92 protein-coding genes and 1 tRNA gene (1 of these 93 running past the window's edge) are annotated in these 115,343 nt (G+C 43.1%); 34 read left to right on the plus strand and 59 right to left on the minus strand.

The genetic code is table 11. From position 1 onward, the window contains the following. Positions 1 to 137: 137 nt before the first annotated feature. The 3 genes from ACTD55_RS05070 to ACTD55_RS05080 form a co-directional block, all read right to left on the minus strand. Entirely contained in the window at positions 138 to 692 is a 555-nt protein-coding gene (locus ACTD55_RS05070; RefSeq protein ID WP_438863229.1) for a hypothetical protein, read from the minus strand. Further along, positions 676 to 1,119 (minus strand): hypothetical protein, encoded by a 444-nt coding sequence (locus ACTD55_RS05075; protein WP_438863230.1) that lies wholly within the window; start codon positions 1,117 to 1,119, stop codon positions 676 to 678. The genes ACTD55_RS05070 and ACTD55_RS05075 overlap by 17 nt, the downstream gene beginning before the upstream one ends. 95 nt (positions 1,120 to 1,214) lie before the next feature. Next, the gene (locus ACTD55_RS05080; protein WP_438863231.1) at positions 1,215 to 1,661 is read right to left on the minus strand and encodes a hypothetical protein; all 447 of its coding nucleotides are present in this window, start codon (positions 1,659 to 1,661) and stop codon (positions 1,215 to 1,217) included. Between the two features lie 238 nt (positions 1,662 to 1,899). On the opposite strand from ACTD55_RS05080, the gene ACTD55_RS05085 reads away from it, so the two are divergent. Continuing rightward, a complete protein-coding gene (locus ACTD55_RS05085) occupies positions 1,900 to 2,865 on the plus strand; it encodes an integron integrase (protein ID WP_438863232.1) in 966 nt (321 codons plus the stop codon). A 180-nt stretch (positions 2,866 to 3,045) separates the two neighbouring features. Here ACTD55_RS05085 and groL read toward each other — a convergent pair whose 3' ends face one another. The 8 genes from groL to ACTD55_RS05125 form a co-directional block, all read right to left on the minus strand. Beyond that, positions 3,046 to 4,692: a chaperonin GroEL gene (gene groL, locus ACTD55_RS05090; protein WP_438863233.1), complete on the minus strand. Its 1,647-nt coding sequence runs from the start codon at positions 4,690 to 4,692 to the stop codon at positions 3,046 to 3,048. Between the two features lie 49 nt (positions 4,693 to 4,741). Next, a complete protein-coding gene (locus ACTD55_RS05095) occupies positions 4,742 to 5,032 on the minus strand; it encodes a co-chaperone GroES (RefSeq protein WP_438863234.1) in 291 nt (96 codons plus the stop codon). Positions 5,033 to 5,220: 188 nt separating this feature from the next. Then, positions 5,221 to 5,796 (minus strand): DUF502 domain-containing protein, encoded by a 576-nt coding sequence (locus ACTD55_RS05100; RefSeq protein ID WP_438863235.1) that lies wholly within the window; start codon positions 5,794 to 5,796, stop codon positions 5,221 to 5,223. A gap of 110 nt (positions 5,797 to 5,906) precedes the next feature. Beyond that, a complete protein-coding gene (locus ACTD55_RS05105; protein WP_438863236.1) occupies positions 5,907 to 6,863 on the minus strand; it encodes a DUF4862 family protein in 957 nt (318 codons plus the stop codon). A gap of 71 nt (positions 6,864 to 6,934) precedes the next feature. Continuing rightward, a complete protein-coding gene (locus ACTD55_RS05110; protein ID WP_438863237.1) occupies positions 6,935 to 7,558 on the minus strand; it encodes a YigZ family protein in 624 nt (207 codons plus the stop codon). A gap of 46 nt (positions 7,559 to 7,604) precedes the next feature. Next, positions 7,605 to 8,735: an RNA polymerase sigma factor gene (locus ACTD55_RS05115; protein ID WP_438863238.1), complete on the minus strand. Its 1,131-nt coding sequence runs from the start codon at positions 8,733 to 8,735 to the stop codon at positions 7,605 to 7,607. Next, complete coding sequence (locus tag ACTD55_RS05120) at positions 8,732 to 9,682, minus strand: alpha/beta fold hydrolase (RefSeq protein ID WP_438863239.1); 951 nt, start codon at positions 9,680 to 9,682, stop codon at positions 8,732 to 8,734. Before ACTD55_RS05120 ends, ACTD55_RS05115 begins: the two co-directional genes overlap by 4 nt. 108 nt (positions 9,683 to 9,790) lie before the next feature. Beyond that, entirely contained in the window at positions 9,791 to 10,972 is a 1,182-nt protein-coding gene (locus ACTD55_RS05125) for an NAD(P)/FAD-dependent oxidoreductase (protein ID WP_438863240.1), read from the minus strand. 248 nt (positions 10,973 to 11,220) lie between these two features. Here ACTD55_RS05125 and ACTD55_RS05130 point away from each other — a divergent pair, with 248 nt between their 5' ends. After that, the gene (locus tag ACTD55_RS05130) at positions 11,221 to 11,610 is read left to right on the plus strand and encodes a DUF3718 domain-containing protein (protein ID WP_438863241.1); all 390 of its coding nucleotides are present in this window, start codon (positions 11,221 to 11,223) and stop codon (positions 11,608 to 11,610) included. A gap of 289 nt (positions 11,611 to 11,899) precedes the next feature. Then, positions 11,900 to 12,289 (plus strand): DUF3718 domain-containing protein, encoded by a 390-nt coding sequence (locus tag ACTD55_RS05135; RefSeq protein ID WP_438863242.1) that lies wholly within the window; start codon positions 11,900 to 11,902, stop codon positions 12,287 to 12,289. A 117-nt stretch (positions 12,290 to 12,406) separates the two neighbouring features. Here ACTD55_RS05135 and ACTD55_RS05140 read toward each other — a convergent pair whose 3' ends face one another. The 8 genes from ACTD55_RS05140 to gmk all read right to left on the minus strand — a co-directional run bounded on the left by ACTD55_RS05140 (position 12,407) and on the right by gmk (position 20,881). Beyond that, the gene (locus ACTD55_RS05140) at positions 12,407 to 13,276 is read right to left on the minus strand and encodes a hypothetical protein (RefSeq protein ID WP_438863243.1); all 870 of its coding nucleotides are present in this window, start codon (positions 13,274 to 13,276) and stop codon (positions 12,407 to 12,409) included. Positions 13,277 to 13,366: 90 nt separating this feature from the next. Beyond that, positions 13,367 to 13,840: a peroxiredoxin gene (locus ACTD55_RS05145; protein ID WP_438863244.1), complete on the minus strand. Its 474-nt coding sequence runs from the start codon at positions 13,838 to 13,840 to the stop codon at positions 13,367 to 13,369. A 236-nt stretch (positions 13,841 to 14,076) separates the two neighbouring features. Continuing rightward, positions 14,077 to 14,838: a class I SAM-dependent methyltransferase gene (locus tag ACTD55_RS05150; protein ID WP_438863245.1), complete on the minus strand. Its 762-nt coding sequence runs from the start codon at positions 14,836 to 14,838 to the stop codon at positions 14,077 to 14,079. Next, positions 14,831 to 16,906, minus strand: coding sequence for an ATP-dependent DNA helicase RecG (gene recG, locus ACTD55_RS05155; RefSeq protein WP_438863246.1), 2,076 nt, complete (start codon positions 16,904 to 16,906; stop codon positions 14,831 to 14,833). Before recG ends, ACTD55_RS05150 begins: the two co-directional genes overlap by 8 nt. Before the next feature lie 225 nt (positions 16,907 to 17,131). Next, a complete protein-coding gene (locus ACTD55_RS05160; protein ID WP_438863247.1) occupies positions 17,132 to 17,512 on the minus strand; it encodes a RidA family protein in 381 nt (126 codons plus the stop codon). 28 nt (positions 17,513 to 17,540) lie between these two features. Next, complete coding sequence (spoT, locus tag ACTD55_RS05165) at positions 17,541 to 19,661, minus strand: bifunctional GTP diphosphokinase/guanosine-3',5'-bis pyrophosphate 3'-pyrophosphohydrolase (RefSeq protein ID WP_438863248.1); 2,121 nt, start codon at positions 19,659 to 19,661, stop codon at positions 17,541 to 17,543. A gap of 215 nt (positions 19,662 to 19,876) precedes the next feature. Beyond that, the gene (gene rpoZ, locus ACTD55_RS05170; RefSeq protein ID WP_438863249.1) at positions 19,877 to 20,152 is read right to left on the minus strand and encodes a DNA-directed RNA polymerase subunit omega; all 276 of its coding nucleotides are present in this window, start codon (positions 20,150 to 20,152) and stop codon (positions 19,877 to 19,879) included. 99 nt (positions 20,153 to 20,251) lie between these two features. Next, positions 20,252 to 20,881, minus strand: a complete 630-nt coding sequence (gene gmk / locus ACTD55_RS05175; RefSeq protein ID WP_438863250.1) for a guanylate kinase — start codon at positions 20,879 to 20,881, stop codon at positions 20,252 to 20,254. A gap of 156 nt (positions 20,882 to 21,037) precedes the next feature. Between gmk and cyaY the strand changes: the two genes are divergently transcribed. The 12 genes from cyaY (at position 21,038) to ACTD55_RS05235 (ending at position 33,872) form a co-directional block, all read left to right on the plus strand. After that, entirely contained in the window at positions 21,038 to 21,361 is a 324-nt protein-coding gene (gene cyaY, locus ACTD55_RS05180) for an iron donor protein CyaY (protein ID WP_438863251.1), read from the plus strand. Further along, a complete protein-coding gene (locus ACTD55_RS05185) occupies positions 21,362 to 22,033 on the plus strand; it encodes an alpha/beta hydrolase (protein ID WP_438863252.1) in 672 nt (223 codons plus the stop codon). Between the two features lie 179 nt (positions 22,034 to 22,212). After that, the gene (locus ACTD55_RS05190; protein WP_438863253.1) at positions 22,213 to 22,641 is read left to right on the plus strand and encodes a MarR family winged helix-turn-helix transcriptional regulator; all 429 of its coding nucleotides are present in this window, start codon (positions 22,213 to 22,215) and stop codon (positions 22,639 to 22,641) included. A gap of 27 nt (positions 22,642 to 22,668) precedes the next feature. After that, the gene (locus tag ACTD55_RS05195; RefSeq protein ID WP_438863254.1) at positions 22,669 to 23,748 is read left to right on the plus strand and encodes an HlyD family secretion protein; all 1,080 of its coding nucleotides are present in this window, start codon (positions 22,669 to 22,671) and stop codon (positions 23,746 to 23,748) included. Between the two features lie 3 nt (positions 23,749 to 23,751). Then, a complete protein-coding gene (locus tag ACTD55_RS05200) occupies positions 23,752 to 25,281 on the plus strand; it encodes a DHA2 family efflux MFS transporter permease subunit (protein ID WP_438863255.1) in 1,530 nt (509 codons plus the stop codon). Positions 25,282 to 25,362: 81 nt separating this feature from the next. Next, a complete protein-coding gene (locus tag ACTD55_RS05205) occupies positions 25,363 to 26,130 on the plus strand; it encodes an EAL domain-containing protein (RefSeq protein ID WP_438863256.1) in 768 nt (255 codons plus the stop codon). Between the two features lie 106 nt (positions 26,131 to 26,236). Continuing rightward, positions 26,237 to 27,166, plus strand: coding sequence for a hydroxymethylbilane synthase (gene hemC, locus ACTD55_RS05210; protein ID WP_438863257.1), 930 nt, complete (start codon positions 26,237 to 26,239; stop codon positions 27,164 to 27,166). 2 nt (positions 27,167 to 27,168) lie between these two features. Beyond that, positions 27,169 to 29,169, plus strand: a complete 2,001-nt coding sequence (locus ACTD55_RS05215; protein WP_438863258.1) for a uroporphyrinogen-III C-methyltransferase — start codon at positions 27,169 to 27,171, stop codon at positions 29,167 to 29,169. Then, entirely contained in the window at positions 29,166 to 30,323 is a 1,158-nt protein-coding gene (locus tag ACTD55_RS05220; RefSeq protein WP_438863259.1) for a heme biosynthesis HemY N-terminal domain-containing protein, read from the plus strand. The genes ACTD55_RS05215 and ACTD55_RS05220 overlap by 4 nt, the downstream gene beginning before the upstream one ends. A gap of 182 nt (positions 30,324 to 30,505) precedes the next feature. After that, positions 30,506 to 31,756: a glutamate-5-semialdehyde dehydrogenase gene (locus tag ACTD55_RS05225; RefSeq protein WP_438863260.1), complete on the plus strand. Its 1,251-nt coding sequence runs from the start codon at positions 30,506 to 30,508 to the stop codon at positions 31,754 to 31,756. A 74-nt stretch (positions 31,757 to 31,830) separates the two neighbouring features. Further along, entirely contained in the window at positions 31,831 to 32,727 is an 897-nt protein-coding gene (locus ACTD55_RS05230; protein ID WP_438863261.1) for a DMT family transporter, read from the plus strand. A 68-nt stretch (positions 32,728 to 32,795) separates the two neighbouring features. Continuing rightward, complete coding sequence (locus ACTD55_RS05235) at positions 32,796 to 33,872, plus strand: CNNM domain-containing protein (protein ID WP_438863262.1); 1,077 nt, start codon at positions 32,796 to 32,798, stop codon at positions 33,870 to 33,872. Positions 33,873 to 34,289: 417 nt separating this feature from the next. Here the strand turns inward: ACTD55_RS05235 and ilvC are convergent, their stop codons facing one another. Continuing rightward, positions 34,290 to 35,774, minus strand: coding sequence for a ketol-acid reductoisomerase (ilvC, locus tag ACTD55_RS05240; RefSeq protein ID WP_438863263.1), 1,485 nt, complete (start codon positions 35,772 to 35,774; stop codon positions 34,290 to 34,292). Between the two features lie 139 nt (positions 35,775 to 35,913). Between ilvC and ilvY the strand changes: the two genes are divergently transcribed. Continuing rightward, positions 35,914 to 36,771, plus strand: coding sequence for an HTH-type transcriptional activator IlvY (gene ilvY / locus ACTD55_RS05245; RefSeq protein WP_438863264.1), 858 nt, complete (start codon positions 35,914 to 35,916; stop codon positions 36,769 to 36,771). A gap of 15 nt (positions 36,772 to 36,786) precedes the next feature. On the opposite strand, the gene ACTD55_RS05250 is transcribed toward ilvY, so the two are convergent. Then, positions 36,787 to 38,298, minus strand: coding sequence for a YifB family Mg chelatase-like AAA ATPase (locus ACTD55_RS05250; RefSeq protein WP_438863265.1), 1,512 nt, complete (start codon positions 38,296 to 38,298; stop codon positions 36,787 to 36,789). Positions 38,299 to 38,605: 307 nt separating this feature from the next. Between ACTD55_RS05250 and ACTD55_RS05255 the strand changes: the two genes are divergently transcribed. The 3 genes from ACTD55_RS05255 to ACTD55_RS05265 are packed head-to-tail and all read left to right on the plus strand — an operon-like array spanning position 38,606 to position 43,345. After that, positions 38,606 to 40,912: an efflux RND transporter permease subunit gene (locus ACTD55_RS05255; protein ID WP_438863266.1), complete on the plus strand. Its 2,307-nt coding sequence runs from the start codon at positions 38,606 to 38,608 to the stop codon at positions 40,910 to 40,912. Continuing rightward, complete coding sequence (locus ACTD55_RS05260) at positions 40,902 to 41,699, plus strand: outer membrane lipoprotein-sorting protein (RefSeq protein ID WP_438863267.1); 798 nt, start codon at positions 40,902 to 40,904, stop codon at positions 41,697 to 41,699. Before ACTD55_RS05255 ends, ACTD55_RS05260 begins: the two co-directional genes overlap by 11 nt. A gap of 47 nt (positions 41,700 to 41,746) precedes the next feature. Further along, positions 41,747 to 43,345: a type IV pilus assembly protein FimV gene (locus ACTD55_RS05265; RefSeq protein WP_438863268.1), complete on the plus strand. Its 1,599-nt coding sequence runs from the start codon at positions 41,747 to 41,749 to the stop codon at positions 43,343 to 43,345. A 96-nt stretch (positions 43,346 to 43,441) separates the two neighbouring features. Here the strand turns inward: ACTD55_RS05265 and ACTD55_RS05270 are convergent, their stop codons facing one another. Beyond that, positions 43,442 to 44,056: a trimeric intracellular cation channel family protein gene (locus ACTD55_RS05270; protein WP_438863269.1), complete on the minus strand. Its 615-nt coding sequence runs from the start codon at positions 44,054 to 44,056 to the stop codon at positions 43,442 to 43,444. 379 nt (positions 44,057 to 44,435) lie between these two features. On the opposite strand from ACTD55_RS05270, the gene ilvD reads away from it, so the two are divergent. Together ilvD and ilvA are read left to right on the plus strand one after the other, a co-directional pair. After that, positions 44,436 to 46,283, plus strand: a complete 1,848-nt coding sequence (gene ilvD / locus ACTD55_RS05275) for a dihydroxy-acid dehydratase (RefSeq protein WP_438863270.1) — start codon at positions 44,436 to 44,438, stop codon at positions 46,281 to 46,283. Between the two features lie 14 nt (positions 46,284 to 46,297). Then, entirely contained in the window at positions 46,298 to 47,848 is a 1,551-nt protein-coding gene (gene ilvA, locus ACTD55_RS05280; protein WP_438863271.1) for a threonine ammonia-lyase, biosynthetic, read from the plus strand. Here the strand turns inward: ilvA and ACTD55_RS05285 are convergent. The 3 genes from ACTD55_RS05285 to ubiK all read right to left on the minus strand — a co-directional run bounded on the left by ACTD55_RS05285 (position 47,845) and on the right by ubiK (position 50,059). After that, positions 47,845 to 48,921: a putative bifunctional diguanylate cyclase/phosphodiesterase gene (locus tag ACTD55_RS05285; protein WP_438863272.1), complete on the minus strand. Its 1,077-nt coding sequence runs from the start codon at positions 48,919 to 48,921 to the stop codon at positions 47,845 to 47,847. The genes ilvA and ACTD55_RS05285 overlap by 4 nt on opposite strands. Then, entirely contained in the window at positions 48,884 to 49,735 is an 852-nt protein-coding gene (locus ACTD55_RS05290) for a diguanylate cyclase domain-containing protein (RefSeq protein ID WP_438863273.1), read from the minus strand. Before ACTD55_RS05290 ends, ACTD55_RS05285 begins: the two co-directional genes overlap by 38 nt. An 81-nt stretch (positions 49,736 to 49,816) precedes the next feature. Then, positions 49,817 to 50,059 carry a ubiquinone biosynthesis accessory factor UbiK gene (ubiK, locus tag ACTD55_RS05295; RefSeq protein WP_416306634.1) on the minus strand — a complete coding sequence of 81 codons (243 nt, stop codon included), beginning with the start codon at positions 50,057 to 50,059 and terminating at the stop codon, positions 49,817 to 49,819. A gap of 150 nt (positions 50,060 to 50,209) precedes the next feature. On the opposite strand from ubiK, the gene rep reads away from it, so the two are divergent. Beyond that, the gene (gene rep, locus ACTD55_RS05300; RefSeq protein WP_438863274.1) at positions 50,210 to 52,228 is read left to right on the plus strand and encodes a DNA helicase Rep; all 2,019 of its coding nucleotides are present in this window, start codon (positions 50,210 to 50,212) and stop codon (positions 52,226 to 52,228) included. A gap of 36 nt (positions 52,229 to 52,264) precedes the next feature. On the opposite strand, the gene ACTD55_RS05305 is transcribed toward rep, so the two are convergent. Together ACTD55_RS05305 and ACTD55_RS05310 are read right to left on the minus strand one after the other, a co-directional pair. Next, positions 52,265 to 54,877, minus strand: a complete 2,613-nt coding sequence (locus ACTD55_RS05305) for a bifunctional diguanylate cyclase/phosphodiesterase (RefSeq protein ID WP_438863275.1) — start codon at positions 54,875 to 54,877, stop codon at positions 52,265 to 52,267. 129 nt (positions 54,878 to 55,006) lie between these two features. Next, the gene (locus ACTD55_RS05310) at positions 55,007 to 55,408 is read right to left on the minus strand and encodes a c-type cytochrome (RefSeq protein ID WP_438863276.1); all 402 of its coding nucleotides are present in this window, start codon (positions 55,406 to 55,408) and stop codon (positions 55,007 to 55,009) included. A 225-nt stretch (positions 55,409 to 55,633) separates the two neighbouring features. Here ACTD55_RS05310 and ACTD55_RS05315 point away from each other — a divergent pair. Then, positions 55,634 to 55,710: transfer RNA gene (locus ACTD55_RS05315), tRNA-Arg, on the plus strand. 135 nt (positions 55,711 to 55,845) lie between these two features. Here the strand turns inward: ACTD55_RS05315 and ACTD55_RS05320 are convergent. From ACTD55_RS05320 to ACTD55_RS05390, 15 genes are all read right to left on the minus strand, one after another. Further along, positions 55,846 to 62,103, minus strand: a complete 6,258-nt coding sequence (locus ACTD55_RS05320; RefSeq protein ID WP_438863277.1) for a DEAD/DEAH box helicase — start codon at positions 62,101 to 62,103, stop codon at positions 55,846 to 55,848. Positions 62,104 to 62,105: 2 nt separating this feature from the next. Continuing rightward, the gene (locus ACTD55_RS05325) at positions 62,106 to 65,453 is read right to left on the minus strand and encodes an STY4851/ECs_5259 family protein (protein WP_438863278.1); all 3,348 of its coding nucleotides are present in this window, start codon (positions 65,451 to 65,453) and stop codon (positions 62,106 to 62,108) included. A gap of 14 nt (positions 65,454 to 65,467) precedes the next feature. Next, positions 65,468 to 66,013, minus strand: coding sequence for a DUF7004 family protein (locus ACTD55_RS05330; protein ID WP_438863279.1), 546 nt, complete (start codon positions 66,011 to 66,013; stop codon positions 65,468 to 65,470). A 143-nt stretch (positions 66,014 to 66,156) separates the two neighbouring features. After that, the gene (locus tag ACTD55_RS05335; protein ID WP_438863280.1) at positions 66,157 to 66,843 is read right to left on the minus strand and encodes an amino acid adenylation; all 687 of its coding nucleotides are present in this window, start codon (positions 66,841 to 66,843) and stop codon (positions 66,157 to 66,159) included. A 9-nt stretch (positions 66,844 to 66,852) separates the two neighbouring features. Further along, positions 66,853 to 67,734 carry a hypothetical protein gene (locus tag ACTD55_RS05340; RefSeq protein WP_438863281.1) on the minus strand — a complete coding sequence of 294 codons (882 nt, stop codon included), beginning with the start codon at positions 67,732 to 67,734 and terminating at the stop codon, positions 66,853 to 66,855. Beyond that, positions 67,734 to 69,506 (minus strand): DUF3696 domain-containing protein, encoded by a 1,773-nt coding sequence (locus ACTD55_RS05345; RefSeq protein WP_438863282.1) that lies wholly within the window; start codon positions 69,504 to 69,506, stop codon positions 67,734 to 67,736. The genes ACTD55_RS05340 and ACTD55_RS05345 overlap by 1 nt, the downstream gene beginning before the upstream one ends. Positions 69,507 to 69,518: 12 nt before the next feature. Next, positions 69,519 to 71,045 carry a hypothetical protein gene (locus ACTD55_RS05350; protein WP_438863283.1) on the minus strand — a complete coding sequence of 509 codons (1,527 nt, stop codon included), beginning with the start codon at positions 71,043 to 71,045 and terminating at the stop codon, positions 69,519 to 69,521. Beyond that, complete coding sequence (locus ACTD55_RS05355; RefSeq protein WP_438863419.1) at positions 71,029 to 72,408, minus strand: toll/interleukin-1 receptor domain-containing protein; 1,380 nt, start codon at positions 72,406 to 72,408, stop codon at positions 71,029 to 71,031. The genes ACTD55_RS05350 and ACTD55_RS05355 overlap by 17 nt, the downstream gene beginning before the upstream one ends. A gap of 8 nt (positions 72,409 to 72,416) precedes the next feature. After that, entirely contained in the window at positions 72,417 to 73,598 is a 1,182-nt protein-coding gene (locus ACTD55_RS05360) for a restriction endonuclease subunit S (protein ID WP_438863284.1), read from the minus strand. Then, positions 73,595 to 75,172 (minus strand): type I restriction-modification system subunit M, encoded by a 1,578-nt coding sequence (locus ACTD55_RS05365; protein ID WP_438863285.1) that lies wholly within the window; start codon positions 75,170 to 75,172, stop codon positions 73,595 to 73,597. The genes ACTD55_RS05360 and ACTD55_RS05365 overlap by 4 nt, the downstream gene beginning before the upstream one ends. A gap of 28 nt (positions 75,173 to 75,200) precedes the next feature. Further along, positions 75,201 to 78,638 (minus strand): DEAD/DEAH box helicase family protein, encoded by a 3,438-nt coding sequence (locus ACTD55_RS05370; RefSeq protein ID WP_438863286.1) that lies wholly within the window; start codon positions 78,636 to 78,638, stop codon positions 75,201 to 75,203. Positions 78,639 to 78,706: 68 nt separating this feature from the next. Continuing rightward, positions 78,707 to 80,215, minus strand: coding sequence for a sigma 54-interacting transcriptional regulator (locus ACTD55_RS05375; protein WP_438863287.1), 1,509 nt, complete (start codon positions 80,213 to 80,215; stop codon positions 78,707 to 78,709). 89 nt (positions 80,216 to 80,304) lie between these two features. Further along, on the minus strand, positions 80,305 to 80,466 hold the full coding sequence (locus tag ACTD55_RS05380; RefSeq protein WP_438863288.1) for a helix-turn-helix domain-containing protein: 162 nt from the start codon (positions 80,464 to 80,466) through the stop codon (positions 80,305 to 80,307). A gap of 226 nt (positions 80,467 to 80,692) precedes the next feature. Beyond that, positions 80,693 to 82,399: a methyltransferase domain-containing protein gene (locus ACTD55_RS05385; RefSeq protein ID WP_438863289.1), complete on the minus strand. Its 1,707-nt coding sequence runs from the start codon at positions 82,397 to 82,399 to the stop codon at positions 80,693 to 80,695. A 112-nt stretch (positions 82,400 to 82,511) separates the two neighbouring features. Next, positions 82,512 to 82,760 (minus strand): helix-turn-helix domain-containing protein, encoded by a 249-nt coding sequence (locus ACTD55_RS05390; protein WP_438863290.1) that lies wholly within the window; start codon positions 82,758 to 82,760, stop codon positions 82,512 to 82,514. Positions 82,761 to 82,913: 153 nt separating this feature from the next. Here ACTD55_RS05390 and ACTD55_RS05395 point away from each other — a divergent pair, with 153 nt between their 5' ends. From ACTD55_RS05395 to ACTD55_RS05415, 5 genes are read left to right on the plus strand one after another with little or no spacing between them, the layout of a single operon-like run. After that, positions 82,914 to 83,147, plus strand: coding sequence for a hypothetical protein (locus ACTD55_RS05395; RefSeq protein WP_438863291.1), 234 nt, complete (start codon positions 82,914 to 82,916; stop codon positions 83,145 to 83,147). Further along, entirely contained in the window at positions 83,140 to 84,309 is a 1,170-nt protein-coding gene (locus tag ACTD55_RS05400) for an Arm DNA-binding domain-containing protein (RefSeq protein WP_438863292.1), read from the plus strand. Before ACTD55_RS05395 ends, ACTD55_RS05400 begins: the two co-directional genes overlap by 8 nt. 57 nt (positions 84,310 to 84,366) lie before the next feature. After that, a complete protein-coding gene (locus ACTD55_RS05405; RefSeq protein WP_438863293.1) occupies positions 84,367 to 85,296 on the plus strand; it encodes an HD domain-containing protein in 930 nt (309 codons plus the stop codon). Between the two features lie 22 nt (positions 85,297 to 85,318). Beyond that, positions 85,319 to 85,879 (plus strand): DNA-binding protein, encoded by a 561-nt coding sequence (locus tag ACTD55_RS05410; protein WP_438863294.1) that lies wholly within the window; start codon positions 85,319 to 85,321, stop codon positions 85,877 to 85,879. 2 nt (positions 85,880 to 85,881) lie between these two features. Beyond that, positions 85,882 to 86,388, plus strand: coding sequence for a hypothetical protein (locus tag ACTD55_RS05415; protein WP_438863295.1), 507 nt, complete (start codon positions 85,882 to 85,884; stop codon positions 86,386 to 86,388). Positions 86,389 to 86,508: 120 nt separating this feature from the next. Here the strand turns inward: ACTD55_RS05415 and gdhA are convergent, their stop codons facing one another. The 3 genes from gdhA to ytfE all read right to left on the minus strand — a co-directional run bounded on the left by gdhA (position 86,509) and on the right by ytfE (position 89,406). Then, positions 86,509 to 87,861 (minus strand): NADP-specific glutamate dehydrogenase, encoded by a 1,353-nt coding sequence (gdhA, locus tag ACTD55_RS05420; RefSeq protein ID WP_438863296.1) that lies wholly within the window; start codon positions 87,859 to 87,861, stop codon positions 86,509 to 86,511. A gap of 42 nt (positions 87,862 to 87,903) precedes the next feature. After that, the gene (gene rnk, locus ACTD55_RS05425) at positions 87,904 to 88,299 is read right to left on the minus strand and encodes a nucleoside diphosphate kinase regulator (RefSeq protein WP_438863297.1); all 396 of its coding nucleotides are present in this window, start codon (positions 88,297 to 88,299) and stop codon (positions 87,904 to 87,906) included. A gap of 426 nt (positions 88,300 to 88,725) precedes the next feature. Then, positions 88,726 to 89,406 (minus strand): iron-sulfur cluster repair protein YtfE, encoded by a 681-nt coding sequence (gene ytfE, locus ACTD55_RS05430; RefSeq protein ID WP_438863298.1) that lies wholly within the window; start codon positions 89,404 to 89,406, stop codon positions 88,726 to 88,728. A gap of 159 nt (positions 89,407 to 89,565) precedes the next feature. Here ytfE and norR point away from each other — a divergent pair, with 159 nt between their 5' ends. Continuing rightward, complete coding sequence (gene norR, locus ACTD55_RS05435; RefSeq protein WP_438863299.1) at positions 89,566 to 91,092, plus strand: nitric oxide reductase transcriptional regulator NorR; 1,527 nt, start codon at positions 89,566 to 89,568, stop codon at positions 91,090 to 91,092. Between the two features lie 6 nt (positions 91,093 to 91,098). Here the strand turns inward: norR and ACTD55_RS05440 are convergent, their stop codons facing one another. The 4 genes from ACTD55_RS05440 to ubiU all read right to left on the minus strand — a co-directional run bounded on the left by ACTD55_RS05440 (position 91,099) and on the right by ubiU (position 94,757). Beyond that, positions 91,099 to 91,506 (minus strand): putative zinc-binding protein, encoded by a 408-nt coding sequence (locus tag ACTD55_RS05440; RefSeq protein WP_438863300.1) that lies wholly within the window; start codon positions 91,504 to 91,506, stop codon positions 91,099 to 91,101. Positions 91,507 to 91,628: 122 nt separating this feature from the next. Then, a complete protein-coding gene (locus tag ACTD55_RS05445) occupies positions 91,629 to 92,831 on the minus strand; it encodes an NnrS family protein (RefSeq protein ID WP_438863301.1) in 1,203 nt (400 codons plus the stop codon). 55 nt (positions 92,832 to 92,886) lie between these two features. Then, positions 92,887 to 93,759, minus strand: coding sequence for a U32 family peptidase (locus ACTD55_RS05450; RefSeq protein WP_438863302.1), 873 nt, complete (start codon positions 93,757 to 93,759; stop codon positions 92,887 to 92,889). 5 nt (positions 93,760 to 93,764) lie between these two features. Continuing rightward, positions 93,765 to 94,757 (minus strand): ubiquinone anaerobic biosynthesis protein UbiU, encoded by a 993-nt coding sequence (ubiU, locus tag ACTD55_RS05455; RefSeq protein WP_438863303.1) that lies wholly within the window; start codon positions 94,755 to 94,757, stop codon positions 93,765 to 93,767. Between the two features lie 107 nt (positions 94,758 to 94,864). Here ubiU and ubiT point away from each other — a divergent pair, with 107 nt between their 5' ends. Further along, positions 94,865 to 95,413 (plus strand): ubiquinone anaerobic biosynthesis accessory factor UbiT, encoded by a 549-nt coding sequence (ubiT, locus tag ACTD55_RS05460; RefSeq protein ID WP_438863304.1) that lies wholly within the window; start codon positions 94,865 to 94,867, stop codon positions 95,411 to 95,413. Between the two features lie 2 nt (positions 95,414 to 95,415). Then, positions 95,416 to 96,771, plus strand: a complete 1,356-nt coding sequence (hemN, locus tag ACTD55_RS05465; protein ID WP_438863305.1) for an oxygen-independent coproporphyrinogen III oxidase — start codon at positions 95,416 to 95,418, stop codon at positions 96,769 to 96,771. 128 nt (positions 96,772 to 96,899) lie between these two features. Here the strand turns inward: hemN and ACTD55_RS05470 are convergent, their stop codons facing one another. Further along, entirely contained in the window at positions 96,900 to 97,304 is a 405-nt protein-coding gene (locus tag ACTD55_RS05470; protein WP_438863306.1) for a ribonucleotide reductase subunit alpha, read from the minus strand. Positions 97,305 to 97,517: 213 nt separating this feature from the next. Beyond that, the gene (locus ACTD55_RS05475) at positions 97,518 to 99,770 is read right to left on the minus strand and encodes a nitric-oxide reductase large subunit (RefSeq protein WP_438863307.1); all 2,253 of its coding nucleotides are present in this window, start codon (positions 99,768 to 99,770) and stop codon (positions 97,518 to 97,520) included. Positions 99,771 to 100,090: 320 nt separating this feature from the next. On the opposite strand from ACTD55_RS05475, the gene ACTD55_RS05480 reads away from it, so the two are divergent. Continuing rightward, on the plus strand, positions 100,091 to 100,471 hold the full coding sequence (locus tag ACTD55_RS05480; protein ID WP_438863308.1) for a SirB2 family protein: 381 nt from the start codon (positions 100,091 to 100,093) through the stop codon (positions 100,469 to 100,471). 72 nt (positions 100,472 to 100,543) lie between these two features. Here ACTD55_RS05480 and nrdD read toward each other — a convergent pair whose 3' ends face one another. From nrdD to ACTD55_RS05515, 7 genes are all read right to left on the minus strand, one after another. After that, positions 100,544 to 102,352, minus strand: coding sequence for an anaerobic ribonucleoside-triphosphate reductase (gene nrdD / locus ACTD55_RS05485; RefSeq protein ID WP_438863309.1), 1,809 nt, complete (start codon positions 102,350 to 102,352; stop codon positions 100,544 to 100,546). Positions 102,353 to 102,370: 18 nt separating this feature from the next. Beyond that, positions 102,371 to 102,823: an anaerobic ribonucleoside-triphosphate reductase activating protein gene (gene nrdG / locus ACTD55_RS05490; protein ID WP_438863310.1), complete on the minus strand. Its 453-nt coding sequence runs from the start codon at positions 102,821 to 102,823 to the stop codon at positions 102,371 to 102,373. 311 nt (positions 102,824 to 103,134) lie between these two features. Next, entirely contained in the window at positions 103,135 to 103,896 is a 762-nt protein-coding gene (locus ACTD55_RS05495) for a peptidylprolyl isomerase (protein ID WP_438863311.1), read from the minus strand. Positions 103,897 to 104,006: 110 nt separating this feature from the next. Next, complete coding sequence (gene narI, locus ACTD55_RS05500) at positions 104,007 to 104,696, minus strand: respiratory nitrate reductase subunit gamma (RefSeq protein ID WP_438863312.1); 690 nt, start codon at positions 104,694 to 104,696, stop codon at positions 104,007 to 104,009. An 11-nt stretch (positions 104,697 to 104,707) separates the two neighbouring features. Next, entirely contained in the window at positions 104,708 to 105,457 is a 750-nt protein-coding gene (gene narJ, locus ACTD55_RS05505) for a nitrate reductase molybdenum cofactor assembly chaperone (protein ID WP_438863313.1), read from the minus strand. 5 nt (positions 105,458 to 105,462) lie between these two features. Beyond that, on the minus strand, positions 105,463 to 106,998 hold the full coding sequence (narH, locus tag ACTD55_RS05510; RefSeq protein ID WP_438863314.1) for a nitrate reductase subunit beta: 1,536 nt from the start codon (positions 106,996 to 106,998) through the stop codon (positions 105,463 to 105,465). Positions 106,999 to 107,013: 15 nt separating this feature from the next. Then, complete coding sequence (locus ACTD55_RS05515; protein ID WP_438863315.1) at positions 107,014 to 110,730, minus strand: nitrate reductase subunit alpha; 3,717 nt, start codon at positions 110,728 to 110,730, stop codon at positions 107,014 to 107,016. 346 nt (positions 110,731 to 111,076) lie between these two features. Here ACTD55_RS05515 and ACTD55_RS05520 point away from each other — a divergent pair, with 346 nt between their 5' ends. Next, positions 111,077 to 112,864: an ATP-binding protein gene (locus ACTD55_RS05520; protein WP_438863316.1), complete on the plus strand. Its 1,788-nt coding sequence runs from the start codon at positions 111,077 to 111,079 to the stop codon at positions 112,862 to 112,864. 25 nt (positions 112,865 to 112,889) lie between these two features. Here ACTD55_RS05520 and ACTD55_RS05525 read toward each other — a convergent pair whose 3' ends face one another. Next, the gene (locus tag ACTD55_RS05525; RefSeq protein WP_438863317.1) at positions 112,890 to 114,503 is read right to left on the minus strand and encodes an antiporter; all 1,614 of its coding nucleotides are present in this window, start codon (positions 114,501 to 114,503) and stop codon (positions 112,890 to 112,892) included. Positions 114,504 to 114,814: 311 nt separating this feature from the next. Between ACTD55_RS05525 and narL the strand changes: the two genes are divergently transcribed. Continuing rightward, positions 114,815 to 115,343: the 5' portion of a two-component system response regulator NarL gene (narL, locus tag ACTD55_RS05530; protein ID WP_438863318.1), read on the plus strand. The gene runs 119 nt beyond the window's last position; the window shows 529 of its 648 coding nt (coding positions 1-529); its start codon is at positions 114,815 to 114,817; the stop codon falls past the right edge of the window.

Raw genomic sequence — 115,343 nt, forward strand, 5'->3', positions numbered from 1 at the left:
TTTACTAAATATAAGATGCTCATTATCTCTCCAAGAATTTAACGCCCGCATAAGAAGCGGAGCAAATTGGACGAGTTTTGCGTCGTTGTTCTTTGCAAAAAGTCGGCCCATTTGTGTAGTCTGACTTTATGCGATTGTTATAACTCACTTACCATTTTATTAAATATATCAGGTGGATCAGGGTATATTTCTTGGCGTTTATTCGACCTTATTACCTGCCCGTATTTATTAAAAGTTAATTCAATAGTTTGATACTGAGTAAACACAACCTTAGTTGATTCGTTTGGTTTATCAGGGGAAGGCATAACTCGTTCAACAGGCTGCCCCGTATCTTTCGAAGATAAGTTTATAAATGTTGCAACTAACTCCGATTGGCCTTCAATGAGCTTTGAGTAATTTAACCTGATACCGAACAGAACTAGCTTTTTAGGATCAACATCAATGTATTTGCTATCTACAAAGCTTCTGGCTTGTTCCTCAATGAGATTTTCATCCAGCTCCGCTAGATTCCCAAATTCAGCAGACATTGAAAAGAACGAAACAAAAAGTAGTAAAGCAATCTTAAATCTATTCACCAAATTTCTCTGTGAGTTATAACGCTCCGCTAAACGGCGAGCGTTAGCGAGTCCGGTGGAGGCCGCGGTTTTTGCGGCCAGAACAAATTTAAGCGGCTTGTTAAATGGTTTTTTCAATTGTTTCGCCATTTGGATTTATATATTGGATGCCACTGAATGTTTTAGATGTGCCTGACCACTTTGCTTGTACAACTACCGGAAGCTCTAAGTTATTGCTAACAACAAATGACTTTAACCTTGCTAAATCTTCAGCGTTGGGCTCGGCAATACCGTACCAAAAAGAATACCATTGATCGCCAGCGATAATATTAAAAGCCTCGGAACCATCGTAAAACCCAAAACAAGATTTGCCATTGGCAAATTTAAACTCAGATAATTCTAGTTCAATTACGTGCTCTGAGAAATCAGGGTGATTATCTGGGATTACATGTTCAAACGCATCAAAACCCTCTTCATCGTTTTGGTAAAAACACCAACGATGAGCTTTTAAATCTTCGACGGTTATATCTTCTATTGCTTTAGGTTTGCACATTTCCTTTGCCATTTAACGCCGCGCTAAACGGCAAGTAGCACTTGGCTAAAATCAGCGAGGTACGAGCGCGAGCCAAGTGTTACGCGTCCGCCTTTTTAAGCGCATTGTTATAAGCACCTTGCTTGATTGCCAAATATTGCCCCTTCATATGGCGCAAGTGTTTGTATGTAGGTTATTGAGCTAAATGCGCTTCTAGTACTGAGAAAACGTTTTGAAGGATTAATTGCTTGAAATTTGCCTACAATCCTAACCAGTTTACCTTCGTATGCATCGTTTAACCTCTTAACTTGGGCTTCAGCATTTTCACTATCATAAGCTACTACCACAGCTTCAAAGGGCTGAGAAATACCATTTTCAAAAGCGCGCGCAATGTAACTTGCTTGATCAAGGTAAAGACGACCACCTTCAAACTCAATGCTAAGCACACCTACTGTTTGAATGCATTTTCCGTCATATTTTTCAGATGACGTTAGCAAACTTACGAAAGGCACTTTTTCAACAGCAACACTAGAAAATGCTGTCATCAATAAAAATATGCTGAGAAATTTACTCATATATAAAAGTGCTTATAACAACTTAATAGAAGGAATTAATCCCGTATTCGTGCCGGGTGAAATTCCTTCTTTCCTGATTTAGTTTTCTGACCATACTCTGGATATTTAACTAAATCAATTTCTTAGATACACATCATTTATGAGTCAAAAAACAAACAAGGCTTTTGACCCGCAAGTTTTTGAAAAACCCTCAAACCTAAACTACTGTATATAAATACACATTAATTTAGGATTAATCATGGCTTCCCAATTTTTAATTTATGTCGGTGAATTTATGCTTACGCGCCGATATGCCAAACGTACCATTAGTACTTATTTGTATTGGATTAAGTTTTTTATTTTGTTTCACCATAAACGCCATCCCAATGATATGGGTGATGCCGAGGTGGAGTCTTTCTTGAGTTATTTGGCTAATGAGCGTCATGTTGCAGTTAAAACACAAGCAACAGCATTAAATGCCATTTGCTTTTTATACCGTCAGATCATTCGCAAGCCGTTGTCTCAAGATATGCAATTCAACCAAGCAAGAACAGCACAAAAGTTACCCGTAGTTTTAACAACTCAAGAAGTTTACCAGTTACTCTTACACATTAATCCGCAACATAAGCTGTTAGCTCAGCTAATGTATGGTAGTGGATTGCGTCTGATGGAGGCGGCACGGTTACGCGTTCAAGATATTGATTTTGATTATCTTTCCGTTATGGTTTGGCAAGGAAAAGGCAATAAAAACCGTCGCACAACCTTAGCCACAGAAATGGTTTCGGCACTCAAAGAGCAAATGACTCAAGTGCAGCGCTATTTTGATTTTGATCTTCAAAATCCAGATTATGCCGGTGTTTGGTTACCCTACGCGTTAGCCAGAAAATATCCTGCTGCACCAAAACAACTGGGATGGCATTACCTCTTTCCTTCAAGCAGGCTCAGTATTGATCCTGAAAGTCATTTACATCGTCGTCACCATATTGACGAAACAACAGTACGCAAAGCGATTAAGTCGGCGGCTTACAAAGCCGGGATAGAAAAAAGAGTCACTTGCCATACCCTTAGACACAGCTTTGCGACTCATCTTTTAGAATCTGGTGCAGACATTCGCACTGTTCAAGAACAATTAGGCCATTCTGACGTTAAAACAACTCAAATTTACACTCATGTTTTACAACGTGGTGGTAATTCGGTGATCAGTCCACTTTCCAGAATTATATAATCATCAGCCAATAAAAAACCCGCCGAAGCGGGTTTTTTATGTTTATGCTACAAGCAAAACAAACTGCATGTATTTCACGCTGGAAAAATCAGTATTGGCAAGACGTTATAAGCGTAGTGTAGGTTTTCTTCTACATGAGCGAAATAACAACGCCGCCAAGGCTGATTTTAACCAGTGAAATTACATCATGCCGCCCATTCCACCCATACCACCCATGCCGCCCATATCAGGCATGGCTGGTGCATCTTCCTTTGGTGCATCGGCAATCATACATTCGGTGGTGATCATCAGGCTGGCAATTGAGGCAGCAAATTGCAGAGCTGAACGAGTCACTTTAGTTGGATCCAGAATACCCATTTCCAGCATGTCGCCGTAAGTATCGTTACCGGCATTGTAACCGTAGTTACCAGAACCGTTTTTCACTTCGTTGGTTACAACAGAGGCTTCGGCACCGGCATTAGCAGCGATTTGGCGCATTGGCGCTTCCATTGCACGTAAAGCTAATTTAATACCGTGAGTTTGATCTTCGTTGTCACCTTCCAAGCCTTGCAATTTAGACGCGGCACGTACCAGGGCAACACCACCACCAGCAACAACGCCTTCTTCAACGGCTGCACGAGTTGCATGTAATGCATCTTCAACGCGGGCTTTTTTCTCTTTCATTTCAACTTCGGTGGCAGCACCGACTTTGATCACCGCAACACCGCCAGCTAATTTAGCCAGACGCTCTTGCAGTTTTTCTTTATCGTAATCTGAAGTAGATTCTTCGATTTGAGCACGAATTTGACCACAACGAGCTTCGATGCTGTCTTGTTCACCGGCACCATCAACGATGGTCGTGTTGTCTTTGTTGATAACAACACGTTTAGCTGTACCCAGATCTTCCAGAGTAACTTTTTCCAGTTCCAAACCGATTTCTTCAGAAATCACCGTACCGCCAGTTAGCGTAGCGATGTCTTGTAACATGGCTTTACGACGGTCACCAAAACCTGGGGCTTTAACCGCAGCCACTTTAACGATACCGCGCATGTTGTTTACGACCAATGTTGCCAGTGCTTCACCTTCAACATCTTCGGCAATAATCAGTAATGGCTTGGACGCTTTAGCAACGGCTTCCAGAGTAGGTAGCATGTCACGGATATTGGAGATTTTTTTATCTACCAACAGGATGAATGGGCTGTCCAGTTCTACTGTGCCATTTTCCTGATTGTTCATGAAATAAGGAGATAAGTAACCACGGTCGAATTGCATACCTTCAACCACGTCCAATTCGTTCTGTAACGCTTGGCCTTCTTCAACGGTAATAACGCCTTCTTTACCTACTTTGTCCATTGCTTCGGCAATGATTTGACCCACTTCGGTATCAGAGTTAGCAGAGATAGTACCTACCTGAGCAATGGCTTTAGAATCGGCACATGGAGAAGACAATTCTTTTAATTCAGCAACCGCAGCAATAACCGCTTTGTCGATACCACGTTTCAGATCCATCGGGTTCATACCCGCAGCAACGGCTTTTAAACCTTCGCTAACGATAGCTTGAGCTAATACTGTTGCAGTTGTAGTTCCGTCACCGGCTTCATCATTGGCTTTGGAAGCAACTTCCTTAACCATTTGAGCGCCCATGTTTTCGAACTTGTCTTCTAATTCAATTTCTTTAGCAACTGAAACACCATCTTTAGTGATAGTAGGCGCGCCAAAAGACTTGTCTAAAACAACGTTACGACCTTTAGGACCTAGAGTAACTTTTACCGCATTGGCTAATACGTTAACACCGGCCAACATCTTGGCACGTGCGTCACCAGAAAAACGAACTTCTTTAGCTGACATAATTAATTTCCTCTTTAAATTCTGTTTCTAACTGTGGATGAAAGGGCTGTTATTCAACTACAGCCAAAATGTCGCTTTCACTTAAGATAAGCACTTCTTCACCATCCAACTTCTCGGTTTTAACACCGTAGCCATCGTTGAAAATTACGATGTCGCCAATTTTTACATCAAGGGCTCTGACTTCGCCGTTATCCAATAAACGACCATTACCCACGGCAACAACTTCTCCGCGAGTTGATTTTTCTGCGGCAGAGCCAGTTAAAACGATACCGCCAGCAGACTTAGATTCCTGCTCTTGACGCTTGATAATTACACGATCATGTAAAGGACGGATTGCCATTTTCAAATCTCCTGAAAATTCCAGTAATTTCTAGTTAATAACCCCGCGATGCGGGAATTTGATGATGTAATGGCAACATTACCAATACACCGAAAATTTGTACTGCAAGACCAAATGGGGGTGTTACGGATGAACTCAAGGGGCAAACGATAAATTTTTTACAAAAATTTTATCGTTTGTGACATAAATCAACGTTCGGGCTTATCGGCTTTAGCTCCAGCAGTGAGTGCTAAACGCATTGCTTCCTCGACGCCAATATCCAGTGGTGTGAGTTTATCGCGATGAATATAAACGGTATGCCCGCCAATTTGATAACTCAACGGGATATACACACCAATGCGATCATCGCCGGGATACAAGCGCTGACCGGTTTTTTCACCAGTAATAAAACCGATGACCCGCATATCATTACCTACATCTACCGACACCACACTTTGCATCTCGCCATCGCGGCTAAGATTAAATACGGTAATAATGTCCTGAATCGCACCATAAACCGATTTAACCAAAGGTATTTTGATCAAAAGCTTATTGCCCAATCCAATTAACCAGCGAATGCCGTAAAGGTTGATCACCAACCCCACCAACAATAAAAAGATCAGGCCGGCCAATAATCCCATCCCGGAAAAATAATATTGTGCCGGTATAACCGGTTGCAGTAATGCCTCAAGCGTTGAAACCAGCCAATAAATAAAATAGATGGTTAACCCTAACGGCAGCACGGCCATTAAGCCCTTGAGTATTAAGGTCAGTAATTTATTCATTCAGATTTACGTCCTACATAGTTCTTCATTTTGTTGCCCCGCAAAGCGAGTCACTCGCCTTACATGTATTAGCTGTTTTACCTGTTACCACCAAATCAATAACCTTAACGCTAACTCCAACGCTGCAAAATTCCTAAGCCATCACGAATATAGCCAATTCGATCTGCGAGCGAAGTATCACGGGGTCGAATACCCAACTTTATTCCTACAATCGATAACGTATTGGCGTCCGCAAGGGTTAAGCATTGATGCATTTGCGACTCGGTCATTAACGAATGGGCAGCACCAAACGTGACTTTATCAGACGGTGCCGGCGGCATGTGCGTGTCTTTCCATACCCCATATTCAGTGTCTTGATCAGAGGCGCCAGAAAACATCACACCGGACAATAATCCGTCATCTTTGGCCTGTTGAATATGCTGCAGCGCACCATCTGGATGGCGCAGTTCCAATACCGAACGCCCCCAGTTAATCACAATACCTATCGGCGTTTGAGATTGCTGGTTAACGGCTTGAAGTACCTGAATTTCGGCATCCAAACTTAAAAATCCCTTGGCTGGTGTTTGACCCGCTACCAAGGTATCGCAATGTTCAATAACCAGCTGCGCACCATGCCAATTCCAGCTAAGCATGGTGCTGAGTGAAGCTTGCAAAGCGGCAGCCGAAGCCAAGGCGTTATTTTGATTAGGGGCGGTTTGAATTTGAATCGCCTTTACCGCATTACGGCCAAGGTGAGCATTAAGTTTACCAATGGCATCACAGGCTTGTTGCATAAAAGTGAGCGCAGCTGCACGACCATTTTCATTCTCTGATGCCAGGCCAAAATGCGGGTTTTGGCTTAAGGCATTCATAATGCCCGGTACACAGGTAAAAACATAATCCCAAGCCGGATCAATATTATCTAAAAACCATTGGTCATCATGGGGGTGCAATGATCCAACAAAAGGATGTTCCAGTCCTTTGAGTTGTTTTAAAGTTTTGAGCTGCTGGTAGTACTCGGATTCCAGAGTGGCATTCCAACCGGAAGTGTTAGGAGAGCTTGCATAAGCACCAACAAAATAAGCCATGTATTAAATCCGCTTAAGATAAGTCAAACCGGCAGATTAACACGACTAGACAGCCAAACCAGCGTCTATTTTTATGCTTTAGCGGGATTTTTAGCGATTTGTATATTACCCGCCGTCAGATTGACTAGTTCTGTTTTAAGAGGATCCACATCGGTATCGGCTACCGCTAATTGCAACGTGATTTGCTCGGCATATTCGGCCTGAATATCGGTCACGTCGTAACGTTCAAATAAACGGACAATGGCACCATCATCTGCATAATCATAAATAACTTGTAACCCGGTACGACTGACTTTTTGGCTAACGGGTAACTCAGCTAATACCTGTGCGACTGCATCCGAATAAGCGCGTTGTAATCCGCCAGTGCCTAATTTTACCCCACCAAAATAACGTACCACCGCAACCACCACATCACCTAATCCACTGTGTTGCAATACTTTAAGCATCGGCATCCCTGCCGTACCACTAGGCTCACCGTCATCACTCATGGAACGCACCGTGGTATTCGGTGCTCCGGCAATATAGGCCCAGCATACATGATTAGCCTGTGGATGTTGTTCGCGCAGGGAGCGAATAAACTGCTCAGCTTCTTCGCGGCTGGCCGCGTTGGCGGCAAAAGTTAAAAACTTGCTGCGTTTAATTTCTAACTCGGTTTGCCACGTTTGGGCAGGGACAGGGTAGCTTAATTTGCTCAATATATTTAACTTCCTTACACCATCAACAGGATCAGGATTGCCACCGCTACAGCGGCAATCGTCCACTATTTATCAAGCCAATCAGCATACCAGCAAAACCACCACCAAACCCCAGTAGCGCACCAAACCAGTAGCAAATATCAATACGCAAGCGCATACGTTTTTGCTTGAGGGTTGGTTCGCCGCGCTCACAGACTTCTGTGGAAACAAAATTGCGTAATTTTGTCACTTTAAAAAACAGCACGCTGGCAAACAACAAATAGGCAGCTACCGGTGCCCACCAGCCCGTGGTGAGTTCGTAACTTAGGGTGATTAAGATGGCACTAAACATTAACCACAAGGTAACCTTTTTGCGGTAATCCAAAATATGGGATTTTGCCTCGTCGCTGGACACTTTTTTGAGTAAAAACATCGTGCTGAAACGTACCGCCACCACCCCAAACAATGCGCCTATCATCGAGCCACCTAACAAAGCGGCCAGTTTGCCCCAAAAACCGGATTTACCGCTTGCGGCAGCCGATCCTATGGCGGCGGCAGCGGCAGGGGAGCTGGTGGTAATTGCCCCCAAGACTAACGCGCTAAAGCCAACGGCCGGTGCAGTAGAAAGCAGTAGTCGTCCATATTTGGCCAGTATTTGTTGCTGTAATAATTGTCTGACCCGCGATAACTTTTGACGCACGTTCGCTTCGCTTTGCTCCAACAATCTGGCAACCTGCTGGCTGGATTGTTCTTCGCGATAATACAGCAGCACAATTTCGCGACTTTCTTCCGGTAGCCTGTGCACAAAATCACTCACAATCACTGACTGTTGCTGGCGTTGTAAGCTGATATCCAGATCGCCATCAGGATCACAAAATTGCGCAAGTAATTCATCGGCCTGTTGACCATTTACCTTTTGGTTAACTTTGTGATCGCGTAAAAAATTCAGCGCTTTATAGCGCGTCATCTGTCTTAACCAAGGCAAAATACTGGCGCTATTTTGCAAAGTTGATAATTGCTGCCAGGCACCGATATACACCAGCTGAGCGACATCTTCACTATTATCAATATCTTTTACGATGGATAATGCAATACTACTAACCATATTACTGGTTTGTTGAATAAGACGAGCAAAGGCTTGCTGATCACCGTCTTGAGCTAAAACCACATCTGCGTATAACGCATCATTCAAACTCATAGTGCCGTCTCCAAAAATTCCACTACTTGTTTAGTCAGCCAGTTTGGATCATCTAGCATAATAAAGTGTCGGGACTGGTTGTTCATCACGAGTTTAGCTTGAGGTAATGCGGCCAATTGTTGCTGATATAACTGTTTTGCCGCCTGTTTTTGAGCCTTTTCGGTTAAGCCGCCTGTAGCGCCTAACAGCAATAATGGCGTGTTAATTTTGCCAATGTCCTGACGCAAATCGGTACTTAACAAGGTAAAAAGCGCTTCTCCTACCGTAGCAGGATCGGATGGTTCTATCATCGCCATCACGGTATTTTGCGCCTCAACACTGGTGGCCTGATGGGATAAGCCATAGCGACTTTGCATACTCAGTTGTTGTGAAGTCATTGCACTATACATATCTCTCATTTGTGCCGCCTGGCTAGCTAAACTCTCCACCGTTGATGTATTGGTTTGGGTAAATACTGGGCCAATAAAGGGCAAACCGTCAACCGATATAATCGGCCCCACCGAGTCTGGCGCACCAGCCGCCACCCACATGGCCATAAAGCCCCCCAGGCTATGACCAATAATGGCCGGTTTATCCAGTTTATTCTGTTCAATATAATCAAGTAACTGCTGTTTTAACTTGAGTAACGAAGGATTTGAAACGGCTGGTGTATCAGCAAAACCGGCAATGTTAACCAGATGAAGCTGGTAACGTTTTTCCAATACCCGACTTAAATCATTCCACACTCGCGCATCTGACATTAAACCCGGAATTAAAATAACCGCTTTACCCTGGCCTGTTACGCTTACGGTAAACTGTTTTGTCTCGTTGTGATCAGGTAATTCAGATGCCGTTGCCAAACCACTGAACAATAATTGGCAAAATATCGTCGCGATAAACGCAACAATAAAAGGGAGCCTAAACTGGCGGGGTTGGGTGACTGTTGTTGCCTTAACTAAAACATTCATAATGAAGCATTCCTATAAGTTAATTGTGATGGTTAACTTAAAGGCACGGGCAACGAGAAAAGTGTGACAAATTTTTTTATTTTGCTCTCAATAAATCCCAGTTCAATATTACACCTCTTGTCCCGCAACCCAGCCACTACTCCAGGCCCACTGAAAATTGAACCCTCCCAACCAGCCGGTTACATCGACCACTTCACCGATAAAATACAAACCATCAACGTCTTTGGCCATCATGGTTTTGGAGGAAAGTTGATCGACATTGACTCCGCCCAGTGTAACTTCGGCGGTTCGATAACCTTCAGTGCCATTCGGTTTGAGTTGCCATGCGGTAAACGCTTCTGCAACCTGTTCCAGTTGCTTGCCCTGATATTGTTTTAGCGGCTTATTGTCCAGCGCAAAATAGCTCACTGCGGTTTGCACAAAACGCTTAGGGTAGAACTGTGACAAAGCAGTAGACAGCAATATATCCGGTTGTTGTGTTTGCGCCTTGACTAGTTCAGCGAGTAAGTCGCCATTAGGAAACAAATTAAATTCTACCGCCTGACCGGGTTGCCAATAGGAAGATATTTGTAATACCGCCGGGCCGCTGAGGCCGCGATGAGTAAACAAAATATTTTCTTTAAACAGCGTATTATTGCACTCGGCGCTGGCATCCAGCGAGATACCGCTTAATTCAGCCAATACGCTTTTATCCTGCTCGTGTAAGGTAAAAGGCACCAACCCGGCACAGGTTGGCTTAACCGATAAGCCAAACTGCTCGGCTATTTTATAGCCGAAGGGACTGGCTCCCAGTTTTGGCATGGATAAACCACCGGTAGCAATCACCAGCGATTCACATTGATATTGACCGTGGCTGCTCTCAAGAGTGAAACCGTTGCTGTGCTTGTCGATACTTTGTACCGCACAACTTGATTGCACTTTGACACCAGCCTTGTCGCACTCACTCAGTAACAAGTTAACAATCTGTTTGGCGGAATCGTCACAAAACAGCTGGCCTAAGGTTTTTTCGTGATAGGCGATACCATAATCGCTGACCAAACCGATAAAATCCCATTGGCTGTATCGACTCAGTGCCGATTTACAATAATGAGGATTATCCGACAGGAAGTTTTCTGGCTCCGCATACATATTGGTAAAATTGCAACGCCCACCTCCGGACATCAGAATTTTGCCACCAATACGTTTGGCGTGATCCAGCACCAGCACTTTTCGACCCCGTTTGCCCGCCTGAGCCGCACAAAATAACCCAGCCGCACCGGCTCCAATAATAATAACGTCAACTTGCTGCATGTTACCGACTTGCTTCCTTAAAATTTTTATGGGGTGGCTTTTTCTTTCAACCCCCGCTAACGCGATGAATATTAAAGATAAAAATCGCTTCCCTATTCTACTTCAAATCCCCGCCAGACGCGCGCTAAAAAGAATAGGTATAAAGTTACATACATAGGTACTTTCGTTCCATCTATGCGATTTTCGCAACCGGACGTATGATGCGCGCCGTCAAGACAATTCAACTTACAAATTAATGAGGCATTACCATGAAAAAATTAACTCTTATCGCAGCTGTAGCAAGTGTTTTAGCCACTCCTTTTAGCTTTGCTGACGTGAATGAAGATCTACAAAATATCTGCACTATCGTTAAAAACAACGATAAAGGTGAGTTACGTAAAAAAATGCGTTCTGTACAAAACGATTACAACTTGCGTTTAGGTGATTTTTACACTGGCGTATCTTGTGGTGGTAGCAGCTTAATCCGCTACTCAATGCAGAATAATGCGACCGATGTAGGTACATACATCATCAAAAAAATGTCTAAAAAAGATCTGGCCCAAGCTGAAGCTGACGGCATGCCAGTTCAACAATGGGCTGAAGCAAACGGTTTTATTGATACTGAAATCGGTAAAGAGTTAATTGCTCGCTTAAACTAATTGGGGGTCACTCGTCAGATTGTCTTGACGCCTCGACGACGAGTGACATATCCCCCCAAGGCGTCTACTCAAAGGGCTTTTTAGCCCTTTTTTATTATTAACCAGATCGTTTGTTAGTGTATTCGATCCATTTATCGGCCGTTACCTTTCCCACTCTTCACCACTTCTCATTGGTATTATTTTATATACCTATGTGTATTTTTACCCCCTGTAAGAATCATTTCAGCCCGATAGGATAGTTTCCGTCAAGGCAGTTTAGATTAATTAAAAATTTACAGAGGCAAGTATTATGAAAAAGTTATTAACTATCGCAGCATTATCTACCGTATTAGTCGCTCCAATGAGCTTTGCAGACGTGAACGAAGATTTGCAAAACATTTGTACTATTGTGAAAAACAATGACAAAGGTGAGCTTCGTAAAAAAATGCGTTCAGTAAAACGTGATTACAACCTGCGTTTGGGCGATTTTTATAACGGTGTATCTTGTGGTGGCAACAGCCTAATACGCTATTCAATGCAGAATGCATCGGTAGATGTTGGCACTTATATGATTAAAAAAATGTCTAAAAGTGATTTAGCCCAAGCCGAAGCGGATGGTATGGCTATTCAACAATGGGCAGAAACAAACGGTTATATCGAAACTGAAATCGGTAAAGAGTTGCTTGATCGTTTGAACTAATTGGGGGCCACCCACCAGATTGTCTTGACGCCTCGACGGTGGGTGGTGTTAACCCTAAGGCGTCATATCCGAATTCGGATATTATTTAAACTACAAAAAGAGCCTTCGGGCTCTTTTTTAGTTTTCAGAGAGATGTTCAGCATGCAATGTAACGGAAGGATCCAATGCCTGACGGCTTTGTAAACTCAGCGTTGGATTGTGCAGAGTGATAATTGTCCGTTGATCGATTTTGGCTTTTATTACCGCATCACGAATAAAGTGGTATTGTTCTAGCAATTTTTCATGCTCACCGCTTTCCACCACTAGACGTAAACCTTTTTCAATACGCTCTGCCAATAAGTGATTATGTGAATTCACAAAGAAAAACATTGGCGCGGGATAATACAGAAGCAGATGTTCTTCCACAGTGACCCCATCGTAACTATCTACCTCATCCCATATTTCTTGCAAACCCCGTGGGAAATAGTCAAAACGACCCGCCTTAAGCATGCCCAAAAGAGTCGATGCTGGAGCTGTTAACACGTTAAATCCATTGGCTTTTAATATTTGCGTATCTGGCCAGTCATAGGCCTGACCTGCCCATTTCTGCTTTAATTGCTGTTCAGTAATAGCGTCAAACTTGCTTTGTGTTCCCTGTGGTATCATTAATAATCGATAGCCCATAATTCCTTTTATCAGCGGGATCCGAATGGGAAGTAATTGCTGCTCCCGTTCTTCGGATGTCATCGTCCAGATCACATCGAGGGCTTTGCCTTCTTTTAATAATTCAATCGCTCTACCCTGAAAAACGCCTACTGACACTGGCACTAACTGATAATCACCATACTCTTGTTGGGTAGCATGAAGACTAAGGTTAAGCAGATCAGCATAAAAAAGGTCACGAAAATCGTCCTGATTGCTATGGCTAATATGTCGAATGACATTAGGATCGGCTTTAAGCGGATTAATTAGTACAAAAAAGAGAAGTAAAAACGTCAGGTATCTCATCAATGATTAAAAGTATCTGTCCTAGATACTTTTAATCATAATATAAAATGTTCGGATTGATAGACCAATCCCGTATCTATTTAGGTTTGTTTAGACAAGTGCCAACATACTTTCAGCATCGCTGACTTCAAACTCCTTGGGTTTTTCTATATTAAGCACCTTAACCACACCATCTTCCACCAGCATGGCATAACGTCCTGAGCGCACGCCACCAAATGTACCGGTGTCGGTGTCCAACCCTATTGCTTGGGTAAATGCTGCACCACCGTCGGCCAACATCATAATATGTTCCGCGTTTTGGGATTTACCCCAGGCTTCCATTACAAACGCATCGTTTACCGCTACACAAATGATTTGATCGACTCCTTTAGCCTCAAATTTATCCGCCAATGCAACATAACCAGGTAGATGGGCATTCGAGCAGGTTGGTGTAAAAGCGCCAGGTACCGCAAATAACACCACTTTCTTGTTGGCAAACAAATCGTCAGTGGTTGGATTGCTGGCCTCACCATTTTGGCGCAATGAAAAAGTAACGTCGGGTAATTTTTGGTTAACTTGTATCATATAAATTCCTTAAGCATTGATAATAAGCCCTAATGACCTATTGAGTGTGTGAGTCAGGATTACCATTATAAAGATGGACAGGTAACTGAGTTATCCGTTCATTTTTTCTGAGCCATCAAAACTTGTGGTACGGTTTAAAGCAATGACTGTTTGCCTATTCGATTAATTTAACATTAAAACCGATCGATACAGGCATCATACTTTGCGAGTCTTTTATAGTAGTTTAAAGATAGCGCTCAGTGGTGCTTCAAATAAATATCAAAGCGGTTGGCTTTCCCGGTCATTTCAATATCAGGCTTACGCTGGGCAAGATAAGGGGCACCAGCGGGACGTTTGACTACCACTCTCTTTTTCGCGAGAGCGAGGGCGGGGCCAAGTAACAGATCGGCGTCTTCATCGGGCCCTAACAATTGCTGGAATAAACGCATTTCTTTTTTGACCATAGCGGATTTTTTACGGTGTGGAAACATCGGATCCAAATACACCACATCAGGGTTATCTTGCTGCCAACGTTGCATTACTTCAACAGCAAAACCGTCCAGCAATTGCATGCGTTGAGCAAACCAGTCAGCCAAATCCGGATGCAAACAAGCGCGCCGAATACCATCCTCTAACAACGCGGCAACGACGGTTGAACGTTCTATCATCTGCACCTGGCAGCCTAAACTGGCCAGAATAAATGCATCACGCCCCAGTCCTGCGGTGCAATCAAGTACCGTAGGCCGTTCAGCGGTTTTAATTCCCACGGCTTTGGCGACCGCTTCCTTTTTGCCCCCACCATGTTGACGACGATACGTCATGGCATCGCTGGCAAAATCCACTAAGACTCCACCGATTTTCGGTTCATCCAATTGCTTTAGCTGCAAGCCGGTATCGCCAAAGGTTAATACCAGACCAGTGTTGGCCTGACGTACTAGGGTAAAGCCTCTTTTTGCCGCAATGTTTTCAGCCAGTTCTAGGTAGGCTTTATCTTCGACCATTAATAAAAAATCAGGCATGACCATAATCTTCCCGATGAGCTAACCAGCGATTAATAATTGCCTGAGCATGAGAGGGATATTCGTGCCAAATTTTATGCGCCAACTCCAATACTTGCGGGATCAGTTCAGCATCACGCACTAAATCGGCTATTTTCAAATCGGCAAGCCCGGTTTGCTTGGTACCCAATAATTCCCCCGGTCCGCGAATTTCCAAATCGCGCTGGGCTATTAAGAAACCGTCATTACTTTCCCGCAGTACCGCCAAACGTAAATTGGCCGTTTTGGATAATGGATGTTGATATAACAATACACAATGACTCTCTACCGATCCCCGACCCACTCGTCCTCGTAACTGATGCAGTTGCGCCAGCCCTAGTCGCTCAGGATTTTCAATTATCATTAAACTGGCATTGGGTACATCTACCCCCACTTCAATAACGGTTGTGGCCACCAATAAATCCAGTTCAGCGTCTTTAAACTGCTGCATAATCGCCTGTTTTTCTTTGGGTTTAAGGCGGCCATGTACCAGACCGACACGCAGATCCGGTAAAGCAGTGTTTAATGCAATAGCGGTATCTTCGGCAGCTTGACACTGCAATACATCGGATTCTTCGATTAACGTGCACACCCAATAAATTTGTCGCTTTTCGGTAAGTGCGGCCTGCTTGACCCGTTCAATAATTTCACCACGGCGACTATCCGGCACCACCACAGTTTTGACTGGTGTTCGCCCGGGGGGCAATTCATCAATAATAGAGGTATCCAAATCTGCGTAGGCGGTCATGGCTAATGTACGTGGAATAGGGGTGGCAGTCATAATCAGCTGGTGTGGATACATGCCTTGTTGTTGTCCCTTTTCCCGCAGTGCTAAACGCTGATGCACCCCAAAGCGATGCTGTTCATCCACAATCACCAACGCCAAATGTTGAAATTGGACTTGCTGCTGAAAAATCGCATGAGTGCCCACTAACATTTGAATGTCACCGTTGGCTAAATTTTCCAGCACCGCTTCACGAGCTTTACCTTTGAGCTTACCGGCCAACCAGCCTATTTTGATACCTAAAGGCTCAAGCCACTGGCTAAAATTATTGGCGTGTTGCTCGGCTAATAATTCGGTAGGGGCCATTAATCCCACCTGATAACCTTGACTCAAGGCTGATAACGCCGCCAATGCTGCCACTAGGGTTTTACCGGATCCTACATCCCCCTGCACTAATCGCATCATCGGTTTTTGTGCTGCCATATCATGCTGAATTTCGGCCACCACCCGCTGCTGTGCAGCAGTGGGGGAGAAAGGTAACAAATCCAAAAATTGATTAATCAGTGATTGATCGGTTTGAATAGCAATCGCCTGATGCTGATCACTTTGTTGACGCACTTTCAGTACGCTTAAGTGATGGGCCAGTAATTCTTCCATTACCAGACGACGTTGTGCCGGATGCTTGCCTTCTTGCAATAACGATAACCCGACATCCGGTGGAGGTCGGTGCACCAGGTTGAGCGCCTCGGGTAAGGATATTTGATCCTGATATAACCCCGTGGGCAATAACTCAGTAAGACCCTGTTTGTTCAGAAAAGCTAATGCCTGTTCGGTTAAATTACGCAAACTAATTTGCTTTAGCCCTTCGGTAGTTGGATAGACTGGGGTCAACGCTTCTTCCAATGGTTTAACCTGACTATCATCCTGCAATTTATATTCAGGATGCATCATTTCCAGTCCGTATTTTCCAGCCCGGATCTCACCAAAACAGCGAATGGTTTTACCCATCTGCAAGTTGTTCTTCTGCGCAGCTGTAAAATGAAAAAAGCGCAAACTGATACTACCGGTACCATCACTGACACGCACTACCAACATGCGGCGACGGGCAAATGTAATATCAACAGCTTGGATGGTGGCTTCAATACTGGCGTGAATATGCGGCATTAAATCGGCGATCGGATAAACCCGGGTACGATCTTCATAACGATTGGGTAGATGAAACAACAAGTCCTGAACCGTCACTAGTCCTAACTTGGCTAACTTCTCGGCAACTTTACTGCCAACGCCTTTTAGTTCAGTTAGAGGTGTATGAGCGGGTGAATGCATTCCATGTCTATTTTACTAATGAAGCCTTGGCGGCATCATACAACAATTGCCTGAATAGGCGCAGTTGGAAAGTTAATTTTTATATAATCTTTGCTGTTATTGCTGAACACTGGATTGGCTGCTGCCTAACAACGATTATTTTTCCCACTAAAAACGGACTTGTCGAATGAATGAACAGGGTGTTCCGACAAGTCCGCTTTTTTGCATGGATGGCGCGGCGATAAATTAAAGCTCCATCACACCGTCGATTTCAATCTGTACGCCTTTTGGTAACGCACTGATTTGAATTGCGGCACGAGCCGGGTAAGGCTGGCTAAAATGCTGACTCATAATTTCATTTACGGTGGCAAAGTTGCTTAAATCAGTCATAAAAATATTCACTTTGGCCAAGTCGTTCAAGGTTCCACCGGCGGCTTCACAAACCGCAGTTAAATTGGCGAAAACTTGTTGTGTTTGCTCGGCAAAATCTTCCGAAATCACTTCCATTGTGCTTGGCACTAATGGGATCTGACCGGATAAATAGACGGTTGTTCCCACTTTGACAGCCTGGCTATAAGTACCGATTGCCTGTGGTGCATTGGGCGTATTAATAACCGTTCTGGACATGTTTTTTCCTTATAAATGTTTGATTAAATTAATTTGAAGAGCGGGATTGGCTATGCCGGGATACTCGTTGTACTTCTGGCATCACCCTAATTTTACGCATGATATTAGCCAAGTGCAGACGATTATGAATGGTCAGTTCCATATCAATATAATAAACGTTGCTTTCTTTTTCTTCGGTTTGTAGTGACACAATATTCGAATCATTGGTGACCACGGTATTAGTTAGCGTCGCCAACGTGCCCTGACGGTTGATTAACTCAACTCGCAGTGCCGCTTTAAACTCTCCCTGAGGATCCTGATCCCAATGCATTTCCAGTACCCGATTGGGCTCTTCACGCACGATGCGGGCAATATTACGACAGCCGTTTTGATGAATAACCATGCCTTTACCCGGACTCAGCAATGCAAATACCGCGTCGCCCGGAATAGGGTGACAACAGCGGGCGTAAGTAACTAATAATCCTTCTGTCCCTTTGATGGCAACACGGCGACCACTGGTTTTGATTTCGTCCCCACTTTCACCCACTAAACGCCGGGCAATGATGGCACTGAGTTCATTACCTAAACCAATATCAGCTAACAACGCATTGAAGGTGCTGTGTTTGGTTTCTTTAATTACCCGATCAATATCTTTAAGCGGAATGTTTTCTAACTTGGTATTCCCCAAGGCATGACGCAACAAGCGATTCCCCATATTGGTGGCTTCTTCGGAACGCTGCTTTTTCAAATACTGACGAATATAGGAACGGGCTTTGGCACTGACGACAAAATTAAGCCAGTTAGCGTTAGGTTTGGCTCTGGGTGAAGTAATAATTTCTACCGATTGGCCCGTTTCCAGCGGCCTGCTCAGTGACCAAGTACGGCGGTTAACCCGCACCCCAACGCAAGAGTTCCCCACATCGGAATGCACTGCATAAGCAAAATCGACCGCAGTGGCACCGGTGGGTAATTCGATAATTCGGCCATCGGGAGTAAATACATATATTTCATCGGGGAACAAATCGGTTTTAACGTTTTCGATAAACTCAAATGACGAACTGGCGCTTTGCTGTAATTCAATAATGGAGTTCATCCATTTGCGCGCTCTAACCTGTGCAGTCGTGCCTTTCTCTTCGCCCGGTTGTTTGTACATCCAGTGCGCGGCCACGCCTTTATCGGCCATATGATCCATTTCTTCGGTCCGGATCTGAATTTCTACCGGAATACCATGCGGTCCCACGAGTGAAGTGTGTAAGGATTGATAACCATTGGTACGCGGTATCGCCACGTAATCTTTGAAGCGACCTTCGATAGGTTTATATAAACCGTGCATGGCACCTAATGCGCGGTAGCAATTATCGTTAGATTCCACGACCACCCGAAACGCATAAATATCCATCACCTCATGGAAATTCAGCTCTTTATTTTTCATTTTTCGGTAGATCGAATACAAATGTTTTTCACGACCTAATACTTGTGCTGAAATGTTCACCTCTTCCAGACGACTGCGCACTTCAGTGTATACATTGTCGATAATTTCTTTACGATTACCACGAGCCTGTTTTACCGCTTCCCCCAAGGCACGATAACGCATGGGATACATGGCTTTAAAGCCGAGATCTTCCAGCTCATTTTTTATATCGTGGATCCCCAGGCGGTGAGCAATAGGGGCATAAATTTCAAGCGTTTCCAGCGCGATACGACGACGTTTGGCAGGACGTAATGCGCCCAGGGTACGCATATTGTGAGTGCGATCGGCCAATTTAATCAGGATCACGCGAATATCCTGCACCATGGCCATAATCATCTTACGGAAGTTTTCGACCTGAGCTTCTTTTTGGCTACCGAATTGGAGTTTATCCAGTTTGGATACACCTTCGACCAAATCGGCTACGGTATCACCAAATAATTCAGCTAAATCGCTTTTGGTTAACTCGGTATCTTCAATTACATCATGCAAAATAGCCGCGACCAGGGTTTCAAAGTCGAGGTGCATTTCAGCCAAAATGCCAGCTACCGCAATGGGATGGGTAATATACGGGTCACCACTACTGCGCATCTGGCCATCATGAGCTTCTCGGCCCACTTTAAAAGCACGCTCAACATCGGCAACCTGTTCAGGTGGCAGATATTCACTAATTTTGTTTTTCAGGCCTTCAAATAGATACACAAATCAACAACTAAAAGTGTGGCTGGATAGATGATTCTAGAATACGGATAAATGCAGGCGTTGCCAACGGCAGAACGTCGTTGGCACAATATTTTCTCGTCTTTTAGACTATTACACAGCTAAAAACACGATTTATACCCGAAATCACTGGAATTGCACGGCGGTTGCGAACGAGTTCAGCCAACAAACATGCAGTTTCAAGAATGAAGGGTATATTACTGCTGCTCGGCTAAAATATTGGCAACAGAGCTAAAATCCGCTTCTTCTTGTACGCGCTGATCATGCATTTCTTCCTGATCAACGGTTTGTGCAGTGACTAACCCTAATTCAATTTCACGTAACGCAACAACGGTTGGCTTGTCATTACCCATATCAACTTTGGGATCTTTGCCTTCAATAGCAATTTGACGGGCACGACGTGCAGCAACCAGAATTAAATCAAAACGGTTACCAACTTTTTCAATAGCATTTTCAACTGTTACACGGGCCATTCTATTCTCCGTCAATGTCTAAAGGGGTTGAAAAAAAGGTTGCATAGTTTACTCAGTAATCAACTGTAATGCCAGCGCTTTTGACCGACTGTCTGATCATTATTCAGCCAGCAGTTCACTAAACAGAGTTTGATGTCTAATCACTTGACGCTGCTGACGACAACGTTGCGCCAAGACAATACTTTCCAAGTTGTGTAACGCTTGCTCAAAACTATCATTGACCAGAATAAAATCAAACTCATCAAAATGTTCAATTTCCGAGCGAGCTGAGGCCATTCTATTCTCAATCACTTCAGCGGAGTCTTGTCCCCGACCGGTTAAACGTCTGCGTAACTCATCTCGTGAAGGGGGAGCAATGAAAATACTATGGGTGTCGGGCAACTGTGCTTTCACTTGTCTTGCCCCCTGCCAGTCTATATCTAAAAACACATCAATCCCCTGTTGCAAGGTGTGTTCAATGACTGTTTTGGACGTGCCGTAATAATTACCAAATACTTCAGCCCACTCAAACAACGTACCTTGCTCAATTTGTTGTTTAAACTCTTTTTGACTGACAAAGTGGTAATGTTTGCCGTCTTCCTCGCCTGGCCGCATGGCGCGGGTGGTCAAGGACACCGACAACTGCATTGAGCCATCCGTATATTTATCTAACAAGGCTTTAATTAAACTGGATTTACCACCACCGGACGGGGCAGCAAGAATAAACAAATTACCGGGTACTTGATTCATAGGGTCTGATTTAGTCGTATTGGATTACTCTAATTGGCCGCGATCCTACCATAATGGGTTAAAAATTGAATATTTCACGCCAACGCGCATAGAGTACTTGATCAACACCACTTTTTTCCTGACCATAGCCCTTCCTGATATGACAGAGATTGAATAATGCACGATTCAGAATATCACCAACTCGTTGACGATGTGTTACTCGTTATCGAAGAGGCTTTGGATGAGTGTCCGGTCGACATCGATTATGAGTCAGCCAGCAGCATTCTGACCTTAACCTTTATCAACGGCAGTAAAATTATCATCAACAAACAGCCACCATTGCATCAAATTTGGGTCGCCACCAAGTTTAATGGTCATCATTTTAATTTTCAGGAAGGGAAATGGATCGATGAGCGTACCGGTGCAGAATTCTGGCAATTTATTGATGAAGCGGCCAGCAAGCAGGCTGGGCAACCAGTAACCCTGAGCGCAGGAGCTTAAATGAGCGATAACTTGCTACCTTATGTGGAAGTCAATCCAACTCAAACAGCTAAAGCCTGCGTTATTTGGCTGCATGGATTAGGCGATTCCGGCAATGGCTTTGCCCCTATCGTGCCGGAATTAAAACTGCCTGATGAATTAGCGATACGTTTTATTTTTCCTCATGCCCCAGTGCGACCTATTACAATAAATAATGGTTATCAGATGCGCGCCTGGTATGACATTAAATCGATGCAATTGGATAAACGAGCCGATGCAGCTGGCGTTTACGAATCAGCCAATTTGGTTCAGGCGCTAATCGAACAAGAAATAGCCAATGGAATACCGGCAGACAAGATTGTACTGGCAGGATTTTCCCAAGGCGGGGTTATCGCGCTGCATTTGGGGCCTCGTTTCGGACAAAAACTGGCCGGGATCATGGCGCTGTCCACTTATATGAGTGAACCAGAAAGCTTGGCAAAACAGGCCAACCCAGTCAATCAGTCTACTTCTGTATTAATGTGTCATGGTCGTTCTGACGACGTAGTACCGATGGATTATGGCCAGCAAGCTTATCAGCAATTGCAACAATGCGGCTATCAGGTTGAATGGCATGATTACCCGATGCAGCATAATGTTTGTGTAGAAGAACTCGCCACCATCTCCAACTGGTTACAAGCTCGTTTAGCTTAATCGCACAGACCGTTATCTGACACCACAAACAGCAATAAACTGCCGTTCGTGGTGTCCTCTCGGTAACTTCATAAGACGTTTAACCCCAAAACCCGTCACTATTATAATCAGACCAAATCTTGACAATGACAAAGCTGACAATATAATAACGTATACTTATTATATGTATTGATTATTTTATGAGCTCTCAAGAACAATCGCTCGGCTTTTTGATCGCAGATATATCTCGCTTAATGCGACGAGCCTTTCAACGTCGTTTGGAAGGAAGTCAACTTACCTTAGCCCAGGCTCGGGCATTAATTTATGTCTCACGTAATGAAGGCGTGCGGCAAGTTGAACTGGCCGAGTCACTTGAGCTTCAACCCATGACCTTGGCTCGATTAATCGATCAGTTAGCCGAGGAAGGTTTTGTAGAGCGCCGTCCCGATCCACGAGATAGAAGGGCTCATCTTATTTTCCTTACCCCGGCGGCCACTCCTCAGTTAGAAGAGATTAAACGTGTGGGATTGGAAGTGAAGGAGCTCGCGCTAAGTGATCTTGACCAGCAACAAACTGAACAATTTTTGCACGCACTGGCACAAGTGCGCGAACAACTTAATCGCTTTTAATTCTAAGATTTCCGGAGTCGTCTGTTTATGAACAGTTCCCCTAATAACGCTGAAACCGCTGCCATGCAGAGCGTTAGCCACAAAAATAACGGCTTAAAACGGTTGATTCTGATGCTCATCATTCCGGTCATTGCGCTGCTTGGTGCCGGTTATTTTTACCTTAAAGATGGCCGCTTTGTGGACACCGACAATGCCTATGTGAAAGCCGATAAAGTGCAGGTAAGCGCGGAAGTATCAGGCACGGTTAAAAAAGTGTTAGTACAAGAAAATCAAACGGTTAAAGCAGGGGACGTGTTATTCCAACTTGATACTTTGCCTTTTCAAGTTGCTGTCAATAAAGCACAAGCCCATTTGTCCCAAGTGTATACTGATATTGCGGCACTTAAAGCCAGCTATCGAGAAAAACAGGCCGAAATTTCACTGGCTCGCAGTAAATATGCCTTTCAAACCAGAGAGCAACAGCGTCAGTCCGACTTGCTTAAAAAAGACTATATCTCTCCAGCGACCTATGATGATGCTAAACAAAATACCGATATAGCAGGTCTACAAATTGTCGCCGTTGAAGAGGATTTAAAACGGATCGCAGTCACCTTAGGTGGCAGCGTTGATACGCCGATTGAACAACATCCTAATTATCTGGCTGCCCAGGCCGAGCTGGAACAGGCCAAACTGGATCTGGCCAGAACACAAGTGCGTGCATCCATGTCAGGAATTGTCCGAGTTCCGCCAAAACCGGGCCAATATTTAACCGCCGGTCAAACCTCAATGACTTTAGTGGTGAATAATAATTTATGGGTAGAGGCGAATTTTACTGAAACAGCGTTAACTCATGTACAGCCTGGCCAACCGGTGACTATTCATATTGATACTTACCCGGATATGCAGTGGACGGGGGTGGTTGAAAGCCTTAGTCCTGCCACTAGTGCCGAATTTTCGGTATTACCGGCACAAAATGCCACTGGCAACTGGGTCAAGATTGCTCAACGGGTACCGGTACGGATTAAATTAAATACTGACAATCACTTACCTAAGTTACGCGCAGGCTTGAGCGCCATCACCGAAATTGACACCGGCTATCAGCGCCAGCTATTCGGAATGACGTTATAAGTAATGACTACCGCTAGCTTAAATTCAGACCTACCTGACAATACCGCCACCGCTAATCGTGGCTGGATCACATTATCGGTAATGCTGACCACCATCATGCAGGCATTAGATACGACTATTGCCAATGTCGCCTTGCCGCACATGCAAGGTTCAATGGGCGCTACTCAGGATCAAATTTCTTGGGTATTGACCTCTTATATCGTTGCCGCCGCTATTTGTATGCCACTGACCGGCTTTTTGTCTGCCCGTTTTGGGCGCAAAAAATTATTTCTCTTATCTGTGGTGGGATTTACTCTGGCTTCGATGCTGTGCGGGGCCGCACAAAGCCTGAATCAAATTGTGATATTTCGGTTGTTGCAGGGTGTGTTTGGTGCCAGTCTGGTCCCCCTGTCACAATCCGTATTACTGGATAGTTATCCTAAAGAAAAGCACGCGTCAGCTATGGCAATGTGGGGTGTCGGGGTGATGCTAGGCCCCATTTTAGGTCCCTCCTTAGGCGGATGGCTAACAGAATATTACAACTGGCGTTGGGTGTTCTATATCAATTTGCCTTTTGGATTACTGGCGTGGTTTGGTTTAATGGCCTATGTCAAAGAAACGCCCATCGATCGCTCACGCCGCTTTGATTACACCGGCTTTGCGTTACTAAGTTTAAGTATTGGTGCCCTGCAAATGATGCTGGACAGAGGACATTCACTTGACTGGTTCAGCAGTTATGAAGTCATCATCGAGGCAACATTAGCCGCTGGTGCGTTGTACCTGTTCGTGGTGCATATGTTTACTTACAAAAATCCGTTTATTGAGCCGGGTCTGTTTAAAGATCGAAATTTCAGTATCGGATTGTTGTTTATATTTGTCGTGGGCGTCATCCTGCTTGCTACCATGGCATTATTGCCACCCTTTATGCAAAACCTGATGGGCTATCCGGTTATTGATGTTGGATTGTTACTTGCTCCTCGTGGTTTCGGTACGATGTTTGCCATGTTGGCAGTAGGACGAATGGCAGGCAAAGTGGATGTCAGATTGAGCATATTATTGGGTCTGCTGCTGACTAGCTTTTCATTATGGGAGATGACGTTATATACAACCGATACACAAGGCTTCGAGATTGTCAGTACCGGTGTGATCCAAGGTTTAGGACTAGGCTTTTTGTTTGTGCCTTTGTCCACAATTACGTTTTCAACGCTCAACCCTCATTACCGCAACGAAGGAACTGCATTATTCAGCTTAATGCGCAACATCGGTAGTAGTATTGGTATATCGGTAGTGATGACTTACTTTGCCCAGCGGACTCAAATTAATCACGCCGCCTTTGCCGACTATATTGCACCACTCAATCAAGCGTTAAGTCAGGCAGTGGAGAGCGGCAGTTTAAATTTATCCACCCCGCAAGGACTTAGCCAAGTGAATGGAATGGTAACCCAACAAGCCGCTACATTGGCTTATTTGCAAGATTTTCGCATGATGATGTGGGTCACATTAGCAGCGATACCAATGTTATTTCTATTTAAGGGTAAACAAGCCGAAAAATAGATATGTCAATTCATTTGAGTAAGGCTTGAGGTGGCTTGCATCAACTACTACTATGGGAGAAAACCTTAACACAAAGAGCCTATGCATAAGCCTAAAGACTTTACCGAATTAGCTTGTAGTCAATGTACCAAAGGTGCGGGGCTGGATTTTGATTTTTCCATGGCCTTTCAGCCCATTGTGGACACAGCTAATCAATCAATTTTTGCCTATGAAGCGTTAGTCCGGGGAACACAAGGCGAATCGGCTTATTCCATCCTGAGCAAAATCAATGAATCGAACCGTTACCGCTTCGATCAAAGCTGTCGGGTTAAAGCTATTGCGTTGGCATCGAAACTAAACATAGCCTGTTTCGTTAGTATCAATTTTTTACCTAACGCCGTATATAAACCTGAATTATGTATTCGTACCACCTTACAGGCCGCCAAGGAATATCAGTTCCCAATCGAACGTATTTTATTTGAATTGATTGAAGATGAAGAGGTAAGTGACATCCCCCATCTACAAAACATTATTCAGGCCTATCAGGAAATGGGCTTTAAAACCGCCTTAGACGATTTTGGTTCCGGCCATTCCGGTTTAAATTTATTGGCTAACTTCCGGCCTGACCTACTCAAGCTGGATATGGAACTGATCCGTGATATTGACACCAATATCGTCAAGCAAGCCATTGTCCATCGAACGACGCAACTATGCCAAGATCTGAATATTCAAATTTTGGCCGAAGGAGTCGAAACCAAAGCTGAATTTGACTATTTGCAACAAACCGGTATCCATTTATACCAAGGCTACTATATCGCCAAACCGGAATTTGAAGCACTCCCGCAGATTAATCCTGCCATTTTTGTTTAATATGCGGTCACGCCAATCCAGATTAATTAGGATGGCTTGATTTTAACTGTAGCGGGATTTTCTGGTAAGATTAGCCCCCTACTTTATCCTCTTCTGAGATTGTTGAATGACTGATCGTGTAATCCGTATTGCCACCCGCAAAAGTGCTCTCGCTCTATGGCAAGCAGAATATGTAAAATCTGCCTTGCAGCAAGCACATCCTGCTTTACAAGTCGAACTGGTGCCAATGACCACTAAAGGTGATCGCATTCTCGATGCGCCGTTGGCGAAAGTCGGTGGTAAAGGGTTATTCATCAAAGAATTAGAAGTCGCTATGCAACAAGGCAAAGCAGATATTGCCGTGCATTCAATGAAAGATGTGCCGGTAGAATTTCCTGCCGGTTTCAGCATTCATGCGATTTGTGAACGGGAAGACCCCCGTGACGCCTTCGTGTCCAATACTTACGATTCCATCGCATCCTTGCCACAAGGTGCAATTGTGGGCACCTCCAGTTTGCGTCGCCAGTGCCAGTTACGCCATCATCGGCCGGATCTGAACATTAAAGACTTACGGGGTAACGTCAATACTCGTTTAGCCAAACTGGATGCGGGCGAATATGATGCAATTATTTTAGCCGCAGCGGGATTGTTGCGCTTGAAGATGCCAGAGCGAATTAAAGCCAGCATTGAACCTCAAGAATCATTACCGGCAGTGGGTCAAGGTGCAGTAGGCATAGAATGCCGTGATGATGATGCAGAATTAATTGCCTTATTACAGCCACTTCATCACATTGCTACAGCGACCTGTGTTCGCGCCGAACGCGCGTTAAATGCGACCCTGCAAGGCGGTTGTCAGGTGCCGATTGGCAGTTTTGCTGAGTTGCAAAATAATCAACTTTGGTTACGCGGATTAGTAGGTGCAGTTGATGGTAACAAGATCTTGTTTTCGCAATTATCGGGCCCTTGTGAAAATGCGGAACAAATCGGTGTACAGGTTGCCAATGCCTTATTAGAACAAGGTGCAGATGCACTGTTAAAACAAGCCTATCAGGATTAATAATGAGCGAATTTTTGTTATTTCGACCGCAGCCAAAATGTGATGTGAGCTGCCAGAAAATGCAAGCGGCAGGCATAGTCGTTCACGGCTTGCCATTGCAACAAATATCGCCAGATCCACAACAGATACAACGTTTTAGTAACGAGGTTGAAACGCTAGCACCTAAAGCCTGTGTTATTTTTACCAGTACCTATGCAGCTGAATATGCTGTACAAGCCATGCAAGATAAGACGTGGCCTGCAGAACTGAATTATTTTGCAATAGGCAAGAGTACCGCTGCAATCTTGCAAAAATCAGGTCTTAAGGTGCGTTTACCGAAACGATTTGATTCTGAAGGGCTGCTGGAAATGGCTGAATTAATTGATGTAGCCGATAAAACAGTAGCGATAATCAAAGGCCATCGTGGTCGTGTAGAATTGGATAAAACCCTGACCGAACGCAAGGCCAAGGTACAAACCTACAATTTATACCAGCGCACCGCCATTCAACTGGACAAGCCCATTCAAACATGGCAACAAAGCGCGATAAGGTGCATTATTGCCACGAGTGGTGAGCAAGTCGAACTGGCCTTTGAGCAATTCGAATCAAAATGGTTGATTTCACTCAACTGGATTACCGTCAGTCAGCGTATTGTGGATATACTAACCAGCAAAGGTGTTAGTAACGTTATACTCAGTGCAGATGCCACTGACGAAGCATTAATAACAAGTGCAAAGCAATTTTTGGAGCACCAAGCAATGACCGAGTCGCAAGAGCAACAAAAACTCAACCAGCTCGCACAGGAAATTAACCAACAACAAAATTCGGCTCCGAAAAAATCAGCCGCAGCAGCGCCTAAATCCGCGGCGACGTCCACAGCGAAGTCTACGACAGACTCTTCAGCAAACCGCAAAAATTCTGGCGGTGGGTGGTGGGCTTTTTTAACACTAATTAACTTTTTATTGTTGTTAGCCGTGGCTGGCGGTGCTTTTTGGCTGTGGCAACAATGGACGGCAAATCAGCAACAACAAGAAACTCGTTTGCAAAGCGAATTACAGCGTCAGCAGCAAGCCCTGACAGAACAACAGCAAAAACTCAGTCAATCTAATCTGGATTTTCAGAATAGTTTTCAACAAGCTCAACATCAGCAGGACAGCGAACTAGCCTCTGATTTACACAAGCTTACCCAGCAAGTACAAGCCAATCAGCAACATTTGCTGGAAATGTCCGGACGCCGCCCAAGCGATTGGCTGATTGCCGAGGCGGATTATTTAGTGCGTATGGCAGGACGTAAATTGTGGCTGGAACATGATGTGGCGACCGCAATCCTGATGCTGCAATCTGCCGATACCCGATTGGCCGACTTGAATGATCCGAGTGTGTTACCGGTACGGGCCAAAATTAGTGATGATATTCAAACCCTAAATTTAGTTAATAATGTGTCCACAGCGGATGTAGCGTTGCAAATAACGGCACTGATTAAACAAGTGGATGCCTTACCCCTAGCGATGGTTAAACTCCCCGAGGCTACCGATGCTTCCGATGATCGTGCTTTATCTGAATCGGTCTATGATTGGCAAACTAACTTAGCCAAGAGTTGGCGCGCTTTGGTAGATGATTTTATAACTGTCCGCCGCCGCACCGATAATATTCAACCACTTCTTAGTGATCAGCAGCAATGGCTGGTCAAAGAGCAGCTTAAGCAGCATTTGCTTCAGGCTCAGATCGCTGTATTACGTGAACAAGCACAACTTTTCCCATCACTATTAGAATTAGCACAACAAAACATACAGAAATATTTTGATCTCAACAGCAGTCAAGTCAGTCAATTTGAGCAACTTTTGCAGCAATTGACCACTACCGATATTAGCCGTAATTATCCACAACAATTGCAGTCAGCCAGACCGATACAGGATCTTTTACAACAACGGGTTAGCAACGTTTTTAATAATCACTCAACGGTAAAAAATGCCGATCTGACAGAAGCGAATTCAGTCACTGGACAAGAGGATCAAACACCATGATCCGCCTAGCAATATTGTTGTTAGCCATAGTCGCAGGTCTAATCGCTGGCCCCTATTTTATCGGGCAAAAAGGCTATGTACTAATCGCGTTAGATAACTGGACAATTGAACTTAGTGTAGTGAGTCTAGCCATTCTAGTCGTTGGCTTTATGATTGTGTTTTTACTCGTGGAGTGGATAGTAAAACGCTTATATAAAGGGTTTGGCGGCTCATTTAGTTTTTTCAGCCGCTGGCGTAACAAGCGCAAAAATAGTGCTTATATCAAAGGAATGCTGGCGCTAGATGAAGGCCACTATGTTGAAGCACAAAAACAATTTAGTCGCATCGATACGGACAATCTAATGGGTATTGACTTGTTAGCATCCGCTCAGGCTGCCACCAAGCTTAATCAAACCAACAAAGCCAAACAGTTGTGGCAACAAGCCGCACAAGATCCAATGACCGAGTTGGCTGCCAATCTGCACTTAATCAGAGCTTATCTGGAAGAAAACAATAGCAAAGAAGCGCTTGGCATACTGGAAAATTTAGCCGAGAAACATCTGCAACATCCTGCTGTTGCGCAATGTTGGGTTGAGGCATTAGCGATGCAAGGGCGCTGGCAAGAACTAAAAAGTAAATTAAAAGGCTGGAAGAAAACCCTGAGTTTGGAAAGCTATGCTTATTGGATGCAACAATCTTCTAAAGGCATATTCGCAGAAATTGCCAGTAAACAGGGTGCACTGCAGTTAAAAACGGCCTGGCAAGAGTTACCCCGCTCTGATCGCAAAGATCCGGCCCAACAAGCCGCCTACATTAAACAATTAATCGGTCAGGATATGCATAATGACGCAGCTGAAGCCCTGGTCGATTTTCAATCTCATCCTGAGCCGCAGTTAGTGCCATTATTTGCTTCATTACGCACCAATAATCCCACTGAGGTGATAAAAAAACTGGAAAGCTGGTTAAAACATGACGAATTTAATCTGCAATTGCTCAGTGCTCTTGGTCATGTCGCTTTTCATGCCAAACAATATCAACTGGCCGAAAAAGTGCTGCTGAAGCGTTTGAATCTGGGTAAGGATAGTGAAGACTTATTGCTACTGGCACAGATAAAAGAAGCCCTTGGACAGCCGTCAGAAGCGCTCGAACTATACAAGCAAAGTATAAAAAACTAGTTGTGGTATACTATTCGGGTATATAGCCCACAGACTAGCAAATGAGATATTGATCCGTAGTCGTTAGTTTGTAATTGGGTTAGCCAAGAGTGTCGACATTATCAACTCACCAACAAAGGTGAATATAAAAGATAAATACACTCTAAAAGGTTTTCTTTTCACCAATCAAATTGGGAATTTATATGACTTTTTCTATGACCGATATGGCGCGCAAAGCGCAAATCGCCTCAAGACAACTTGCGAGACTTTCATCGACTCAAAAAATTACCGTATTGGAACGCATTGCAGAGTTACTGGTGCACAATACCGACGAAATTTTAAAAGCCAATCAGCAAGATATTCAAGCCGCTGAAGCAAACGGATTAGCGGCAGCCATGCTGGACCGCTTGCGCCTTTCCCCCAAAGCAATCGAAGATATAGCCACGGCAGTACGTGACATTGCCGGACAACAAGATCCCGTGGGAACGATAAGTTCAATACAGCGTCGTCCTTCCGGAATTGAAGTGGGCAAAATGCGCATCCCACTTGGCGTGATCGCGATGATTTATGAGTCACGCCCCAATGTGACCATTGATGCTGCGGCATTGTGTTTAAAAGCCGGTAATGCGGTAATCCTGCGCGGTGGTAAAGAAGCCCTGCATTCCAATTTAGCCTTGGCTAAATGCATTGAAACAGCTCTGCAGGAAAACGGCCTCGATAGCAGTGCCGTGGTGGTGGTACCGGATCCCGATCGGGCCATTATGAATGAATTAATGACCCTTAATCAGTATGTGGATTTAATCATCCCTCGTGGTGGTGAAGGGTTAATCCGGTTTGTCTCGGAAAATAGCCGAGTACCGGTTATCCAGCATTTTAAAGGCGTGTGTCACTTTTATGTAGACGATGCCGCCGATTTGGATAAAGCCTTAAATCTGTTAAACAATGGTAAAGTACAACGAGTCAGTGCCTGTAATTCACTGGAAACCTTGCTTGTACACCAAGATGTGGCTGCACAGTTTTTACCCTTGGCTGCCAAGATGTTTAAACAAAATCAGGTTAAGATTCATGCCTGTGAACAAAGCATTAAATACTTTGATGATGCCGAACCGGCCAGCGAGGCGGATTGGGATGCAGAATATCTGGCACTAGAAATCGCGGTTCGTATTGTCGATGATTTCGATGCAGCTATTGCGCATATCGATCAATACAGCTCTGGACATACCGAAGTCATTGCCACTCAGGACTATTCAAGGGCGCAACAATTTATTCGCAGTATTAATTCTGCCGTGGTGATGGCCAACGCTTCATCACGTTTTTCTGATGGTGGAGAATTGGGATTGGGTGCCGAAATTGGCATTTCCACCAGTAAGCTACATGCTTATGGCCCAATGGGTGTTGAATCGTTGACAACAGAGAAGTTTATTGTCTTGGGTGACGGCGAAATCCGCCAGTAATCTCTGATTTATTTTCTGTTAATTTAGTCACTTAACGTTAAAATAAGCACCTTATAAATAAGGTGCTTATTTTCATGCCCAATATTGGTTTATTCATCGTTTGTGTGCTCATCTGGGGCTCTACCTGGATCGCTATTACTTATCAGTTGGGACATGTCGCGCCCATATTATCAGTCGCTTATCGCTTCAGTATTGCCGCGCTTATTCTCGGTCTGTTTTGTAAAATTAAGGGGTTATCCTTAACGTTACCAGCGGCCATTCATTTACGTATGTTAATGGTTGGTCTGTGTCTTTATACCCTTGATTACACACTGCTATATTACAGTGAACAGTATATTATCAGTGCGCTGGTGGCGGTGATGAGCTCAAGCATTATCTATATCAATGTAGTGTTACGGCGCCTGCTACTGAAAAAACCGATAAGAACCGAAGTCATATGGGGGGCGACACTAGGATTAGTTGGCGTTTTCCTGATATTCCTGCCTGAATTTGGTCAGCTGGGTACCAACACCATGCTATGGGTAGGTATAGGTTTAGCGATGGCCTCATTCTTTTTCGCTGCGATGGGTAACGTTGTATCAGAACAAATTCTGGATCGCGGCACCCCGGTGGTACAAATGAATTTCTGGGCCATGAGCTATGGCGTGATGTTTACCACCAGCTATGCGTTATTCACCAACACTCCCTTTTTACTGCCCAATAGCACCGAATATTGGACAGCTCTGATTTATTTGGCCCTTTTTGGCTCGGTCATTGCGTTTGGTGCCTATATGCAATTAGTCCAACGCATGGGATCTGACAAAGCGGCCTACGTGGTATTAATGTATCCCATTGTTTCACTGTTAATTTCCACCCTGTTTGAAGGCTTTAATTGGCATTGGCCGGCGATAACAGGTGTGTTATTCATCTTGTTGGGTAATGCCATTGCTATGGGCAAGTTAAAACGCAAACCACCCCAACCGGTCATATAGTAACTTGTGCTTAGACCTTATTTTTGTTTAAGTGGTGTGCCTTTAAGGCTTATGGATGACATACAAATATGCTTTTGCTGACATTTTATGTCTTTATTGCGCTGTTTTTCTCTTTTCTGTGTTCAGTATCAGAAGCGGTTATTCTGAGTGTTTCCAGTTCCTATATTTCGGTATTGGAAAATAAACAACGCCCCAGTGGCCTGTTATTGCGCGATCAAACCAATAATATAAACCGGCCGTTATCTGCCATTCTTACATTAAATACGATTGCTCATACAATGGGCGCCGCCGGCGCTGGCGCACAGGCGGCAGTCGTGTTCGGCAATGCATATCTGGGAGTGGCATCGGCCATCTTAACTCTGTTAATTCTGATTTTTTCTGAAGTTATTCCAAAAACGATTGGGGCAAGTCACTGGCGAAAACTAGCTCCTTTTACTGCCTATTTCCTCAAATATCTGTGCTGGTTGCTCCATCCCTTTGTTAGCTTGCTAGAAAAAATGACTCGCGCTTTTACCAACGAAAATGCGTTAAAAGGATTGAATCGTGTCGAGTTAAAAGCGATGGCTGAATTATCCCATCAAGAAGGTCAACTCGCCATTCACGAAGTGAATATCGTACAAAACTTGTTAGATTTACAAGCGATCAAAGTGAGGGATGCGATGACACCTCGCACGGTTGTGTTTTCCATTCCACAAACGATGAGTGTAGAAACTTTTTATCACAAGCATGCCAAAGTCAGCTTTTCGCGGATCCCAGTCTATGAAGATAATGACAGCGAGTTGATCACCGGCTTTGTGCTTAAATCTGATTTACTCTTGGCCCAAGCCCGCGGAAATTCTGACAAGCAAGTCAGTGAATATGCCAAACAAATGGTTACCGTGATCAGTTCCATGCCACTTGCTCGGATTTTCGAACATTTTTTACCGGGCAGAAATCATATGATTCTGGTGATGGATGAATATGGCGGTCTGGAAGGTATTTTAACCATGGAAGATTTACTCGAAACCTTGCTCGGCTTTGAAATTATCGATGAGAAAGATAAAACCATCAATATGAAAAAGCTGGCACAAACCAAATGGAAAAACCGATTAAATAAAGTACGTAAATCGACGGGAGAAGAACAGGACGATACCAATTCAAAATAATTGCAGATAAAGCGCATCCATGCCCGTTGCTGCGTTACTTCGCGGAGGATTAAACCAAAGGCGAATACTGCATTACTGCAATAAACGCCTTTGACCGGGGATTGAGCAGCGCGCTCTGGTCACTTTATTTGTTATGGTTATAGGCGACCTTCCCGTTGCCATTTATATAGCAGTTATCAAGCCAACATTTAAAACCAATAAAAACAATGGGTTATATTTTTAAAGGTCACTTGCATAAAAGTATATGCACAAAAAAGGTCAGATGTTGCACCTCGATAGTGAAAGCGCTCCCAGACCTGAACCTAAACTCAAAAATAATTAGCGACAGGCAGCACTTTGGGTAAGGGAATAAAAAAAGCCCGGTAAATTACCGGGCTATAAAAGCGGCTATCACTCCGCACTTAGGGAAAAAACTGGTTAGTTAGTTTCGACGATAGCTTTCATGTCTGTCATGTAGCCACGCAACTCATCGCCTATCCATTCAACATCGTGTTCACGAATGGCGCGATTAATATCTACCAACGTTTTGTTATCTACGCTATTTGACTCGGTATTCAACCCCTTGCCAATTACATCGGTATTGATGGAAGGCATAAATTTCTCTGCTAACAACGGAATGGCAGCGTTAGCAAACAAATAGTTGCCGTATTCTGCGGTATCAGAGATAACCACATTCATTTCATACAAACGCTTACGAGCGATGGTATTAGAAATCAGCGGTGTTTCATGTAACGACTCGTAATAAGCTGACTCAGGTAAAATACCTGCCTCTACCATTACATCAAACGCCAATTCAACGCCTGATTTGATCATTGCAACTAACAAAATACCGTGGTCGAAGAACTCTTGTTCTGAAATTTTACCGCTATATTCCGGTGCATTTTCAAATGCCGTCTGACCGGTTTCTTCACGCCATTTAAGTAAGTTAGCGTCACCATTCGCCCAGTCTTCCATCATATTTTTAGAAAACTCGCCACTGATGATGTCATCTTGATGTTTTTCGAATAATGGACGTAATAACTCAGTCAACTGCTCAGACAATTGAAACGCTTTCACTTTGGCCGGGTTCGACAGTCTGTCCATCATATTGGTTACACCACCGATTTTTAGCGCTTCGGTAATGGCTTGCAAACCAAACTGGATCAACGCACCGGCATAAGCGGCATCAATTCCATCGGCAACCATTTTTTCAAAACATAAAACAGCAGCGGTTTGTTGCATCCCACACAGAATGGTTTGCTCACCCATTAAGTCAGATTTCACTTCAGCAACAAACGAAGACTCTAATACGCCGGCACGATCACCGCCCGTGGCAGATGCCAATGCCTTGGCAATATCCCAACCTTGAGCTTGTGGATCATTTTCAGGATGTACCGCAATCAGTGTAGGTACACCAAAACCACGCTTATATTCTTCACGAACTTCGGTACCAGGACATTTAGGCGCACACATCACAACAGTAATGTCTGACCGAATTTGCTGACCTTCTTCAACAATGTTAAATCCGTGGGAATAGCCCAAAGCAGAGCCTTGTTTCATCAACGGCATAACCGCTTCAACTACAGACGCGTGTTGCTTGTCTGGCGTCAGGTTATAGACCAAATCCGCTTGCGGGATAAGCTCCTGATAAGTACCGACAGTAAAACCATTGGAGCTCGCACGTTGGAATGAATCACGCTTTTCATCAATAGCCGCTTGGCGCAATGCGTAAGACACATCCAAGCCGGAATCGCGCATGTTTAAACCTTGGTTTAAACCCTGTGCACCACAACCAACGATAACGATTTTCTTACCTTTAAGAAAACTACAGCCATCTGCGAATTCTTCACGTTGCATAAAACGACAACGTCCCAGCTGATCCAGCTGCTGACGTAAAGACAATGTGTTGAAATAATTTGCCATTAATAAAACCTTCAAAAATAAAATTGTTTAACTAGGGTTGTTAAACTTTACCTTACGAAGAATAGAGGATTGGCTTTGTTGTATAAAATGATATATTTGCAAAACTATATTTCATATTTTGCAACATGAGGTTTATTTAATGGATATCCGCAGCTTGCAACTGTTCCACCATTTGGCCTCCAGTCTCCATTTTGGCAAAACAGCGGAAGCCATGTATGTCAGTCCTTCGACGCTAAGCCGGGCAATACAACGACTGGAACAGGAATGCGACACCATCTTGCTGGTCAGAGATAATCGCAGTGTCAATTTAACCGCTGCAGGCGAAAAGATGCGTGACTTTGCCGCCGATACCTTAATGCACTGGTCACAACTTAAGGCTGATTTCAGCAAAAACAATCAACAACTAAGCGGGCAACTTAAATTGTTTTGTTCCGTAACAGCCAGTTATAGCCATCTACCCACGATCCTGGACAAATTCAGAGCCCGTTACCCCCAAGTAGAAATTCAACTCACAACGGGTGATCCAAATAGCGCCATTGATAAAATCGTCAATAAACAGGTGGATATTGCCATTGCGGTAGTGTCACCGGATTTCCCAGCTCATGTTCATCATCAGCATCTGGATAGTCGTCCGCTAGTGATGATCTGTCCTGCTGTGACTAAAATTACCCGTCTTGAACAAGTGGATTGGCGTAAAATTTCAATGATATTGCCCGAGTCCGGCCCGTCAAAACGAATTGTTCATCACTGGTTAACCGAGCATGGCATCCGGCCAAAAGTCTATGCAAATGTGGCCGGACACGAAGCCATTGTCAGCATGGTGGCGTTAGGGTGCGGTTTAGGGATTGTGCCTAAAGTCGTGGTGGATAATTCGGTAGCGCGAGATAAAGTTAACTGTATCCCGTTGACGGATATTGAGTCCTTTCAATTGGGATTGTGCTGTTTGACCGAGCGGGCTCAAGAACCGCTGATTAAATCAATGCTGAATGTGTCTTAACGATTTATGCCATGACTACATGCCTAACTGGCTCAACAAACGATCAAAACTGCGATAACTCAATGCCTGAGCAATATGTTCATGTTGTATATTATCTTGTTGATCCAGATCAGCAATGGTTCGGGCCACTTTAACAATGCGATGATAACTGCGAATAGATAGCCCCAGTTTTTCTACCGCAATTTCCAAAAACTTTTGATCTTCAGATAATAACGGACAATAACGCTCCAATTCTTTATTACTTAGATGAGCATTAGCCTTACCCGCTCTATGTAACTGCTTATTTCTGGCTTGAATAACTCGCTGGCGAATTTGTTGGCTGGATTCGCCTCGCTGTTTAATTTGTTCTGTAAAACTGCCGCTGGGCAATTTAGGAACATCAATTTGAATATCGATTCTATCCAGAAAAGGACCCGAAACCCGATTAAGGTAACGTAATATTTGTTCACTGGTACTGCGCCCATCATCCACCGCACCAGTAGGACTGGGATTCATTGCAGCAATTAACTGAAAATTAGCCGGAAATTGAGCCTGACGAGCAGCCCGAGAAATCGATACGATGCCAGACTCCATCGGTTCACGCAGTACATCCAATACTTTTCGGTCAAATTCCGGCAATTCATCCAGAAACAGTACACCATTATGAGCAAGAGAAATTTCACCGGGCCTTGGGATGCTCCCCCCTCCCACCAATGCTACCGCCGAACTAGTGTGATGAGGGCTACGAAAGGGTCGAGCGCGCCAGGTTAACGGATCAATGGTTTTACCGCACACTGAATGGATAGCAGCACTTTGTAATGCTTCATCATCACTCATTTCCGGTAAGATACTGATTAAACGATTGGCGAGCATGGTTTTGCCGGTCCCCGGAGGCCCCGTCATTAACATATTATGCTGACCGGCCGCCGCGATTTCTAGCGCTCTTTTAGCTGCGCTTTGACCGACAACATCCTGCATATCAATAGCATAATGAGCCTGATGAGCCGCTTTCTGAGCGGGTTCAAACTTTAGCGAGTGCTGACCAATCAGATGATGATAAACATCTAGTAACTGATTAGCCCCGAGTACTTTAATACCGTTAATTAATCCAGCTTCCTGAACATTGTTAGCCGGCACAATGGCGGTATGGTTATTTCGATGACAAGCAAACGCGAAAGGTAGTACACCGCTGACAGCACGGATCTCGCCACTAAGACTTAATTCCCCAATAAATTCAACACTATCCAGTTTATCGGCCACAATCTGACCACTGGCGGCAATGATCCCGATCGCAATAGCCAGATCAAAGCGCCCCCCTTCTTTCGGTAAGTCAGCAGGCGCCAGGTTCACCGTGATGCGCTTAGCCGGAAATTCAAACTGCGAATTAATCAGTGCACTTCTAACCCGATCCCGTGCTTCACGCACCGAGGCTTCCGGCAGACCTACAATATTAAAGGCGGGAAGGCCATTAGCTAAATGGACTTCAATTGTGATAAGTGGAGCCTCAACTCCGACACAGGCTCGACTATGGACTCTGGCTAACGACATACACTTCTCCCTATCACACCTAGGGGGAGATTAGCTTCCATGTTGATATTGCTAGACAACGACACAAGCTCCCCTTCATTGGCTCCTAATTTAAAGCTAGCTAGAGATTGAGAATATTCAATGATAAACAATTGTTTTATTTATTATATTGGCCACCTGTCAGCAGGATTGACCGTAAAAATAGGATCAACTAGTCTTATATCAGTTTGCATTTATACGCTGCTGCCACTTCATATACCCTATTGCGGTTTTAACCGTCTAGACTAGTCGGGGCAACCAACATCTTCATAGCAGGGATTGTCATTGAATGAATAACGTCTTGAAAGAATCTATTTTACAGCGCGCTTGGCTGGTCATCCTGTTAGTTATTATCAGTGTACTGGTTGCCGGTTTTGGTGCTAAAAACCTGTATTTTCGAGGCGACTATAAAGTTTTCTTTGGTCAGAATAACCCTGAACTGGCCGAATTTGAAAATATGCAGCAAACCTTTAACAAGAACGACAATATTGGCATCTTAATCGCGCCACAAGATGGCAAGGTTTTTACCCAACAACATTTAGAATTACTTTGGCATCTGACCGAAGATGCTTGGCAAATTCCTTATTCTAGCCGAGTCGATTCAATCACCAACTACCAACATACCCAAGCCGAAGAAGATGATTTATTAGTCGAGCCATTATTGCTTGATCCAGAGGATCTGAACGATGAAAAAATTGCGCAAATTAAACAAGTTGCGCTTCATGAACCTTTACTCCTGAAAAAACTGGTTTCTGCTGCCGGACATGTGGCATTAGTCAATGTCAGTGTCCAGTTGCCGGATAAACATGATCAGACCGCAGAAGTAGCTGAGATTGTTTCATTCACGCGTGATTTGGTTAAACGATATCAGCAACAATATCCCGATGTGCAATATCACCTGATTGGTATCGTTATGATGAATAACGGCTTTTATGAAGAATCACAAAAAGATGCCGCGACGCTGGTTCCCGCAATGTTTTTAGCCATTATTTTAATGCTTGCTATATTGCTACGCTCACTCTCTGCCACATTTAGCACTGTGTTAGTGATTGTCATCAGTAATATCGCCACATTGGGCATTGCCGGGTGGATGGGATACTATCTCTCCACTGCCACCATTAATGCCCCCATCATTGTGATGACGTTAGCCGTAGCCGATTGCGTGCATATTGCCTCATCCATGTTGTTCGCCATGCGTCAGGGTGAGACAAAAGAACAGGCTATCGTGCATAGTTTGCAACTGAATATGAAGCCCGTGTTTATCACCAGCGCGACCACCGCCATCGGCTTTTTGACCTTCAATTTCTCCGATGTTCCGCCCTTACAGGATTTGGGAAATATAGTGGCTATCGGGGTGTTGTTTGCCTGGCTTTTTTCCATCACTATATTTCCGGCATTACTGCGTATTCTACCCGTCAAAGTGACCCCTTTTAGCGAGGATCATAACGGTGCCATGGAAAAGCTGGCTAACTGGGTCATTCATCACAAAAAAACGCTATTACCTGCTACATCACTATTTATTGTGCTAGGCAGCGCATTAGTGCCTCTAAATTCAATTAACGATGTGGCTATCGAGTATTTTGATACTTCACTGACATTCCGTCAGGACAGTGATTTTATGCAGGACAACCTTTCCGGCTTTACCACTATTGATATTGCCCTGAATACTGGCCACGCCAGTGGAGTCAATGATCCGCAGTTTTTAAGTCAGGTTGAGCGGTTATCCGATTGGTTAAGGTCGCAACCAGAAGTCGACCATCTGTTCACTCTGACCGATACCTTTAAGCGATTGAATAAAAACATGCATGGTGACGACCCTGAATGGTATACGTTGCCGGAAGAGCAGGATTTATCTGCGCAATATCTGTTGATGTATGAAATGTCCCTACCTTATGGGCTCGATTTGAATAATCAGCTCAACATAGATAAATCTGCCCTGAGATTAACATTAACGGTACAGAGCATGGGCAGCCACGAGCTAGTAGAACTGGAAAACCGGATCAGGAATTGGATGAATCAAAATAGCCCGGATATTGCTGTATCGGTAGCGAGTGTCCCGTTGATGTTTGGCCATATTGGTGAAAGAAACATGTCGAGCATGATCCTGGGCACTACAGTAGCAGTTATTCTGATCTCCGGCCTGTTAATGCTCGCCCTGAAGGATGTTCGTTTAGGGTTAATAAGCCTTATTCCCAATCTGGCTCCGGCGGGTATCGGCTTTGGTTTATGGGCGTTATATAACGGTAATATTAATCTGGCCTTGTCGGTAGTGACCTCGATGTGTTTGGGGATTGTGGTTGATGATACGGTACACTTTTTGAGTAAATATCAATATGCCCGCAAGCAAGGCAAAGATCCGGAAGCAGCGGTTCGCTATGCGTTTTCAAGCGTCGGCAGAGCCTTATGGATTACGACCTTCGTCCTGTTTGTCGGTTTTATGATTTTATCTTTGTCGGCATTCACCCTAAATAGCTACTTAGGACTGTTAACCGCCGTGATTATCTTAATCGCCTTGGCGGTAGATTTCTTATTCTTACCCCTATTTTTAATGCTGTTGGACACACGCAGCTATGTTGGAGATTCAAATGAAGCATAAACCTTACGCACTGATAAGCAGCATTATTTTAGTGCTGTTCTCGCTTAATCAAATGGCGATAGCGCAAACAGCCCAGGAAAAAGGCCTACAGATTGCCAAACAACGCAAAGAATTGGATAAAGGCTGGGGTAGCAGTGAGTCAGACACCACTATGATTTTACGAGATGCTCAGGGCAATGAAAGTATTCGTAGCATTCGGACTAAAGCATTAGAAGTGCAAGGGGATGGGGATAAAGGTTTAACTATTTTTGAACAGCCTGCAGATGTAAAAGGCACTGCCTTTTTAAATTTTTCCCATGTTAATGATGCCGATGAACAATGGCTTTATTTACCTGCGATTAAACGGGTAAAACGCATATCTTCCCGCAACAAGTCCGGTCCCTTTATGAGCAGCGAATTCGCATACGAAGATATGAGCTCATTTGAACTGGCTAAATATGAATTCACCTATCTACGCGATGAAACATTCAATGGACAAGATTGCTTTGTGGTAGAAAGCATTCCCACTGATGAATATTCTGGCTATACCAAAATTATTAACTGGATCGATAAACAACATTATCGGGTTCTGAAGAGCGAATTTTATGATCGCAAAAAAGCACTGTTAAAAACGATGACGATGTCTAACTACCAACAATATTTGGACAAATACTGGCGACCGCTACAATTGGATGTCGTCAACCACCAAACAGGAAAAAGCACCCGCTTAATCATTAGCGACATTAAGTTTAATACTGGCCTGGACGATAACGATTTCAACAAGAACAGTTTGAAACGTGCCAGATAACGGATACGTATCCAAGCTCTGCATCCGTAGTTAGTGAGTAAGTACCAGTGAAAATACATTCAATGTTATCCCTGTTGTCATTATTAGCGTTCCCTGTCGCTGTTAGCGCGGCTAACAGCGCACCAGCAGAAAAAACGCAACAAATTACCGTACAGCAAGGCGATACATTATGGAGTATCGCTTATCGCTTCCGCCCTAGTGACCGGATCCCCATGGCGCACATGATGCAGGTTATTTATGCGCGTAATCCCGAAGCCTTCTATACTCAACAGCTAACTAGCCTAAAAGCAGGCGCACTTTTGGTCATCCCACTTGATGTTGACACCCTGCTGTCAAACCAACCAAACGAGTTGGTTAGTGCAGCACAACAGGCAACCGTCGAGCCGGTACCAGCAGCACTTGCGCCTAAGAAACCAGTCAACATTACGTCAACCACAACGACATACAATACAACCTCCGAAACGCAATTTGATACTGCAATCCCCGACAATGCTGCGGCGGAACCATCCAATTTTATGATTGATGGCACCGTTGGCCTTGAGGGGCGTTACTTTCCCCAGACGGCCGAATTTGCTCAGCAAACCAATAAACAATGGTCGGGAGTGGCACAACTGGATTTTTATCTACCTTGGAACGATGAATATGATGCGGTGAGTTTTTCGCCTTTTTATCGTAAAGACAGCCACGATCCCCAACGTACTCATTTGGATATTCGCGAACTTAAATATTTACATGTCGGTGAGGATTGGGAGATCCATGTCGGTATAGACAGTGTGTTTTGGGGCGTAACAGAGACGCAACATCTGGTGGATATTGTTAATCAAACCGATTGGGTCGAAGCTCCTGATGGAGAAGATAAACTCGGTCAACCGATGCTGCATTTATCCACATTGCACGATTGGGGTACATTAGACTTTTTTGTTTTACCTTACTTTCGCGAACGCACTTATCCTTGGTGGCAGGGCCGTTTACGCGGTCCAATACCGGTTAATACCGACTTGGCCTTATATGAATCAAAAGATGAACAGCACCATGTTGATTATGCCATGCGCTGGAATCATTCCTTTAGTGACTGGGATTTAGCGTTATCCGGATTTAGTGGCACATCCAGAGAACCCATACTGATTCAACAATTGGATCTATCGGGTAATCCCCAAATGGTGCCTTTTTACCCGCAAATTAATCAACTTGGTGTTGAAACCCTTTATATCAGTGGTAGCTGGATCTGGAAACTGGAAGCCATTCACCGAGAGGGCGAGTTAATCAACAACTATCAGGCTGCCGATTTCGGGTTTGAATACACTTTTTATGGCGTGAACGAATCGGTTATTGATGTGGGCTGGTTGATGGAATACCAATACGATAGCCGTGGCAAGCTTGCCACCAGCATGGCGCAAAACGACTTATTTATCGGTACCCGCTTAGCATTTAACGATATCGATGGCAGTGAAATATTGGCCGGTATTGCTCAAGATCTTGATTTCAGTAACAGTCGCAGCTTACTTATTGAAGCCAAAACCCGCTTAAATGCTAACTGGACCGCCAATCTGGATGTGTGGCTATTTAGCAGCGATGACCCACAAGATCTGAATTACTGGATCCGCCAGGACGACTTTATTCAATTTACTCTTGAGTTACATTTCTGATTTTATCTTTTAATTAATACTCAGGCTCAAGACTAACAACAGATAGGATAATCATTGCCATATTTTTCTCATTCCTTGTACAACCGCATGGGAAACTCATTCCGGTTGATTAAATACCGGCAAACTCCATTGCCAACGCATCGCCATTAATCGCATTATCAAGGTCGTCATACCGCCAATAAACATACAATATTCACGTGATAACCCAAGATAAAAAGCAAAGCAGAACAGCGATCCTCCCACTACACAGGTAGTAGCATACAGCTCACCTTTGAGCACTAATGGAATTTCACGGCACATAACATCACGAATTAAACCACCAAATACGCCCGTCATGGTTCCCATGACTACCGCCACTAATGGCGTTACGCCAAGACTCAAGGCTTTTTGCACCCCCATCACATTAAAAAAGGCTAATCCAATCGCATCAGCCAGTAATAAAAAACGTAATGGAAACTTATCATTGTTCCTTACCCAGATAATGGTCAAGAACGCAGCGATAAAAATCGAATACAGATAACTGTTATCCTGTACCCAAAACACCGGCACATCCAGAATTAGATCCCGAGTGGTGCCTCCACCAATAGCGGTAACAGATGCCAGCACTACCACGCCAAAACCATCCATATGCTTCTTATGCGCCATTAAGGTACCGGAAATGGCAAACACCGCCACGCCTAATATGTCCACCCAATGTAACCATTCATTCATTTTGATAACCACTTTTTCGTCACTTATGCGACTTTATAACAATTTTATGCAGTGTTTGCTTGATCTGATTAGGCTTCGCATGATAACTCTATAGACATCACTTGCAGGAGCTTTTATGACTATTACACCATTTTCAATTTGTGTAGACGTGATGGTGATTATTCACCCAACGTGAGGGTTTGGTTGAGCGGAATAAAGTGAACTGACACTAAACCCTCGAGCATTCCTCGGGGGTTTTTATTTTGTGTATATGAAAGATCAACACGCCCTAACGAAACGGTGAAATAGGCGGTATTATTACGCCAATACAGATTGACTCAACGCAACTGACTGCAAAGATTATATTTTCATTCAAGAAGTGACTAACAGGATAAAGACAATGCCAAAATTACGTTCAGCAACATCCACTCAAGGTCGAAATATGGCTGGAGCACGAGCCTTATGGCGTGCCACCGGTATGACGGATGGAGATTTTGGTAAGCCTATTATTGCTATTGCGAACTCATTTACCCAATTTGTTCCCGGTCATGTGCATTTGAAAGATATGGGACAATTAGTCGCGCGCAGTGTTGAAGAAGCGGGCGGTGTCGCCAAAGAATTCAACACCATTGCGGTCGATGACGGTATCGCCATGGGACACAGTGGCATGCTGTACAGCTTACCCTCACGGGAATTAATTGCCGATGCAGTGGAATATATGGTTAATGCGCATTGTGCTGATGCCTTAGTGTGTATTTCTAACTGCGATAAAATCACTCCGGGCATGTTAATGGCAGCCTTACGTTTAAATATTCCAGTGGTGTTTGTCTCTGGTGGTCCAATGGAAGCGGGCAAAACCAAGTTGTCCGATCAAATTATTAAACTGGATTTGGTTGATGCCATGGTCGCGGCTGCGGATGACAAAGTATCAGATAGCGATAGCGATAAAATCGAACGTTCCGCCTGTCCCACTTGCGGCTCCTGCTCTGGTATGTTTACCGCCAATTCAATGAACTGTTTAACCGAAGCCTTAGGGCTGTCTTTACCCGGTAATGGTTCAATGTTGGCCACCCATGCTGATCGTGAAAATCTGTTTAAACGCGCGGGTAGCTTAGTGGTTGAATTATGTCAGCGTTACTACCAACAAAATGACGAAACCGCGTTACCCCGCAATATCGCTAATCGTACCGCTTTTGAGAATGCCATGAGTCTGGATATCGCCATGGGCGGCTCAACCAATACTATTTTGCATTTATTGGCAGCCGCACAAGAAGGTGAGGTGGATTTTGTACTGGAAGATATTGATCAGCTGTCCCGCAAGGTTCCCCAGTTGTGCAAAGTCGCCCCTTCCACCCCGGAATATCATATGGAAGATGTGCACCGCGCAGGCGGAGTGCTAGGTATTCTAGCCGAATTGAATCGAGCCAATTTATTTAATCCGGATAACCCGCATATTTTGGGTAAGACCATCGGTGAGGTCATTGCCGACTGGGATATTATCAATCCGGATAACCATTCTGCGCTGACGTTTTATAAAGCCGGGCCTGCGGGTATCCGCACCACCAAAGCGTTTAGCCAAAATTGCCGTTACCCCACCGCCGATACGGATCGTGAAAAAGGCTGTATTCGTAATCTAGAGCATGCGTTTAGTAGCGAAGGGGGGTTAGCCGTCCTATCGGGAAATTTAGCTGAGAATGGTTGTATTGTTAAAACCGCTGGCGTAGATGATTCGATTCTTAAATTTACCGGACCGGCACGTATCTTCGAGAGTCAGGATGAAGCGGTAGCGGCGATTTTAAATGATAAAATTGTCGCTGGTGACGTGGTAGTCATTCGTTACGAAGGTCCTAAAGGTGGACCGGGAATGCAAGAGATGTTGTACCCCACGTCCTACCTTAAATCCAAGGGCTTAGGCAAATCCTGTGCGTTGCTCACCGACGGAAGATTCTCCGGCGGTACATCCGGTTTATCCATAGGGCATTGTTCACCCGAAGCCGCCAGTGGCGGAGCTATTGCGTTAGTCGAAGAAGGCGATTTAATTGCCATCGACATTCCAAACCGCAGTATTCAACTACAGATTTCCGATCAGGAGTTGGCCAGCCGCCGCGAAAAAATGAACAACAGTGATAAGCCTTGGAAGCCCAAAGACCGGGTCAGAGAAGTCTCTATTGCATTAAAAGCTTACGCCATGATGGCCACCAGCGCCGACTTGGGTGCGGTACGTGATAAAACCTTATTTGAAGACTAGGCCGGAGATTTAAATTGAACGTAAGCAACAGTGAGTACTTACATAAAATATTACTTTCACCGGTTTATGAGGCAGCAGTCAAAACTGATCTGGTCAAACTGGACAAGCTTTCAGCTGAGTTAAACAATCAGATTTTCCTGAAACGCGAAGATCAGCAGCCCGTTAAATCATTTAAGCTACGTGGTGCCTACAATCGTCTATGCCAGTTATCACAACAGCAACTCGATGCCGGGGTGATTGCGGCATCAGCAGGGAATCATGCCCAGGGCGTGGCTTATTCTGCCAAGAAAAAGGGCATTCAGGCCACTATCGTGATGCCGGAAACTACCCCGGAAATCAAAATTGAAGCCGTCCGCAACTTTGGTGGTGAGCACGTCAATGTAGTGCTGCACGGCACCAATTTTGATAGTGCCAGTCAGCATGCCAAGCAGCTTGCTAACGAATTTGGCTACACCATGATCCCGCCGTTTGATAATCCCGACGTGATTGCCGGACAAGGCACTATTGCCCGCGAAATGCTCGAACAAAATCCGGATCTGGAAGTCTTGTTTATTGCCGTCGGTGGCGGCGGTTTAATCGCCGGCATTTCGGTATTTCTGAAACAATTAAAGCCGGATTTAAAAATTATCGCGGTAGAGTCTGACGAGTCGGCCTGCCTTAAAGCCGCATTTGAAGCAGGCCATCCAGTAGAGCTGCCTTCGGTGGGTATTTTTGCCGACGGTGTCGCCGTGAAAATTATTGGTACCGAACCCTTTCGCCTATGTCAGCAATTTGTTGATGAAGTGGTAACCGTCAATAGCGATGAAATTTGTGCCGCCATTAAAGATATTTTTGATGATACGCGAGTGATTGCCGAGCCTGCTGGTGCGTTGTCTGTCGCAGCCATTCGTAAATATCTCAAACAGCATACAGAGATGCAAAACAGGAATATTGGCGGCATTTTGTGTGGTGCTAATATCAATTTCCATACCCTGCGTTATGTATCGGAACGTTGTGAATTGGGTGAGCAAAAGGAAGCCGTATTTGCTACCCGATTACCTGAGCGAAAAGGAGCATTCCGCCAATTTTGTAAACTACTGGGCGGACGGGCGATTACCGAGTTTAATTATCGTTACGCTCGGCCTGAAGAGGCCCATGTCTTTGTCGGTTTGAAATTGCGTCAAGGCCGGCAAGAATTTGCTGATATTTGCGACAATCTTGAACAGCACGATTACAAACTGTTTGATCTATCTGACAATGAAATGGCCAAACTACATGTACGCTATATGGTCGGAGGCCGTCCAGTTGGATTGAATAATGAACATATTTATTCATTTCAGTTTCCTGAACATCCCGGGGCGTTAATGAAGTTTCTCGATACGCTGGGAGAGCGCTGGAATATTACCTTATTCCATTATCGCAATCATGGTGCGGCGGACGGACTGGTGCTGGTAGGGTTTGATATCCCAGCCGATTCGCAAGCAGATTTCGATCAGCATCTGACCCAGTTGGGCTATCATTTTAATGAGCAAACCGATAATCCGGCTTACAAATTTTTCTTATCAGATATTAACGGGATAAGTTAATTTGCCTGAGTCTGCAAGTATTGGATAAATTCATCATCAGGTAGCGGTTTTGACCACAAATATCCCTGGGCAAAATCGCAACCTAACTGGTGTAAAGACGAGGACTGTGCTGTGGAATCGACACCTTCAGCAATAGTTTTCAGCCCCAGATTGGAGGCCATTTGTATGATGGTCGTAACGATAGTTTTTTCCTGATGGCTGGTTAGCATCAGTTGTACAAACGACATATCGATTTTCAACGTTCCAATTTGCAGATTTTTGAGATAACCAAGATTGGAATAACCCGTCCCAAAATCATCAATCGAAAAGTGCACCCCCGTCTGGCTTAACCGGCTAAGGCAATCAAGCATAGTAGCGCTATGTTCCAGAAATAGCGATTCGGTCAATTCCATTTCCAGACAGCTGCCATCAAGTTCATATTGCTGTAATGCCTGTAATACCACTTCGGTTAAATCACCTCGTTTAAACTGCAACGGTGAAACATTCACCGCCACGGTCAACCCACTAAAACCGGACTGGTGCCAATGCCTGCATTGTTTGCAAGCCTGTTGAATTACCCACTTGCCTATATCGATAATACAACCAGACATCTCCGCCAGATGAATAAAATGATTCGGCATCAGCAGGCCGTAGCGCGGATGATTCCAGCGGAGCAATGCTTCAGCACCAATAACTTTGCCATTAGCCAAATCAATTTTGGGTTGATAGGCTAACCAAAGTTCATTGTTGCTCACTGCCACGCGCAGATCAGCGATAAGGCTAATATCTGACTGGGCATCCTCTCCCATTTTGTCGTTATAGAACAAATAGTTGTTCTTACCTTTAAATTTTGCCGCATACATGGCCAAATCCGCTTTACCACACAGGGAATCAAAATCGTCACCCTGGTCCGGGAAAACAGCGATCCCTATTGAGCAAGTGACACTCAGATCATTGCCCTGCACTTTGACCGGCAGGATAATATTACTAAGGATTTTGTCAGCCAGTTTTTCGATTTGCCGCTGATTATCAAGATCCTCAATGATCACCAGAAATTCATCCCCCCCCGAGTCGGCAGATGGTATCGCTATCACGCAACAACCCGACTAAACGCTGAGATATGCCTACTAATAGCGCATCACCTACCTGATGGCCGAGCGAATCATTGACATGCTTGAAATTGTCTAAATCAATAAACAACAAACTGGCGAGTTTATGATGACGGATAGAACGTGAAAGAGCTTGTTTAAATCGTTCTTTGGCCAGACTTCTATTGGGTAAATTGGTCAAAACATCATGATGCAACAGAGTATGAATTTGCTGTTCAGATTCAACCACCCGTTTGTTTTCTTCCGAAATGCGTTTAACGGCCAGACGCAAGTCATTGGATAACAGCCAGACACAATAGGTTGTCAGTAGCAGCAAAATACAGATCAAAATTGCCGCACCGAGATCCGACGGTAACGCCTGATGCAAATATATTCCGGCCGTATTGACATAACCAATGAGTAAAATATTAGCCACAATAAAAGCCAATAACGCTTTAAATAGGCGTTGTGAACCTAAAATAACTGCAAAAATTAAAATACCGGGAAACGCAATTAACGCCTCATCACGTAACCCCTGATTGCACCAGATTAAGTAGGTTAGAGCGACAGTGACCGACCACATAAAGGCCGCCGCAACGGTATCAATATTGCTGTGTTTTGCTTTGCGAGAAATGGCATAAATCAGCGCAAAGAGCACGACTAGAACAGGAACTTCGGTCCATGCACCAAAATAAATGCGATGCAGAATAACAATCAGTATGATGGCCCGGGAAGCGAAAAGGGCCTGAAGTAATCGGTTTCGTCTATACCCGTACGAGAGAATCGCAGCGACTTCATTAGGATCATACTTATCCGCCATCCACACACTCCTGACGCTGATGTAGCAACTCAGATAATGCTATCGATCCGAAGATACAAGTTGCACAATTGAAGTTAGAGCTTAGTCTTGTTTTTCCAGTTCAGCCAGACGGGCTTCTAATTCAACCAGCTTTTCGCGGGTACGGATAAGTACCTGACTTTGCACATCAAATTCCTCACGGCTAACAAAATCCAAACGGCTTAACTGATGTTGTAATACCTGCTTCACTTTTGATTCTGCGCCTTCGGCCATATTTTTAATACCCGGCGGTACGGCATCGGTAATTTGTTTAGCTATTTCTTCCAGTTTTTGTGGATTGATCATAAATCGAATTCCTAGGGAGTTTTAAAGATTATTGTACCGGATTATCAGCTAAAGCGAACAATCGATTTTAAACTCCGGCAAGCGGCTTCTTGTCTGGTATAAACCACAATAATTTTTTACAATCCCCGCCCCGTTATTCAAGGTATGCAGATGAAGCTTAATCCGGCACAAAATGAGGCAGTTACGTATATATCCGGTCCCTGCCTGGTGCTGGCCGGTGCCGGTAGCGGTAAAACCCGAGTCATTACTAATAAAATTGCCTATCTGGTGCGTGAATGCAATATGCCCGCCCGTTATATTGCCGCGGTGACCTTTACCAATAAAGCAGCCCGGGAAATGAAGGAACGGGTGGGACAAACCTTAGGCAAAAAAGAAGCACGTGGTTTAAAAGTTTCGACCTTTCACACCCTTGGACTCAAAATCATCAAATCTGAGGTCAAGCAACTGGGGATCAAACCCGGCTTTTCGTTGTTTGATGATAAAGACAGCCTGAAATTATTAAAAGATCTGACCATGGATCTGTTGGATGGCGATAAGGAGCAACTGTCCTTGTTGCAAAGCTGTATTTCTAACTGGAAAAATGACCTTAAAACACCAGAACAGCTTAGCCGGATGCAGTTATCACCCAGTGAAGTTGAGTTTGCCCAATTTTACCAGCAATACCAGAATCATCTGCGAGCCTATAATGCACTGGATTTCGATGATCTTATTCTGCTACCCACTTTGTTGCTAAAAACCAATGAGTCGGTGCGGCAAAAATGGAATATGCGGATTAAGTACCTGCTTGTGGATGAGTATCAGGATACCAATACCAGTCAATATGAGTTAGTTCGTTTATTAGTCGGCGAGCGCCAGCATTTCACCGTCGTTGGTGACGATGATCAGTCCATCTATTCCTGGCGCGGAGCACGGCCACAAAATCTGGTATTGCTACAAAAAGATTTTCCCAGTTTAAAGGTGATAAAACTGGAACAAAATTACCGTTCATCTGAACGAATTTTGCATTGTGCCAATATTCTGATCCAAAACAATCCTCATGTGTTCGATAAAAAACTCTTTTCTACCTTAGGTCAGGGGGAAACCTTAAAAGTTATCCCCACCAAAAATGAAGAGGATGAAGCACAACGGGTTGTGGCTGAATTAATGGCGCATAAATTTATGAACCGCACCTCGCATAAAGATTATGCCATTCTGTATCGGGGCAATCATCAATCACGAGTATTCGAAAAAGTCCTGACTACTAACAAAATCCCTTACAAGCTCAGTGGCGGCATGTCATTCTTTGGTCGGGCAGAAATTAAAGACATGATGGCCTATTTGCGCTTATTGGTGAATCAGGATGACGATAATGCGTTGTTACGCGTAATCAATACCCCTGCGCGAGGAATTGGCCGCACCAGCATGGAAAAGCTGGGTAATTTCTCCAATCAATTAAAAGTCAGCTTATTTGAAGCCGCCTGTCACCCTCAATTACAAAATGTGCTCAGTGGCAAGCCCTTAGTGGCTATCGAACAATTTAGCCGTTGGTTGGTAGAGCTATCTGACAATGTAGTCAGAGGTGATGGTATTGCCGTCATCCGCGACATGATCAAGTCTATGCACTATGAAGAATATCTGTATGAATCCAGCACAAGTCCCAAAGCAGCAGAAATGGGCATGGCCAATATCAGCACCCTGTTTGGCTGGATCAGCGATATGCTCGAAGGTAACGAACTCGATCCCCCGATGACCTTACAGGAAGTCGTTAATCGTCTTATCCTGCGCGATATGATGGAGCGGGGTGAAGACGAAGATGAAGCCGACCAGGTGCAATTGATGACCTTTCACGCTTCGAAAGGACTGGAATTCCCCTATGTATTTATGGTGGGGATGGAAGAAGGCCTGCTACCGCACCAATCCAGTATTGATGAAGATAATATCGATGAAGAAAGGCGATTAGCCTATGTGGGGATCACCCGCGCCCAGAAAGAACTATTTTTCACGCTTGCCCGCGAGCGCAGGCAATATGGTGAAGTAATCCGTCCCGAACACAGTCGCTTCTTGGATGAGTTACCCCATGATGATGTTGTATGGCAAGACAAAAAGATTAAAGCCGATCCGCAAGAAAGACAGCGTAAAAGTGAAATGGGTATTGCTAATTTGCGTGATATGTTGGGCAAAAACGAATAGATTAGAATCACTCAGCGGCCAGTGAGCGCATAAAAGTTAAGTCTTGCTTGTATCTTTTTTAACGACTAGCTTTTGAGCTGGTTTTACAAAAGCGCCTTGTCCATACAGGCAGCCAATACCAATCAATTCGCGCAGTTGTTGTGCGGTTTCAATCCCTTCAGCAATCACTTTAAAATCCAGATGTTCACCAATATTCAGTACCGATTGGATCATCTTGAGGTTCTTTTGGGAACGCGGAATAGAACGAACATAACGATGGTCAATTTTGACGTAATCCAGAGGATAGGAATACAAATAGCTCAACGATGCTAAACCACTGCCAAAATTATCCAGCACCAGTTGAATCCCAGCCTTTTTCAATTTAGTCAATGCCGGAAGAATGTGTTGGGAACGACGGTTCAACGCATTCTCGTCAAATTCAAAGATTAGATGATAAGGATTTATCCCGGTGGCACGGATTTTATCCAGCAAACTATTAATTAATTTTGGCTGAAGCAACTGGTTAACCGATACATTAATCGCAATGCGATAACGTTTTTCAGGTCCATCAGAATATTGCCATTGACGCAGCAACGTACAGGCCTGCTCAACCAGAAAATTATCCAGCTCTAACGTTAAACCACTTTCTTCAGCAACCTGACAAAATTGCTCACGCTGGATTTTACCCAGGCGTGGATGCTCCCAGCGAATATAGGCTTCAAAATACAAAAACTCTTTGCTTTCCAAATCCACCGCTGGTTGGAAAAAACACTCAAAAGCCGACTCGCGTAAGGTACGGCGAAATTCATTTTCGAGTTCCAGTTCTTCCAGCAACTTATCGCGCATACTCTTATTAAATAGAGCATAACGACCACGTCCCATTGATTTGGACTGGTACATCGCGGCGTCGGCATCACGAATCACTTCATCAGCGGACTGATACCAGCTTTCCAGCAATGCAATACCAATACTGGCACCGGAATACATTTCTTTATCTTCCAGCACAAACACTTTAGCCAATGAATTAATAATACGAGTCGCCACGTCCTCAGCGTCTTCAACTGATTCAAAGGTATCGAGTAAAATAACGAATTCGTCGCCACCCAATCTGGCCAATAAATCATGACCACGAATGCATTTGCTGATCCGTTTGGACACCTCAATCAAAAACATATCACCGGCATAATGGCCAATGGTGTCATTAATTTGTTTAAACCGATCCAAATCAATAAATAGCACTGCAAAATTTTGTTCTTTATGGCGCTGTTTATTCGCCACCGCCAACTCTAACCGATTGGTAAACATGACTCGATTGGGTAAACCGGTTAACGCATCATGATGGGCATCATGAATGAGTTTTAGCTCTATTTTTTTACGTTCTTCGATCTGCTTTTTCAGCGTCTCATTGGCTAAATTTAACTCCGTCGTGCGCTCTTTAACTTTTTCAGACAATTGCTGATTATATTTTTGAATACTGTCAGCAGCGCGTTTACGTTCCATGGCCACCGCAATATGATGTGACACAAACTTCAATAATTCTAAATCTTTAACGGTATAAGGCGAGTCGTCATCATAGGTTTGTACCGCAATCACCCCGTAGATTTCACCTTCTACAACCAATGGTGACCCCAGCCAGGAAATATGGGACTTTTTCATATTTTCGGGAATACGTTTATCCAGCTCGCCTTTGTCGGCTAACGCTTTCACTCTAGCTTTATCCAGCAATTCAGCCTGACCGGTACGCAACACATATTCCGTTAGACCACGCCCTATCGGCCGCGGCTCAATATGAGATTCAAATTCGTCGCTAAAATAGGGGAAATGCAGATAATTCTGGTCTTTATCGACTGCAGCGATATAACAGTTAGGCGCACTGATTAATCGAGATAACACCCCATGCAAATTGACATAAAAGCTGGTCATTTCACCATCAACTGAAGCTGATAGTTCAGATATTTCAAACAAGGCCTGCTGTAACGCTTCTACTTTTTGCCGTTCAGAAATTTCCTCTTCAAGATCTTTGTTAATCGCTTGAAGTTGCTGGGTCCGTTCAATAATGGTTTGTTCGGTTAATTCTCTACTTTTTACCCGATCGAGCGCATTAACAATATGCTGAGAGACAAACAATAAAATTTCTAAATCCTGATCGGTATAACGCTCAGATTCATCGTAGCTTTGTACCACCAATGCACCGATAACATGATCGTCACGTTTCAATGGAATACCAATCCAGTCAACCGGATCGGCCCCCAAGTTATCAACATCAATGCCTTTTAGTTTTTCTTCTGCATTTTCTTTGGTAAAAAATAAGTGATTGCCTGAACGTAAAATATACGCTGTCCAGGTTTTATTGAGTCCAGAAGCGGGAATAGTCGGTAGAGTAAGTTCGTCAAACTCATCGACAAAATAGACAAAATCAACGGTTTCTGTTGCCGCATCGTGTAACGCTACAAAGAAGTTTCTGGCCGTCATAAAGCCAGCAATTATTTTGTGTACGGCGGGGTATAGATGTGACAGCTCATTAACTGAACTGGCTAATTCAGAAATATCAAACAGCGCTTTTTGAATAAGTTCTGCGCGCTTATATTTATCCGTCAACTGTTGTAACTGGGGAACAAGTTCCCGCAATTCCGCAACCGATAACTCTTTGGTTTGACTTCCTTTCGTCATGGATCCTCAGCGCCTTACGATTCGCTGTAAAATTACACTATTTGACGACCGAAGAGAATACAATGAAGAAATAGAAATAACCCAAATTTGACCGTCACATTCTATTTCCACATATTTACTGAATAAAATTTAGAGCCCTTTTATCATGTATTCAATCGTAGCTTTAATATCATCTTCTGAACAATCACCACAGGTACCTTTAGGTGGCATTGCATTAAAGCCCCCCATGGCATGTTTAATTAACACGTCTTCACCCTGAGCAATACGTGACTTCCAATCGTCAGCATTACCTTTTTTAGGAGCGCCCATCACCCCTGTTCCGTGACAAGCACTACAAGTGGTTTTAAAAATATCTTCACCTGAACGAGGGCCAGAATTTGCCGCACTTTCATCAACCGCGCCTGCCACAGTCACTTGTCCGACAGGTTTAATTCTTGCTTTAATTTCTTCTTTGGTCATATCGGTTGCCTGTGTGGAAAACACAACCAAACTTGCCAATACAATAAATAATGTTTTTAAATTCAATTTCACAACGATTCCCCAATAACAGACTTAGCTAAGTCAATTATCTGCATAACCAGACTAAAGAGACCTGATTATAACGACTAATTAATGGCCTACAAGAGTTTCATTCTGGATCGCCGGACAAATTTGAGTTTAATCATTAATTTAATCGCATCCAGATAAATAAGTTGAAGCACGATGTTCGTCTGCGTATCATATGCGCCGCTCAGGGGTCACCCTCGTGTAATATTAGCACCCGTAGCTCAGCTGGATAGAGCGCTGCCCTCCGGAGGCAGAGGTCAGAGGTTCGAATCCTCTCGGGTGCGCCATCTATATATGGCATTTAGCAGTAGTAATCACTAACAAAATGTCAGTCTGTGACCAGATTGTGACCAAATGTATATAATAAATTTGAGCACACAAGTCTGTGTCTTTTTTTGGCGTACGTAATTTATATTACGAATTCAAAGTTTGTTAATATAAAGTACCGATGGCCAATCTGCGCTATTCCTCGCTTGACCGGAAGACCAAACTTCAATCATCTGCTCAAGCTGTCTGCTGACCTCTGTGAACTCAAATCGAAAAAGTTCTCTACTGACATCATGTGACCAATAACCGACTCCTTGATCAAAGGCGATTGAAAATTGATTCCCATCCCTGAATGTCAAAACCAACTCTCGTCGATGAGGCACATTGCCTCGATCTTGATGTATCGTTAGTTTAACTGGAAGAGAAATACCTTTTGCAAACCATATATCTACAACCTGTTTGAATTCATCCTGGCAATCCCAATCGTCATGCAGTCGCCGTCCAGTTCGGTCTTTTGGATTAAATAGCGTACTAATTGAAAAAGATGCATTCTCCAGGCTGCCGAGGCCACGCATCACTTCACCCAACAAAATGATGCTCCAAGGTGACTGGATGTATCTGTCCGTATAATCAATAGACTCTATTCCGACATCAGCGATTTTTTTATTGATCGCAGGGTATTTCGCCTCGATAAAACTCCATAATTTCTTTCCAAATTGATTAACACGACCATTTAATTCCGTCTTAATCTCTATTCGCCCCCCAGCTTTGAACTGATTCCAATCTGAAGTATCCACACCGGTCCAAATTGGGATATTAGCAAGTAACGCGGATACAACCATACAATCCGAATTGCTCTCTAGCCAATCACTCCCCGGTATCAGTGGCGATTCATTTTGTACGGCTATGCCAAACATTTGCCTGTCGTTTCCGACAGCTACGGCTAAGTAGCCGCCGTTTTCTGCAATGGCTGATGTTGTAACAAGTTCAACGCCTAATTCTTGATAGCGTTTTAATATCTGCTGAACGGATTTCGACAGTTTTGTCGCGGGCAACACCATAGATAATGAGACGTTGTAATACTCAACAAGCTGTTCAACATACCTATGGACTTGTCTTGCATTTAGATCCCATTCATTTGAATTTGGTGATAGCCAAATGAAAACTCTATTGGCACCTTTGCTTACCCTACGAGAAATTTCCTCTTTGATAGAATGATAACAATATTCCGCATCGGGCAAATATTGGTACTCAGAAGGAAGATTGAGGAAAAGATTAAACTCATCACCCAACCATTCGAGTGCAGCATTTCTGTTTAAACTATTCACATCATGGCGAGTATTGGAGTCTAACAAACATGAAGAGCAAGCCTCTTCACAGTTGTCCTGGCATCTTAACCCTTCATGCATTTTACGTAATAATACATTGATATCTTCTGCTGCACTTGAGGCGAAACCAGCTCCACCTGAAAGTGTGTCATAAAGCTGGATTATCATTCCCGGCAGATTTGACAGTTCATCAACATTGGCTTTCACGAGATACCCAATTTCGGAGGTAGATATACCCCGCATTTCAGCAAGCGCGTTTCTTAGCGCCACGGCCAGTGTCAACGCAATGGTTTTGCCCTCATCAGTATTGGCAATTAATTCACCTGTAACCGGATGTTTTAATGCCAACTCAAATGCATCGGTGTAGCTGGAGCAACCAAGATGAATTTCTTTTTGAAGATTCCCATCACATCTTTCCTCAAACTTATTATCATCTTTTGACTTTGGTGTGGACAGAATGGGACGGTGCTTTTCATTTGGTTGCAACTCCCTGGGGTACTCACCATCAACCGCCATCGACTCTGCTTTACCACAACTCAAACAAACGGCATAGCCGGTACCATGTTCACCGGACGAGTGTTGAAAAAGTTGTGCATTTGAACCTACTCGCATACGACCAACTAAAGGGTTAGGCAGCGACTGATATTTTCCGCAAACCGATAACCAAGCAGGTTGAACAGGCACATATTTTTGAGAACTAATATCATTGTTCGGTTCTTCAAAAAAATCTGTAACAAAGCCTGTAGGTTGTAGAGTTTTCTTGATCTCTGAGTTTGGAGAAAGCGCCACAAGATGTCCGCACGAATCACATTCTATTTCGGTTTCATCAACAACTTTGTCTTCCAAACCAGTCTGTCCGCATCTTCCACACTTCCAGGCCAGATCAAACTTTTCGCCACCGCGTTCTCCAAACTTTTGCCAGTTCAAAGAGATACCCGCTGATTTAAATACTCTCCCATCTATCACAAGTTGCGATCCAGGGGCGTATTCACGAATTGCAATAGCCAAATTTCGGCTTGGCATCTCTCTCAATTGAGAAATGTTGTCCTCTCTGTTTTCTTTGGGTTTATTTTTTCCTTGCTTGGCACGTCTGTAATCAACAATATTGGTGTTGTCTAAAGTGACAACGTCCGTTGGGAACCCATATCCAGGCAGAAAGGCCTTTGCTGCCAACTCTTTTAACAAATATTCTGAGCGATGGCGTGCAAGTTCCATTTCAATACGGTATTCAAAAGGAGAATCCTTTACTGCACTTTTCAGTTTGTTTGTTAAATCATTGAATTGAGCAATCCACTTACGTTCCAGTGCTTTAATCTGCTCTTTAGTGTTATTGATTAACCTGGAGGGTTCATGACTCTCAAGTGCAGTGCCCTGCACCAGTTTTCGGATCTTTGCTTCAACATCATTAAAACTACTATCCAGCCATGCTATGAACCGCTCGCAAACTGACTGCCGGCTTTCATCAGGCTCGAAAAACCATTGAAGATTTAACGCCGTTTTCTCTTTTTTTGTGTTCCCTACAACGTGCTGAAGAAACTCAGCAAGCAATAACGAGTTGACATGCCTGTACACCAATCTTTCTGAATTAAGAGAAATATGCGGTGCGGGTATAGTTGTAATAAATGGCCATAGTGGCTCGCTGAACGCTTGCCTGTCATGGGGGTTACTTTTGCACAATGTGTAGGTGACAGCTCTAGACTCTTTACTTCGCCCAGCACGACCCGCTCTTTGGAGATAATTTGCAGGATGGGGGGGAACGTTGTTCATCACAACTGCGGAAATACCACCGATATCAACGCCCATTTCCATTGTAGTTGAGCAGTTTAGTACGTTAATGTTTCCTTGTTTGAAATCACGTTCATATGCTTGTAATCGATCCGCTGATTGCTGAGCTGAATGTTCTGCGGTTCTATAGTAGAAGCCTTTCTCAACGGTCCTGTCATTGATATCCGTCCATAAGTTTTTTTCCCGAAGAGCTTCAATACCCGGATCACGATGCACTAACTCTCGCATCTTGCTTAACCCTTTGGAATAGTCCTCTTGAGATATATCAAACATCCAAAAAGCAGGAATAGTCACTTTTTCACACAATAAGTTGCCTGCTTCCAAGTCGTGCGGAAGGTAAGGCGTTAAGCCCTTAAATGTCGTATCAATCAACTTATTTGTAACTGGACAAATATAACTAGACTCAGAGAATGAAAAGGTTATTTTTTCAGGGTTTAGATAGAATTGGTTTCCTTCGTTATCCAGGACTCTTCTTGTAGCAAGTGCTTTCCAAGCGGACTTTAACCACTCGTTCACTATGTCAATTGCAGTATTATCGCTGGCGTCCAATTTGGCAGCGATAAGCAACATCTTACCTAAACGACTACGATGTTGTTTTGAGATCTGAGGCCATTTTTTGATCCTATCGCTTTCAATTTCATTCGATTGAGGATTAAGTAGTTTTTTGGGGAAGAAGCGGAAACCTACCCATTTCAACAGCCTTGGTTCAAGAAGCGTATAAGTATTTTCCCTTACAAAGAAATCGAGACTGACTTTCAAAAAGTCCTGCCAATCTTGTAGTGAAAACCCATATTCGGCCCAACGCTCTGGCAATGCTGTAATGCTTTCCAAGCCAATATAATCCAGTTTTACTATGCCCTGAGTCTCCAAGTTATTTTGCCGCTTAGGTCGTCTGGCGAATTCCCTAATTAACAGCATTTTGGCCAAGGTTTTAGCGCCCAAACTATCATCAAACAATTCGGGATTGGCATATTTGTTATAATTTAAAATAGAGAATTTGATATCCGTTTTCTCTGAAAGGAATTCGACCATTTCAGGCCAGGTCACCGAAACAGGTTTAAAACTGATATTTTTAGATTCAAGCTCGTTGAGTTGGTTTTCAAGCTTTGCTGCAAATTCGTGTTGGCCAGCCATTTTCAAGGCTGCGATAGCTTGCTTTTGTTGAGCAATATCGTCGTCTGATAGGCCATCAGTCGAAGCAGGATTAGACAGTTGTTTGTTCTGGAGAATCTCAAACAATAATCCTCGAAGCCGACTTCGTTCTGCCTCCTGTTGCATCCTAACAGCCATTCTGGCTGTTCCCTGACGGCTATCTGTGAAAGTGATTAGTTTTCGACCACGACCTGGAAGCTCCGCCGGTGATAATTTATTGTCAGCGTCAGGCTGGTGATCAGGGCAATATTCTAAAATAGTGGGTACGGCATTTGCTACGTAGAATGGAGAACCGAGAATAGCTCTACGAATCGCTTTACGTCCTTGCACACCTTTATAACCACAACAACCGCATTCTTTCTCATAGCCATTTAGCAAATACAATGAAATTGCTTCCGATGCATTTCCAATCTTGGCTGTGAATTTATCAATATCAGTTTGACTATATTCTCCGGCCCTGTCAGAGCTTGCTCTAATTGTTACTGGTTCGACAGTTCGAATATATTTCTTTTGATCAGTAGTATCTTCATCATTCCCTGCTTCTTCTGTATCAAGCAGTAAAGCAAACTCGTCCGAAACAAATAGGTCTCGTTGTGCTAACGCACCGTCATGCTTTTCTACTGCGAGAAGATGCGGCGAGTTGCAATCGTCGCAAAGCCCAACCTCACATACTGGTGCACCACATTCACATCGGCTACGTTGACGTGTATAAACAAATCCAAAAGGCCAATTATCTTCCAATGAAGTTCCAGTCTTCGCCTTGCATTTGGGATCAATACAGCTCCACAACCCATTCAACATGGCTTGAAAAAAGTGTGCTCTAACTTTCAAAAAGGCTTCTTGGTTTTCTTCAGACTTAGTTCCTGTTAGAAGGTCAATCCAGCGCAGAATAGCGGCTTCAGACAAAGATTCACTGGGGAAACATAAATCCAAATGTTCGCGCAACTCTGAAAGTTTTAACGCTCTATCACTCGTTACAAACTTATGCCGTATTTCGCGAGCTATTGGTGATTCACACAACATTTGAAAGCGTTCATCTGACACTTCCTTCGCACTATCAATTCCCAATAATTCCTCAAGAGAATGATGTTTACTTGGAACAGATGGTAATGATGGAATTGCCCTGTTGCCGTCGATAACAACGATTTGCTCTTCAGATACATTTGCAAGACCAGCCAAATAGGTTTTCAACTGTTGATGAGCATTTTTATCGGCAATGGTTGCCGACGTTGCTACAAAGCGAACATCTTTGGCGTCTACTCCAAACGCTTGAATAACACGGCGCAACTGCATTGATAATTCAGCGGCCTGAGATCCCACGTATGAATGAGCTTCATCCAACACAATCCACCTAAGAGATTTTTGCTTCCGGGAAGTTTGGATGATGGGAGCATCGATGTTTCGAACCAACATGTACTCAAGCATTGTACCGTTAGTAACAAGTATTGGAGCTGGTTCCTCTCTCATTAATTCACGCGATAATATTTCGTTAGGTCGCTCTTTTTGCTTATCGCGGACGGATCTCATTTTTTCAGGTGTGTTACCGTTGTATAAACAATAACGAACGTTGTCACCAAATGACTGTGTCCAGGCATTTAATCTTTCGCGTTGAGAGTTGATCAGCGCGTTTAACGGATAGAGGAAAATCGCCCGTACACCAATTAGCTTTTCATTTGACCGAGCAAATTCGCGATAGAGATCCTCTAAAACCGGTACCATAAAACATTCTGTTTTACCTGAACCGGTGCCACTGGTAACAATCACGGACTGAGGTTTGTCCGCCAATAACGTTTGCCAGCTTGCTAACTGATGCGTGTACGGTGAAAAATGAGCAGCAAATCGATAACGGTTTTCAATCACGTTACCTTCGATACTTTTCACCTTCTCTCGGTTCAATGACTCCACAAGCGGATTGCAAAGCAAACCGTTATTAGTGAGTTGCTCCAGGGTGAACTGTTTTGCCTGCTCCCATCCGAATGTATGTTCCATTACCGGATCCGCTAGAAATGAACCAGGTGTGCCGCACTCTTTAGACATCTGCCGTTGAAGATGCTTTCTCAAATTAGGGTTGGTGATCCCCAAGACCCCCAACGTAGACTCTTTAGCGCGATTGATTGATTGTTCAACAAGGCTTGTGAAATATTTCATGGTTAATTCCCTTTGTTTTGATTTTCATAAGCACTGACGAAATAGCAGAATGCAGCGCTAAACCAATCACGGTCAAAATCGCGTAATTTTTTCATTTCATAGATGGCGTTGGTGTCCATTCGAATATACTTTTCAATCTGGATGAGGCCTGCGGCAACAGCCGCTGATACGGCAGGATAATAGACAACTGATGTATGATGCAGCTCACATTCTAATAGGTCACTTACGTCAAAGTCTGATAAAGCTTTTGTCAATGCGCCATTTAGGAGGGTTGGCCATTCATTAGCTTCAAGTTCCGAATTCACTCGCTTAAGGTCTTGTAGCCAACATTGTTTAAAGGCAAATTCAGCCTGGATTTTATTCAAAACTTTTTCGAATTGATTGTGAATCAGATAGTGAGCCAACGGCTCAGGGAAAGAAGAAACACAACCGGTCAGGTTTGAGAAAAGCTCACTCAAACGGGCAGTCACAATGTTGATATCTGGCAAAAAGCGACCAATAAACGATTTGTATTGTTCGATTGCTAATTTCCAGTTTTCGAGCTGTATCATTTCCCAGAAAATGGGTAACTCTATGTCCAATTTTTGAATAAACTCTTCGTTCATTTCAAAAACAAAAAGCGCTAACGTTAAAGCTCGATGATCTTTAGCTAGCTCATGCCAAACCTGAAAGGTCGAAAGGGGAAGGTAGTTGGTTTCGGTCCAAAGCGTTTTGAGGTAACTCCAACTGCGATGCTCAATGTTCTCACCCATTTCAGATATAACTTTACCAATTACATCTGGATTAGAAACTGGGTGATATGCTCTTACTGCTGATTGGAGGGTATCAATCTCTCGTGTTTCAACATTATCGACTTCATTTCCCAGACTGACCAACCTTGGTCTAAAGGCGAGATCGTTCCCGCGTCCCGGTGTAACCATCCACACATCGCCCTTAAACATTGCAGGCAGCAATTCATAACGATCAAGTACAATGTCACCTAGTTTCTTAGCCGGAAGAGGTAGCATGTGCCTTTCAGGCTCGGCAATTCTGAGCGTTTGAGGTTGCTCACTATAGGTATCAACCCCACTATTACTGTTGAAAGAAACGATATTGTGTTTGGTGTCAATTTCGATCTCAGTTATGTATTTTCTAACATTGTATTTTTTGGTGTTGACGCCATTTCGTATTTCAATTTCAACTTCAGCGTCAATTCCATCCTCCAACGCACTTAAAGCAAAAAGCTCCATTATTCTGTCTTTAAAGCTATATAAGCTGACAGACACAGGACGATTTCCAACTTTGATTTTGGATTCGAATCTCGGCGAGTTTCGAATAATCGGTTTCAGCGATACTGACAAAGTAAAGGTTTCGACGAAATCTTTTGCCGAATAGAGTAACACTTCAGAACCAAGTAACTGCGGTACAGTGAGCGACGAACCGAGTTCGCTCCCTTTACTGTCAAAGCCGAATACACCCGCAGCCGGAAATGGCACGGTTATTTCAATTGGATCACTGGCAAAATTGGCGTAGAACAGCAGCTTGATTGATGATGGCGGCTTATCATTGACTTCCAAAGAATAAATATGCGTTTGGTTCTGCTTTGAGTACTCACACTGCACATTTTCAACCATCACTTCCACGAAAATAGTTGCAGCAGTGGTGATATGCAGTTCAACACCCCGTTGGGTGGAATGAAATTTCAAAGCCAGATCTTCTGGCAACACACCTATCTTTCTTTTTAAAAGAACATCGCCCTCGGCATTTTTCAGGGTGAATGCATGAATACCGTACTTTTCATGTGTTTTAAGTTCATGCTGAGGCTTATCATTCAGAAACTCAAATGTATTTGGCGCATTTTGATTGTCTGCGTCTGGTAAAACGACTCTTGGCAAGCCTTTATAAACTCGTGTTGGTTTGGTCCCCCATTGAAGCTCCTGCCCCAACAACTCGAATGCACCACTGCTGTTATGAGTGGAGTTTGTACAAATGCGGTATCTGTTGCCATTGTCGTGGACACGGATCTCGCCAAATATTTTGTACCATTGCAGTGTTATATCTTGAAAATACAACGTCTTTTCTAGTTCTGAGTTTCCACTTAACACTTCTAACTCAGCATTACCGGATACAAGTACATAAATCGTTTTTGTTTTGACACTAAAACTTGACTGACCGCAGCAACTATATCCACTTTCAGTCTGTTCAAATCCGATTGGTATTTCGCCTAGGGGGATTACTGAAGCCCTAATTTCCTGCCTGTCTCTGCATATACCAGACTCGGACAATTCGACAAACAATGGTGTGTATGGGTTGTCTCGATTAACAACAACACTTTTTGATCTTGGTCTGACTATACATACTCGTTCTTCAAATTGGGCATAAACGCTGCCAAGTTGTGCCGCTTTTTTAACGCCTTCATCAAGTCCAAGCTCTAATCTTGTTGAGCTAACTTGTGACCGGTCCAAGCCAAAACTCAGGCTCTTGGGAAATGTGACCTTGGATTTTATTTTTAAAGTGTCGATGTCAAAGAAATGTTCACAAGCTAACTTTGTTTGAATGTTTTTTATCGACTGACTTGCGGTACTTGCCTGCTCAAGCCAGTTATTTAAAAGCTCACGACCCGTTTCATTGTCCAAAGGAATGGGAAATTGTTCTCGCCAGTTCGGCACGAGTTTATCTAACTGTTCGGAAGGCCTTTGATCCAAGTTACTGAGGTCTACTTTATTACCTAAGCGCATTAAATTTCGGATCAAACTGGCGATAAGTTCTACACTTTCTGTTTCTGAAAAGACAGTGGGTAAGTAAACGACGTTTTGCCGAATGAGTTCAGATAACTCAATCCCCAACAGTTCGACTTGATAATAATTTTTCAAGACTCGCCAAACCAAGGAACCAAATTTGTTGTCGGACTGCCGTATGAGTTGAAACGGCAAGCCGCCTTCAATAAATACTGATCCCAAGAAGGTTCTGGCACCGGACACTTCAAAACGACGCACGGACCTCTTCCAATATGTCTCCAGCCCCAGAGGGACTATCTGGCGGATATCACTTTGGTCTAATTCAAATTGCAGCTCTTGCCAAATAGGCGACCACTGCCATCCATCCTGTGTCTGGTATTCCCTCCGGTACCACTCAGAACAGAACAGCACAAAACAAGCCGACCAATGAATATGCCGCGAGGCTGTTACCGATGTTTTGGGATAGAAGCGCTTCGTTACCTCACGCAGAGACAAGTATTCATCATGAGAAACTTGATAGGCAAAAAGAGGTTGGCCCGTTGGCGTATTTAGTCCTCTCTTGTTGAGTAAGGACACAATGAAATCCGAGGGTGTTACTGATGCGCGCGCCACTGCTAATTTATTCTGACTCATAACGCTACTTCCTTTTATGCGCTTAACTTCATAAAGTCAGACTTCGCATAGAACCCTCTGACCTGACATTCCAACTTCAACTCCCGCCAGCCCTTTCCTCTGGAAAAACTGGCCGCAACTGTCGGATTCATTCCTTCAATAAGCACTTGGTGTACACCTAAGCGTTTAATAAATTTTTTGAGTATTGCTTTTTCTTTGTTCTCTTCGGCTATCATTCCTGCATATAAAAATAACAGAATGAATTGCACCTCTTGGGGTTTTGGGTAAGCCTTGGAAAGATAGGCAATTCTTCCAACTAAATCATAATTGACTTGATTTGTCACGCTATTGAATATGCTCAAAAAATCCCGATAAAGCACAAAGCGAGAGTGGCCGGATGCGTAATGACGCATCACCTTAAATACTTCTTCATCCCTGACTGCGTGGGCTTTGTTATCCCTTATATGGTAAATACACCAACGGTCAAATCTACCTTGCGAAAACACAAACCGTGTACCGTCTTGCAAGTTTGCGATTAACGTTGATCTAGTATTAAAGTTTTCATTGACAACAAATGACATGCCAGCCTCCGGGTTGATGTAGATAACACCTCACCCCTAGTAATGCCAAAAGCAAGCCAAACATAAATGTAACTATAAATCAATCAGTTAACTATAAATCCATCATCTTAAAAAATATAAAATTTACTTTTATGTAAAATAAGTTACTTTTTAATATTCTTTAAATAAATTACATTGGACGTATCGCTGCCATCACTTGAGTTAGCTTCACTCACATCTTCAAGATGCTTCCTTTTCACTAAAGTCCGACAATATTCCAATAAACCTTCTACCGGCACAAAGCGCTGCTTACTCGACTTGGTTCGTTTAGGCTGGGAATTAAAATAAACGGCAATATCCAAGGCTAGCTCTGGCGGGAGATATCTTATCTGTCTGTCATCTAGAGTTTGCGTAACCCACAAGCCAGCATCAGTAATATGGCCATTGATACTGAGATCGGTATTCTTTACCCATTCGAATTTAAATTCGACATCACCAATATCACTGAGTAACTTAGCAATATCGCCCCGTTGCAATAGACGCTGAGTCTCCAGGGTTTCAGCTAATACGTATTGCCACTCCATGAATAACCGTGATTCAAGTTCTCCTACGGTCAACGGTTTCTCTACAGGTAAAAATAGCGTGAACCTGCTGTTAGCTTCAGTCGCAATAATGGTCTTTTCAATGGATTTGTATCGGTTTTCGATAATGTGGATCTGCCAGCAAAACTGCTGAAAAGTACTTTGCAGAGTATTGACTCCTACCTGCTTACCAGATGAGGCAGGCAAACGGGGAAAGTCTGCTTTTAACCATCTCGCAAGTGCATTTGATGCTGATATTAGTAGTTGCATTTAACTCTATTACTTATCGGTAAGCCCAAGTTTTCTTGCTCTCCCATCTGCGACTATCGCTTCAATCCATTGATGTGTCACTTCACACTCATGTTTACTGCACAAACTGATACTGAGCTTATCAGCTTGCGCTCCTTGAATGGCTCCCGGAGAAAATCCATGCCCTGATTTGATGCCACAATACTCAGTCATAAGATACCTATCATGGAAGAACTTCTCCGGAGCAATTACCAGCGAGAAATTTGGTAATAGTTTGAAGTTATCGACATAATTGCGTTTAAACACAACTCCAGGCTGCGCAACATCTATTGCAGTTACAAGGGTGATACTTCGAATAGATTGATATTGTTGCAACATCAAAAATATATTGTGTAAAACAGGGTTTGGTGCAAAGCAAAAATATTGATCAACTATCGTGAGGTTTCCCCCATATCGAACAATTGGTGCAATACAAGCGCTGATTTCCTGGCTAGTCCTATTGATGGTTACGGTCGGCGGAAGATGCCAACTAGCATGCCTTTCAATTATATCCACATACCCGATAGCGCCTTCGAATTGCTCAGAAAGGATTGAGTTAAACGGTAAGTATTCTGTTTGTTTCGTGCACCAATCTGTCCAGTTTTCAACATTAATTTCAGACCTATGTATCGGCAAAGCAAACCGGTCCTGACCCTTGCATTTCTGTAGCTTGTTCAAAAAATTAATAATCGACTTCTTTTTTACTGGCTGAAGTTCTTTAGAATTTTTTGCTGCAATAAAAGCCTCCCTAGCCCATTCTCGCACAGGAGCGATTACGTACCTCCCCGCTTCAAAACCAAATCGTTCTTTCAAAAGACCGTAGTAGTGATATTCGCTCAAACATTTCGGATCAACTGCAACCTCCTGATACATCAGAACAACTCCTCATCGCGCTCGTCAAAGAAGCCTCCTGGCCACTCCTCGCTAAAATCACCGTCATCGGTGATGCAAATCCTTCTAGCACTTACGCCATCAGTTTCATTTGATAGAAATATTACGCTAATATCGTTCGGCTGAATTTGCTGAAGGTCATTTGGGAGTGTTCCCTCATTGCTTTCCCTGATTCTGCGAAGTAGGCGCAAAATCAAATGCTCACTATGCGTTTCAATGAGAAAGCTTGGCGCACTTTTAAGTTGCGTTAAAAGATCACCAATTGCTACTTGTAGCTTAGGGTGGATGTGAAGTTCAGGTTGTTCGACTGCTACGATACCTTTGCTGCGGCTCAATGCCGCTACAATTACCGGCATTAACTGAGAAACGCCTACACCTAAATCTGCTGCACTGACTGTTATCTGTCGTTTTGTATCCCAAAGATTGTTAGACCACTTCCATTCAATATTGTCGAAATTCGCAAAATCCTTGTTAGCTACTTTTGATCGTTCATTGACTAGCCTTTGGTGAACGTCTTGGAACCTCATCCCTGAATTAATCTTTTCTCTGACTGAATAGTTGATATGCGCTTCCATTACCAATTCTATTCCTAGCCCCAGCTTCGAATCATCGGAGATCCAAGAATTAACAGCTTTCAACACATTGAAATCATTGTTGGCTAACACATCCCATGCTGCAATGCCGTTGTACCAATCTTTCCTTTGGATATCCGAGTTAGGTTGGCGTAGCGCATCTGGAATCTCGCGAATCGGTCCAATACATAGACTGTCATCCAGAATACGTTTGAGATTGTCCAAGGGGGCAACCAGCAAATCACTGAATAACTCAATTACCAGTTCATTAAGAGTCCCATTATCAATAGTAAAAGCAGCGTTTAACTTTTTCCCCTGTTCTAATAACGCTCCAGCAAAACCTTTTATGCCTATCGGTACGTGCGTTAGCTCATGTCCAGCGAAGCAAATATAATTGACCCCTGCGATTACATCTGTGGTTGTAATACGCCCTTCATTTATCAGTTCGTGAAATTCACTTGTGTAGGCTGTACTCGAAATTTCGAGTGCATCCTCATCATTTTCAAATGGCCTGTCAGCCCCTTGCGTTATTTCTCTATGGGAGGGAACGTGTATGCCTTTCAATTCACACAACGTATCAAAAAGATCTTCATGAATCGGACTCTTAAAATCAAAGCACTCCAATAACCAATCATCATGGTTTTCAGGCAACAATAACGGATGGAGATAGTTGAGCGCACTGATTACTGGCTGCTTTAAGCCAGCATCACTAGTAACTTCAGCTAAATCTTGACCATCGAATGAAACGGTATAACGTGAAATGTATGCTGCATCAGCAGCTTTAGACCAAGAAATCTCAAATTCCAGCGCCATCGACTCAGCAGCGACAGATGGACTAGAGATTCCTAACTCAACACCTTCAATCAAATCAGACAAAAATCCATACCCACTGCCGACCTGACCCTGCTTATCGAACTCAACTCTAATTATGATGCTTTTATCCAATTGACGACCATGTACAAGATTTTTAAACCCTCCGATGTACTTGTTGTCCAGCGCTTCTAGCCGCAAAGGATTGCAATTGCCTTTCCCAATAATATGATGCAAATAAAAAAGGGCCATCAGAACAGAACTCTTGCCGACGCTATTCGGGCCAAAAAGCAGTGTGAGGGGTGCAAACTCTATGGTTTGCTTAGTACTGAATGATCTAAAGTTAGTAAGGGATAGTTTGGTTATACGCATCTTAGTTCTGGCTTATATGTAGTGCTTAAAGGGAAGAGGTGGTAAATCATGGGCGGTTGGAGTTGCTGTCAGTATTTCACCAACTTGGTCCGCAAAACGAAGGGTGACAGGCTCTCCATCAGCAAAATCACAACGATTAAAATTAACTTTTGTAAGACCAAGAATATCTTTCAGTACTTGTCTGATGTCGGCGTCACCAAACGATATCTCAACAGCAAGCGGGTTGGGAACCTCCCGACCAGGATAGGTGCCGAGCCTTGGAACAAAACCCTTGGAATACAAGTACCCTTTTCGTTTATGTACTAAGTAAAACGCTCCTCTTACCAAGGGGTGATCAGTAGGGCTATACAACTTGAAGTGCTTTTCATGTGATATCCGAATGGATACTACTTTTGTTCCTTCTGGTACACCAGCACGAAACCCATCCCATTCATCTTGGCTGATCCGGGTTTTGCCATGAATAAATAGCTCATTTGGTGGGATACCATGATCCCTTTCATATGCAGCGACTATCTGCTCAGCAATGATTTTTGCCTTTTCAAAAGGAAGATGAAACTGTTTTGTTTCAGTCGAATACCAGGGGCCAACTGCCCCCCTAAATACAACACCATCACCCGAATCCAGAAACATTTGAGCACCGCAACACGCATTCTGACTGTCGATACTGGTCTCATCTTTTTTGAACACCAAGCCAACATAACAAACTCCAGGACGCACATTTGCCAGTTTCCAGGGACGTCCTGATGCCTTGAAGTAAGCAGTCGTGCAGAGATTCCAGGCAACAGATGCTTTGTCCTGCAACTGTCTTACGGGCCTACCGTTCTCAACAAAGGCTTCTGGCATTAGTGTCGTTTCGCGCACCACCTGTACCACTGCTTTAGCATCTAATAACCTTGCTTTAAGCTGGTTATGAAAATTTAATTCATAACGATAAAGCTCTGCTGTTTCATTGTCTTCATCGAATAATGAGGGCTGAGAAGAAAGTTTGTGCGCAAGCCTAGCATTCATTAGCTGCGGAGATTGTTCGGCCAAAGACCCCGGAATACGTGATTGAGGACGACCATATTTGTAAACTTCCTCAGGAATCACAACAAACCATAGATCTACCGCAGCGTCTTCTTCATTAATATGCCGCCTAATTTCATTTTCAAATATGGAAACGGTGTTATAAATAGCTTGATGCCGATCTTTTATACGAATAGTTTGGGTGATTTTTTGCTCTGGAATACGTATGGTAGCAGCAGGCTTTTCTGGCCACTTAGCGCCAAAAATAGCCTCGAATCCAGGAAACGGAATATGATGCGCAGCATCAGAAGTGGATTCAATCGGTAAATTTACCTGTTTAATCCAACGTTCATACAGCTCTAACCCACGGGGAGTTCCTACAAATCCGATACGTATCGAAGTTGGTGAATTTTCATTGTTTAATGGTCCAAACCAAAGCAGACCATCTTTAGCAAATGGTGCTTTTTGTTGGTAACCAAAAGATAACTCAGGCTCTTCAAGCAATTCTATACACGCTTCATTCATCATCGTCATCAACCGTATCCATCAAATCGACTTCTATGTCCACTTCGTCATCTTGCTCACTTGAGGTAGGTTGCGAAGTACAAAGCTGGTAACACATTTCAACCATATTAGGCCGACTCGAAAAACTAATAGATTTTCCTTCACCCAGAGATAGTGTTATTTCAGAGCAGCTTTCAGATAAAAGATGTACATAAAGCAGAAGAAGCTCTCTCCAACGGGGGTTCCACCAGTTTTTGCAAAACCCTCTGCGCAATCGGTGCATCTTAGCGCTATCGGCAATTGGATTGCGTCCATCTTCGGTAAATACGACATGTGGGATAAGGCTGAGTTTTGCCGTTTGTCCGTAATGAACTTTCACCTCAATAGCGTAGTGCCAATAAACCTTGTTCTTACCACTGAACCCTAATATTTTCCTTCGTCGAAGTTGACCATTCTGATCGGGGTATTGTATTAGCCCCTCATTGCTATCATTCGCAGGAAAAAACCATGACGCGCGTCCATTCGACAGCTCGTACTTGTTCAAGCCTTTCTCTCTCATTGCATGGTTCCAGCTCTCAGCAATAAGATTATTGACCTTCTTAATGACTTCACCACGAAGAAACTCTTTATGATTCCGTATCCCGTCGCTCAGCACGTCAGGTAAGTTTAGCTTTGGAGACTTGCTTGGTATCACATACTTTGGAAGGAAAGGGGTAATATCTTGATGATCCGCAAAAGTTGCTAACATTCCTCCCCATTCAAACCATGCAAACGGGCACATCGCTAACTGTTTTCGCCATAACTTTGCATCCCCAGGCAAACGGAAGAAATTCAATTCGTCTGGCAAGTTGGTTATTGGAAGAGTATTGCTGATAGCAGTGTCTCTGGCCTGCTCAACAGTTGCGGTGGGTATCCGGATTGCCGCAAGCACAGCCCCCAAGTCACAAGGTTTGCTTTCTTTTGGAGTACTATCGCGCTCAAGCCTTTCCACTAGTCGTTCAAAGCCGAATCCCCACCCCTTAGAAAAGGGAATAATGTTCCTGTCAGATAAACCGTAAGGGTGACCACCAAATTCTGAGTCATCAATAATAATAGGGATGATAAAATTGGTTAGCCGATGTGCAGATTCAGCCTGCAATGCAAGTTCAACTTCCCGTTGTACACCGAGTTTCGACAGGGATGTTCTGGTAATCACAATAACAAATTTTATTGTCGAGGCATGAATAGCTTCGGCAATGTCTTCCCACCACTTCTCCCCACCAAACAGTTGTGTGACATCTGACCAAACCTCATATCCCAACAACTTCAACCGAGTCGATAGCCAAAGGGTAAAGTGGTTATCTTCTGGCGTTGCATGACTTATAAAAACTAAGTTCCTTTTACCATTTTCCATATCAGTCACTACAAATTTCCAGCAAATGCTTTATAACTAATAGCATTGAAGTTTTGAACACTAACTAAATTGCTCACATTTATTCTGTCACGCAATTTAATTTGTTTGTCGAATAGTTCTTCAAACTGTACCTGCATATCGAGTGACGGCAATATAAATTCAACCTCCTCAAGCTTTCCTTTACTAACCATACCTTTCATAGAATTTGTCGAAGCGCTCTGAATTATTTTTTTGGAAAAAAGAATTAATGCGTAAAGAAACCATTCTCGGACATATTCACTTTTCGGGGTTACTGCGTTGATTTGCTGATTAAATGAGACCTTTCTATCTGCAATGGCTGCATTGCCTATGCATTCGAAACTACCTGCGATACAAGTAATAAGCGTTGAACCTTTCTCAACTGTTCGAGCTTTTTTCTCACCTTCAGGTGACAAGAATTCTGTTGCTGTCGTTAGTATGTGTGATGGAGTATTTATATTATCAGACTTTATCCACTCTAATTCGCCTCCAAAATACTCTGGCACCTTACGTGATGGAGTGTTACCGGTAGTTACGTCAGCAAATTCTTTAAGCTTCTTACGTTTCCAGCCTCGTGGATTAGTAACAGGGTCGCCGAACATATCTAGGAAGACACTGCGGAGGAAGTCGTCGGCGAGTTGGATGGCTTGCTGGCGTTTGCGGCGGATAGCATCCGCTTTATCCAAAATCGCAGCAATGCGTTTTTGTTCATCGAGTGGTGGGAGTGGGATAAAACTTTGCTTTATCACTTTATCAGACACAGCAGGATAATTGGCACCAGTTGCCTTGGACATCATGTCAGCGACAAAAGAGTAACTCTGCACCCAGTGAAATAAATATCTACTATCTAACTTTTTGGGTAGCGGTCTCAATACACAATAGCCAGTTGAAGCCGTCGCTCCATCAAGCGCGCTTTCAATATGAGCTACGCCATTTAGATTTGGTCTCACTGTTGCTACAAGTACATCATTAGTAGCAACCAATTGTCTCGCTCTACTAGGAGCATTCTGCGGTTCAATCTTTGTTACGGCATTCAAATCGACGATCTTGCGATCCTTGTCAATCGAACTTAAATCAATGTAATCAAACTCCGTTTCTAAATCAGACTTTAACGGATTCCATGAGTTGACTTTGCTAACAAGTTTTCCAATTTCAACCAACGGCCAACTCACAGCATCTTCTCCAGCTCTTTTAAGTCAGCCAGAATCTCATTTTCGAGGGCCATTAACTTGCCCAAGATCTCCTTGGGATCTTCATGCTCTTCCTGTTCATACTTGACTTCTTTGTAGCGGTTAATCGAGAGGTCGTATTTATTGGCTTTGATCTCATCTTTGCTGACCCAAAACGCTTTTTTGGACTTATCGTTTTTCTCAGTGCCTGCAATGGCCTTATCACGGGCTTTAAACTGCTTAACTAAATCCGGCAGGTCATTGGCTTTGATGGGGGTGCGTTTATCATCCAACGAAAAGCCGTCAGCCAGCACATCGTAAAACCAGACATGGTCGGTGCTGCCGCCTTTGGTAAAAATCAAAATGGCGGTGGATACCCCAGCGTAAGGTTTAAATACCCCGCTGGGTAGGGAAATAACTGCTTCCAACTGGTTTTTTTCCACCAATAACTGTCGTAGTTGTTGGTGGGCGTTGGATGATCCAAACAGCACACCGTCAGGAACGATTGTGGCCGACTGGCCGCCTATTTTCAGCATGCTCTCTATCAGCGCAACAAACAGTAACTCAGTCTTTTTGGTTTTCACTTTGCGCAGAATATCCGGACAGACATCCTCTTCATCCAGGCTGCCCTTAAATGGTGGATTGGCGAGAATAATGTCGAAACCTTCTTTAGCTTCTTTGGGGAAGCGCTCTTTGAAGCTTTGACTAAGGGTGTCCTGATAATGAATATCTGGTTGTTTAATGCCGTGCATGACCAGGTTCATGGCGGCGACACGTAACATGGTGGCGTCAAAATCGAAGCCGTGGAACATGTCAGTATCGATATGTTCACGCTCTTCAGCGTCAATTAAGTCTCCGGAATAGAGGAGGTTTTCAACGGGATTTCCATTGATATCCAACAACGGTTTGCCGTCTGTATCAAACAGAGGTTCACGTTCCACTGTTTCTGGCGATGTGTATTTTTGTAGCAAGTACTCATAGGCACTCACCAAGAATCCTCCGGTACCGGTAGACGGATCACAAATCCGGCTGGTAACGCCCGGATCCATCATTTCCACCATCGCTCTAATGATATGGCGCGGCGTTCTGAACTGACCATTGATACCAGCAGTGGTGAGTTTGCTAAGCAAGTATTCGTATAGATCGCCTTTGGTATCCGCATTGTCCAATGGCAGGTCGTTAACCATTTCCACGGCTTTGACCAACAGACTCTGCTTTTGGATCATCATCTGCGCATCTTTCATAAATTCAGCAAACAGTGAACCTTCGTTATCTCTGGCAGAGCTTTCGGCAAAATACGGAAACAGTTCATCTTTAACCCGTTTATACAATTCACCCGCCCCTAAATGGCGGAAGTTTTGCCAGCGCAGATGTTGCTGCTGTTGATTGAAACGGCGATTGAATGACTTGCCAGTGCGTTGACTACGCTTTTCGTCGGCCTGTTCGTTCATGTCTAACAAACGTGCGTACATCAGGAAAGTGATCTGCTCAATCACGGTGAGGGGGTTGGTTATACCGCCAGTCCAAAACTCTTCCCAAAGTTTATCGATTTTGCTTTTTAGCGGGCCTGTGATCATCTGTGTTCCTCTAGTACTGCTCTAACTTTTAAAGGGATTCGTTGCTAATGGTTTTTTCAATGTTCTGGGCTTTACGGCCCAAGTCCACATTGAACTGCTTAATAAATTGCTCAATGACATCGGCTTGCGCCTGATTGAATACGCCGTCCAAGCCCATGTCGTGGATGCTAGTGAAGGGCGCATCATATAACTGCTCTACCTGAATAGCACCGTAGCGCACCAGATGATTTTTAAGCATGCTAATAAAGCGCTGCTGCTTGGCATTCATATGGGTGTGGGTTTGTTGAACAAAATGCGTAAATTCACTCTCAATTGCGTCTTTGTCCATACCCACTATGGTGCGCAAGATTTTATCTAATGAAGCTGTCGATTCGGGGAAAAACTCCTTTAAGGTATTCAAATCCACATTCGGGTTTTGGGTATGTACCAGTGAGTTAAGCTGCGCAAGATCATCTTCAGATACGAATTCACCAGCTCGGATTTTCTTAAGCACCTGATCCGTTTCAAACAACGGTGATAAGGTTTTTTCTACTTCCTGGCGGAAAATTTGATAATCGATAGAAACTATTTTTGTGGGACGAAAAGTCTCCCGGATCTCACTGACTTGCTCTTTTACATCGATAACATAATCGACAGTTTCCGGCTTTTTGCCTTTATCACGCAGGTGGATAATGCTTCGCAGCGCTTTGCGGCTTTGCTCTAACTTTGTAAACTTTAGTTCTTGCCAATACTGCTCATTTTGAATCTCAGCAACATACGCGGCTTTTGCTCGCACCTCATTTAAGTGCATTTGCAGCTTCTCAATTTTACCCATTAGGGCCTGACGTGCTAAATCGATCTGACTGGGGTCGGTAAACAACAATGTTTGAACTACCGTGATTTCATTATCAAATTTATACGCTTCACTTTGCCCCATGATATTGCGCCATTGCATCAGTGGTGCAATATGCTCATAGAGACTTGCTTTAGTTTCTGGGGCAAACTGATTGAGGTATTTTTCGTCTTTGCACGCTTCAACTAACTGCCAATTGTCACGCACCGCTATGGAATGCATAGGTAGTGAACACACATCTTGATGGATAAGCTTTATTACTTCATCAAAGGTGGCTACATCGGCTTTTTTAAGTGAGGTTTCAGCCAACAACAAGCGTGATTCAAATAACTTTTGCGTTAACGATTTAGACTGTTTTACGTCCTCTTCCTCTGGGTCCATATCGAAGTATTCGAAGTTTTCCCAGTGATCGAAAATCAAGAAGTGTGTTTTATCTTTGCCAGCACCATAGAGGTCTTTGCACAAACGCGTACCTCGGCCAATCATTTGCCAAAATTTCACTTTCGACTTAATTGGCTTGGCAAATACAAGGTTGACACATTCAGGTACATCAATGCCTGTATCAAGCATATCGACTGATACCGCGATACGCAGGCTATTCTCTTCTGACGATTTAAAATCATCAATTAGCTCTTCGGCTCGCTCATATTTTGAGTGAATAACGCGGCAGAAGTTATTACCTAATTGCGGATACATTTCAGCAAATAGGTTAGCCATAAGTTCAGCGTGTGCTATGTTACGGGCAAAGACAATGGTCTTGCCGGGCAGTTGTCCGTCTACATCACGCAACCCTTTTTCCATCAGGTTTCGCAATATCACACGGTTGGTATCTTTATTTTTTACCGCTTCATCGATTTGTTTGGCATCGAAGTCCAACTCATTAGGGTCAATACCCTGTTCTTCCAGTTCGGCAATTTGCTCGTCAGTTAGATTGTCTTTGCTAATCCCTTCGCGCAGGAATTTAGTGGTAAAGCTTACGATTTTGTAGGGGACTAAGTTACCGTCTTCAATCGCTTGTTCTAGTGGGTAATTGGCCGTCGGCATTTTAAAGTCGCAACCAAATAACTGACAGGTTGAACGAGACACCATCTCGACTGGGGTTGCCGTTAAGCCTACTTCTAACGCATCAAAGTATTTAAAAATATCACCGTATACATTGTAAATTGAGCGGTGAGATTCATCGGCAACAATTAAATCAAAATAGCCGACATCATACTTTTGGAATATACGCATCATGCCCGGATAGGTAGCGATAAAAACACGGGCGCTATCTGCCGCGCCTTTTTTACTTTTACCCACCACATAAAGCGGCTCTTTGGTATGTTCGTTAAAGGCATTCCCAGCTTGTTTACGTAACTCTTTACGGTCACATAGGAATAAAACACGCTTTGCCCAACCCGCATCTAGCAGGCGTTTTGCCAATGCGATAGATACACGGGTTTTGCCAGTACCTGTCGCTTGTACGATAAGCGATTTCCGATGCTTGTTAGTGAAACGTTCGCATATACGCGATATGGTTTCCATTTGGTACATACGGCCAGCCACATCAGTATCGATAGGCGTTTGGTTGAGATCTTTTTTCAAAGTTCGTTGCTTTATAAGGTATTGCAACGAGTCTTTTGAGTAGTAACCGTAAAGTTTGCGACTATTATAGCCTTGGGCATCGTCTAAAATACGAATGTCGTAGCCATTTGAATAGAATATTACAGGGCGCTGACCATGTTCTTTTTCTAGGGCATCAGCATAGATTTTTGCTTGTTCTCGGCCTTTTTCTACAGACTCACGAGTACGCTTCGCTTCAATAACTGCCAACGGCTTGCCATCATCATCCCACAGCACATAATCAACATAACCAATACCCGTAGCTGTTGGCTGATGAGCGACTTCTACTTCTTTGCCGACTTCATCGGTACTGGCTTCGTCTAGTGATACATTCCAACCCGCTGCGCGTAAATCCATATCGATAATACGGGCGCGAGTTTCAGCTTCGTTAAAGTCGATAGCGGAAGTAATAACTTTGTTCTTCTTCTGAACTTCCTCAATTTTAGCGTGGTCGATTGATTGTTTTAATTTAGCTGCTTCAATTTGAGCTTGTTTTTGCGCCTGCTCCGCTGCCTCCAGCTCTTCCAAAGCTTTTTTAAGGCGAGCCTCATTTTCAACTATTTTCTTTTCTAGTTGCTTATTCTTCTTTGCAAACTCGCTATCAGATTGCGTAGCTGATTGTTTTGGTACTGGCTTTTTAAACTCTGGTAAATTTTCGGCTTTACCCGGACCATGAACAACATATAGATAGGATGCGATGAAATAGCTTTCTTTTAATATCCAAACCGCTTGTTGCTGATCGACTTTACCTTCATGGGCAGCTTGGTTACCGCTTTTACGAATCGCATGAAGCTTATCTGTGATTTCCCTAGGTACAACTGATGTGAATTCGTCCGCTGTTAACTTGTCGTATATGTTGGAATTCGGAAATACAGGCAGGCGAAGCTCTTTATACAAATAGCCCACCACTTTTTCAGCAAAGCAGCGTAATTTGACCAAAGCACTTTGAGGGTCGCTAATGGCATATTCTTCTGCAAATGCAGCAAGCTGATGTAACTCTGGCCATTTGTTCTGGATGTGTTCAAAATTCATTGATTGCTTCATTCCTGATTAATCCTTGTGTCACTACCTATATGGCAAGCACAGTGCCAAGTTCGAAATTATTGTTCTTTTTCATTTTGGACCCCCAACCGCTTCATCCAATTTGTTAGCGTTTGATGATCTTTTAATCCCAGCATTTTTGTTGCGTGCTTTTTGACATTTCCGCTTGCTTTTAATGCCGCTTCGACATATTTTTTCTGATATTTTTCAGTTAGTTGAACTATATCTACCTTATCATTGAAAGAAAGAGAAACGTCATTATTTTGCTCACCAACTCTCCTGTTTATGCATGCTTTAGATAGTTCTTTTTCACCCACAAATTTTGAATCCGTCCACAAAAAAGCCCTGTTCAATGTGCTCCATAATTCACGAATATTACCTAACCAAGATTGTGATAAAATAAATTTAATTCCATTTTCGGAAACATTTTTACTTATATAGTCCGGGTGTTTGGACCCCGACTCATTAATTTGGTCTGTCAGTTGTTCTACTATTACTGGAATATCTTCTATTCGAGCTCTTAGTGGCGGCATATTTATAATGCCCACAGCTAGGCGGTAAAACAGATCTTCTCTAAAACCCCCTTGTTCAATCAGGGTGGTTAAATCTTGGTGGGTAGCAGCAATAACACGCACATCAACATTAATCATTTTTGTATCACCAAGTCTGGTAATTTCCCCTTGCTGCAATGCCCTCAGAAGCTTAACTTGTATATCAGGTTTTAACTCTCCGACTTCATCCAAAAATAAAGTACCGCCATTGGCTTGTTCAAATAGACCTGCATAATCTTTATCTGCGCCAGTAAACGCACCTTTTTTATGACCAAACAGTGTTGAATCGACTAGGTTTTCAGCAAGCGCTCCGCAGTTGACGACTCTTATGGGCTTGTTTCCTCTAAGGCTCCCTTTGTGGATAGCATTTGCCATTAGCTCTTTACCTGTACCTGTTTCACCTAAGATAAGGGCAGGTACTTCAGACGCAGCTATTCTTTTGGCTTTATGAACCACATCTGTCATTATTTTTGAGTTCGCCGTTAATTCTGAAAACGCTTTTTGCACCTTAGGTAATGAGGTCGCTGTATGCGCAATGTTCTTCGAGGCAGACTTTACGTATTCTTTACCGAAATCTAGTGGTATTGCGACTTCTTCAATAACGTTTTTCGGGGACGATTGCACAAAGCGTGTATTAGACTTGCCCTTTCCATGAAGCACAGAAAGAGTTGTCATTGCAGGTGTGCCAGATGTTAGATTGATCGAGAGCGTGTCAGCTTCTTCTGATAACTTTGTGATCCACTTTTCTGTTTCGATTGAAATAGACTGATAATCAATCGGACTTTGGATGTGCGCTAAGTGGATTTTAATATCTTCTGATGGTCGGCTTAACATCGCCATACGCTTTTTCAAAAAGCGCTCAAACGAGTCCCACTTAGCTTCGTCTTTATTAGAAAGAATTACGATTTTATCAAATGGAATTTCAGATTTTGTCGCAAGTGAAACAATAGCAGCGTTTTGCTCTTGCTCCATGTTTTCAATATCGCGATTACCAAGCCATGTAAAAAGTGTATGCACTGCTCAATTGCTTATTCCAATTCATTTGTAAATCATCTTACATGAAATAATAATTTTTACACTTAAAGCATTACCATTCAGACTAATTGCTAATTAGTCGATTTTTTCAACAAGTCACCCACTTCACAATCAAACAATTCACATAGCTTATCGATTGCATCAAGGTCGATGCGATGAGCGGTCTCTTTGTATAGAAGCGTAACTGTATTTCGATTGAGGCCGGTTTCTCTGGCCACATCCATGATCTTCATTTTTTTCACCCATCAAGTGGGCTAAATGACACCTAATCACACTTTAAAATTAATTTCGTACCGCCCTTTAAAATAATGCAATGTTATTTTTAATATAGATATTTTCTACTTAAGGCAACACTATGTGCATATTTGAGCGATGGTAGAAAAACAACTATGCATAAATGATTCGCGGTCTAAATACTAAGCACTTCCGCGCCGTTCTGAAGTGGCGTCCTTACTTGTTTTAATTCCACTCTACCAATTGTTGCAAGTCCTTCAATCGATCGCGTTGAATTGACAAAGCTTCAAATACATCACTAAAACTAGTGCTCTGGTTTGGAAGCAGGGGTAATGCAAATTTCGCTTGAGTGAAAAACTCGGTTGAATCATTCTGCCAAGCTGATTGCCACCAATGGATGATATCTGCTCGGCAACTGTTTAGCTTTGAGGCGCTGGGCAATTTATCTGATTTTTTAAGATTAATTTGGCTATTACTGGGTAGCAAGTTCCATAAATCATTATTTGGCCAACGGGCAAAAGGTATAGCGTGATCAACTGCATATTGCCCTGCTGTTTTGAGCCGCTTACCGGACCACACACAATGTACCTTCTGCTGCGCCATTAAAGTATCAATACGTTGACGCACTTTGGTGGTGTTTCGCTGTGGGTTATCCCAACGTAATGCTTCAAAATATTGCTGGCGAGTAAACGCCTTAGCGTTGTTTTCACTGTATTTTTCCATTTGCGCCACCCACTCATTTAACAGAGCTGGTTCTATCCACACACTAAATTGTGCCATGGCGTCCCAAATTGCTTTGGGAAGATAAAATGATCCAAAACTGGATAAGTAATTGCTATCAAGAGTTAGCACACAGGGTTTTCGATGCGCTTTCGTTTCTACCGAAAATACAGCTTCTTGAGTACCAGGCAAGGTGATGTACTTCACCGGCATATCTTTAATGGTGTTACTGATATCTTTTAACGTTTGATGCAGACTAGTCGCAAGCTTTACGTCACTATTAGAATAATTGGCACCGAGAAATATGTCATTATTTGATAAAGACTTTAGCTGTCGCCAGCCGGTTTCTTTGATAAAACCTAGTCCCTTACTCGTATTGCTATTTTGTTGCATAGCAAAGGTATCTACTAAAGGTTTATACAACTTCATCCAATACAACGACACCAAACCCAAAGGCAATTCAACACAGTTATCAGTTTGGCTTATAACAGCTCCTGGATGCCCTTCAGCAATGCGCAATAAGGAACGTAACAAGGCTAATTTATACGTAGAGGATTTGTTATCGTTAACAACAATATTGCGTATTAGCGGAAAAGCTCCCGTGCCATCATCAGGCAAAGTAAGTACAACGGTTTCCCAATTTACGTCATTACGACCTAGTTTATCTGTTGTAACCTGTGCGGTAGCTAGCTCATAAGATAAACCAAATTTACTGGCTAGTTGCGCCTGTTCTGACGTCGTCACCTCATACATTACACGTTCGTCATGACATTCACCGTGACGCAGGGATATAACTAGCTTGCCATTCGGTTTCAACAATGTACTGAGTTTTCGAAAAGCGCGTTCACGATTAGATGGTGCAATGTGCATCCACACGGCGCTCAGCAAAATTAGATCGAATTTAATTTGTAGGGCAAAGACTTTTTGTAATTCAGGAAGAGTATCGTCTAGCCAATGGATATTAAGTTGTGGATATTTATTTCGAGCGAGCGAACGCATGCCTTCGGCCGGTTCAACAGCGACAACACTCAAACCTTTATTAGCAAGATAAGCCGCATCACGACCAGAGCCCGCGCCCACATCTAATGCCCAGCCTTTATCTGGTAAATGCGTTAACCAATCACAATGCACATCAGTAAAACTGACATTGTCATATTGGGCACTTAAGCTTTCTGCCTGCTTTGAGTAATAAGTAATATTGCTTGCGCTCAAACGACTCCCTTACTTCCTTGAACGATTAGAACATACCTACTTTATTTTGTTTTTTTGTACTACCGACACATTTTCTTCTAACAATATGATTTTGGAAACCTATATTAGTTAGTCACTTCATTTTTTCGCTATCACTTGTAGGCGGGTTAACCAATTGAAGTAATTCACTAGGTTCACATTCAAAGTAATTACACAACAAGTTGATCGTGTCGGTATTTGTATTGTAACCAGGAACATTAGCAATTCTGGTAATTGTTGCTCTGCTTATTCCCGTTTGTTCAGCAACATCTCCAATCGTGATGCGCTTACCATCTCGGAAACTTTTTTCATCTAATTGTTGGCGAAAAAGAATTCTAATCACGCTCTTATTTTCATATATGGATCAATTGAATCTTAATAATACCATATGCGTCACATAAGAGTTAAATAAAGCTTGACAGAGTCATAAATTAGCTATATAACTCAATTTAGATTCATTTGAATCATAAATGACTCAAAAATGGAGATATGAAGCATGACTCAAAACTATCTGACAACATCTGAATTATCAGAACGTATCAAATACGACTGCCGCACTATTCGTGAGCAGTTAAAAGATTCTGTCCTTATTGAGGGCACTCATTACATCCGACCGTTTGGCGGTCGGAAGATTTTGTATGACTGGCAGGCGATTCAGCGGGACATGTGCAAGTTTTCGCAACAGGCGATGGCGATTCCTATGTCTAATGGAGGGCGTGCTCATGGCTAGTATCAATGTTCGCAAAGAAACCGGAAAGCTCTACCTGGATTTCCGTTATCGCAATGTGCGTTGTCGTGAGCAGACCAATCTGTCTGATACACCTGCAAATAGAAAAAAACTTGCGGTGGTATTAGACAAGATACAAGCCGATATTCTATTGGGTTGTTTTGATTATGCTAAAACCTTTCCTAACAGTTTCTTGTTGAAAAAAATTCAACATGTGGAAGGTACGTTAGCTACGAAAGATGCATGTCCCACTTTTGAAGTATTCGCTAATATTTGGTTTAAAGAAATGGAAGTCCAATGGCGCCGCAGCTACACGGATACTGTTCGTTATGTAATGGTGAATCGACTGCTTCCTCATTTTGGCAAGCAGAAAGTGAATGCTATCAGTAAGGCAGACTTACTGGCATTTCGCGCTGAACTGGCGAAGTCCAGAAAAAAGAATGGTGAATTGTTGTCACATTCTCATGTGAATCGTCACATGAAAATAATGCGGATTATTCTAGCCGAAGCTGCGGATCGTTTTGAATTTAGCAGCCCATATCGGGATATCAAGCTACTCAAAGTGCCTAAATCGGACATTCAGCCTTTCAGTCCGGAAGAGATTAATTTAATTCTGGATAATGTACGGGCGGATTTTCGAGATTATTTTGCGGTGCGCTTTTTTACCGGTATGCGTACAGGTGAAATTGATGGTTTGAAATGGAAGTACGTGGATTTTGCTAAAAGGTTGATTTACATTCGCGAAACCGTTGTGGATGGACGGGAAGAATATACCAAAAATGACTTTAGCCAACGTGACATTCAAATGAGTCAACCGGTATTCGACGCATTTAAAAACATGCTACAAAATACTGCGCATCGGGAATACGTTTTTTGCACCGGCAAAGGCACACCGCTGAATCACAATGCCGTCACCAAACGCGTATGGTATCCACTATTGCGCCACCTAGGACTGCCAAAGCGTAACCCCTATCAGATGCGCCATACAGCTGGCACGCTGTGGTTGGCTTCTGGTGAGAGCCCCGAGTGGATTGCAAAACAAATGGGGCATTCCAACACCGAAATGCTGTTCCGCGTATATAGCAGATATGTCCCCAACCTCACGCGTCAGGATGGCTCGGCTGCTGACCGGATGTTTAATACTATCCGCAATCAAAAGGGCTAAGCCCCCTCTCAATAATTCACTTTGTTTTCTTCATTATCCTGATAATAGGAGGGCACTATGCGCGCCTTAAAAATTGAATCCATGCAGCCTTTGCTAGTTGATGTTCCTGAGTATAAGCGGTTTTCTGGCCGGTATTTCCTGACTGGCCTGGTCACCAAACCCGATCAGGCTGGCAATCCTGTGACAGTATTAACAGTGTCCGATGCCACCAGCGACTTTCGCGTTTTTTGCACGTCACCAGTGTTGCTGGACTGTAATTTGCAACCTAACACCATGGTGCATGTTGAAGCAGCGTTGTACCAAAACATGGGAGCAGCTTACTTTCGATGCAAAGATCTACAGCCCATCACAACATGCTTAAGTTTGGGACGCGATCTGTCCGCGCTGCCTCGTTCACTTTGCCCAAAACCTGTTGCGTTTGACGCGCTGATTATATTTGTTAGCCGGATCCAGAATCCGCTGCTTCAACAATTTGTACAAGAGGTGATCCTCCAACCGCAAATAGGCCTGCGTTATATACAATGTCCTGCAAGCAAAAATTTTCATCACAATTATGCTGGTGGATTAATTGAGCATTCTGTCGAAGCCGCCTGGAACATTGCAGGGATCATGGATCTGACTCCTTTGGAGCGCGATATCGCGGTGACGGCTGCTTTGTTGCATGATATTGGGAAAACTCAAACACTAACACCTGATCTTACGCGCACAGCAATCGGTCAGCTTGTTGACCACAGCCACCTGACGCTGGAAATTTGCGCAAATCCACTTCGTACTCTTGCGCTCTCGGCTCCGACTATTGCGAACCAACTTCGCCATGCCTGGACTTGTCACTCGCCCAGGGCTCGCTTTGGTTTCAAGCCTCGTACCCGGGTCGCCAAATTTCTGCAAAAAGTCGACAAACAAAGTGCTGACGGCTTTTGTGGTGACGGATTTATACCCGCCTTTTGCAACACTGCTGAAGTGCTTCGCACCCAGGCAACAAATTAATTAAATTAAAGGAATTAAAGTTATGGCACGTCATCCAGAGGTTACCGAGAAGGCCATTATTCAGGCCGGACTGGAAATTGAAAAGCTGGGCAAGGCAGCTAACCCCGGCGCAATCCGAGTGCATCTTGGCTACAGAGGTGGCCTGATGCGTATCAAATCCATTTGGGAGGGTTTTGTACAAAAGCGTAGTCAAAAGTTACTACCAGATCCCAAAACCGAAGTGACATTAGACTCTTTACCTAATGAGTATTCAAGCAACGCGGTACAACTCATGGAACGCGTATCAACAGCGATTGAGCAATTAACTGTCGAAGCCTATATCGTTAGCCAACAGGTATTTGAGAAGCGGTTAAAAACAATGGAGAAAGATCATGAGCAAAGGGTAGCCACTCTCAATGAAGCTGAGGTTTCTGCGGATATGTCTATTAAGCAACTAGAAAATGAGCTGGATGACGTCCAAAAAGACCTTCAAGATTTGGCAGACCAAAATGCCAAGTTGTTAATAGAAAATTCTGAACTTCGTGGTCGGTTATCGGTTTTCGAAGAAAGCTATCCAGCTAGTAAACAGCATAGTGGAAATTAATTATGGACTACCACATTTGTGATTTTACTGCATTGGTCAGTAAGGATATTCAAAAACAGTTAGACACTGAATTTCAATATCAAATGAATTTAACCGATGGTGAATGGGTTTTCTGGGAAGATAAGTATTTTCAAGGACATCAAGTTGAACCAGCGATTGATGCTACAGGTCAAGCCATTCTTCAGTTTTTCACAACATGCGCTTGTCCCATTAGTATGTTAAGACTCGGGCGCTCTATGTCGTCACGTAATAGTGATCACGGCCCAATAACTTCAGACTCAATGGCAGTAAAGTACCTACTTACAGGAATGGAGTTTATCGCCAACAATCTTTATGACCAGAAAAAAGCAGTTGGAATGCGATACTACATGGATACCTTGGAGTTCAGGTTTGCCTGCGAATTATTGCTCTCATATAAGAATGAAATGAGATCCGAAAATATCTGTCCTGAAATTATTGATTTAATAATGGGTGTAGTGAAGAAAACATCCCACCACACCCTGCAATAGTTTTGATTTATATTGTTTAAATTTTATGAGTATTCCGGCTTATCGAGGTAATGAATCGAGTATCAGGATGACTCGCCACCAAAAAACTAGACCAACAATGTCTTTTTTGGTTAAGAAAAGTTAAACAACTCCTTGCTCAATCATGGCATGAGCAACGCGACGGAACCCTGCGATGTTGGCACCTAATACCAAATTATTAGGTTGACCAAATTCCCTTGCAGTATCGATTGTTGTAATAAATATATTTTTCATAATCTGCTGTAATTTTTGGTCAACTTGTTCAAAAGACCATGATTGCATACTGGCATTTTGTGCCATTTCCAACTGGCTTGTTGCAACACCACCGGCGTTGACTGCTTTACCAGGACCGTAAGCAATACTTGATTGAATAAATAAGTCAACGGCCTTCTGCGCTGAGGGCATATTGGCACCTTCACTCACCGTTTTGCAGCCATTATCTAGCAAGGTTTCAGCATCAGCTTCGGTCAGTTCGTTCTGAGTCGCACAGGGAAAGGCAGCATCGGCTTGATAACGCCATATTGCATGGCCGTCAGCAGGGTAATCAGATGTGGGGGTATAAACGGCATCAGGGTGATTATTCAAGTATTCTATTAAACTTCCTCGTTGCTGTTCTTTGATTTGCTTTACTAGCTTTAGATCGATGCCTTCCTGATGATAAAGCGTACCCGAAGAGTCACTACAACAGATCGGTGTGGCACCTAACTGGTATAGTTTTTCCATGGCATAGATTGCAACATTACCGGATCCTGAAACAAGGCATCGTTGTCCTTGTAAACTTTCTCCTCGGGCATTTAGCATGTGGTCTGCAAAATAAACTGCACCATATCCTGTTGCTTCTTTACGCACTAACGAGCCTCCCCAAAGCAGGCTTTTACCGGTTAATACGCCATCATAACGACCAGTTAGTCGCTTATATTGGCCAAACATATACCCTATTTCACGGGCTCCTACGCCTATATCTCCGGCAGGAACATCTGTCGTTGGGCCAATATGGCGGTATAGTTCGTTCATGAAGGACTGGCAAAAACGCATGACTTCATTGTCTGAACGGCCTTTAGGATTAAAGTTCGCACCACCTTTGCCGCCACCTATTGGTAGCCCGGTCAATGCATTCTTAAAAATTTGTTCAAACCCCAAGAATTTAATAATGCTGGCATTCACACTCGGATGAAATCTTAAGCCTCCTTTATACGGGCCTAACGCCGAGTTAAACTCGACTCGGTAACCTTTATTCACTTGAATATTACCACTATCATCCACCCAGGGAACCCTGAACATAATCTGTCGCTCAGGTTCAACCATACGTTGAATAATAGCTTGCTGCTGGTAGTTTAAATTGCTATCTAAAATCGGACTAATCGATTCTAAGACTTCTTCAACCGCTTGATAAAACTCTGACTGAGCAGGGCTGCTTTGTTTTAAATCTACAATGGTATTGTGAATATAGGCCACCACTATTTCCCTTATAAAATGTTATCGCGTTAACGTAATAAATCAGCTCAGTAGAGGTTTCTTCGAGTTGACTTGGATTATTTCTACTTGTTGTTCTCCTCGTTGAGTAACCCAACTAATATTTTGCCCCGTACTCAAACCAATTAAAGCAGAACCAATTGGAGCAAATATTGAGATACTGTCTTCATACAGGTGCATATCAGCCGGAAAACACAATGTTTTAGTAAAAACTCGTCCGCTATCTAAAATTTTAAAAGTGACTTGACTGCCAATTGATACAACATGGTCTGGCATATCTTTACTGTTCACAATATTGGCTCGAGCAAGTTCGTTTTCTAACGCTCGAACAAACTCCGCAGGTAACTTGGCTTTTTCAAGCTGTTCTTCCAATTCTGCTAAATCTGCAGAGGAAATTGTAATTTCAGGTTGTTGTTTCATAACGGGATCTCTCATGTTGCATCATAATGTCAGTTGTTTGTTGAATCTGGGATTTATTCAGTACTGTTTGAATTATCTATGAAATCCATTGAGCTGGTGCGATGTTGGCCTTTATCAGTTTGCGTTAAATAAACATGCGAAGCTCAACTGACGTAAGAGCAACACGCCTTGGTAAATCTGAAGTCCAGATGGCTGAATAGCGATAAAAACTATTATGTGAATATGTAATTGGGTTTGACAATAGATAATACGAGCCGGTCACAATCAATGCGACCGGCTTAAATTGGCAAGGTGAGTAGGATGCTCTTTATTGTGTTAACTATTGTCATAGGATCCTCAATTTGAGTGCTTGATAATAGCTCAGCTCAAAATAATAACAATAGTTTCACTGTACTACCGCATTATAAATTCGTGCAGTGTTAGATATTATTGACAACTACCACAACAGTATTGGTCACCATGTTGGGGCGGCGAGAATAAAATTTGATTCTCTAATAGAATGTGCAGCATCAAATCTTCTTTTAACTCCTTTAAACCAACATATAGTGCAGTCCATGTATTGCAAGCATCTTTTGGTAAAGTGATATTATTGGTTAAGTCATCGATTACCGCCAAGGCATCACCATGTTGCAAATGTTCCTCTTCCATTACACTAATAGGCCCAGAAGGATAAGTACCTCTGATTAACATAGGAAAGAGAATTTGTTCTTCTTTAATCATGTGACTTTCCAGTTCCTGATACATATCTTCTAAATGATTTGCCAGTCCTACAGGGCAGAATTCTTCATCGGTGTGAACATATTCGACTCGTCTTGCAAGTCTTATCAATTCGGGTAGTTGTACACGGTGACGTTGATGAAAACGAACGAGAATATGCTCTATTAGTTCTGCATTGGATACCTTTCTCCAGTCAGTATAATCAATAGGTTGCTGCAGCTCTGCAAAAGCATCCAGCAGTTCTTGTTCAGGCAAGTGGTGTTTAGCCAGTACATCACGCAAAATATGATCACCTCCACAACAAAAATCTAATTTGTATTGGTGAAAAACAGCGGTCGCTCCCGCAATGGACGTGGCGATATTGCCTAAAGACTGATCAAGTAGTGACATAGTAATTCCTAAAATTTAGTTGGGTTAAATCATTTCTAGTCACCTTTCGCAATTATCAGGCCAATACTACCCACTTTGATTTATATAGCTTTTATGACCCGTATGGTAAATTTAACCTAAATAATTTAGGGTCAAATGTACCAGTAGGTAAAAATAACCATGTTGAAAGAAAGTTTAATTGCAGATTTGGTTACCGACCTCCCTGCTGCTATAAGATTGCAGCGTTTAGTCAGCACTCTGGCGAACTATTTTGGATGCGGTGCAGTTGGGCTATTGAAACTAGAACACGAAGTATTAAAACCTGTAGCAATGTATGGATTAGCAAGCGAAGCTCAAGGTCGTCGCTTTATTGTTGCCCAGCATCCTAGATTAACAACCATTTTAGCAAGCCGTAATCCTGTCAGATTTGATCCTGATTCCGAACTACCTGATCCGTACGATGGATTACTGCTGGATCAGCCAGGCGAGGCATTACCCGTACACGACTGCATGGGGATCTCAATTTACATTGAGGGGCGCTGCTGGGGAGTGCTTACACTGGATGCGCTTCATGCAGGGAGTTTCAGCCAAACGACCATACTTGAGCTACAAAGTTATAGTCTACTAGTAGAGGCGGCTGTAAGAATGACTGAACTGGAACAGTCTAATCGCGATTTGCGTTTAAATCATCAGGTGAATGATCAACCATTTTCACCCACCAGTCAGCGCTATGAACTAATAGGACAAAGCAAAGCTTTGCAGCAAATCTTACAAGAACTAGCAGTAGTCGCGAATTCTGACTTGCCGGTACTATTGCTTGGAGAAACCGGTGTAGGTAAGGAGTTATTTGCCCGACAACTACATCGCAGTTCTGCACGAGCCAATAAACCACTCGTGTATATAAACTGTGCTGCCTTACCAGAAAACTTGGCAGAAAGTGAATTATTTGGCCATAACAAAGGCGCTTTTTCTGGTGCTCATAATGAACGCGCTGGACGGTTCGAAGCGGCAGATGGCGGAACCCTGTTTTTAGATGAAGTAGGTGAATTACCGCTAGTTGTGCAAGCTAAACTATTACGGGTGCTGCAAAACGGTGAAATCCAGCGGTTGGGCTCAGATAAAACCAAATTAGTTGATGTACGCTTAGTGGCTGCCACTAATCGTGATTTGAAAGAACAGATTAAAAATGGAGAATTCCGCGCTGACTTATACCATCGTTTGTCGGTTTATCCGCTGCCTATTCCTCCGTTACGCGAAAGAGTAGAAGATATACCTTTGTTAGCAGGACATTTTTTGGAATTAAATCGTAGCAGATTGGGATTGCGAGCTTTGCGTCTGGACAGTGAGGCAGAATTAACTTTACTGAGCTATAACTGGCCGGGGAATGTTCGAGAACTGGAACATGTAATAAGTCGTGCAGCAATCAAAGCATTAAGTCAGGGAGCTTCACGTAGCGACATTGTTACGCTTGGTTCGACACTACTAGACATAGATAGCCAAGTACCTGTAGCGACTCATCACGTTATTAACGAACCGTTACAGCAAACAGGGATTAGTTTGAAACAGGCTGTACAACAGGTGCAATTGCAAATGATTAAACGGACCTTAGAACAATATGATGGAAATTGGTCTCAGGCAGCTAAACAATTGGACGTGGATCCCAGTAATTTGCACAAATTGGCACAACGATTAGGTTTAAAAGCCTAGTTGAAATTAGTGAAATTTACTCCAAGAACATTGCCCACTTCTCTTTGTAGTACTTAGTACATCGTGATGTATGATTTTTAAAAGCTTGTAAGCATCATGTAAACTGTAATCTTGATGCTCAATTTTTTTATAACCCAATGACGTCAGTTCGATATGCCACTCCGGCGATACACCAATCGTTGACAATGTTTTTTTAACACACATTAAAGGACAACCATCAATGGCTAAGATCGGCCTTCCTGACTTGGCTATTCTGACTAGTGGTTTGACTTTGCCACCGACCCCTGCAATACAGGACATCTGCGCCGAGCCTTCCCGATCAAGAGTGACAGCTACATCATTGGCAAGTTGCGCTAAATTGGAACAACCGGAGCATGCATAAACTAACGTTTTCTGCCGACAATCAATTTTCATATCAAGTTCTCCCATGACGCCGAAGGTAATAATTAAGGGAGTAACGAGTATAAATACTGGGCTGCTAGTTTTAATTTGATACAAGTCAATATTAGAGACGCCCTACCACTTTAAGGGTAGGATTAACCTGGTCTGCCATCTGGCCTGGGTGTGGTTAAAATTGGGAAATAAACCAGCACATATAGCAAATACGCCACCACCCAAGTGATAATGCCGAATGTTAACCATTGCATGGTCAGGCTAGGCCAAATCCCTATCAGCAAAGTACGAATACCCGCTGCCAAAATAACCAATAAAAAAGCAAACGACATAATTGTTTTGGGCTTAATGATTCGGCCACTGTGACCCAATGATACACGGGAAATCATGCTTAAAATCATCAACCCCATAGCACCAGCTGTAAAAACATGAAGGGCAATGCTATTACTGATATTGGCTCCGGCATAGCGAGCGCTGTATAAAGCTAATCCACATGGAATAAACCAATAAGCCAAATGTAACGACCATAATAAAGGTACTTTCAACGTAATCCAGATTTTCCAACGTAAGCAACGTAAAGCGGTAAATAGTGCACTGATAGCAAACAAACCACTCATGACAACAGGAGGTACGTCATTATCCAACATAAAAAAATGTAATATAAAAATAAGCCACAATGATCCTAATGCAGCAATATCCAACCATTTGATTGCGGTAACTTTTGTCGTTAAGGTGCCATTGGCCGTAAACATAGGTAATACGCGCCCGCCGACAATGGCCATCAATAACGTTATCAACCAGACGGCATTTTGAGCACCTAACAATTGGATGTCATGCCGTTGAGTTGCAACGCCAAAATACATCATGGCGTTACAGAAAGTTAGCAACAACAACACGGGTACAAAAAACAGGTTACGCTGTTGTTTGGCTTGAATCAGAGGGCGTGCCAGTAATATGGCGCTCACAGGTAAAAAACTTAAGTCGACAGCAGCAACAAAGTATATCGACAGATTCTGACCAAATAACAATAACAGACGCCCGCTTAACCACAAGAGCGTAATAAAAAGCAGCGTTTTATTATGAGGGGCTCGCAGCCCGGTCCAGTTCTGAACAGCAGTCAGCAAAAAACCAATCACAATAGCACAAACAAACCCGAACAACATTTCATGGCTGTGCCAAAACAGGATATTGGCAAACGGGTAAAGTTGTATATGGCCGGTCAGTGCTAAGCCCCACAATGCCATAGCAATGACGCTAAATATCGCACCAAACAGGAACATAGGGCGAAATGCCTGGCGAAGTAAAGGAAACAATTTTTGTTCTGCTGCAAGATCTGTTATTTGCATCGTTAATTTCGTCCTGTTACGAGTAATAATGCTAGAAATCGATATTAATATCTCATTAAGCTGATACCATGCCAGCCAACTGTAGCCAATAACCGTTACTCTCCGTTGGGGACAACGGAATCGGGGCTTCACCGTCAATGTTGGCTTTAAATTTTGCTAGCCAATCAAACGTACCTTCAGGCTGAGGATTTAAACGAACAATATCAACATCGTTCCCCATATCTGGTAATTGATTAATCAAATTATAGCGATATCCTGATTGAGTCTGGATACCATTTAATACAAAAACAGAGGTTCCATCCTGACTTTTCACTTCCCTTCCTTGCGGATAATGGATACAACACAGTTCACATTGGTCTTTGCTACGGTTTTCCGATCGCGCGGTAAAACAGCGACCACTCCAAGCCAAAGGTAAGTGACCAAAAGCCAAGACCTCTGTCTCGAAACAATCTCGAATATCGCGAATAACACTTTTCGACAATAGTGTATGTAACCAGTATTGCGACAACTCTACCGGCATTACCCAACGCGTTAATCCCATGCCCACCAAGCGGCGCAGACTATGCTGGTTATAGCAGTTAATCGCGGCCCCAGCGACAAAAGGTAAAGCATTCTCCTGCAACATAGCGATAACACCAACATCATTGGCTTCCAGCAAAAATTCACCATTATCGACATACTTACGTAGCTCACGTAGCTCATTTGGGGCCTCAATCAGTGTCATCGACGATAAGCACACTTGTTTTCCTGCTTCGCGTAACATATGTGCCAAACGCATAAAATCATTAAATTTCAGTTCACGTCTTTTGCTACATACAGTTTCGCCCAAATAAATAATATCGATGTCAGATTCAGCGGCTTCTTCGTAAAAAGCCTGCATTTGTTGTTTTGGCCAAAAATACTGAACGGGGCCGAGTGAGAACAGCATAGTTTTTATTTCCATTTTCGGTGATAGGCACCCAATGTTGTTTGGCTCCCCTCAGACAATGATGAGAGAATATTCTGCCATTCTTGTTGTACAACAAAACGTTCCGGATCATTCTTTAATGCATCAATGGCAGCCCGCCAAACTCGGGTAATTTGAGCTACATAGGCAGGGCTACGCTGACGACCTTCTATTTTTAGCGAGCGGATACCCTCTTTATATAACACCGGTAATAAATCCAGTGTATTCAGGCTGGTAGGTTCCTCCAGAGCATGATATGTATCGTCTCCAACACTAAAACGCCCTTTGCACAAAGTGGGGTAACCGGCGGTTTCATTAGGGGCAAACCGATCTATCAGAATACCGTTTAGTCGCGACTCCAGTGTGCCATTATTGTCCTGCCAACGAACATGAGTTGCCGGAGAACAAGCCCCAGCAGTGTTGGGAGACTCTCCTGTCATATAAGAACTTAAATAACACCGTCCTTCTGCCATAATGCACAAACTACCAAAGGCAAAAACCTCCAGATCGATATTACAACTATGTGCCAGAGCGCGAACTTGCTGAATAGAAAGGACTCTTGGTAACACTACTCGACTAATGTCAAATTGACGATAAAAGTCTATAGCTGCTGCATTGGTGGCAGAAGCTTGTACAGACAAATGGCGCTCTATTTTGGGGTACCGTTCCGCTGCATAAGCCAGTACGGCAATATCCGCCAAAATCAACACATCGACACCGGCCTCAACAGCACAATCAACTGCCTTTTGCCAACGTTGCCAATTATCAGGATGAGCAAAGGTATTAATTGCAACATGCAATTTTTTATTATGTGCATGTACAAATTTTACCGCTTCATACAGTTTTGCATCATCGAAATTTAAGCCAGCAAAATGACGGGCGTTAGTATCGTTTTTTAAACCGATATAAATAGCATCGGCACCATGTTCGATAGCTGTTTTTAATGCTGGCATACTGCCTGCCGGGCATAACAACTCCATTCGGTTACCTTTGTTCCAGAATCACTGTACTACCTCTGAGAGGTTATTTTCACAGTGTGCGAATTATGCTTTTATTATACGATGTTATTCTTGAAATTTGAGCGTATATGATTGATATTAAAAGAGTTAACCACAAAGTGGTAGTAGGCCTACCTACTTTTATGCGGACAATTAACCGCTATGCTCCCCCTCTTTTACAGGTTCATTTGTTAAACTTGGTATTCAACCAATTTTTTCGTGCTGAGTGCAGGCAAGGTGACCTGGATTTTCTAAACAACAAAACGTTGGTTATTGATGTGTATGACTATCAACTGGCTTTTGGTATTAGCCTGCAACAAGGAAGGCTCAAAGTCTGTGTATCTCCTACAAATGAGGATTTGCTTATTAGGGCCAGTTCAGTTGAATTTCTTGCCATGATCAATAACAGCGTGGATCCGGACACGCTATTTTTTCAGCGACGTCTGGTAATGTTGGGGGATACTGAGCTGGGCTTATATTGTAAAAATTTGCTGGATAGCATCGATAATAAACGATTTCCACGTTTACTGTCCTACGGATTGGACTGGTTGGTACAACAGCAAGGTTCATTTAAAACGGAAATGAGATCGAACGACTGCGGACAACTCCAGGATATATACGGCGAAGTAAAAAGGTAATTATGATGGAATGGGATCCCAAACTCATTAGTAAATACAATATTAACGGTCCGCGCTATACGTCTTATCCAACAGCACTAGCACTGGAAAGCAAATTTGACCGGAACAATATTGCACGTGCAATCAAAACTGCTGCAACAGAATTGAGCCTTTATATTCATATCCCATTTTGTCACAAATTATGCTTTTACTGTGGCTGCAATAAAGTCATTACCCGTCATCAACATAAAGCCGAAATCTATTTGGATGCACTCGCACAAGAAATGCTCCTTTACTCGGCGTTACTAAGTCATAAACGTATTAATCAGCTTCATCTCGGTGGCGGTACACCTACCTTCTTAACAGAAGAGCAATTGACTCGTTTGATGACATTGGTCAAACAGCATTTTGTATTAAATTCAGATGCAGAAATCAGTATCGAAATTGATCCTCGGAGTTGCAGTGATCAAAAACTGATTCACTTGCGTCAACTGGGGTTTAACCGTGTCAGTTATGGGGTTCAGGATCTAGATGAAAAAGTACAGATTGCTATTAATCGGGTACAAGATACTGATTTGATTCGTCATCAAGTCAAGCTGAGCCGAGAGTTAGGTTTTGACTCGATAAATTTAGATTTGATTTACGGTTTACCCTTTCAGCATCCCGATAGCTTTAGTCAAACACTCAAAGAAATTATTGCGCTGGAACCAGACCGTGTTTCACTATTTAGTTATGCACATTTACCTGATCGGTTTGCCGCACAACGAAAACTGGATAACGCCAATCTACCCAATGCACCACTAAAATTACAGTTACAGCAATTAGGTATTAAGGCTTTTGTAAATGCAGGATACCAGTTTATTGGTATGGATCATTTTGCTAAACCGAATGACACACTTGCTCTCGTTCAACGACAAGGAAAATTACAGCGTAATTTTCAAGGCTATACCACTACCGGACAAGATGCACTAATCGGGTTAGGGGTGTCCAGTATTAGTCAAGTCAATGGCATCTTATGGCAAAATAGTAAAGAATTACCCATCTATTACCAACACATCAACAGCGGATGTTTGCCTGCAGAGCGTGGTTTTAGTTTGAATAACGACGATAAAATACGTGCTGCATTGATCAGCCAATTGATTTGTCATTTCGAATTGGATATCGAGTCATATTGTCAGCAATGGAAAATTGACCGGTTTGATTTGTACTTTGAAATGGAATTACAGCGCTTGCAACCGTTTATTAAGGACAAAATGGTTCAAATGAACTCTAACAAAATCGTTGTTACCCCTCTCGGACGTCTGTGGGTCAGAAGTATCTGCGCATGTTTTGATGCGTACCTGCAACAAAGCCAACAGCGTTATTCCAAAGTGGTATAAATTAACAAGCTACTCTCGCTGCTTATACTATCGCGATGAAAAATGGCGAAGCAATATTTTATGGATACCAGTCTGTCCAACACAACGGTAATCCACTCCCATTGAACGCAGGAGTTACCTCATGCGTTTTAATAAAGTGAAACTAGTTCTCCCTGCTTATTAAACGTCAGAAACTCATTTATCATGCCATTTTGAATTTTTTCAGTCATCATTTTCAGAGGTTGACTAGCTTCATCACTATTGGGGGAAAAACCGCCTCGACCAGCCAACGCTGAAACAAATGCAATATCCCAATTAACACCTATGACATTAGATTCTGACACCAGCACTTTAAAATCAGTCACTTCTTCAGGTAATTTATCTACACACAACACGGGAGATAAGGTACCACCTTTGCCCTGTTCGAAATTATCTTTTTGCTTGTGGGTATAACCCGCAGGTAACTCGGCTTTAGCAAAAACAAATAACAAGCGCTGAGGTTCGCTTTGCATGCCCGCGGCAAGCAGTAAATCTGAATAAGATTCAATATTCATGTAAAAACCATATTGTGTATATCGGATATTAGTGTAACAAAATTACCCGTCCTGACAGAGTTGAATTAATGAGTACCTCTTCTGGGATAGTGATTGCTCTGCACAATTTAACGAATGGTTTATCCTTTCGAGCCATATTAGCCAGATTGTTGAGTTAACAGACGTCACGATAACGGTGACGCCTGTAAATAATCGACATTCTCTGAAATAGCGTTATTTTTCTAGTGCTGCGGACCGGTTAAATACACCTTTGACCACTTGCCAGCTAACCGCCAACGCACCAACAATAAACACGACATCACCAAAAGTACGTACCCAGCGTAACGTATGTAATAGACCGCTTTGCATAAAGGCTTCGCTACGGGCATACCATAAACCTTCTGAAGCACTGGCATAAAACTGGATAAAACCAATTGGCAACAAGCTGGTAAACAACATCAATATAAGCCCGCTATTCATCCACCAAAAAGCGGTTTTCATCAGCTTTTCGTCGAACACCAAACGAGGGCGTATATAACGGAGAATCAGTAAACAGAAACCCAAAGCGAGAAAACCGTATACACCAAATAAAGCGGCATGAGCATGAGTCGGCGTAGTATTTAAGCCTTGCAAATAGTACAGTGCAATAGGCGGGTTTATCATAAAACCAAATACGCCGGCCCCGAGCATATTCCAGAACGCAACAGCAACAAAAAACATCAGTGGCCATTTGATATTTATCATCCATGAAGCCCGTTTTTGCATCCTCCATTGCTCCCATGCTTCATAACCTAGCACGACTAACGGAACAACTTCCAAAGCACTAAACATTGCTCCAACTGCCATAACCGGCGTTGTTGTACCAGCAAAGTAAAGGTGATGAAAAGTTCCAGGCACACCACCAAGCATGAACAACGATGCCGATGCAAGACTTGCACTGGTTGCCATTGTACGTGAAACCAATCCCATACTATGGAAAATAAAGGCCAGTGAAACAGTAGCAAAGACTTCAAAAAACCCTTCTACCCATAAATGGACTACCCACCAGCGCCAGTATTCCATCACTGATAAATGTGTCCGCTCACCATAAAACAAGCCAGAGCCGTAAAACAACCCTACACAGATAACCGAAGCGGCAAACAACGCGAGTAAATTTTTGTCGCCGGGAGACTTTAGGGCAGGAATAACCGCACGTAGCATTAGTACTAACCAGAAAAGTACACCTACATATTTAATAATCTGCCAAAAGCGCCCAATGTCTATATATTCATAGCCCTGATGTCCAAACCAGAAACTCAATTCCGGTGATATTTTTTGCATAATCGCAAAGTAGTTTCCGGCAAAAGATCCGGCAACGAGCACGACTAATGCCCAGAAAAGAATATCGACACCTAATTTCTGAAATTTGGGATCTTTTCCACCGTTAATAATGGGCGCTAAAAATAATCCTGCAGCTAAAAAACCTGTGGCAATCCAGAACATGGCTGCTTGTATATGCCAGGTACGAACCAAACTGTAGGGAAGCCATTCCGTCGTATTCAAACCATAGAAACCATCACCTTCAACAGTGTAATGCGCGGTGAAACCACCCAGAAATACTTGTAAAGTAAACAAGGCCACCACCACCAGAATATATTTACCTAATGCTTTTTGTGACGGGGTTAAACTAAGTTTTGCAATAGGATCGAGTTTAGGTGCCTCTGGCTCTTCCTCATCGTGATTACGCAAGAAAGACCACCCCCAAACCAGTGCGCCCACACCGGCAATCAGCAAAATAATACTAGCCAACGACCATACTAGGTTTTCCACTGTAGGCTTGTTGTCAATTAAAGGCTCGTGCGGCCAATTGTTTGTATAGGTCGCATGATTGGGTGTGCGCTCGGTAGACGCTGCCCAGGCAGTCCAGAAGAAAAACTGAGTCAACACCTTGCGTCGCTCAAGTGAGGGTAATGTATTATTTTTCATCGCGTAGTTTGCACGCGTTTTCGCCAGTGACGCATCGTCGCCAAAAAGCTTGATATAATACTCAGCGGTTAATGTTATTGCCTGGATACGCCGTGGTTCAAGCCGCAGGATTCCACTCTGTTCATCATAACTATTATGGCGATAGGCTTTTTTTAATTCGAACTGTAGTGAATGCTGATTAATTTCTGCTAATGAATTATACGATTTGGAAAATTTATCCTGTGCCGCCAATTCAAGCCACGCCAACAGTTCTCGATGTAACCAGTCTGCCGTCCAATCAGGTGCCTGATAGGCACCATGCCCCCATATGGAACCCAATTGCATTCCCCCGACAGACTGCCAGGCAGTTTGACCATCTAAAATCGAGTCGTTGGTCATTAAGACCTCACCCTGCTCATTAACCACTTTAGCAGGAATAGGAGGGGCTGAACGATACACTTCAGTACCAAAATAGCCCAAAACGCTAAACGTAATACCTAAAATCGCGATGAGCAACCACCATAATTTACGATAGCCAGCCATATAACCTCCCCAATAATTTGACGTTACAGCAACGTGTCATAATTCACTCCAATAGTTGTATCCAGCCAAAAATTAGGCTCACCAACACCCACTACAATAATCGCGCCAAAGTGCAACTTATTGTTTTATATTGATATTATTTTATTTTTCTAACTAAAAAGTGATTTTAACCCAGCCAGGGCATGGTTAAATAAACCCATTTGGGTTTATTTAACCCGACCATTCGTTAGACTAGGTCTAAAATACCTCTTTAGTGATATGGGGAGTGTCTGACAATTGCTTTAGAATCTGATGCTTAATTTGCATGTTTAGGAGACTGCGTGGAGTTTTATATTACGGTGAAGCACTTTCACATTCTATGTGCCTGCATAAGTGCTGGATTATTTTTGTTACGTTTACTGTTGGATCTAGCGGGCAAACCAGGGTGGCGTAGCAGTTTTTTACGTTATCTCCCACACATTAACGACACATTACTCTTAATATTAGCTTTCACTTTGTTAGCTATCGGTCCGTGGCAGCCTTTTGCCCATCAATGGTTAGGTGTCAAAATTTTAATGGTCATTGGCTACATTTTGTCTGGTGTGGTGGCGTTAAAGACAAAGTTTCAGGCATCGACCCGCATATTGGCCAGCTTACTGGCAATACTACAATTAACAGCGGTTTTCTATCTGGCTCATTTTAAACCCGTCATTTTTAGTTAGAATGTACAAATCAAGGGTCATTGTCATAGATTGATCCTTGATTTGTAACAATACTGACTTATTTCGATGGTATTAGCTTACTTTTTCCAACGGCATATTATTATTGGATTGTCGATGATAATGCCGTAAAGCATGCTCAGTTCGTCGTCCAATACTGAACGCCGAAACACGTTTTAAATACCCGATAACCCGGGTACCATAATCGATATCCTTGCTGCCGCACTTGGGACAACAATGTAAAGTGCGCTTATCAATACATTCACATTGATTGCAAATTGTTATTTTGACGTTAACACAAAAATAATTACAGCCGGTTTGAGCGGCAATATTTAATAAATGTAGATATCCCGATTGCTCAAGCTTCTCTTCCAAATTCAAATGTAATGCAGAGCCACCATCCAGGTAATCAAGCAATTGTCTACCGTGCAATTGAAACTTGTCCAGCGAATTGATCTGCTCATCCTCTACAACGTAAAAGTAGGAATTGTAACAATCACGTGGTACAAAATATCCGTCTTCCTTATCCCATTTAGCATTTTTGACCCCTAAATTCTCAGCCGGCACAAATTCGGTGTTAAACATATAGCCGTATTTGGCTTTAGCTGTTTTATTCGCATCATAAATAACTTTTAGATGCTTCTGAACAAAATTAATGTATTCAACATTATTGGTTGCAGCGATCCCATGTGATTCAGCTGCTTCAACCATGCCATTAATACCTATAGTTAAAAATTGTTTATCCAGTGAAATAAAACCGGCATCGTAAACAGTCAGCAAACCAGCAGCTTGGTATTCTTCCATTAACTTGCGATAAGCAACCTGATACTTGTGAATTTTGTCGATCTCTTGGGCCAAATCCCGTCCATCTTGAACCAGGCGATTCATGTTGATGGTAATCACATTAATCGATCCGGTAGCCACACCTCCAGCCCCCAAAGAATAAGAAAAGGTATTATCACTGATTTCGCTACGCAAACGACAGCATGAAGCGAGAGAATCGGCATTATCTGATTGGTAGACAAAAAACGAGTTTCCCCGGGCCAATTGAGTAGCAATTTCATCGGCAAACTGTTCATCCTTACAATGTCCATTTTCAGTTAGCATGGCGACGGTCACTACGGGGAATGTCAATATTGTTTTTTCCCGCTCCTGGTTAAACCAATTCATAAAGTGGGCTTGGAGTGCTGAAACAGATTGCCATTGAGGCTTAACAAAATCAGGAAATACAAACTGTCCGAACATGCTATCAAAATAATGTTGGTCATATATCGAGATATTCCAGAATACGCTTTGATATCCCCGTGCGGCCGCCGGTTGATTGAGCGCATAAACAACGTGCTGAAGATGATTGTTTATTTGTTTAGTATGGGTATTAAGGTAGTCATTACCGTAATCTTTTCTGGCAAAATAATCAAAATAGGTAAGAAACTCTACAGTTGCTACTGCACCGGCAAACTGGCTGCTCACAGCAAAAACAAAATTGACGAAACAACCACAAAAGGATTCCAGATGTTTAGGCGCTTTGGATTCACCTCCCAGTTTTGTTAAGCCATCACGCAAGAAAGGATACATTGTCAGCGAGACACAATAAGGTTTTAAACTGGTTTCGTCATGTACATAAATTTCATGCTGCTCAATTTGTCGTAAATATTCTGCCGCCAGTTCAGTATCGAATAGTTCACTTATTTTGCTACTCACTAATGCTCGATTAACCTGGATAAACTGATCCTTCATAAGCTCTGCTTCCAGTGTAGCAATGTTTTTTTGTGTTACGTTGGCATTGGCATCCATTTTAGAACCATCAGCCGCATTTTCTGCATGCAGGTATTGTTCAATAAAGTTTATTTTGTGCTGCAGTTGTTGGTGGTTTAGGGTTTGCATTATTTTTCTCTCACTTGGTTATGTTCGAACAAAACGATAATTCAGGCACTCGCCTGTACGTAAATCAAAAAATCGCTGGTTAGTAATTGGACTATCAAGACCACCGAGCTCCGCATTCCAGCGCCCGGTCTTTAGGTAAGTTAATTCGGCTTTTAATTGGACTGGTATATTATCCAACCCGGAATACAGACAGGTGTGTAGTTTTTGACTTTTGGCCAGTTTTAATAGAGACAGTAATTTATCGGCTTGCCACTCCCCCCCCAAAAATAATACACAACTTATCAGGCCTTGGTAGGTTTTTAGTCGCTGGTAAAAGTAGTCCCGGGTTAGGCTTTTTCCACTTTGTCTTTGCCAACTATCAGCACTGTGACATCCTTTACAACCTAATGGACAACCACTAATGGTATAAGCCAGAGAAACTTCATCCGGTACTTCCTGAAATACAATTTGCTCTGTTGTGAAATTCAACATAAATACTCTATATTGTGTCTCTGTTGTAAAATATGACTATATATTGTGTTTCAGCTTAACGCCCTACAGTAGATAGATCTACACGGTTTTTGTTTGCTTCGACTTGGATATGGATGCAGAGCGCATCGTTCGGGCATGACTTACCCCATCGGTGGTATCAAAAAAAGCCCCTGAGAGTCAGGGGCGTGATAAAACTGGCAATACTAGCCAGTTGGTTGGGTTTGCTATCCTTTTTCAGGACATGTTTGGATAAAAACGCTCAAGCATATCTAACGGCAGAATCTCATGTTCGGATAGGGTAACGCTGTTTATTATTGCATCAATGGTGAATCTGACAGATTGAAATCATAACCTTGTATATCGGCCTCTGTGATTAGCCTATGGATATATTGGGCAACCGCTTTACGGCGCACTTTTTCGTTTAAATACTCAGTAATACGCAATTTAACTGTATCAAAAGGTAATATCTGCCCAGCGATTTTCCGATGAATATAAACCACATGAATACCGTATCGACTTTCTATACCTTGAGGCATCAAGCCTGGCTCTGCTGTAAAAATTTGTCGCTCGAATTCAGCAACAGTCTGCCCTCGGCTAATCTGCCCCAAGCTTCCTTGTGTCTGTTTTGACGGACAAGCGGAATATCGACGCGCTAAATCCGCAAAATTACTCCCTTGCTGTAATTGCTCTATTATGTCTTCTGATAGCGTTTTGGCTTCAATACGAGCTTTGCCATCGTCCGGGGATGCCGCCAACAGAATGTGACTCACTTCGAGTAAGGGTGAGCTCTCAAAGCGATTAGGATTTTGTTTGTAATATTGCTCGCATTCCTTTGTTGTCGCGGTTGGAATCGAGACTTCATGGCTAATGAGTTCATCAAAAAGCTGTTCCTCGCTAGCAGAGCGTAATGATGTCACTAACCCCAGCACTTTTGCTCGCTGACGTAATATTTCACCAATAATCAGCGACTCTGCTGCTTTTAAAGTTGCGGAGCGTTTAGTGGATGCCGGGTGATACTGTACTTCAGCCATGACCGCCTGTTCACTTATCGTGGTTTGATTGACCTGTATCATGTTGACCTCATAAAAAGGTTAAAATCGGTTGGGAATATAATGCGATAACCATTGGCAGGGCGTTTCTTGTTACCAGAAACGCCCTGCAACAAAAGATCATACTTGTTCTGCTAACGAACAAACCGTTGACGTACTATTTGATGTTGTCGGCGTACATACTGGACAGGTGCGCTGAGCATGTGTACTAAGCGACTAAATGGGAAAGCGACAAATAATGTCATTCCCAGAAACACATGCATTTTGAAAATCCAGTGCACGTCGTTGATTGCTGTCACAGCAACATTGCTATTAAACGTCATAATATTTTGTGCCCACATCATCAATTTCATCATTTCTGCACCATTCAAATGGCCAAGAGAAACCGTGATCGAAAACAGTCCTAAAATTAACTGCGCATAGAGTAAAAATAGAATCGCAATATCCATTGGAGTACTGGTTGCCCTGATGCGTGGATTAAATAAACGCCGCTTAATCAGAATGGTTAAGCCATAAAAGCAGATTAATCCAAATAATCCCCCGGCACCGATCGCGATAATCTGTTTCATTTGGGGTGTGATCCCCAGTAAATGCCATATCTCAAGTGGTGTTAATAAACCAAATAAATGGCCGAAAAAAATACCTAATATACCAATATGAAAAGGGATGCTCCCTCTTTTTAGTTGCTTACTTTCGAGTAACTGACTCGAACTACTTTTCCAAGTGTATTGTTCACGGTCATAACGGATCCAACTGCCAATAAACATGATTGCCATAGCAATATAAGGATATATGCCAAAAGCAAAGGTATTAAAGTGTGCCATATGAATGCTCCTTAAACGCGTTTGGCTGTAGCAGCGGCAAATAGCTTACTACCACTGTTATTCTGCAATTCATTATTGAGTGGAATAAAGTGATCCCGACGTTGCTGTTCCGAGGGCCGGTTTCCACTACCGCATCCCGTATCAGCCTGATCATTTCCCATAAAGGTCACCATTTCCTCTTCCCACACCTTGTCAAGTTCTTTAGCCGTGTCATCTCGCTTTTCATTGCTGATCTGATCTCTAATATCAGCCAAATCGACTTCAGCACGAGATAACTTCAATAGGATATGGAAAATTACCGCATAATCTGTTTTTCGTTGATCCGCACGGCAAGCCAGTACTGCCAATACCGGTGCTATTTCTTCCAGACCTATCTGAGTATTTTGTTCTCCCTGAGTGGACAAGAATTCCATATACAGTGGCAAATAATCAGGCAACTCTTTAACTCCCAATTCCAGACCGGCTTGTTTGTATTGATTAACCAAATTGACCATCGCCTGCCCGCGATCTCTGGATTCACCATGAATATGTTCAAAGATGAGTAACGAGAGTGAGCGCCCTCGTTCGAATAATCCGTCATAGTCCGATTGCCAGTCCATTAAGTCACTTTCGCAACGAGCATGAATAAACTGATTTATCGCCGCTTTATCTCCAGCATCAATGGTGGAAGAGTCAACCACAAGCAATAAATCATCTTTAGCATCTACTAAAGTCTGCAATGGATAATCCAGTAACAATGAGAGTAGTTGTAAAATTTTCATTGTTATTACTCCTTAATCTCTACAGGAATGACTTGACGTACTCCTTTGGCTTTGGTGCCAAACAAGTTGACGTTATTGTTGCCGTCACCACAACCATTACCAAAACTGAATCCGCAACTACTTTTCAGATCGTAGGCATTTTCAGCATAAGCACGATGACTGGTTGGAATAACAAAGCGATCTTCGTAATTTGCCAGTGCCATATAACGATACATTTCTTCTACTTGTACCGGTGTTAGCCCAACTTGCTTGAGTACTTCAATATCTTCGATGCCATCTACTTGCTGGGAGCGTTTAAATGCACGCATTGCGATCATTCTTTCCAGCGCTGTAACAACCGGTGCCTCATCGCCAGCGGTTAACATATTGGCAAGATAACGCAATGGGATACGCAACGACTTCAGGTCAGGAATTTCGCCATTCATACCGACATGACCGGCTTCAACCGCACTTTGAATGGGTGACAAAGGCGGAACATACCAGACCATTGGTAGTGTCCGGTATTCAGGGTGTAATGGCAGTGCGACCTTCCAATCCATTGCCATCATATATACCGGCGACCGTTGTGCCGCTTTGATCCAGTTATCATTTATACCTTCGGCTTTAGCTGCTTCTATTACTTTGTGATCGTTCGGATCCAAAAAGATATCTAATTGTGCCTGGTATAAATCTTTTTCATTGGGTGTATTCGCAGCAGCTTCTATTTTATCGGCGTCATATAACAAGACACCGAGATAACGAATACGTCCGACACAAGTTTCGGAACAGACGGTTGGTTGACCGGCCTCAATACGTGGAAAACAGAATGTACATTTCTCAGACTTTCCGGTTTTCCAGTTGTAGTAGATTTTTTTGTAGGGACAGGCGGATACACACATCCGCCAACCACGGCATTTATCTTGATCAATGAGTACAATGCCATCTTCTTCGCGTTTATAAATGGCACCAGAGGGGCAAGCCGCTACACACGCAGGATTAAGACAATGCTCACATAAGCGGGGCAGATACATCATAAAAGTTTTTTCAAACTGGCCGTAGATATCTTTTTGTACGACTTCGTTAAAGTTTTGGTCGACCTTACGTTTGGCAAATTCGGTACCGAGAATTTCTTCCCAGTTTGGACCCCATTCAATTTTTTCCATCCGCTTACCGGTAATTAATGAGCGAGGACGGGCAACGGGTTGGTGCTTGCTATCTTCGGCATTATGTAAGTGTTGGTAATCAAAATCGAACGGTTCGTAATAATCATCGATCTCAGGTAAATCAGGATTGGCAAAAATATTGGCCAAAACACGACGTTTAGCACCGATTTTTAGTTCCAAATTATCCTTATTATTGCGTACCCAACCTCCATTCCATTTCTGCTGATTTTCCCATTCTTTGGGAAATCCAACACCTGGTTTGGTTTCAACGTTATTGAACCAGGCATATTCAACGCCCTCTCGTGAGGTCCAGACATTTTTACAGGTAATGGAGCAAGTGTGGCAACCGATACACTTATCTAAATTCAACACCATGCCTATTTGAGCTCTAACTTTCATATTAATCACTCCACCTTATTTCGTATCAAGCCAGTCAACCTTGTCCATTTTTCGCATGACGACAAATTCGTCACGATTGCAACCGACAGTGCCGTAATAGTTGAATCCATATGCTTGTTGGGCGTAACCACCTATCATGTGGGTAGGTTTCATTACTGCTCGGGTAACCGAATTATGAATACCTCCACGTGTACCGGTTTGCTCACTACCCGGAATATTGACGACACGCTCCTGTGCGTGATACATCATGCTCATTCCTTCAGGAACACGCTGTGAAACAACAGCTCGGGCGACAATAGCACCATTAACGTTGAACACCTCGATCCAGTCGTTATCGACAATACCCGCATTGGCGGCATCACTTTCACTGATCCAAACAATGGGGCCACCGCGTGAAAGCGTTAACATCAATAAGTTGTCAGAATAAGTACTATGTATTCCCCACTTCTGGTGAGGTGTAATCCAGTTAAGTACAATCTCTTTGTTGCCATTAGGTTTTTTATTAAGGACCGGAGCCACTGTTTTAAGGTTAATGGGTGGTTTGTAACTACATTGCTGCTCACCAAAATCACGCATCCATTCGTGATCCTGGTAGAACTGTTGTCGTCCTGTAATCGTGCGCCAGGGGATTAATTCATGAACGTTGGTATAACCGGCATTATACGAGACATGTTCATCTTCCAGACCTGACCAGGTCGGAGAAGAAATAATCTTGCGCGGTTGTGCAACAATATCGTTAAAACGAATTTTTTCGTCTTCTTTGGGGATAGCTAAATGAGTATGATCACGGCCAGTAAACTTGCCTAGTGCATCCCAGGCTTTTACTGCCACCTGGCCATTGGTTTCAGGTGCAAGAGACAGAATCACTTCGCACGCATCAATGGCACTGTCGATTTTGGCCATGCCTTTGTTGATACCTTCATCAGTGTGTGTGCGATTCAATTTGCGTAAGAAATCAACTTCGGCTTTAGTATCCCAGCTAATACCCTTTCCTCCGTTACCTATTTTTTCCAGCAACGGCCCAACAGAAGTAAAGCGGGCATAAGTATTCGGGTAGTCACGTTCAACAACATTAATATGTGGCATTGTCATACCGGGAATAGCTTCACACTCTCCTTTCCACCAGGCTTTAACCCCATATGGTTGCGCCAACTCGGCAGGAGTGTCGTGGTGCATCGGTGTAGTCACGACGTCTGTTTCTATGCCTAAGTGTCCTTCGCTAACTTTAGAAAATGCTTTGGCAATACCTTTAAATATTTCCCAGTCACTGCGCGCCTCCCAAACCGGATCAATTGCCGCAGTTAATGGGTGAATGAATGGATGCATATCTGAGGTATTCATATCGTCTTTTTCGTACCAAGTCGCGGTAGGTAAAACGATATCGGAGTATAAGCAGGTAGTAGACATTCTAAAGTCCAACGTAACCCATAAATCCACTTTGCCCTCCGCGGCTTGATCAGTCCATTCAATATCTTCAGGTTTGGCACCATTGGATTCACCAAGATCTTTGCCTAATAAGCCATGTTTGGTGCCCAACAAATGACGTAGCATGTATTCATGCCCCTTACCGGATGAGCCCAGCAGATTAGAGCGCCATACAAACATATTGCGTGGGAAGTTTTGTGGATTTTCTGGTTGTTCGCAGGCAAATTTAATTTTGCGATCTTTGAGTTGCTGAAGTACATAGTCCTGTACATCCATATTGGCAGCTTTTGCTTCATCAGCTAATTTTAGTGGATTTGTTCCAAGTTGCGGCGCAGAAGGCAACCAGCCCATACGTTCAGCGCGGCTGTTGTAATCCAAAATACTACCCGTCCATTTTTCCTGATTCGCCAATGGTGAAACAATTTCACTCATGTTTAGTTTTTCATAACGCCACTGACTGGCATGGTTATAAAAAAATGATGTCCCGTTCATATGACGAGGAGGGCGCTGCCAGTCAAGTCCGAATGCTAACGGTGTCCAACCAGTTTGAGGGCGCAGTTTTTCCTGGCCAACATAGTGTGCCCAACCACCACCACTTTGGCCAATACAACCACACATCATCAGCATATTGATAAGGCCACGATAGTTCATATCCATGTGGTACCAGTGATTTAATCCTGCGCCCACAATGATCATCGAACGACCACGAGTTTTATCTGCATTTCGGCCAAATTCTTTGGCAATACGAATAACATCTGCAGGTTTAACGCCGGTAATCGCCTCTTGCCAACCCGGAGTGTAAGGCACATTATCTTGGTAAGTTTGTGCACGATTCTCATCGTTAATGCCGTTATCAACACCGTAATGTGCCAATGTTAAATCAAATACTGTTGCCACCAGCGCGGTACTACCATCCGCTAAAGTCACTCGTTTAGCAGGGATTTTTCGGCGTTGTATGTCACTGTGTTCAGTGTGTTGGAAGTATTTATATTCATGTGGAGCGCCACCAAAGTAAGGTAGCCCAACTTCAACCAACTCATCGTGTTGGTCTTTTAGAGACAGGCAAAGGTCGATGTCACCTTGTTTGTCTTTTTGTTCCAAATTCCATTTTCCGCTTTGTCCCCAACGGTAGCCTATTGAGCCATTAGGGCTGGTTAGACGACCATCCTGATTTATTGCCACTGTTTTCCAGTCTGGGTTATTGTCTTCACCTAAATTGTCGACTAAATCGGCAGCACGCAGGAAACGTCCTTGAGTCAGGTACTGATCACCTTGTTCCAACATGACCAACATAGGCATATCGGTGTAACGTTGAACATAATCTTTAAAATATTCACTTGGACTATCAACGTGGAATTCTTTAAGAATGACATGACCAAAGGCCATTGCCAGTGCGGCATCAGTTCCTTGCTTGGGTGCAAGCCATGTATCACCAAATTTTGACGCTTCAGAATAATCTGGCGTGATCACACAGGTTTTGGTGCCCTTGTAACGCACTTCGGTCAGGAAGTGAGCATCAGGTGTACGCGTCTGTGGAACGTTGGAACCCCACGCGATGATATAATTAGAGTTATACCAGTCAGCAGACTCGGGGACATCTGTTTGCTCCCCCCATATCTGTGGTGATGATGGAGGCAAATCGCAATACCAGTCATAAAAGCTTAAGCAGTTGCCGCCAATCAGGGATAGATATCTTGCGCCTGCGGCATAAGAAACCATTGACATGGCAGGAATCGGAGAAAAGCCAGAGACGCGATCCGGTCCATATTCTTTGGTCGTATATACATTGGAAGCGGCAATAATTTCATTGACTTCATCCCAACTGGCGCGGACAAATCCACCTAAACCACGTCGCTCTTTATAACTTTTTGCTTTGAAAGGATCACTGACGATTGAGGCCCAGGCTTTAACTGGATCAGAATGTATTAAACGGGCTTCCCGCCACAGTTTCATTAATTGTTGACGAACCTTGGGATATTTAAGCCGGTTCGCACTGTATATATACCAAGAGTAGCTCGCACCACGTGGGCAGCCGCGAGGTTCATGATTTGGTAAGTCTGGACGAGTGCGAGGGTAATCGGTTTGTTGGGTTTCCCAAGTCACCAGACCGTCTTTAACATAAATCTTCCAGCTACAAGAACCGGTGCAATTAACACCATGAGTTGAGCGAACAATTTTGTCATGTTGCCAGCGTTGGCGATAACCCTGTTCCCAAGTTCTATCTTCATTGGTGGTAACGCCGTGACCATTGGAAAATGGCTGCTTGCGCGTCTTAAAAAAGCGCAATTTGTCTAACAGATGGCTCATGATTGGCTCCTGGTCTTGATTCTTAATGCACTAAATACTTTGTGGATCGTTTGTCACTATAGAAATAACAACTGAATGATGCTTGATTTGATTTAGTACAGCTATAGTTTGAATTTTGACCTTTTAGGTGCCAAATACCACTAAAGTGGTATATTTAAAATGTTTTAACTATTTGAAATATATGAACTTAAATTAAAAACTGGTGTTATTTTTTATATCACTTCTCCGCGAGAGATAAAAAGGGGTAGCTCAAATGTTCTATGATGACAGAACCCATCAATAACCGATTTATCAACGCTGACCTTTTATTCTGTTTAGAGTATGCTTCGCGAGTAAAGGAGAGATTATGCGACCATTTTCTATTGTCACTCGTATCAATATTGCGTTGGCCTGCATCGTCACACTCGCCATTGGCACCATGTTGATGTCCTATTGGCTGTCCGACAAAGCCGACAATCATGCACAAGCAATTAACAGTGCTGGTTCTCTACGTATGCAGACATATCGACTGGGCTGGTTAAGTTTACAACAAGACAAAGAAAAGCTGACTCGAGCAGTAGAGCAAATTAACGAGAATTGGCAGCATCCTGTTTTTTCTAGGGTCAAAAACGACAATATTAAAATCAAGCAGTTATTTGACGCAGCAGAATCGACTTGGCGAGTCACTCAACCACTGTTGAAAACGGCAAATTATCATTTGATGGATAATAAACTCCGTCAGCAAGTATCCGCTATAGATCAATTGGTTTTGGCTATCCAGAATGATGCCGAAGACAGAGTGCGAACTTTGCGACTGGTGCAAATAATCGCATTATTTCTAACCGTAATATTATCTTTAGTCATTATGCACTGGCTTAAAGTGAAAGTTGAATTACCCTTAGGAGAATTAACTCGGACCGCCCGACGTATAGGGCAAGGGGATTTTACCTGTCGGGCCAAAGTTCAGCAGCAGGATGAACTTGGCACACTCGCCGAAACCATTAACAAAATGAGCAATGCTGTAGGATACATGTATGGTGATCTGGAAAAACGGGTTGATGAACAAACCAAAAGCTTGCAGCAACGAAACACTACACTAGCCTTTTTATATGACACTGCCAGACAAATCAGTGAACATGGGCCTGAATATCACGACTTTAGTTATATCATTGATGAGTTAAAAACTATCATTCAATTGGATGATATAGAATTATGTTTATTTACCGAACGAGGTGAGCGACCTTATCTGCAACTACAACCAACATTGCTGAATATCGATCCTTGCCAAAAGACAGACTGCTCTAGCTGTCTTACTCGTGAAGGTGTCTCACAGCAAAATGATTCTCTTGTGTATAATTATCCGCTGAGTCGGGATAAAAACAACTACGGTGTGTTGATTGCCCGCACACCAGCAAACAACAACTTAAATCAGTGGCAACAGCAGTTGTTGAACACGGTAGCGGATCAACTGGCCATTGCGCTTAGCTTGAAAACAGAAGAAGAACAAGTAAGACGTATCGCTTTAATGCAGGAGCGTACGGTCATAGCTCGTGAGTTACACGACTCATTAGCACAAGCGCTATCTTACTTGAAGATCCAGGTTACGCGCCTAAACAAAGCCATTAATAAAGACGATAAAGACACCATTGATGATGTTTCGACAGAACTGAAACAAGGACTGGATTCTGCTTATCGGCAATTGCGTGAACTCTTAACGACCTTCCGCTTGAAAGTCGATGGTTCTGGATTACTTAATGCTTTACAGTTAACTGTTAAACAATTGACAGAGCAATCCAATTTAACCATCACATTAGATTATCAATTGGAAAATATTCCGTTAACCCCAAATGAAGAGATACATTTACTACAGATTATTCGTGAAGCTGGCCAGAATGCCGTACATCATAGCGAAGGCTCTGAACTAAAAATTAGTTTACAACAACAACCTGACAAGACGGTGTTTTTATCAATAGAAGATAATGGAATCGGCATTCCTGTATCCTCAGAAAAGCTCAATCACTATGGTTTGGCGATAATGAAGGAACGTAGCAAACACCTTACTGGAGATATAAAGATAGAACGACGGCCACAGGGGGGGACTGGCGTTTATTTTAGATTTAGACCTGAATATCTACAGCCAAAACAAATCGCCTAAATAGGTTACGATTTCTTTAATACCGTTAAGGGTTATAAAATTCGGCTGTTTTACGTAAATAGAGAAAACCGTTAACTAAGGTACACAGGATGTAAAAAATGGCAAAAACCAGCATTGCTCTTTCCGGTGTTCCTGCGTCAATTTGTTCACCGAGAAGCATAGGGATATAGAACGCACCGTAAGCTGCAATTGCAGACATCCAAATTAATGCAACTCTTGATCGACCCGGCGGATATATAATAAACAGCATGTTATAAACGGCTCCATTACCAATACCACTTGCCGCAAATAGCCCCAAGAACAACAGAAAAAATGGAATAAAATACTCTTCAGGTGTAATCGATTGATATGCGTTTTGCATATAGTAAGCAATCCCTAATACACATATCAGCATCAACATTCCACTGAGCAATGTGACCAACGCTCCCCCTATTTTTTCTGCCAACCAACTGCCGAGAGGACGAATTAATATGCCAATAAAAGGCCCGATCCACGTGTAAGTTAATACACTGGGGGCATTAGGGTTTGGTAACGAGTGTATGATAGCGCCATCACTAACGACATGAGTGTAGCCAAAGATGACTTCAACCGTAAGTGGGAACGATGCTGAATAGCCAATAAATGAGCCAAAAACCATGATATGCAACAAGCTCAATCCCCAAGTATGCTTGTTATACAACAGTCTGGGATGATGGTCTAAATCTGTACCAGTGTGACCAAGTCGTATTTTTAGTAAAATGATGGTACCGATGATGGCCAGCAAGATAACGATTTCTTTCGGAAGCTGAACACCTCCACCATTCATGTCTGCCGGAAAAACAAGCCAAAGGCCCAGAAATGAGATAATAAATCCTATCGCTAATACCGATATAATCATTGTTGTTGCCAACCTGAATTGTGGCAACGTAGGCGTTATTTCAGGTGTATGGATATTATTCGAACCAAACCATAATAAAATGATTAATGGAATCAACAGCAGTAACCATAAAAATCCGGTATTTTGTAACCATAGTGGTTGTCCCGTTTGAATACTGCCTAAAATGTTACCTCCGGGCTGAACCAGGAAATTGGGATCTCCACTGAATATTGAGAAAATTCCATAAGACATCAATATCGGCATCAATACTTGCACAACTACTATGCCAAAAATGCCTAATCCAGCATGCAAACTTAATACGAAAGGTTGTTCTTTCTTGGGATAAAAGAAACTGATGTTTGATATTGAAGAGGCGAAATTACCTCCTCCGATACCAGACAGGAGTGACATCAACTGAAATATCCATAATGGTGTGTCAACTCGTTGTAACGCGAAAGCCGTTCCTATCGATGGCAACAACAACATACTTGTAGTCAAAAATAGCGTGTAACGTCCTCCACACAATTGAACCAGAAACCCTGATGGAATACGTAAGGTAGCGCCACTAAACCCAGCAATCGCAATTAGACTAAATAATTCATCATACTCGAATGGAAAACCTACATTCAGCATTTGTACGCTAATTACACTCCATTGCATCCAAATTCCAAAAGCGCATAGCAGACCTAGAACAGAGATCCATAGATTTCTATTCGCGATCTTCTGTCCTTGCTCATGCCAGAAATCGTTATTATCTGGTAACCAATTTCTCAGATCAGACATAACTTATGGCGCTCCTCAATCCAGCAACCTAATTCTTGCACTATGAATGGTTATTCATTTGGTCACAATGTATCTTCGGAGTTAATGTATTTAAGGTAGTTTGGGGTACCCAGAAAGAGGTATGTACAAAGGTATTTTTAAATTATTTATATAAAAAACAAAAAGTTATATTTTTCATACTTCGCTTCAGTCTTACTGTCGATTAAAAATAATATGTCAGATAACAATAATATGATTTATATCAACGTTTATCTTGCATTAATGTAAGCTAATGGCGTTATTAACTTTATAAAGGTTTATGGAGTATTCCTGTGTCAGAACAGAAATTCAGCATAATGTTGGTAGATGATCATCCTTTATTACGTAAGGGATTGAATCAACTTATTTTAATGGAAGATGATCTGGAAGTCGTGGCTGAAGCCAGTAATGGGGCCGAAGCCATTGAACTTGCCTCTGAGCTTGAACCGGATTTAATTATTCTTGATTTAAATATGCAGGGTATGGACGGGCTACAAACCTTAAAAGCAATGCGTGATAAAGAGATTACATCTCGCATTGTGATGTTAACAGTATCAGATGCGGATGAAGATGTTGTTGAAGCAATTAGTCAAGGGGCCGACGGATACTTGCTTAAAGATAGTGATCCAGAATTATTGCTGGACAATATTAAACGTGCTCTTAGTGGAAAAATGGTATTGAGTGAAGCCGTCACCGAAGTATTGGCAACGGCGCTAAGGAGACCGACCGTAAAGCCGGTTGCAGAATTAAACAGTTTAACTAATCGTGAATATGAAATCTTAAGTTTGATTGCGAAGGGAATGAGTAACAAAGTTATTGCAC

The sequence above is a fragment of the Neptunicella sp. genome, from assembly GCF_048268085.1.
Taxonomy (GTDB): domain Bacteria; phylum Pseudomonadota; class Gammaproteobacteria; order Enterobacterales; family Alteromonadaceae; genus Neptunicella.

Coding starts and splice junctions, on each gene's coding strand:
- ACTD55_RS05075 (WP_438863230.1), bottom strand. CDS start 1,119: ATGGCAAAGGAAATGTGCAAACCTAAAGCAATAGAAGATATAACCGTC.
- ACTD55_RS05080 (WP_438863231.1), bottom strand. CDS start 1,661: ATGAGTAAATTTCTCAGCATATTTTTATTGATGACAGCATTTTCTAGT.
- ACTD55_RS05085 (WP_438863232.1), top strand. CDS start 1,900: ATGGCTTCCCAATTTTTAATTTATGTCGGTGAATTTATGCTTACGCGC.
- groL (WP_438863233.1), bottom strand. CDS start 4,692: ATGTCAGCTAAAGAAGTTCGTTTTTCTGGTGACGCACGTGCCAAGATG.
- ACTD55_RS05095 (WP_438863234.1), bottom strand. CDS start 5,032: ATGGCAATCCGTCCTTTACATGATCGTGTAATTATCAAGCGTCAAGAG.
- ACTD55_RS05100 (WP_438863235.1), bottom strand. CDS start 5,796: ATGAATAAATTACTGACCTTAATACTCAAGGGCTTAATGGCCGTGCTG.
- ACTD55_RS05105 (WP_438863236.1), bottom strand. CDS start 6,863: ATGGCTTATTTTGTTGGTGCTTATGCAAGCTCTCCTAACACTTCCGGT.
- ACTD55_RS05115 (WP_438863238.1), bottom strand. CDS start 8,735: ATGAGTTTGAATGATGCGTTATACGCAGATGTGGTTTTAGCTCAAGAC.
- ACTD55_RS05120 (WP_438863239.1), bottom strand. CDS start 9,682: ATGAATGTTTTAGTTAAGGCAACAACAGTCACCCAACCCCGCCAGTTT.
- ACTD55_RS05125 (WP_438863240.1), bottom strand. CDS start 10,972: ATGCAGCAAGTTGACGTTATTATTATTGGAGCCGGTGCGGCTGGGTTA.
- ACTD55_RS05130 (WP_438863241.1), top strand. CDS start 11,221: ATGAAAAAATTAACTCTTATCGCAGCTGTAGCAAGTGTTTTAGCCACT.
- ACTD55_RS05135 (WP_438863242.1), top strand. CDS start 11,900: ATGAAAAAGTTATTAACTATCGCAGCATTATCTACCGTATTAGTCGCT.
- ACTD55_RS05140 (WP_438863243.1), bottom strand. CDS start 13,276: ATGAGATACCTGACGTTTTTACTTCTCTTTTTTGTACTAATTAATCCG.
- ACTD55_RS05145 (WP_438863244.1), bottom strand. CDS start 13,840: ATGATACAAGTTAACCAAAAATTACCCGACGTTACTTTTTCATTGCGC.
- ACTD55_RS05150 (WP_438863245.1), bottom strand. CDS start 14,838: ATGCCTGATTTTTTATTAATGGTCGAAGATAAAGCCTACCTAGAACTG.
- recG (WP_438863246.1), bottom strand. CDS start 16,906: ATGCATTCACCCGCTCATACACCTCTAACTGAACTAAAAGGCGTTGGC.
- ACTD55_RS05160 (WP_438863247.1), bottom strand. CDS start 17,512: ATGTCCAGAACGGTTATTAATACGCCCAATGCACCACAGGCAATCGGT.
- rpoZ (WP_438863249.1), bottom strand. CDS start 20,152: ATGGCCCGTGTAACAGTTGAAAATGCTATTGAAAAAGTTGGTAACCGT.
- gmk (WP_438863250.1), bottom strand. CDS start 20,881: ATGAATCAAGTACCCGGTAATTTGTTTATTCTTGCTGCCCCGTCCGGT.
- cyaY (WP_438863251.1), top strand. CDS start 21,038: ATGCACGATTCAGAATATCACCAACTCGTTGACGATGTGTTACTCGTT.
- ACTD55_RS05185 (WP_438863252.1), top strand. CDS start 21,362: ATGAGCGATAACTTGCTACCTTATGTGGAAGTCAATCCAACTCAAACA.
- ACTD55_RS05190 (WP_438863253.1), top strand. CDS start 22,213: ATGAGCTCTCAAGAACAATCGCTCGGCTTTTTGATCGCAGATATATCT.
- ACTD55_RS05195 (WP_438863254.1), top strand. CDS start 22,669: ATGAACAGTTCCCCTAATAACGCTGAAACCGCTGCCATGCAGAGCGTT.
- ACTD55_RS05200 (WP_438863255.1), top strand. CDS start 23,752: ATGACTACCGCTAGCTTAAATTCAGACCTACCTGACAATACCGCCACC.
- ACTD55_RS05205 (WP_438863256.1), top strand. CDS start 25,363: ATGCATAAGCCTAAAGACTTTACCGAATTAGCTTGTAGTCAATGTACC.
- hemC (WP_438863257.1), top strand. CDS start 26,237: ATGACTGATCGTGTAATCCGTATTGCCACCCGCAAAAGTGCTCTCGCT.
- ACTD55_RS05215 (WP_438863258.1), top strand. CDS start 27,169: ATGAGCGAATTTTTGTTATTTCGACCGCAGCCAAAATGTGATGTGAGC.
- ACTD55_RS05220 (WP_438863259.1), top strand. CDS start 29,166: ATGATCCGCCTAGCAATATTGTTGTTAGCCATAGTCGCAGGTCTAATC.
- ACTD55_RS05225 (WP_438863260.1), top strand. CDS start 30,506: ATGACTTTTTCTATGACCGATATGGCGCGCAAAGCGCAAATCGCCTCA.
- ACTD55_RS05230 (WP_438863261.1), top strand. CDS start 31,831: ATGCCCAATATTGGTTTATTCATCGTTTGTGTGCTCATCTGGGGCTCT.
- ACTD55_RS05235 (WP_438863262.1), top strand. CDS start 32,796: ATGCTTTTGCTGACATTTTATGTCTTTATTGCGCTGTTTTTCTCTTTT.
- ilvC (WP_438863263.1), bottom strand. CDS start 35,774: ATGGCAAATTATTTCAACACATTGTCTTTACGTCAGCAGCTGGATCAG.
- ilvY (WP_438863264.1), top strand. CDS start 35,914: ATGGATATCCGCAGCTTGCAACTGTTCCACCATTTGGCCTCCAGTCTC.
- ACTD55_RS05250 (WP_438863265.1), bottom strand. CDS start 38,298: ATGTCGTTAGCCAGAGTCCATAGTCGAGCCTGTGTCGGAGTTGAGGCT.
- ACTD55_RS05255 (WP_438863266.1), top strand. CDS start 38,606: ATGAATAACGTCTTGAAAGAATCTATTTTACAGCGCGCTTGGCTGGTC.
- ACTD55_RS05260 (WP_438863267.1), top strand. CDS start 40,902: ATGAAGCATAAACCTTACGCACTGATAAGCAGCATTATTTTAGTGCTG.
- ACTD55_RS05270 (WP_438863269.1), bottom strand. CDS start 44,056: ATGAATGAATGGTTACATTGGGTGGACATATTAGGCGTGGCGGTGTTT.
- ilvD (WP_438863270.1), top strand. CDS start 44,436: ATGCCAAAATTACGTTCAGCAACATCCACTCAAGGTCGAAATATGGCT.
- ACTD55_RS05290 (WP_438863273.1), bottom strand. CDS start 49,735: ATGGCGGATAAGTATGATCCTAATGAAGTCGCTGCGATTCTCTCGTAC.
- ubiK (WP_416306634.1), bottom strand. CDS start 50,059: ATGATCAATCCACAAAAACTGGAAGAAATAGCTAAACAAATTACCGAT.
- rep (WP_438863274.1), top strand. CDS start 50,210: ATGAAGCTTAATCCGGCACAAAATGAGGCAGTTACGTATATATCCGGT.
- ACTD55_RS05305 (WP_438863275.1), bottom strand. CDS start 54,877: ATGACGAAAGGAAGTCAAACCAAAGAGTTATCGGTTGCGGAATTGCGG.
- ACTD55_RS05320 (WP_438863277.1), bottom strand. CDS start 62,103: ATGAAATATTTCACAAGCCTTGTTGAACAATCAATCAATCGCGCTAAA.
- ACTD55_RS05325 (WP_438863278.1), bottom strand. CDS start 65,453: ATGAGTCAGAATAAATTAGCAGTGGCGCGCGCATCAGTAACACCCTCG.
- ACTD55_RS05330 (WP_438863279.1), bottom strand. CDS start 66,013: ATGTCATTTGTTGTCAATGAAAACTTTAATACTAGATCAACGTTAATC.
- ACTD55_RS05335 (WP_438863280.1), bottom strand. CDS start 66,843: ATGCAACTACTAATATCAGCATCAAATGCACTTGCGAGATGGTTAAAA.
- ACTD55_RS05340 (WP_438863281.1), bottom strand. CDS start 67,734: ATGTATCAGGAGGTTGCAGTTGATCCGAAATGTTTGAGCGAATATCAC.
- ACTD55_RS05345 (WP_438863282.1), bottom strand. CDS start 69,506: ATGCGTATAACCAAACTATCCCTTACTAACTTTAGATCATTCAGTACT.
- ACTD55_RS05350 (WP_438863283.1), bottom strand. CDS start 71,045: ATGACGATGATGAATGAAGCGTGTATAGAATTGCTTGAAGAGCCTGAG.
- ACTD55_RS05355 (WP_438863419.1), bottom strand. CDS start 72,408: ATGGAAAATGGTAAAAGGAACTTAGTTTTTATAAGTCATGCAACGCCA.
- ACTD55_RS05365 (WP_438863285.1), bottom strand. CDS start 75,172: ATGATCACAGGCCCGCTAAAAAGCAAAATCGATAAACTTTGGGAAGAG.
- ACTD55_RS05370 (WP_438863286.1), bottom strand. CDS start 78,638: ATGAATTTTGAACACATCCAGAACAAATGGCCAGAGTTACATCAGCTT.
- ACTD55_RS05380 (WP_438863288.1), bottom strand. CDS start 80,466: ATGAAGATCATGGATGTGGCCAGAGAAACCGGCCTCAATCGAAATACA.
- ACTD55_RS05395 (WP_438863291.1), top strand. CDS start 82,914: ATGACTCAAAACTATCTGACAACATCTGAATTATCAGAACGTATCAAA.
- ACTD55_RS05400 (WP_438863292.1), top strand. CDS start 83,140: ATGGCTAGTATCAATGTTCGCAAAGAAACCGGAAAGCTCTACCTGGAT.
- ACTD55_RS05405 (WP_438863293.1), top strand. CDS start 84,367: ATGCGCGCCTTAAAAATTGAATCCATGCAGCCTTTGCTAGTTGATGTT.
- ACTD55_RS05410 (WP_438863294.1), top strand. CDS start 85,319: ATGGCACGTCATCCAGAGGTTACCGAGAAGGCCATTATTCAGGCCGGA.
- ACTD55_RS05415 (WP_438863295.1), top strand. CDS start 85,882: ATGGACTACCACATTTGTGATTTTACTGCATTGGTCAGTAAGGATATT.
- rnk (WP_438863297.1), bottom strand. CDS start 88,299: ATGAAACAACAACCTGAAATTACAATTTCCTCTGCAGATTTAGCAGAA.
- ytfE (WP_438863298.1), bottom strand. CDS start 89,406: ATGTCACTACTTGATCAGTCTTTAGGCAATATCGCCACGTCCATTGCG.
- norR (WP_438863299.1), top strand. CDS start 89,566: ATGTTGAAAGAAAGTTTAATTGCAGATTTGGTTACCGACCTCCCTGCT.
- ACTD55_RS05440 (WP_438863300.1), bottom strand. CDS start 91,506: ATGAAAATTGATTGTCGGCAGAAAACGTTAGTTTATGCATGCTCCGGT.
- ACTD55_RS05445 (WP_438863301.1), bottom strand. CDS start 92,831: ATGCAAATAACAGATCTTGCAGCAGAACAAAAATTGTTTCCTTTACTT.
- ACTD55_RS05450 (WP_438863302.1), bottom strand. CDS start 93,759: ATGCTGTTCTCACTCGGCCCCGTTCAGTATTTTTGGCCAAAACAACAA.
- ubiU (WP_438863303.1), bottom strand. CDS start 94,757: ATGGAGTTGTTATGCCCGGCAGGCAGTATGCCAGCATTAAAAACAGCT.
- ubiT (WP_438863304.1), top strand. CDS start 94,865: ATGATTGATATTAAAAGAGTTAACCACAAAGTGGTAGTAGGCCTACCT.
- hemN (WP_438863305.1), top strand. CDS start 95,416: ATGATGGAATGGGATCCCAAACTCATTAGTAAATACAATATTAACGGT.
- ACTD55_RS05470 (WP_438863306.1), bottom strand. CDS start 97,304: ATGAATATTGAATCTTATTCAGATTTACTGCTTGCCGCGGGCATGCAA.
- ACTD55_RS05475 (WP_438863307.1), bottom strand. CDS start 99,770: ATGGCTGGCTATCGTAAATTATGGTGGTTGCTCATCGCGATTTTAGGT.
- nrdD (WP_438863309.1), bottom strand. CDS start 102,352: ATGCAAACCCTAAACCACCAACAACTGCAGCACAAAATAAACTTTATT.
- nrdG (WP_438863310.1), bottom strand. CDS start 102,823: ATGTTGAATTTCACAACAGAGCAAATTGTATTTCAGGAAGTACCGGAT.
- ACTD55_RS05495 (WP_438863311.1), bottom strand. CDS start 103,896: ATGATACAGGTCAATCAAACCACGATAAGTGAACAGGCGGTCATGGCT.
- narI (WP_438863312.1), bottom strand. CDS start 104,696: ATGGCACACTTTAATACCTTTGCTTTTGGCATATATCCTTATATTGCT.
- narJ (WP_438863313.1), bottom strand. CDS start 105,457: ATGAAAATTTTACAACTACTCTCATTGTTACTGGATTATCCATTGCAG.
- narH (WP_438863314.1), bottom strand. CDS start 106,998: ATGAAAGTTAGAGCTCAAATAGGCATGGTGTTGAATTTAGATAAGTGT.
- ACTD55_RS05515 (WP_438863315.1), bottom strand. CDS start 110,730: ATGAGCCATCTGTTAGACAAATTGCGCTTTTTTAAGACGCGCAAGCAG.
- ACTD55_RS05520 (WP_438863316.1), top strand. CDS start 111,077: ATGCGACCATTTTCTATTGTCACTCGTATCAATATTGCGTTGGCCTGC.
- ACTD55_RS05525 (WP_438863317.1), bottom strand. CDS start 114,503: ATGTCTGATCTGAGAAATTGGTTACCAGATAATAACGATTTCTGGCAT.